Below are 114368 nucleotides of genomic sequence, written 5' to 3'. Positions count from 1 at the left end.
TGACGATTCGCGAGCGTGGCCGAAATAGTGCCATCTGCACTTAGTGTACCCGTAAGGATATAGTCACATACTTCAAAGAAGCCCTGACGTGCGATCTTCTCCATAGCAGAGAACTCGGGGGATCGAAGTTCCGCTACAAAGTCGACATTTGTATCTGGGAATGGCCCGGTAAGCATTACGAGCGATCTGGCAAGTCGTTCTACGTCCGCGTGGCTCAACTCATGAGTGGTTTTGAGAATCTCGATGGTTGTACCGGGGGACTCGCTAGTACTAACGCGAACTATTGATAGATCGATGTCTTCTACTGCGACTGCCGTCTCAAACAAGTCCCAGTCTATGTTCAGCTGGTACTCAACGCCAGGTTCGGTGCGAGGACGTGTTCTCAAGCGGACTTCGCGGCCGAGCCGAAGTGCCGCAAGCCGCCCAAGTCCCTTTTCGCCAACCTTGCGTCGTCCTTTGGGGGTGAACTCGCTTTCGATCTTGCCTGATCGGCCGAGCAAGAGGAAGCCGTCATTTATATCTCTTGGCGTCATCCCTTCGCCAACATCGCTCACCCTAATTGTTCCGCCAGGCGCTTCGACGTCAATTAGTTCTATTACACATCGCTCAGCATCTGCGTCGTATGCGTTGCGGACCAGCTCTATTATGCCGAGATCGGGATGCGGTACTAGCTCTTCTCCCAGCCGACGCAAAATTTCGGGAGCGAAGCGCATCCGGGCTACGCTGGAATCGCTGTCCATGCAATCTCCGGCAATGTCGAGAGTCTGTCGTTCTTGACACTTCAACCAAGTAGCAGGCTCAATCGTCTACTGATAGTTGCATGCCTTGCAGGGGCAGGTCCAGTAGGGAAGTCTTCGTGAGATGACGTGTTCGAATGCGGGCATCTAGCCACTTGGTGACGGAGGGATGTTCGAGGAGGGATTTCAGCGAGTCGCAGGTGAGACCACTCCCGTCCAACGGCCTCACTACGACAAGGTGATTCTCGACTGCTACCTCGCCAAGGGAGCCGTCAATGATCGATACGGACAGCCTCTCACCGCCGGCGCGGGTTGGCGCCGATGTGCGTCGCAACACCACGAAGGGCGCTTGGTGGAGTCTCCCGGCGAAGCGACGAGTTGGAGCATGAGTCACCGTCGCGCCTACGGGGACATCGTGCACTGTGAGATATGGGACTGTAGGCCCCTCGTCTGCATGCCGATGGGGCACCACGTCTCCGATGGAGATGGTGGCCACGTCTCCTAGCCGAACGGTACCCCCTGGCGTGAGTGACTGGTCCTGCCAGGCCTCTCGAGGGTTCGCCTTGCGCCGCTTTCTTGATCGCACAACCATGTGTGCGATGAACACATCGACATCTGTCCAGATGTCGAATAGGCCAATGGGTTCGATCTTTTTAATATCTGCAAGCTTTTCGATCTCGTCCCGCCAGCGGTTATAGCGACTGCCCGACCGAAGGACATCCGGGAGAATAGCCGCCATACGGGTACCATCGTCAGCCTTTTTTAGCACCTCAAGAGTGAAGGGCGCCGCCTGAGATGTGACGCCTTCACCCCACGATTGCGGGACGGGCAGCAGTGTGCGAGCGAATGGTGGATTCAGCAGGATGAGACGAACGTTGCTGTAGTTACAGTCCTCTGCGATTCCATCGCCTTGCCTAATGTTAGGAAACTCTGGCGCCACCCGCCGCTCGCTGGGTGCCGCCTCAGAAGTGAGCAAAGCAAGTGCCAGTCTCTTCCGAGCAACCTCTGCGAGGACACCTATCTGATCCCAGCCATGGAGGCTACGGGCAGCGTAGTCACACCGCTCTCTGAGGGTCCATGCCTTCGGCAGATGTTGAAGGGCCTCTATCAAGAGATCACCAGCGCCACAGGCGGGGTCCATGATGGGTACTCCTCGCCTTATAAGGTGGCGATACGGTGCCACGAGGCGAGCTCGTAGCTGCGAGCCTGTGAAGAACGTGCTGTGTGATCTCCGGATGCGAACATCCACGGTCTTGCGGAGCCGTTGGTACGCGGCACCATCTAGGTGCGCTGCGATAGACTCCCTCGCGAAGCCACTCAATGATGAGCTGTTGCTGAGTATCGCATGCAGCTCGTCGTTGTAGCTGTTGTACGCTGAGAACGCATCGTTCGAGATCACACAGCGAAGATACAGTGAACTCTGTTACTTGTGAGGGCGGCGCAGTCGTTTCCTCAGTTTCTGTCCTCAGGTAGAGCTGGAACGGCTCTGAGCCTGTGGCGCTGGCCGCGACCGGCCGAAGAGCCGCAGCGCGGCCAGCGACCGCGCAGGACGCCGGAGGCGGCGTGCGCCTTGATGACGTACAGATAAGTTGCTTTCGGATCTTGATGGACCTCTTGGTGGGACTGTGTGACGTGGGCTTATACCTGTTCTGCGTGAGGTTTCGCAGCGGCCCAGACTCGTTCGAAGCTGCCCAGGTAGGTTGCTGCCGCTGCCTGTGGTTCGGTGAGCCGTAGGTGTATGACGGGGGCCTGGGCTGCTGGAGTGCCGTAGGCGTGGGCGTTGATGAGGAGGTCGTCGTCTGCGCGGTAGATGGAGTTGTACAAGACGGTGTCGTGAAGGCGGACTTCCACGGTTCCGACACCGACCAGAGGCTTGTACAGGGTGAGGGCGTTCGCGACGCGTGCTGCCATAACGGTCGGGCCTATGGCCTCGTCAGCTCCGCGGGTTGCTACTTCGGAGGCGTTGGCATCGCCGAGCAGGATGCGGACTTGCACGCCTGCTCGCGCTTGTGTCGCGAGAAGGCGGATGATGCCAGTGTCTTCGGCGAGAAACAGGCCGCTGTAGGTGAGGATGCCGATCTCGCGCGTAGCGGACTGGAAAAGGTGCCGCCAGGTGGCTTGGGGGACGGTCCAGCGGTGCGGATAGATGGCCTGGACCTCGTCAGACATGGCGCGGTGTTGCTGGGCTGCTTCGGGCCACAGGTCGGACTCCCCGACGTGGAGGAGGTCGGCGATGGCCCAGCGGTGGCGGGGGTACGGGATGCGGCCCTTCAGCCATCGGTGCACGGTCTTGGGATCGACGGCCAGGTGTGCGGCGACGTCGATGGGCTGGAGGCGGGCGTTGATGAGCGCGTGGCGCAGGTTGTCGTTCAAGAGGCGCACCTTCCGCGAGGTCAGCCGTTCTGCCTGCGAAACTAACACGAGACGTCCCTAGACGTCCCCGAGTTGTGGTGTAGAGGTTCCAGCGAGCGCGCGAACCTCGTCCTACACATCCGGTAACGGCGAAGGGACAGTCCGCTCATGAACAGCATCAAGGAACAGCAGAACGCCTACGCTGAGCGACTGCTGACAGCACTACGGAACGAGCTCACGAAGCAGGAGATCACGGCGGTGCTCGTGATCGGCGAAGACGGCCGGCCAGGTCTCGATGTCACCGACAGCCGGTTCCGTGCCCGCCGCATCTTCGCCCATCTGGCGTTCTGCTAGTTCTACTGGGGTGACCAAGGTGACGAGCGGGTCAGCTCGCTGCGTCTGCCGGTGGCGGTCGAACGGATCGTCCAGGCCGTGCAGGACGGCTGGAACGAGGGCGAGCAAGGCGAACTCGGCGTGGACCTGAACCGCATCGCCGATGCCTACCGCTCCTGACGGAGGGACCGAGCGATGTCCGACGGGCACGCGTGGTTGACCGGCTGGCGCGTCTATACGCAACTGGCCGATCGGCTCCGGGATCGCATCGTGGCCGGCGAGTACGCGGCGGGCAGTGTGCTGCCCTCGGAGGCGAAGCTGTGCCAGGAGTTCGGCATTGCCCGCAACACCGCGCGCCGCGGACTGGCCATCCTGGAGGACGAGGGGCTGATCGTGACGATCCCCTCCAAGGGACGCGTCATCACGGCAGCAGCCGCGACACCCCATGCCGTCTACCGCTATCAATTGATCGCGGGAGACCTACGCGAGCAGATCCGGCATGGCGAGTTGGCCGCGGGGGCGGCGTTGCCGAGCGAATTGAGCCTTCGGCGGCGGTATGGGGCCTCGCGTAACACCGTCCGGCAGGCGCTCGGGCTGCTGGAGCGTGAAGGATTAGTAGTGGCCGAGCACGGTCGGGGCCGGTTCGTGCGGAGCTGAGACGTCCTGGGACGTCCTGGCGTGTTCCCTGGATCGGCTTCGGCCTCGCATGCCTATCGTGAACAGCGTGGGACAAGCTGAATGGGCTCATGACCTCGCCAAAGAACTGCTGGAGACGACACTGCCCCGGCGCTGGGCGCACACCCAAGGGGTAGCCGCTCGCGCCGTGTCACTGGCATCCATCCTTGGCGACGAGGCCGACACCCTGACCGCCGCCGCCTACCTGCACGACATCGGGTACGCGCCCGAACTGGTCGTGACGGGCTTCCACCCGCTCGACGGGGCCCGTTACCTGCGCGACGTCCACCAGGCCGACGACACTCTCTGCCGCTTGGTGGCTCACCACTCCTGCGCCGTCAACGAGGCGCTCGAACGCTCCCTGTTCAACGAACTCACCACGGAGTTCGACGAGGAACGCCCGGAACTGGTCCAAGCCCTGACCTACTGCGACATGACCACCGGCCCCGACGGCAGCCACCTCACCGCCGATGACCGGCTGGCGGAGATCCACTCTCGCTATGGTCCCGAACACCTGGTCAGTCGCTCTATCACCGCTTCGACCCCATGCATCCTGTCAGCGGTGAGGGCGGTCGAGGCGGCGCTAGATCGCTGATGTGAATTTGGTTAGTGGTCATAGGCGGTCAGTGACCGTTTCACCGGTGCGTCAGTGTTCCAGTTGTGCCAGATTGCGGCGTTGAGGGCGAGGACGCGTTGGCTGATGCGTGCCCAGAGGCCGTCTGGATGGCGGGCGTTGTGACGTTCGAGGCCGAGCTGGTTCTTCAGCGTCCAGATGATCGCCTCGATGCGCTGGCGCAGCCAGCCGGGAAACGGCAGGGTGCGTGCAGGCTCGTCTTCGCGGGCCGGCCGGATCAGGAGGTGGCCCAGATCGGCGGCGGCCTTCTCGATGCCGGCTCCGGCGAATCCCTTGTCGCACACGATCGGGCATGGACCGCCGGCTATCTGGTGGACGTGCAGCAGGTGCAGGGCCTGCTTGCGTTCGTCGAGCTCTTTGGGGTGGGCCAGGCTGAAGCCGGTCACCGCGCCGTCAGCGGTAGTGATCAGCATCAGCTTGGCACCCCAGTAGAAGGCGTGGTGGGACTTGTCCATGCCGTATCCGGCGATCTCACCCAGGTGCGATCTGTTGACCGTCACCCGCGAGGCGCCGCAGCGGATCGGGGTGCCGTCCATCAGTCGCAAAGGCTCGTGCCAGGTGGGGACCTGGCGTGCCAGCCACAACGCCGCCGCCGACATAGCCGGCCCCAGCGCACGCAGTTGCCGGTTGTACTGCGACTGGGACGGCAGTCTGGGGAACAGATGCCCGATCCGGCCGGCCGCCATCCGCATCCAGCGGCGTTCGTCGTCACACCGCAGCAGCACTTGCGCCACTGCCACGACCACCGCCTCGGCCGGGGTCAGCACCGGCGGCCGGCCCCGCCCGCGAGGCCGGCCCTGCGAAGGCATCACGTGATCGTCCAGATGCACGTAGAGTGCGGTTAGAAGGGCGTCCAAGTCAGTCTTCACACACCGACCATGGACGTCCTTCGTCATGCCTGCAGCCGATCACCAATTTTCACATCAGCGATCTAGCCGATGTACGGCAAGGCGGTACCGGCTAGATAGTGCTCGATCCTCATCCGCATTGAGCGGTCCATCTGCAAGGACGTGACCTGCTCGCGAGATAGCCAGCGGACCTCGCGGGACTCGTCGCTCGGCGTCGGCTCACCGCTGATGGCCTGGCCCGTCAGGACGATCGAGAATTCCTGGCGGGCTTCGCCGTTGGAGGTATAGAGGATCACGTGCCGGGGGTCGCTGTAGGTGCCGACCAGGCCGGTGATCTCGCAGACAATTCCCGTTTCTTCGAGGGTCTCACGTACGGCGGCTTGCGGGATGGACTCGCCCAGGTCGATGGCGCCGCCGGGGACGGCCCAGTTGTCGTTGTCGGTGCGGCGGATCATCAGCAGCTCGCCGGCCGGGTTGGTGACGATGACGTTCACGGATGGCACCAGACTGTTGGGGGCTGGGGCGCTCGGGTCGTTGTAGTAGTCGATCCGCTTGGTCATGGGCACGACTCTAGGGGCCTGGCTCCGTCCCAGACACGTTCGAAGCTGGTGGCGTACGTGGTGACCATGTCCCCACCTACCACCTTGCGGAGGTGAAAGACGGGGGCGTTGCCAGCCGGGACGCCGTACACGTGGGTGTTGACGAGGAACTGGTCGTCGGCGCGGTAGATCGAGTTGTACAGAACTGTGGAGTGCATCCGAAACTCGACGTTGGCGCACTCTCGTAGCGATCGGTACAGGACGAGGACGTTGCGGATCTTGAAGGCCATGCCGTCGTCGATGCCCTCGTCCTTGCCGCGTTGGGCCACTTCGGCGCAGTCGGGGTCGCCGAGCAGGATGCGGACGCGTACGCCTGCGTCGGCCTTCTCGCCGAACATGCGCAGCATCCCGGCGTCGTCGGCGAGGAAAAGCCCGCTGTAGACAAGCACCCCAATCTCTTCCGACGCTGCGGAGAAGAGTCGTCCCCATACGTCCCTGGGGACGGCCCAGCGGTGCGGGTAGACGGTGACGATCTCGCTCTCCGAGGCTGAGGCGACCTGGTCGCGGGTGAGCGCCTCGGGCCAGAGGTAGGTTTCCTCGGTTTCGAGGTATGAAGCCACCGCAAAGCGGTGCTTTCGGTATGGCGCGCGGGACTTGGTTACCCACCGTTCGACGGTTTTGGGGTCGACCGCTATGGCCTCCGCTAGCTCGGCGATGCTCACGCCGCGCTGCAACAGGGCCGCTCGCAACCTTTCGTTCGCCATGTCACCTGCTCAGGAGGACGTCCGGGGACCTGCACATCGTAGGACGGACGTCTTGAACATGTCCCGTCGTGTAGTGATCTCGTCCTGACTCTCCGTCGCAATCTTGGTGTCACAAGGCAACACCGGAGCGACCGAAGGGAGAGGTGATCACATGACTGAGCAGATCTACCCCGAGCCCACCTGCGAGTGCAGTGCCGGACTGGACGAGGGCCAGACCCGATGCCGCAAATGCCGGGCCCGGGATCGCTGGATCAAGAAGCAGGTGGCCAAGCGCCGGGAGGGCATGCGGCGGGACGAGACCCGCCGTCCTCCGCGCGGCCCGCGTCGCATCGCCATGGCAGGTGTGACGTGGACGTGATCGCCCTCATCATCGCCGGACTGATCGGCGTCACCCTGCTGGTCGGCTACATCGCGGTCCTGGTCGGCATCCGCCGCGAGGACAAGGCACTGAACCTGCGGCGTCGCCCGGACGGAGCCTCGGCGTCGCTGGCTCGGAAGGTTACCGGCTGCTACGTCCGGGACGGCGTGACGTGGACGTAGCCAACTGCTCTTCGACCTTCGCCAGCCGTACCGACAGGTCCCGCACGGTGGCGCGCAGCTCGGCCAGGTCGGCCTGCTCGTCGCCGGCGGGGCGCTCCTCGGCATCGCGGACGAAGACGCCCTTGCCCTGCTGGCCGATCACGAGGCCTTCGTTGCGCAGAATGCCGACGGCCATCTTCACCACGCTCAGCGAGGCGTCGTACTGCTCGGCGAGTTGGGCGGTGGACGGGAGCAGGGTTCCGGGCGCGAGGGAGCCGCCGCGGATCTGCGTACGGAGATCGTCAGCGATCTGGAGGTAGCCGGGGCGCCCGGTGTTCTGAACCATCGCCACCCCATCACATCACGAAACGCCGACCAAGCCAACCGAGAACACATTGACAACCAAGCCAACTAGGTTAACTATGTTGGTGAACGACGGAAGAGGAGGTCACAGCCCATGCGTACTGTCCCGATCCCTGTGGATGTCAGCAAGCTCGCCATCACCTGCGTCAAGGGCCCGCGCCCGCGGGTGCTCAACAAGGACACCGGCGAGATCAAGACCGACAAGAACGGCAACACCGTCTACGAGGTCACCGTCTCCGTCGAAGACGAGTTCGGCCGCATCGAACTCGTCAAGATCGGCATCACCGGCGAACCGCCCATCACCGTCGGCGACCAGGTCAATGCCGTCGGCCTGCTCGGCTACGTCTGGGAAATCGCCGGCCGATGGGGCATCGCCTACCGCGCCAACGCCCTGCTCCCGATCAAGGAGACGGGCGATGCGTGACGCGCTGCAGGTGCTCGCAGTCCTGGCCGCCGTCGCGGCGGGGCTGTGGGCCTGGCGCCGCTACCACTACCCGTCCTTCTGGCTCGCGCTCGGCTTCCCAATCGTCGCCCTGTCAGTACGCACCTCGTGGCGGCGGGTCGCCCTCGGCTGCGGCCTGACCAAGAAACGGCAGCGCTTCTGGTTCACCACCGTGCCCGGCCTCGTCGCCTCCACCGGCATCGTCCGCGTCAAGCGCAAGTGGCAGCGCATCGCCGTGGACACCAAACCGTTCATGTGGCTGCCGCTGCCGACCCGGCACGGCTGGCGCGTCACCCTGCACACCCTGGAAGGCCAGACACCCGGCGACTACACCGTCGCCGCCGAACGCCTCGCCCACTCCTGGGGCGTACACGCCATCCGCGTCTCCTCACCTGGCCCCGGCCGCGTCGTCCTCATGGCCACCATGCGCGACCCGCTGGTCAAGGTCGACGAACTCCCGGCCTCACCCGAGCTGCTCAAGGTGACCGTGGGACGGCTGGAGACCGGCAAACCCTGGCTCATCGACTTCCGCACCGTGCCCCACTGGATCAACGCGGGAGCCACCCAGTCCGGCAAATCCAACCTGGCCAACGCGCTCATCGTAGGCCTCGCACCGCAACCGGTCGCCCTGGTCGGCTTCGACCTCAAGGGCGGCGTGGAGTTCACCCCGTACGCACCTCGGCTGTCGGCGCTGGCCACCTGCCGCGCCGAGTCCGTCGGCCTCCTAGATGACCTGGTCGCCCTGATGATCGACCGGATGGGGCTATGCCGCCAGGCCGGCGCCCGCAACATCTGGCAGCTCCCACCCGGCGTCCGCCCGGTCCCCGTCGTGGTCCTGGTCGACGAGCTGGCCGAGCTGTATCTGATGGCCGACAAGTCGGAGAAGGACGAGATCGCCAAGACGTCCACGGCGCTCCTGCGGGTCGCCCAGCTCGGGCGCGCGTTCGGCATCTACCTGTTCTGCTGCGGCCAGCGCATCGGCTCCGACCTCGGCCCCGGCGTCACCGCCCTCCGTGCCCAGTGCTCCGGCCGCATCTGCCACCGCGTCAACGACCCCGAGACCGCCACCATGACCCTCGGCGACCTCGACCCCGCCGCCCTAGCCTCGGCCCGCGCCATCGCCGCCGAAACACCCGGCGTCGCCATCGTCGCCTCACAAGACGGCCAGTGGTACCGCGCCCGCTCCTTCTACGTCACCGAGCAAGCCGCCGAACACGCCGCCCGCACCCACGCTCACCTCGCCCCGCCCTGGGACGAGATCACCGCCCACCTACCTCAGCCCATCAACGCCTGAACCACGAAGGGAGGAACGATGCGACGCTTCGCCTGCCGACTGCTCGACACTGGCCCGGTCCTCATCCTGGCCGCCATCGCGGGTGCCGGATCGTTCACCCACATCCGCGACACCGCCAGCCAGCACGGCCAGGCCGGCTGGATGTCCTGGGCCATCGCCGTCTGCATCGACCTGACCTGCGTCATGGCCGCCCGCGAACGCCAACGCGACAAGAAGACCGGCCGCACCCAGCGCGGCCCGCTCTCCTGGCCCGTGCTCGTCCTGACCGGCGGCATCATCCTGTCCCTGGCCGCCAACCTCGCCCAAGCCGACCCGACCATCTGGGGCTGGATCACCGCCGCCACCCCGGCCAGCGCCTTCCTCATCGCCGTCTCGATGCTCGAACGCCGCGCCACCCGCCTTGAACCGTCCGCACCCGAACTCGCGCCGGTCCTGACCTCGACCCCGGTCCCTGAACTCATCCCGACCCAAGCCCCGGACGAGCAGGGCGACGCTCTCGCACCCGCGCTCGTCGACTACGCCCAACGGGTCGCCGACGAACACCACGCCCGGCACGGCAAGCCCATCACCGATGACGCCCTCCGCACCCGCCTGGGCGTCTCCAGCCAACTCGCCACCGACCTGCTGCGCACCCTGCGCACCGCCTGAAGGGAGAACCCCAGCTCATGACGTACGACCACCGCACCGCCCTCATCAACGGCCTGCTCGACCTGGCCGCCTTCCTCGAAGCCCATCCCGACGTGCCCGTCTCCTCCAGCGTCACCGTCCACCACTTCCCCGACCAGACCAGCGACGCCGACCAGCGCGCCGAGATCGACCAGATCGCCGCCCTCGTCGGCTCACAGATCGACTACGAGAACTCCCCCTACGGCCACTACGCCACCTCGCGTCTGTTCGGCCCGGTGGAATACCGCGCCGTCGCCATCCTGGCCGCCGCCCGCGCCCGCCACGACGCCGAAACCAGCTACCGCGGCTGCATCCAAACCGACCCCGCCCCCACCACCTGACCAGGAGAGAACCCGACCATGCGCATCCGCATCGACGGCACCCGAGCCGAAATCGTCGACGCCCTGTTCCGCCTGCGCCTGTACTTCACCGTCATCGGCGTCTCACGCGCCTACCCGGACCGCGCCCGCCCTCACCACTGGCGCATCTACCTCACCACTGCCCGCAACAGGCAGAAGTGACCGAAATGGACGAGGTGATCCATTACCGCTGCTGCACCTGCAACGGCTCCGGCCTCGACCCGGACAACGCCCGCTGCCGCGACTGTGACGGCACCGGCATCGACAACCACGGCGCCTAACGCGCAGCGCCCCCGGCCTGGCCGCACATCCGCCAAGACGACTGCCAGGTCGAGGGCCATCCCTTCACCCGAACGAGCGAAAGGAGGACACCATCTTGCCCACAACCCACGCCACCGCGCACGCCAAAGCGGGCATGATTGCCCGACTCAACCATCCCGACTACGACCGGTGGGCCAACCAGATCAAGCAGACCGGCGGCTGCCGTCAGCCCATCCACCTACGCGGCAGAGTCGACCACTACGACCAGGCGACCGGCAGGCTCCTGCACCGCTACACCACCCGCACCGAACCCGACGGCATCCTGCGCGTCCCGTGCAAGACCCGCCGCGCCTCCCGCTGCCCGGCCTGCGCCGAGACCTACCGTGCCGACACCTACCACCTCATCCGCGCCGGCCTCATCGGCGGCAAGGGCGTCCCAGAGACCGTCACCACTCATCCAACTCTGTTCGTCACCCTCACCGCGCCGAGCTTCGGAACGGTTCACGCGCGACGTGAGAAGAACGGCAAGGTCCAGCCCTGCCACGCCCGCCGCAACGCCGCTACCTGCCCGCACGGCCGCGCCATGTCCTGCACCGAACGACACAGCAAAGACGACCCGCGCCTCAGCGAACCGCTCTGCCCCGACTGCTACGACTACACCGGCTCCGTCCTGTTCAACGCGCTCGCCCCACTGCTGTGGAAGCGCTTCGCCGACTCCGTACGCCGCCACCTCGCCAAAATCGGTGGCCTATTCCTCAAAGACCTCCGCCACCACCTCACCCTCTCCTTCGCCAAGGTCGCCGAATACCAGCGCCGCGGCGTCGTCCACTTCCACGCCGTCATCCGCCTCGACGGCCCCGGCGGCCCCGAAGCACCCCCACCACCCTGGGCCACCGCCGAGACTCTGACCCACGCCATCCAGCACGCCACCAAGGCCGTTTCAGCCAAGGCTCCCGCCTACGCCGACCAACCCGAACGAGCCCTGCGGTGGGGCGACCAACTCGACATCCGCCCGATAGCCCTGGACGGCGACCTCACCGACGAAACCGTCGCCGGCTACATCGCCAAGTACGCCACCAAAGCCGCCGAATGCGTCGGCACCCTCGACCGCCGCATCAACCCCCTCGACAACCTTGACGCCTACAACCTGCGCGACCACGCCCGCCGCCTCATCTCCACCTGCCTGCACCTCGGCGCCGAACCCAGCCTGGCCGAACTCCGCCTCGCCGACTGGGCCCACATGCTCGGCTTCCGCGGCCACTTCTCCACCCGCTCCCGCCACTACTCCACCACCCTTGGCGAACTCCGAGCGGATCGCCAACAGCACGTACGAGACAACGAGATCACCACCGGCCGCCTGCCACTCTTCGACGAGGACACCGTCCTCGTCATCAGCGAATGGACCTACGCGGGCAAGGGCTACAGCCTCGGCGACCAACTCCTCGCCGCCGCCATCACCGGAACCCCGCTCGGAGACCCACATGCCCTCTGAGCTGCTCACCGTCTCGCAGGCCATGGCGGCGCTACAGGTCAGTCGCTGGACCATCTACAACCTCATCCGCTCCGGCGAACTCGGCTCCATCGTCGTCGGCGTCCGCTGTCGCCGGATCCCCGCAACCGCGCTGAACGACTACATCACCCGACTCTGCGAGGAGGCCGCCTGATGCCCACCAAGACCGCGCTCGCCTCCCCGGAGGAGCGCAAGCGCCCGCGCAAGAATGGACGCACTCGCGCCAACAACGAGGGCTCAATCTTCCCGTAGCAAGAACGGCTGGGCAGGCTATGTCTGGGTCACCACGCCGGAGGGCAAGAAGACCCGCAAGTGGGCGTACGGCAAGACCCGTGAGGAGACCCACGAGAAGTGGCTCAAGCTTCACGAGTTGGCCCGCAAGGGACCCGTGGTCACCAAGTCGCCGAAGCTCTCGGACTACCTGGCGTACTGGCTCACGAACGTCGTGGAACCCAACCTCGCGCCCAAGACGGTGGCGAACTACGAGATGTTCTCCCGGCTCTACATCACGCCAGCGCTCGGCTCCAAGCGGCTCGACAAGCTGACCGTTCGGGACGTCCAAGCCTGGCTGAACAAGCTGCGCCGATCCTGCCTCTGCTGCGACCAGGGCAAGGACGCCGCCCGGCCCGAGCATCACAGCAACCCGAAGCGGCGTCGGCACTGCTGTGCCGTCGGCACGTGCTGCCGGTCGCTGCCCTCGGAGTGGACGGTTCATGACGCCTACATGACGCTGCGGGCCGCGCTGAGCAACGCAGTGCGGGAGGAGACGTTGGCCCGCAACGTCGCAGCCAACGTCAAGATGTCGGTCCCTCGCAAGCGCAAGGTCAAACCCTGGTCCGTTGAGGAGGCGCGGACCTTCTTGGAGTCGGCTCGTAAGAACGAGGACGCGATGTACCCGGCTTACGTCCTGGTGCTCGTTCTCGGGCTGCGCCTGGGTGAGACGCTCGGGCTGCGCTGGGAAGACGTCGATCTCGACCAGGCCGAGATGACGATCGGCTGGCAACTCCAGCGCGTCGGGGGCAAGCTGCTGCACCGCCAGACGAAGACCGACGCGTCCGATGCCACTCTGCCCTTCCCTGAGATCGTCACAGCGGCTCTCCGTGCCCGTCAACGAGTGCGCGACACCGCCCGGGAAGCGGCTGGAGACGACTGGCAGGACACCGGGCTCGTCTTCACCACCGCCAGTGGCCGGCCGATCGAACCGTCCAACTTCCGCCGCAGCTTCGCGAACGCCTGCGCCAAGGCCGGAGTGCGCAAGGTCCACGTCCACGCGACCCGTAAGACCTGCGCGTCCTTGCTCGTCGCCCTCGACGTCCACCCAAGGGTCGCCATGCAGATCCTTCGCCACTCACAGATTGCGGTGACCATGAACATCTACAGCGAAGTGTCCTCGGAGGAGACCCGCAAGGCCCTCGGGAAACTCGCTGATCATTTGGATTCATAACCCATGTCGTGGCGCCCAAGCTAGGGCGCCACGACATCAACCGAGGATCGTGTGAAGGAGTCCAACTACAAGGAGAGCTGTGCCAACGCCAGCTGCTAGGTTCGCGGTTGCGGTGCCCAGCCATACGCCAGCGATGGAGCTGACGAAAAGGATGACGGCCCAACGGAGCGGCAGTGGTGATGGACCTCCGCGTGGGGGTTCATCACTGGGCTCCTCGGAGCGTCGTACTAGAATCACGATCGAGTGTCCTTCCTTACCTGATGGGTTGGGGCATGAGAGCGGCTCCCTGTTGCTGCAGGGGGCCGTTCGCTTTCGCTGCAGGCCAGAGCTCTCATTCGCTGCATCTGTTGGATCCCTCAGGTCCGTGTGGACCTCGTTACAGGGGAAGCCGCCACTGAGCACGCAGATCAGCGGGAGGCCTCCACCACGGAGATCCCAGAATTGAGTCTATTTCTACCACTTTGATCACTTGCGCATCAAGAGAACCAACTTGCAATCGAGAGGAACTATAAAGAGGCATTTGCAAGTAAAATGTTCACGTTGCGCGCCCTAGGGCCGGCGCTTTGGCGGCCCGGCAGAGGATGACGACAGGGGAACCGCCACGGTCTGCATGTCCCGCCATGCATGGTTTCTCGCCCGCAGCCACGGCTTCCATGGTCGGCATCTCTACGACCAGAGTCGATCAGTGAGGCACGGAGAAGACAGAAGCGCTTGGGCTGTTTGACTGCGGCTGCGCCTGTAGCTGTACTTTGCAGCTGTACAAGATCGAAAAGGCCACTTCCCGATCATAGGAAGTGGCCTTCGACGTGGGGTGGAGCCTAGGAGATTCGAACTCCTGACTTCCTGCTTGCAAAGCAGGCGCTCTGCCAACTGAGCTAAGGCCCCTTCGACGAAGATAGCTTACCGGGCGGAGGAAGCTACCTGCGTCGTACCAAGGTCGTCGCTCAGGATCAAGTTCGGGAAGTCGGCGATCGAGTCGAGGATGTGGGTGGCGCCGCCCTTCAGGAGGCGTTCTCGGCTGTGTACGCCTGTCATGACGCCGGCCACGATCGAAGCCCCCGCTCGTTTGCCGCAGAGCATGTCGCTCTCCGAGTCTCCTATGACGGCCACCTGGCGTACGTCCTGGATTCCGAGCCGGAGTACGGCGTGGAGGACCATGTCGGGCCAGGGGCGGCCGCGGCCGCCGGCGTCTTCTGGGGAGATGGCAAGGTCGATCTTGTCGTGCCAGCCCAGGACGCTGAGGACGCGGCTCAGAGTGGTGCGGCTGAAGCCGGTGATCAGGGCGAGCTTGATGCCGGTGCCGCGGAGCTTGTCGAGGACCTCCAGGACTCCGGGCACGGGGACGAGACCCGCCCGCTCCAGCGCTCCCTCGTAGGAGCGTTCGAACGTCAGGTTCGCCGCCTGGGCCTGGGCCTCGTTGCCGGGGAAGATCCCACGGAAGACATCGATCTTGGGGCATCCCCGGGACCGGTGCACGTGAACCATGGCACGCGCGTACGCTCCGGTCCCGGGCACTATGCCCTGGGTCGCGATCGCCTCGGCGAAGGCGCGCTCGACCATGGCGATGTCACCGACTGTGGTGCCTGCCAGGTCCAGGCACGCCAGCTTGATGGGGACGACGTCACTCATCGCCTCGCCGGTCGGTTAGTTCTCGCTACCGGTCGCCTCGGTCCAGAGATCGAGCTCTGCGCGGTCGGCCTGCACCTTACGCCAGATCAGCAACCCCCCAAGGGCGATCAGCGCCAGAACGAGCAGCTTCTTCACGGTGTGACCCCACTTCTTCGACGGTCTCACCTGCCGGGGTGAGACCCAACGGTTGACAAGCAGCCTAGCAAGGTATGGCTGCGGTCCCTGTGTTGTGCTCTGACCAGATGGGCCCAATGGGTGGCCCATCTGGGACAACAGCTCGATCATGCCAAATATCCAGCCTGGATGCGCACCCTGATCGGTCCCGGTTCGGGTTCCGGTCTCGGTTCCGGTTCCGGCCTCGGTTCGGGTTCGGGGTCCGGTTCGGGGTTCGGGTTCCGGTCTCGGTTCCGGTTCCGGCCTCGGTTCGGGTTCGGGGTCCGGTTCGGGGTTCGGGTTCCGGTCTTGGTTCCGGTTCCGGCCTCGGTTCGGGTTCGGGTTCGGGGTCGGGGTCGGGGTCGTGGTCCGGGTTCCTGTGACGTCGCGCCTCCACCTGGCGTCGTACCTCTCCCTCCTTGATTTCACGTCCTGGAGCCTGCGGTGTCGTGCCGCTGGACGTGATCCGCCTATGGCTCAGGCGCGAGAGGTGCGAGGCGCGATGGGGGGAAGAGGGGACGATTCAGGCGGTTCGGGAGGGCTTGGCAGATCCGGCGCACGTCGCACTTGACATACCTCTGGGGGGTATATTAACTTCTCGATCGTTCGAAGGTACCCCCTGGGGGTATGAGGGACAGGGCCGGGCAAAGTGATGAAGGACACGTCGCCGGGCGGGCCTCGTCCGTATCCCCCAAGAGGGGCTGAAGACAGTGACGACGTACGAGGAGACAGCGATGAGCACCGCCACCTACACCGTGAAGGGCATGACCTGCGGCCACTGCGTGAGCTCGGTCAAGGAGGAGGTCAGCGGGGTCGCCGGCGTCACCGGCGTCGAGGTGGATCTGGCGTCCGGCCTGCTGACCGTGGACAGTGACGGCCCCGTCGACCCGGCGAAGATCACCGCCGCCGTCGAAGAGGCCGGTTATGAAGTGGCGAACCCATGAACACCGCGATGAAGCTCGGCTCGTACGCCCTGGGCCTGGCCGTCGTCTTCGGCGGCGGACTGGGCGTGGGCAAGGTGGTGGCCCCCGAAGCGAGGACCAGCCCTCATGCCACCCGACCCGAGCAGCAACAGCATCAGCAGCACCAGGCGGCGGACACCGCCGCAGATACCCCTGGGGGGCTCCAAGTGTCGCAGGACGGCTACACACTCAACCCGATCACCTCGATCACGACCGGCGTCCCGACCGACTTCAGGTTCACGGTGATCGGCCCCCACGGCAAGCCGGTCACCGACTACAAGGTCGAGCACGACAAGAAGCTGCACTTCATCGTCGTCTCCCGCGACCTGACGAGCTTCCAGCACCTCCACCCCGAGCTGGCCCCCGACGGCACCTGGTCGGTGCAGCTGTCGCTGCCGAAGGCGGGCCCGTACCGGGCGTTCGCCGACTTCGCCCCGGCGGGCGGGGAGAAGCTGACGCTCGGCGCGGACCTTCAGGCCGCGGGTGACTACCGGCCGGAGCCGCTGCCCCACGTCAGCCGTACGGCGATCGTCGGCGACTACACGGTGAACCTGGCCGGCGACCTGGTCGCGGGCCGGTCGAGCAAGCTCACGCTGACGGTCAGCAAGAATGGGGAGCCGGTCACCGACCTGGAGCCCTACCTTGGGGCGTACGGTCATCTGGTGGCGCTGCGCGCGGGGGATCTGGCGTACCTGCACGTGCACCCGGAGGAGAGCGAGCAGGCGGGGCCCGAGATCACCTTCTACGCGGAGGCTCCCAGCCGCGGCGACTTCCGCCTGTTCCTCGACTTCAAGCACGAGGGCAAGGTCCGTACGGCGAGCTTCACCGCCACGGCCACCCTGTCGGACGGGCACGCCCCCTCCGCGACCCACGATCACAGCCACTGAGAAAGAGCCCACTGAAGAAAGGAGAGGTGATGTCTTCTCTGGGCGGAGCCACCCAGGACAGAGCTGTCGAACTCACGATCGGCGGCATGACGTGCGCGTCCTGCGCGAACCGCATCGAGCGCAAGCTGAACAAGCTGGACGGCGTGACCGCCACGGTCAACTACGCGACGGAGAAGGCGAAGGTCACCTTTCCCGAAGGCGTCGAGCCGCAGCAGTTGATCGCCGAGGTGGAGAAGGCCGGTTACACGGCCGAGCTGCCCGTGCCGGAGGCGCCTCCCACGGAGCCTGAGGACGAGCTGCAGCCGCTGCGCAACCGCCTGATCACCTCCGTGGTGCTGGCCGTGCCGGTGATCGCGATGGCGATGATCCCGGCGTTGCAGTTCACCAACTGGCAGTGGCTGTCGCTGACGCTGGCTGCCCCCGTGGTGGTCTATGCCGGCTGGCCGTTCCACAAGGCCGCGTGGACCAACCTGCGGCACGGCGCGGCCACGATGGACACGCTGATCTCGATCGGCACCCTGGCCGCGCTGGGCTGGTCGCTGTGGGCGTTGTTCTTCGGCACCGCGGGCACGCCCGGCATGACGCACCCGTTCGCCTTCACCATCGAGCGCACCGACGGCTCCGGCAACATCTACCTGGAGGCCGCCGCTGGGGTGACGGCGTTCATCCTGGCCGGCCGCTACTTCGAGGCCCGCTCCAAGCGGCGGGCGGGGGCGGCCCTGCGCGCCCTGCTGGAGCTGGGTGCCAAGGACGTGGAGCTGGCCGACGGCCGCCGCATCCCCACGGAGCAGCTCAAGACCGGTGACCGGTTCATCGTCCGGCCCGGCGAGAAGATCGCCACCGACGGCGTAATCGAAGAGGGCACCTCAGCGGTGGACGCCTCGATGCTGACCGGCGAATCGGTGCCGGTCGAGGTGCGGCCGGGCGATGCGGTCACCGGCGCCACCGTCAACGCTGGCGGCCGGTTGATCGTGCGGGCCACCCGGGTCGGCGCGGACACCCAGCTCGCCCAGATGGCCAGGCTGGTGGAGGACGCGCAGACCGGCAAGGCGCAGGTGCAACGCCTGGCCGACCGCATCTCGGGCATCTTCGTGCCGATCGTGATCGCTCTCGCGCTGGGCACGCTCGGGTTCTGGCTGGGCACCGGGGACGGGGCGGGGGCGGCGTTCACGGCGGCGGTGGCGGTGCTGATCATCGCGTGCCCGTGCGCGCTGGGTCTGGCCACGCCGACCGCGTTGCTGGTGGGCACCGGCCGGGGCGCGCAGCTGGGCATCCTGATCAAGGGGCCGGAGGTGCTGGAGTCGACCCGCCGGATCGACACGGTGGTGCTGGACAAGACCGGCACCGTCACCGAGGGCAGGATGAACCTGACCGGCGTGCACGTGGCCGAGGGGGAGAGCGAGGAAGAGGTGCTGCGCCTGGCCGGCGCGCTGGAGCACGCCTCCGAGCACCCGATCGCGCAGGCGATCGCCCGCCAGGCCCGCTCCGAGGCGACCGTGGAGGACTTCACGAACGTCGAGGGGCTGGGCGTGCAGGGCATCGTGGACGGGCACGCGGTCCTGGTCGGCCGCCCCCGCCTGCTGGAGGAGTGGTCCCAGCACCTCCCGGCGAACCTGGCGGACGCGCTGGCCGCCGAACAGGCGAAAGGCCGCACCGCCGTGGCGGTCGGCTGGGACGGCAAGGCGCGCGCGGTGCTGGTGGTGGCCGATGTGGTCAAGCCGACCAGCAGGGAAGCCATCACCCAGCTGAAAGCGCTGGGCCTGACCCCGGTGCTGCTGACCGGCGACAACGAGGCCGTGGCCAGGACCGTCGCCCAAGAGGTGGGCATCGATGAGGTGATCGCCGAGGTGCTGCCCGCCGACAAGGTGGACGTGGTCAAGAAGCTGCAGGCCGACGGCAAGGTGGTGGCGATGGTGGGCGACGGCGTCAACGACGCCGCCGCGCTGGCCCAGGCGGACCTGGGCCTGGCCATGGGCACCGGCACCGACGCCGCCATCGAGGCGAGCGACCTGACCCTGGTCCGCGGCGATCTGCGGGTGGCCGCGGACGCGATCAGGCTGTCCCGCCGCACGCTATCGACCATCAAGGGCAACTTGTTCTGGGCGTTCGCCTACAACGTGGCCGCCCTGCCACTCGCGGCCCTGGGCCTGCTCAACCCGATGATCGCGGGCGCGGCCATGGCGTTCTCCAGCGTGTTCGTGGTCACCAACAGCCTCCGGCTGCGCCGCTTCACGTGAAACAGAGGTAAGACGGGCCCACCTGACGGCCGGTGCCATCGCGGCGCCGGCCGTCACGAACATGGCGCCCACGACCAGCCAGCCCAGCGTCCCGCCGCCGAGGACGAGCGCGGTGAGCACGACCGGCCCGAGCATCCTGGCCACGGCCACGCCGGTGCCGAAGAACGCCTGGTACTGGCCCTGCCGGTCGTCGGGCGCGAGGGTGAAGCCGATCTCCCAGGACCCGGAGGCCAGCAGCATCTCCCCTGCCACCTGCAAGGCCGCCGCCACCAGCAGGAACCACCACCCGTACGGGCTGAGGGCGAACACCGCGCAGGCGAGGAGGAGCAGCAGCCCGGCCTGCCGCACCGCCGCCGAGGCGTCCCGGAGGCCCTTGACGCGCCTGGCCACCCGCACCTGGAAGAGCACCACGCCGCCGGTGTTGACCAGCAGCAGGACGGAGACCACCCACGTGGGCGCGTCGGTGCGCGCGGCCACCCAGAGCGGCACGACCACGCTCAGCAGCGGCATGTAGAACAGCATCACGGCGTTGATGAGCGTGACGAGCGCGTAGGGCCGGTCGCGCAGCACGGCCAGCCGGGGGCCGGCGGGTGCGGGCGCGGGGCGTACGGCAGGCAGCCTCAGCAGCAGGGCGGCGGCGCTGAGGAAGGTCAGCGCGTCGAGCACGAACACCGCGAGGTAGCCCTCCCGCGTGCCGACGGCCAGGGCGAGCCCGCCCAGCGCGGCGCCGGCGGCCAGCCCGCCGTTCAGGGTGGCCTGGAGCACCGCCCGGACGCGGGTGCGCTCGGCGGGCGGGATCAGGGCGGCGAGCAGGGCCTGCCGGGCGGCGGACAGGCCGGTCTGCGCGGTGCCGTACAGGCAGGCCACCAGGGCGAAGGCGGCGAACGAGCGGGCGAACAGGAACCCGCTGACGGCCACGGCGGTGGCGACGGCGAGCAGCACCGCGACGCCGCGCGGGCCGCGCCGGTCGGCCAGGTGGCCGAGCGGGACGCCGGCGACCGAGCCGACGGCCCAGCCCATGGTGAGGCCGAGGCCGATCTCGGTGGCCGACAGGCCGACGATGCCGGCGAAGTAGAACGCGGAGGTGACGAGATAGACGCCGTCTCCGATGGAGCTGACGAGCTGCGCATGGGCCAGGATCCGCCGGGTTCTCATGCCGTACCTCCGCGATAAGCAGATAAGAGCAAATTTCATGACATGCGGGTGGAGACGCCCATCCGGTTCCAGGCGTTGATCGTCGCCACGGCCACCACCAGCGCGGCCAGCTCCTCCTGGGTGAAGCAGGCGGCGGCCGCCTCCCAGATCTCGTCGGTGACGTCGTGGGTGGACAGCCGGGTGGCGGCCTCGGTGAACGCCAGCGCGGCCCGCTCGCGTTCGTCGAAGCAGGGCGCCTCGCGCCAGACGGCGACGGCGTGCAGGCGGGCGTCGCTCTCCCCGGCGGCCTTGGCGTCGGAGCTGTGCGTGTTCACGCAGTACACGCAGCCGTTGATCTGGCTGGCGCGCAGCCGGATCAGCTCCAGCAGCGGCTTGGGCAGGGTGCTGCGCGCGACGAACGCGTCCAGCCCCGCCATGGCCTGGTACGCCGGTCCGGCCAGCGCTCCGAGCTTCATTCGTTCGGTCATGCCCCCATCTTCGTCCCGGACTTGTCCCGAGATAAGCTCCAATTTCCGGCAAGATGATTGGGCCAAGATGGACCTCCACCTCAGCCTCGACGGCCGCCGTGACCTGGCCGCACAGGTCTACCGGCAGCTCCTCGACGCCGTCCTCGACGGCCGCCTCAGGTCGGGCGAGCGCCTGCCGCCGACCAGGGAGCTGGCCCGCAGCCTCGGCATCTCCAGGAACACGGTCGCCCTCGCCTACGACCGCCTGGTCGCCGACGGCTTCCTCGTCGGGCGGGCGGGCGCGGGCACGTTCGTGTCGGGGGAGCAGGTCAGGGGGCGGGCCGCGCCGAAGGGCGTCGTCCGGCCTCGCCAGGTGTGGCGGGACCTGCGGCCGGCCAAGGGGATGACCCCCGCCCGGTACGACTTCCGCGTCGGCATCCCCGACGCCCGCCTGTTCCCCATGGAGACGTGGCGCCGGTTGGTGGTCCGCGAGCTGCGGGTCGGCGTGGCGGGCTACGGCGACCCGGCCGGGCACGAGCCGCTGCGCGAGGCCATCTCAAGGCACATCGGCCTGAGCCGCTCGGTCCGCGCGGGCGCGGGCGACGTGCTGATCACGAACGGCGCCCAGCAGGCCCTCGACCTCATCGGCCGGGTGCTGATCGAGCCGGGCACCGTCGTGGCCGTCGAGGAGCCCGGCTATCCCCCGGCCCGGCTGCTGTTCCGCTCGCTCGGCGCCCGGGTCGCGGGCGTGCCGGTCGACGCCGAGGGCATCGACGTCCGGGCCATCCCCAACGCGGCCCGCGTCGTGTACGTGACGCCGTCGCACCAGTTCCCGCTGGGCACGCCCATGTCGCTGGCCCGCCGCGCCGCCCTGCTGGCCTGGGCCGAGCGGCGCAGCGCCGTGGTCATCGAGGACGACTACGACAGCGAGTTCCGCTTCGGCGAGCGCCCTCTGGAGCCGCTGCAGAGCCTCGACCGGGCCGGCCGGGTCATCTACGTCGGCTCGTTCTCCAAGACGCTGCTGCCCATGCTCAGGATGGGCTTCCTGGTCGCGCCCGCCTCGCTGGCGCCGGCGCTGACCGCCGCCCGGCACCTGTCCGACTGGCACGGCGAGGTGCCGACGCAGGCGGCGCTGGCCCGTTTCATCGACGAGGGCCTGCTGGCCAGGCACATCAGGAAGGCCACCCGCGAGTACGCCGCCCGGCACGCGCTGATCGCCGAGGCCCTGGCCGCCGACGAGCGGGTGCGGCTGGTGCCGTCCACGGCGGGCCTGCACCTGTGCGCGCTCGGCGCGTCGGTACGCCCTACGCCGGGGCTCGCGGTGGAGCCGCTGGAGGCGTATTGCGGGCAGAGCCCGCCGCTGCGCGGCCTGGTGCTGGGGTACGGCGCGATCGGCAGGGACGCGATCCCGGAGGGCCTGCGCCTGCTCCGGTCACGGATGTCGGCGGGTCCAGAACCGGCGGCCGCGCTCCCCTGACAGCTCCGGCTCGTCGGGCGGCGTCGGCTGCTGCACGATCACCACGGTCGTGCGGGCGTGCCGCGCGCAGTACATGCTGGTCGAGGGCAGGAAGATGCGGCTGAGCAGCCCGCGCCGCCCGCGCCCGAGCACGAGCAGGTCACCCTCCCTCGCCAGATCCACGAGGTGATAGCCGGGATCGCCGACCCGGCCCACCACGAACGTCCGCAGGTCGTCGGGCACCCCGCCCGCGACGTCCTCGAACACGCTCGTGATCACCTCGGTGCAGCGCGCCTCCTCGCCCGCCCTGACCGCGTGCTGCACGGGCAGCGCCTCGGGGAAGGGGTGGACGGGCGCGCGGCTGACGTGCACGGCCACGAGAGCCATCCGGTGCAGCCTGGCCGCGCCGATGGCCCAGGCCAGCGCCCAGCGCGCGGCCGGAGACTCGTCCACCCCGACGATCAGCCGCGCACCGCCGGGCAGTTCCTGTTCCACGGTGCCTCCTGTCGAAGTACGACCATAGTGCGCCACCGCGCTGGTTACCGGGAGGTGGCACTTTGCGAACTCTGGAGTCCCCTGGTGAACGGCGGCTTCTGGAGGCGTTCAGACCAGCTTGAGCAGCCCGTCGTACAAGGTGTCCCGCTCCGCGTCGCTCAGGCTCCGGTACGGCTCGGCGGCCCGCCGGTTCGTCTCCGCCTCGATCCGGGCGCGCAGTGGCCCGTCCGGCAGGCCGACGATCTCGGCCGCGGACAGGCCCGCCGCCCGCCAGGCCGCCGCGTGCGCGTCGGCGCGGTGGTAGCGGACGACGGCGAGCCGGTTGAACAGCAGCAGCCCCGGCTCCGCGCCCTCCGGCTCGTACGGCGGCGCCACCAGCTCCAGCGCCCCGCCCGGCAGCCGCCCGGCCGACTCCAGCACCTTGGCCGCCAGCTCGGCCAGGCCCCGCAGGTCGTGGGCCGCCCAGATGCGGCCGGCGGTGGCGGCGTGCACGTCGTAGAGCCGGTGCACGAACTCCAGGCCCTTGCCCGTCAGCCGCAGCGTCCCGTCGCCGTCCTCGGACAGGGTGCGCTGGCGCAGGTGCTCCCGCAGGTCGTGCTCGCGGGACGCGGCGGTGCCGTACCGGTCGATGACGGCCAGGCCCGCGCGGGTCAGGGGGCGGAGTGGGAGCGTGAAGCGCAGGTCGGACAGCAGGCCCGGGGTCACGCCGGACGTGCGGGCGAGGTCGGCGACGGCTCTGGCGGCCGAGGCGTGCACGTTGACGTTGGCTGCGCCGATGACCGGGGCGATGGCCGCTGCAAATTCCGACAGGTCCTGAAATTTCGGCATCGGGATGATTATGGGGTGGTCCGTAGCGGATCCGCAGGGAATCGTCATGGGCCGGCTCCAGGGTGGGGTCAACCGTCCGGCGGGCGGCGGTGTTCTCCCTCCCGCCGTGTCCCCTCATTCCCTGGAGTCCCATGTCCGCCCGCTGGGCCGCCCTGCCCGTGTTACTGGTCGCGGTGTTCGTCACCACGCTCGACTTCTACGTCGCCAACCTCGCCGTCCCCTCCATCCGCGCCGACCTGAACGCGGGCGACGCCGCCGTGCAGCTCGTGATCGCCGGATACGGGCTGGCGTACGCGGCGGGGCTCATCGTCTCCGGGCGGCTCGGCGACCTGCTCGGGCACCGGCGGGTGTTCGCGGCCGGGCTGGCCCTGTTCACGCTGGCCTCGGCCGGGTGCGGGCTGGCCGCCGGCCCGGCGATGCTGGTCGCGGCAAGGATCGGGCAGGGGATCGCCGCCGCGCTGCTCGCGCCGCAGGTCCTCGCCCTCATCGGGCGGCTCTACCAGGGCGACCGCGACCGCGCCAGAGCCTTCGGCTGGTACGGCAGCGCCGTCGGCCTGGCCGGGCTCAGCGGGCAGGTGATCGGCGGGCTCGTCGTGGCCGCGAACCCGATGGGGCTCGGCTGGCGGGCCTGCTTCCTCGTCAACCTGCCGATCTGCCTGACCGCCCTCGCCCTGACCCGCCGCCTGCTCCCCCACGCCGCCGGGACCCGCCGGGACCTCGACCTCGCCGGGGCGGCACTCGTCGCGGCCGGGCTGGTCGCCGTGGTGCTGCCGCTGGCCGAGGGGCGCGAGCGGGGATGGCCGGGCTGGACGTGGGCGTGCCTGGCCGCCGCGCCGCTCCTGCTGGGCGCGTTCGTGCGGCGCCAGCGGCGGCTGGCCGTCGAAGGGCGGGCGCCGCTGCTCGACCTGGCCGTGTTCAGGGAGAGGGGGTTCGCGTGGGGGCTCGTGGCGGTGGGGCTGCTGTTCGGGACGTCGGCGGGGCTGTCGTTCGTGCTCGCCCTCTACCTCCAGGACGGGCTCGGCCTCACGCCGCTCGCCGCCGCGGCCGTCTGCACCGCGCTGAACGCCGGCTTCTTCGCCGCCTCGCTGCGCCCCGGCCGCTTCGGCGCGCCCGTGCTGGTCGTGGGGCTCGTGCTGGTGCACCAGGCACTGGGCTCGGGGCCGCTCCTGGTGGGGCTGGCGCTGCTGGTGACGGAGGCCGGGATGGGGCTGCTGATGTCGCCGCTGCTCTCCTCCGTCCTCGCTTCGGTACGTCCGGAGCGCTCGGCCGCCGCGGCCGGGGTGCTCGGCACCGTACAGGAGGCCGGGGGAGTGCTCGGCGGGACGGTCACCGGAGCGGTCTTCTTCGCCACGCTGGACGGCGGGTGGGAGGCGGCGGCGCGGGCCGGGATCATGGTGCTGATCGTGGCGTCGCTGGGCGTGCTGGCCCACGCGGCGGCCCGCCGGTCCGGGACGGCTCGCGCCGCCGAACGTGAGACTCGCGGCAGTTTCACGTGAAGCATCGGTCAAGGACCTGCCCACGGGTGTGGTGATGAGCCTCGGGGGGTGGCGGCGGGGCGCGTAGCACGATCGGGTGTGCCGACCGGCGGGGTGGCGTGGAATGCTTGGCGCATGGCGCTGCCGTTCCGTCTCGCCCGCACCGCGGTCTTCGCCGTCGTGTGCCTCGGGCTGGGCGTGGCGGCGCACGTGCTCGGCGGTGCTTCCGTGCCGGCGCCGGCCATGGTGGCGGCGCTGGGGCTGGCGTTCGCGGCGGCGTACCCGCTGTCGGGCCGCGAGCGGTCGTTCGCGGTGATCCTGCCGCTGCTCGCCGGCTTACAGGTGGCCCTGCACCTGCTGTTCTCGCTGTCCCACGCCGCCTCGCCGCAGGCGCCGGCCGGTCACCTCCACTCCGGGCTGGTGCCGGGCCTCGGCATGCTCGTCGCGCACGGCCTGGCGGTCGCGATGACCGCGTTGTGGCTGGCGCGCGGCGAGGCCGCGCTGTGGTCGCTGCTGCGCCGGCTGGCCGTGCGGCTGCTGGTCATCTGGCTGCCGCTGCTCCGCACTCCGTTCTCCACGCCCCTGTGCCCGTCCGAGCCGCCCGTGCTGCGCTCGGCGGTGCTGCGGCACGTCGTCAGCAGGAGGGGCCCGCCGCGGGCCGCCGCCGCCTGACCCGCGCGGTCGGGCGAAGACGTCTTCCCTCTTCAGACGACCCCCGCCGCCCGGCAGGGGCTGCTTCGGCATGCCGGGCGGAGAAAGGCATCACCACCATGTACGTTCGTCATGCCCTCGCCCTCGCCTGCGCCGTCGTCGCGCTGACCGCCTGCGCCGGCACCTACTCCCCCGAGCCCTCGCCCGCGGCCACGACCACCGCGAGCGCCGCCGCAGCGCCCTCGTCGGCCGCCACCGGCCTGACCATCACCGATCCCTGGGTGAAGACCACCAAGAAGGGGATGACCGCCGCGTTCGGGACGCTGGTCAACAACACCGGCGCGCCGATCACGATCACGGCGGGCAGCTCGCCGCTGTCGCCCACCATCGAGCTGCACGAGGTGGTCGAGGACGGCGGCAAGATGATCATGCGGCCCAAGCAGGGCGGCTTCGTCGTGCCCGCGCACGGCACCCACCAGCTCCAGCCCGGCGGCGACCACATCATGCTGATGGGCGTCACCGAGGAGGTGCGGCCGGGCGCGCGGATCCCGTTCACGCTCCAGGTGAAGGACGGGGAGCCGCTGGAGTTCACCGCCGTCGGCAAGGACTTCGCCGGTGGCGAGGAGGACTACCAGCCGGGGCACAAGTGATCACCCGCAGAGGGCTCCTCACCGGAGGCGCGGTCACGGCCGTCACCAGCGTCACCGGCGCCACGGCGGCCGGCGCCCTCGCGCGCCGCGACACGCAGCAGCGGGTCACCGAGCGCCGCGACGCCCAGCGGCGGGAGAGCCTGCCGGTCGAGCCCTTTCACGGGGCGCACCAGGCGGGGGTGGCCACGGCGCCGCAGGCCCATGCCGTGTTCCTCGGCTTCGACCTGCTGAAGGGCACCCGCAAGGAGGCGGTCGTCCGGCTGCTCCAGCTCCTCACCGACGACGCCGCCCGCCTCACCCAGGGGCGGCCGGCGCTCGCCGACACCGAGCCCGAGCTGGCCGCGAACCCGGCCCGGCTCACGATCACGTTCGGCTTCGGGCCGGGCCTGTTCGCGGCGGCCGGGGTGAGGTCGCCGGTGGCGGAGTTGCCCGCGTTCTCGACGGACCGGCTGCAGGAGCGGTGGAGCGGCGGCGACCTGCTCGTCCAGGTGTGCGCGGACGACACCGTGACGGTGGCGCACGCCGTCCGGATGATCGTGAAGGACACGCGGTCGTTCGCCAGGGTGCGCTGGACGCAGCGGGGCTTCCGCAGCCCGAACCGCCGCAACCTGATGGGCCAGATCGAGGGCACGGTGAACGCCACCGACCTCGACCGGGCCGTGTGGATCGGCGACGGGCCGCTGCGCGGCGGCACCACCATGGTCCTGCGCAGGATCCGGATGAAGCTGGAGACGTGGGACGCCGCCGACCGGGTGGCCAGGGAGTTCACGATCGGGCGGCGGCTGAGTGACGGGGCGCCGCTCACGGGCACGGCCGAGACCGACGCGGCCGACTACGCCCGCAAGAACCGGCTCGGCTTCCCGGTGATCTCCGAGTTCGCCCACATCAGGCGGGCGCACGTGGCGGATCCGGCATTGCGGCTGCTGCGGCGGCCGTACAACTACGACGAGGGACTGTCGGCCGAGGGCGAGTCGGACTCCGGGCTGCTGTTCGTCTCCTTCCAGGCGGACGTGGCCGCGCAGTTCGTGCCCGTGCAACGCATGCTGGCCGAAGGTGACCTGCTCAACGAGTGGGTCACGGCCATCGGCTCGGCCGTGTTCGCCGTGCCGCCGGGATGCGCGCCCGGTGGGTGGATCGGGGAGGGGCTGCTGGGCTGACTTTCGATCCCGCGCCGGGTCCGGCCGCTCGGCGCGGGGCTCAGCCGTACCGGCCGATCGGCGCGGGGGTCAGGGCGGCGGCCAGGTCGGCGGCCAGCGGCTCGATCTCCGGCAGGTCCAGGGACGAGACGGTCAGGCGCAGCGCGGGCGGCGAGCCGATGCGGTTGCGGGCGCCGGGCGCGCAGGCCCAGCCGCGCGCCAGCAGCCGGGTGATGGCGGTGGACTCGTCGGCGACGGGGATCCACACGTTCAGGCCGGTACGCCCGTACGCGCGCACGCCACGTTCGGCCAGCGCCGTCACCAGGCCGTTCCTGCGGGCCGCGTACGACGCCGCGACCGTGGCGGGATCGGCCGCGTTCGTCCGCCAGAGGTGGGCGACGGCGTGTTGCAGCAGGTGGCTCACCCAGCCGGCGGCCAGCCGCTGCCGCCCGCGCAGCCGCTCGAGCGTGACCGGGTCGCCGGTGACCGGGGCCAGGCGCAGGTCGGGGCCGAGCGACTTGGCCGTGGAGCGGACGTGGATCCACCGCGTCGTCGCGCCGGCCAGCGGGTGCAGGGGCAGCTCCACGAACCCGGCCCCGTGGTCGTCCTCGACCAGCAGCACCTCCGGGTGCGCCGCCAGCAGCTCCCGCAGCTCGCCGGCCCGGGCGGCGGAGACGGCGGCGCCGGTCGGGTTCTGGGCGCGGGCGGTCATCACCACGGCTCGCGCGCCGGCCCGCAGCGCCCGGTCGAGCTGCTCCGGCAGCGGGCCCTCGTCGTCGAGCCGCATCGGCACCGGCCGCAGCCCCAGGACGGCGACCAGGTCGAGCAGGGCCGTCCAGCCCGGGTCCTCGACGGCGATCGCGTCGCCGGGGCGCAGGTGGGCGGTGAGCACGCGCTCGACCGCGTCGAGGGTGCCCGACGTGATCGCCAGCGGCGCGGCCGGCACGCCGTCGGTCCGCAGCCGCCGCCCGGCCAGGGCCAGCAGCTCCTCGTCGTCGCCGGTGCCGTACATGGCGGGCCGTTCCTCGTGCGCCCTCGCCGCCACGGCCAGCGCCTCGTGCAGCGGCGGCAGCAGGCGCGGGTCGGGGTTGCCCTTGCTCAGGTCGCGCACGCCCGGCGGCACCTCGACGCGGATCTCCTCGCGGAAGGTGCTGGCCGGCCGCGACCTGACCCGCGTGCCGCGCCGCCCGGCGGTCTCGATCACGCCGCGCTCGCGCAGCAGCCGGTACGCGGCCGCCGCCGTGCCCGGGCTCACCCCGGCCAGCGCCGCCACCTCCCGCACCGGCGGCAGCGTCGCCCCCGGCGGCAGCCGCCCTTCGGACACGGCGGCCTCGACGCCCGCCGCTATCTCGCTGGCCGTCCCACCCTCGATCGTGTACTTTTCTAGCACAAAAACTATTATGTACTGATACAAAAGGTGATGCGAGTGCTCATCCACCCATGGGACGCCGCCCAGGACGACGAGGAGTGGCGGAGCTGGCTGCGTACCCGCGACTTCGGCCAGATCGCGGTCAACGGCGTGGCCGGCGCGGCACCCGTGGTCGTGCCGACGCACTTCTTCTACGACGGCGACGCCGAGGTGCTGCTCCACCTGGCCAGGCCCAACCCGATCTGGGCGGCCCTGGAGGCCAACCCCGTGGCGGTGGTCAGCGTGCACGACGACTACGCCTACATCCCCACGTCCTGGCGCTCCGACTCCCCCGAGACCGGCGTGCCGACCAGCTACTACGCCGCCGTCCAGCTCGTGTGCCGGGCCGAGATCGTGGACGACAAGGAGGGCAAGGCCGAGATCCTGCGCCGCCAGCTCGCCCACCACCAGCCGGCCGGCGACCACGGCGAGGTGTCCGCCGACGCGGGGCCGTACCGGAAGATGTTGTCCTCGATCCGGGGGCTGCGGCTGCGGGTGGAGGAGGTGCGCGCCAAGTTCAAGTACGACGCCCACCGCCCGGCCGAGCTGCGCGAGCGGGTGTCGCGCGGCCTGGCGGAACGCGGCCTGCCCGGCGACGCCGCCGCCCTGGCCCACCAGCGCCGGCGAGGCGCCACCACCACCTGACGAAGCCACTGGCACGGCCCGGCGGTTGCTGATGCTGGCGATTTCAGCCTAAACTGAAATCGCTAGCAAGGACAGTGGCCATTAGGATGTCCCCCATGACAGTGCAGGACGGCCCCGACCGCGAGCAGGTGCTCGAATGGGTCGAGCGGGTGGCGACGTTCGTCTCCGAGGAGTGGGGCCTGGCCCCGATCACCGGCCGCATCCTGGGCTGGCTCATGGCCTGCGACCCCCCGGCCCAGACCGCCGGCGAGATCGCCGACGCCATCGGCGCCAGCCGCGCGTCCCTGACGACGAACATGCAGCTCCTGACGTCCATCAAGCTCATCCGCAGGTTCCGCAAGCCCGGTGAGCGCAACGTCTACTACCAGATCGAGGACGACGCCTGGTCGAAGGTCATCCGGCAGAAGCTCGCCGCGTTCACCGCGTTCGACGAGCTGGCGGCCGAGGGGCTGAAGCTGGGCTGGCCCGACGAGACACGCACCGCGCGCATCCGCTCGGCCAGGTCCTCCATCGCGGCGCTGGCCGAGGTGCTCGACCAGGCCATGACCAAGCACGACTGATCCCCTGGCGAGCCCCGGCGGGAGCCGTTCCACACCCTGTGGACAACTCCCTCATCCTGTGGATAACTCTGTGGCAATCCTCCTACGGGACGGTGCCGCCCGTGGTACGGACGGCACCGGCCGCAGATCTCGCCTCTGGTGGCCGTTTCACCTGGTCAGACCCGTAACGCCGGAGCCCCATACCACACCTGCGGCGGCGTCCGGGACGTTACGGAGGACCGTTGTCAACAGGTTGCGCTCCACCACCCACAGCCTGTGGATGAACTCACCAGTTCCAGTACGACCGCGCCTCGGACTTCCACTCCTTCGGGAAGTACTGGTGAATCTTGAACGCCATCCCCTGGCCCCGCGCGATGTACTGGTCGCGCTCCAGCCTCCTCGCGATCGGCTTGCCCGGGCTGCCGTTGTTGTCCCACCACGACTCCCACTGCTTGATGCAGGTCTGGTTGCCGAGGTACTGGTTCGAGCAGGGCGCGGGCGGCGACCAGATCTGGGTGTGCCCGAAGTCGACGACCTTGCCCGACGACTTCTCGGTGATCGTCCCCCACGCCTTGAGGCAGTACCCCTCAGGGGGAATGCTCCACTTCACGTAGTGCTGCTGCCCGGACGTGGCGAAAGTCTGGAGATTTCCGCACTTGGCGTCGCCGATCTGCTCCTTGGTGACCCTGACGGTGTAGTACGTCCCGTTGTCCCGCCACCCGTCCAGCATCAGCCAGTCGCCGCTGCGGACGAACTTCTCCGCGTACGCCGGCGGCCACGTCTTCGGGTCGCCCCAGCTGATCTCCGACGTCGTGGACGACAGAGGCTTCCACGTCCACTGCCCGGCGGCCTGACCGTCCGCCCAGTGCTGGCCGGCGCTGCGCTCGGCGAACCGGGAGTACTGCCCGTAGTTCTCGGCCGCCTGCGCCGGCGCCGTCAGCGTCGCGAGCACCGTGACCGTCGCCGCCCCCACGACGGCGCCGGCCCGTACCCTCTTCCTCTGGTTCATCACCGGCAGCACCGTAACGCCGCCGTCCCGGAGCGCCGGTTCAGATCAAAAATCCTCGAACCATCCGGCGTGGTTGACTCGGGTATTCACCTGACCTGAGGGGGCGGCATGGCTGTTGACCGTGTGCGGAGCGTGGTGTTCGGCGAGGCGGTGGACCTGTACGAGTCGGCCCGGCCCGGCTATCCCGAGCGGCTCGCCACGGAGGTGCTGGAGTACGCGCCGGACGGGCCGGTGCTGGAGGTCGGAGCGGGAACGGGCAAGGCCACGGCCGTCTTCGCCGCCCGCGGGATCGATCTGACCTGCGTCGAGCCGGACGAGCGCATGGCGACGGCCCTGGCCGCCAACTGCCCCGGCGTACGCGTACAAGTCGGGATTTTTGAGGACTACACCCCCGACCGCCGCTTCGCCCTCCTGTACTCCGCCCAGGCCTGGCACTGGGTGGACCCGGAACGGCGCTGGGACCTCGCCCACGCGGCGCTGGCCCCGTCCGGCGCGCTGGCCCTGTTCTGGAACCACTACCTCGTCACCGACCCCGCCCTGCGCGCCAGACTCGCCGAGGTCGACCACCGCCACGGCGTGTCCAGCTTCAGCCTGCACCAGGACCACCCGATCAGGAACGAGGAGGTCCAGCACCTGCTGACCGGCGACCCGCGCTTCACCGACCTCGACGAGCGCTCCTACACCTGGACGGAGTGGTACGACGCGGCCCGCTACCTCGACCTGGTCCGCACCATCTCCGCCTACCGCATCCTGCCCCCGGAGCGGCGGGAGCCGCTGCTGGCGGAGCTGGCCTCGGCGCTGGGCGACGGCATCGAGATGACCTTCGTCACCGACCTCACCCTCGCCCGCCGCACGCCCTCCCCCTCGTAGCGGTTCCCACGGTGAGCCGCGCCGCCCCGCCACGCGTTCACGTCCTCGTCAGGACACGGGGGTCGTCCTGGCTCTCGCGCAGGCCGAAGCGGGCGTGGAAGCGGCGCAGCGGGCGGGGTGCCCACCAGTTGGCCTTGCCCGACAGGGTCATCACCGCCGGCACCAGCAGGCAGCGGACGATGGTGGCGTCGATGAGCACGGCCACGAACAAGCCGATGCCGAGCTGCTCGATGTCGCTCAGTTTCGCGGTGCCGAAGCAGGCGAACACGATCAGCATCAGCAGCGCCGCGCACGTGATGACCCGGCCGTTGACCTGCAGCCCGCGGCGGACGGCGGTGTCGTTGTCGGCGCCGTCGTCCACGGCCTCCTTGATCCGGCCGAGCAGGAACACCTCGTAGTCGGTGGAGAAGGCGAAGGCGAAGACGAACACGACGAGGAACACGTACGGGCTGAGGCCGGGCAGTGTCAGCGTGTCCAGCGGCCCGGCCAGCCAGCCGTGCTGGAACAGCAGCGTCATCACGCCGAACGTGGCCGCCAGCGACAGCAGGGTCAGCACGAGCGCGCTCAGCGGCACCAGCAGCGAGCCGGTCATGAGGAACAGCAGCACGAACACGGCCACGACCGTGACCAGCACGGCCTTCGGCAGGTCGGCGGCCGTCTCGCCGACGAGGTCGATCAGCACCGCCGCCTCGCCGGCCACCCACGAGGGCCCGCCCGGCGGCCGGTCGGCGCGGACCCGGCCGACCAGGTCCTGGGCGGCCTGGCTCTGCGAGCTGTCGCGGGTGTCGAGGACGACGGAGGTCAGCCCGGGGCCTTCGACGACGACGGGGCGGACGCGGGAGACGGCGGGGTCGTCGCGCCACTTGGCCGCCCACGCGGTGAGCGTCCTGCCGTCGGCGCGGGAGACGACCATGACGGCCGGGTCCACGGCCTGCCCGTAGCGGGTGCCGAGCTCCTTGGCGACCCGTACGGACTCCAGGTCCGGCGGCAGGCCGGCCAGGTTCGGCTGGGCGACTCGCACGGTGAGCAGCGGCGCCGCGACGGTCAGCAGGATCGCGGTGGCGGCCAGCGCGACCAGCCCCGGCCTGCGCTGGGTGAAGCGGGCGAGCCCGGCGAAGAACCCGCTGTCGGTTCCTCTGTCGGTTCCCCTGTCGGGCCGGCCGGCGCGGTGCCGCCGTGACGGCTTGATGCGGCGGCTGAACACGCCGAGCAACGCGCCGGTGAGCGTCAGCGCGGTCAGCAGCGCCACCAGTGTGGACGTCATGCCGGCCACGCCGAGCGTCTGCAGCCGGGGCACGTCGAAGAACATCAGGCCGCTCAGCGTCGCGATCACCGTCAGGGCGCTGAACAGGATGGTCCGCCCGGCCGTCGCCCACGTGCGGGCCACGGCCTGACCGGGTGCGTGCCCGGCGGCCAGCTCCTGCCGGTACCGGGCGACCAGCAGCAGGCCGTAGTCGATGGACAGGCCCAGCCCCATGAGCGAGACGACGCTGATGACGGTGGTGTCCATCTCGACGAACGCCGTGAACGCCAGCACCCCGGCGAACGCGCCCAGGATCGTGACCACCGCGCCCAGCACGGGCAGCGTGGCCGCGGCGATGCCGCCGAACACGAAGACCAGCACGACCAGCGTCAGCGGCAGCGCGAACATCTCCGCCGTGGTCAGGTCGCCCTGCGAGGTCTCGTCGGTCTGCCGGTCGATCATGTCCTGGCCGCCGATGCTGACCGCGGCCCCGGGCAGCTCCCTGGTCAGCGCGCGCAGGCGCTCGGCCGCCCGGTCCAGCACGGCGTCGCCGGTCTGGTAGTCCATCTTGTCCAGGTCGACGGTGAGCGCCAGGCCGCGTCCGTCGGATGCGGCCTGCGGCTCGTGCACGTGCTTGACGCCCTTGATGGCGCGTACGTCGTCGAGCGCCGCGCGGACGGCGCGGCCGGTCGGCGCGCTGCCCGCGGCCACCCCGTCCACGAGCGCCACCAGCCGGGCTCCATGGTCGCGCCCGTCGGCCAGCGCCTGCAGCGCCACGTCGGACTCGGTGCCCTGCGGGGCCCGGTTCGCCGCCAGGGAAGCGAACAGCGGCCCAGCCGAGCCGAGGCCCGCCGCCGCGATGACCAGCCACACGACCAGCACCCACCAGCGGCGGCGGAAGCAGAAGTTCCCTAACCGTGCAATCATGCGACCAGGTTCGCAACGGGCGGCCCTGCCGGTCACGGATGGCAGTGCCCGTCTTGGGGTGGCACTAGCTACAGGTCAGGTGCAGTGCGCCCAGCTACGGCTCCACGTGCCCACCCAGTTCGGCCAGGTGGAGGCCCCCATGACGCGGGTGAGCGCGGCGCGGCGCTCCTTCGGGTGCTCCTCGACGGCCGCCCGCTCCAGGGCCAGCGCGCGGACGAGGGCGTGGAAGCGGTACTGGTCGGACATGCCGCTCGTGGCGGGCAGGCTGTCCAGCAGGCGGGCGTCCACGAGCTGCTCGGCCAGGTCGCGGGCCTCGGCCACCTTCGTGTCGAGCACCACGGCGGCCGTCCACAGCGAGAAGTTGGGCACGTCGAGCAGCGCCAGCAGGCGGAAGGCGTGCCGGGCCGCCGGTGACAGGCCCTGGTAGCTCTGGATCAGGCTGGTCCGGACGTTGGAGTCGGCGATGCGCAGCTCGTCGAGCCGGCGGTGCTGCACGTCGAGGCGGCGGGCGAGCCTGGCCAGCCGCCAGTACGGCTTGGCCGCCAGCCGGGCGCCGGCGATCCTGATGCTGAGCGGCAGGTGGCCGCACAGGGCCACGATGCGCTCGGCCTCCGCGTGCTCGGCGCGCATGCGTTCCTCGCCCACGATGCGGCCCAGCAGGGTCAGGGCGTGGGCGGGCGCCAGCACGTCGAGGTCGAGGATGGGCAGCCCCTCCAGGGCCGACAGCCGGGCGCGGCCGGTCACGAGCACGCCGCAGTCGCGGCCGGTGGGCAGCAGGGGGCGTACCTGCTGCTCGCTCGCGGCGTTGTCGAGCAGCACCAGCACCCGCTGGCGGATCAGCCGGCTGCGGTAGAGCTTGACCCGATCGTCCAGGCCCGGCGGGACCACGGCGGCGTCCACGCCGAGCGCGCGCAGCATGCCGCCGAGCGCGTCGAGCGGGGTGACCGGCTCCGCGGTGAGGCCGCGCAGATCCACGTAGAGCTGGCCGTCGGGGTAGCTGTCCTGGCACTGGTGGGCGACGTGGACGGCCAGCGCGGTCTTGCCGACCCCGGCCATGCCGCTGATGACGCAGCCGGCCAGGGGCGCGCCCGCGTCGTGCCGCTCCAGCATCGCCGCCAGGTGCTCGCTCTCCGCGAGGCGGCCGGTGAAGTCGGCGGTGTCCGGCGGGAGCTGGGCGGGCCGCACCGGCGCGGCGGCGGACGGCCGTACGGGAGCGTCGCCGCCGGCGGGCGCGTCGAGGCCGGGGTCGGCGGCCAGCACGCGCGTGAACAGCTCGCGCAGGTCGTTGCCCGGCTCGATGGACAGGTCGTCGGCCAGCAGGCGGCGCAGCTCCTCGTACGCCGTCACCGCCTCGGCCTGCCGCCCGCTGCGGTAGAGGGCGAGCATGAGCTGGCCGCGCAGCCGCTCGCGCCACGGATGGTCGGCGACCAGCCCGGTCAGCTCGGCCACCAGCTCCGCGTGCCGGCGCAGGGCGAGGTCGGCGTCGATCCGGTCCTCCAGCGTGGCCAGCTTGGCCTCTTCGAGCTGCGGGCGCTCGGCGTCGGTGAGCAGGTCGGTCGCGCCGGCGAGCGCGGGGCCGCGCCACAGCGCCAGCGCCCGGGTCAGCACCTCGCCCGCCTCCCGCGCGACGCCCCGCTCCAGCAGGTCCCTGCCGCGCCTGGCGAGCTGCTCGAAGACGACCAGGTCGAGCTGGCCGGGGTCGACTTCGAGCAGGTAGCCGGGGCGTTGCCGGACGATCGGCACGCCCAGCTTCTGCCGCAGCCGGGACACGTAGATCTGGATCTGCGCCTCCGACGTCGCGGGCGGATGCTCTCCCCACAGCATCGCCGCGATCCGGGAGTCGGGGACGATCCGCGATCGGGCCAGGAGCAGCGTGGCCAGGAGCGTGCGCATCTTCGAGGCGCTCAGCTCGACGAGGCCGCTGCCGTCGCCGGCCTCGATGGAGCCGAGCAGCAGGAAGCGCAGATGGTGAGCACGGTCGATGTGGGCATGATCGTTGTGGGCATGGTCGTTGTGGGCACGGTCGATTTGGGCACGGTCAACTAACGCCATCGCATGGCCCCCGTAGTGGATTCGTCTCCCCGTGTCGTGCGTTCGCGGGGCCCCCACCCCTACGCACAATGGGTAGTGTGCCATGAAAAGTGGCGCTTACTCTGGACAAATGCCTTAACGCCGTGTTGCGATCACGCGGAGAGTGCGAGGGGCAGCTCGACCTCGATCGTCGTCCCCTGACCGGGCGGGCTGTGCAGAGCGAACGTGCCGTCGGCCGAGGCCACCCGCTGGCCCAGCCCGCGCAGCCCGCTGCCCGAGCCCGCGTCCGCGCCACCACGGCCGTCGTCACGGACGCGCAGGCGCAGCCGGCCCCCGTCCGCCGCCACGCTCACCTCGGCCCTGCCCGCGCCCGAGTGCTTGGCCACGTTCGTCAGCGCCTCCGAGACCACGAAGTACGCGATCGACTCGATGAGCGGCGGCGGCCGGCCCGGCAGGTCCACTGAGAGCTCCACCGGCACCGGCGAGCGGCCCACCACCCCCGACAGGGCCGCGTCGAGCCCCCGGTCGTCCAGCACCGACGGGTGCAGGCCGCGGATGAACCCGCGCAGCTCCGCCAGCGCCTCCGTGGCCTCCTCCTGCGCCTCGGCGAAAGCCCGGCGGGCGGGCTCGGACAGGTCGGGCAGCGTCTCCGCGGCGATCGCCAGGTTGACCGCCAGCGCGGTGAGCCGCTGCTGGGTGCCGTCGTGCAGGTCCCGCTCGATCCTGCGGCGCTCGGCCTCGATCGCCTCCAGCAGCCCGGCCCGGCTCTCGGCCAGCTCCTTCTCGCGGGCGTTGCCCAGCAGCGCCATGGCGGCGCCCACGTCCATCGCGGCGGCGGCGCGGGCGATCCACGGGGCCAGGAAGAGCGCGGCCAGCCCGGCCGCCACCAGGCCCGCCAGCGTCACGGGGGAGCCGAGCCGCCAGCCGAACATGTTCATGCCGGGCAGCGCCCACGCGTACAAGGGGGACAGGGTGAACGTCAGCGCGGCGGCCAGCGCCAGCGCGGTCGCGCCGAAGCCGAGCCCGCCGATCAGCGGGGCGATCAGGTGGTAGCTGAGCTGGCGCCAGGTCGTCTCGCTGCGGGCCTCCCGCATCACCCGCGCCAGCCAGCCGCCCTCGGTGGGTCGCGGCGGGATGGGCAGGTCCACTCCGAGGAGCGTGGCGAAGCGCGAGCGCTGGAGCGCGGTGCAGGCGCGCACGCACCAGGCCAGCGCCGCCTGGGCGAAGACGGCCAGCACGGTCAGCACGATCGACAACGACAGGCTCATGGTGAGCACGCCCAGCACCACGAGCAGGACGCAGCCCAGGAGGGCGACGGGGAGGCCGGCGGCGAGGTGCAGGACCGACATCCAGGTGCGCGCGCTCACGGGCGCGCGCAGGAGCTCCCGCACCACCCGGCTCGGCCCGCGCCCGCCATTCGTGAGCCCGCGCCCGCCGTTCGTGAGCCCCTGCCCGCCATTCGTGAGGCCGCGCCCGCCTTTCATGAGCCCGGGTCCGCCGCCGGTGGGGTGCCCGGGGCGTGCGGGCTGGTCAGGGTGCATAGGTGGAGTCCCCGATGGTGATGTCGGCGGTGTCGGTGCGGGCCTCGATCGTGGCGGGGGAGGACGGGTCTTGTCCGACCGCGACCGTCTCCATCCCCTCGGCCGAGTCCGCCCGCACGTTGTAGGCGTGCCGGGGCAGGGTGAGCGCGATGTCGCCGGACGACGTACGGGCCGCGACCCGCGAAGGCACCCCGCTGAAGCCCAGCCGCACGTCCCCGGAGCCGGCCCGCGCGCTGACCTGGCCCCCGCCGAGCCCCTCGCCTCGCACGTCGCCGGAGTCGGTCTCGACGCTGACGGGGCCGCGCAGGTTCGCCAGCCGGACGGCGCCGGAGACCGTGCGCACCGTGACCGGCAGGTCCGCGGGCAGCCAGACGCGGTACACGGCCGAGCAGCCCGGCAGGTTGAGCGCGGGCGGGCAGTCGATGCTGAGCCTGAGCGTGTCGCCCTCCCACCGCTCGCGCGGAGCGGGCTTGCCCGAGGCCCACGTGAGGTGCCGCTCGACCTCGACGGCGCCGGACTCGTACGCCTGGAGGACGACCTCCGTGCCGGTCACGTCGATCTGCAGCCGCGCCGGCCGCCGATACTCCTGGCGTTGCGTCTCCGACTGCCTGCCCAGCCACGAGAGCACGGTGACCGTGCACGCCAGAACGGTGAACGCGAGCACCACCGCGCCCGCGGCCAGCCACAGCGGACGCGCCCCCGCACGAGCTTGCTGCACGGATCCTCCTGCCCGCGGGCTCCCTGGGGACACAAAGCGTCGAAGGTCGTCGCCGGGGCCGAGGAGTGCCGGGGTGCCCCACGCGCGGTTTCAGCGTACTGCGCGCGGCGCGGGACGGACCAGGACCGAACCGATCACCGCGGACCGGAACCGGCTACAGTGGAACCGCTTGTGTGGTGCCGACGGCGGGTGACCTGGGGAGAGGCCGTGCGCGTGGCGATCGCCGAAGACTCCGTCCTGTTACGGGAGGGCATCACCCGCATCCTGGAGGCCGGCGGCATCGAGGTGGTCGCGGCCGTGGGCGACGCCGAGGAGCTGATCGCGGCGGTCGAGCGGTTCTCGCCCGACGTGGTGGTGGTGGATGTCCGCATGCCGCCGACCAACACGACCGAGGGGCTGCGGGCGGCGCTCAAGCTGCGCAGGGAGCGGCCGGAGATCGCGGTGCTGGTGCTGTCGCAGTTCGTCGAGGAGCGCTACGCGACCGATCTGCTGTCGGGCGACATGTCCGGCGTGGGCTACCTGCTGAAGGATCGCGTCGTCGACGTCAAGGGGTTCCTGCGGGCGGTGCGGCAGGTGGCCGACGGGGGCACGGTGCTCGACCCCGAGGTGGTCTCCCAGGTGCTGGCCCGCCACCGCGACCCGCTGAAGGGCCTGACGCCACGCGAGCTGGAAGTGCTCGGCCAGATGGCTCAGGGACGTTCCAACGCGGGCATCGCGGCGGCGCTGGTGGTCAGCGAGAGCGCGGTGGCCAAGCACGTCAACAACATCTTCGCCAAGCTGGGGCTCGCGCCGACGGACACCGACCACCGCCGGGTGATCGCCGTCATCCGCTTCCTGCAGTCGTCCGGCACCGCGCATCCGTGATCGGAGCACTTTCCTCCGTGGTGCCCCTGTAACAGAATGGTATTCTGCCCCTCATGCCTGCTTCACGGGGCCGCGCCACAGTGTCCTGAGCTGCGGCCCGGCGAGGCGAGGTGCAGACAGCTTCCGGGCGGATGGTGGCACAGCGGGTAGCGACAGCTCGCGGTCCGATCGACACGATGGGTGCATGAGGACGATGCCGAGAAGTGAAGGAGCCACGGGTGCCCGCGAGTGGTGCCCGCTCCTCCTGAGCGCCAAGCCGCCCGGCGGGTGCGGCCTCGAGTGCCCGCCGGGCGCGTACAGAGCGGAGCAGTACTCAGCGGCCGTGCCGGGCCAGCGGGTGTGCGGAGAAGTCGAAGGTCAGCGACCGCTCCCGGCGGGCGACTAGCTCGCTGAAGAGCAGCCGCCCCGCCTCCGGGGGCGGCGGCGGGTGCGGCAGGCCCAGCCGGTCGGCCAGCCGGCCCAGCGCGACCAGCAGCCACGCGGTGGTGAACGGGTCGCGGCGCGCGGCCCACACGCCCGCGCAGGCGCCCGCGGCCAGCACCAGGCTGTACCGCTCGGCGAGCACGAACGTCTCCGCCGACGCCGACACCGTCCGCTCGCGGGGCGGCAGGTCCACGCACCGCTCCCGCAGCCCGGCCAGCTCGCCCAGGAAGACGTCCCGCAGCGGCGCCAGCTCCGGCAGGTCGGCCAGCGCCAGCGCGGCCGTCAGCGAGTCGGCGCCCCGCGCGTCCGCGGCCAGCAGGCTGAAGTCCAGCTCGGGCAGCTCCTCCCCCAGCCTGAACAGCTCGGGCCCCGCCGGGTCCGCCCGCAACCAGCTCCGCCGGGCCAGCCGGGGCAGCTGCGGGATGATCGTGGACAGGCAGGCCGCGGCGCTGGCGTGCGCGAGCGCGGTCACCGCCAGGTCCCGCTGGTACTTCTGGAACAGCCCGTACGGCCCCTCCCTCAGGTACGAGCGCGCCCCCAGCAGCACCGACAGCTCGTACGAGGCCGACTCCATGAGCGTCGAGACGACGTACTTGGAGGCCGCGGCGACCACGCTGGTCCGGTCGGGCAGCAGGTGCAGGGCGCGCCCGGCCACGCCGCTGAAGGCGTCGCACACCAGCAGATCGGCCAGCGCCCCCGTCAGGCAGGCCCTGGACTGGGGGAGGTCGGCGACCGGCCGCCCGTAGAGCACCCGTTCCCCGGCGAAGCCGGCCGCCAGCCTGAGCTGGGTGTCGAGCACGCCGACGACGATCGCGGGCAGCGCCGTACGGGTGACCTGGAAGGCTCTCAGCGCGGTCTCCAGGCCCGCGCCGCGCTCCCCGACCACGCTGTCCTCCGGAACGGGGCAGCGGTCGAAGTCGATGCCCGCGAGCAGGCTCGCCCGCAGGCCCGAGGTGGGGAAGCGCGGCAGGACCCGGTAGGTGTCCGGCGGCGCGTCGGCCAGGTCGAGCAGCAGCGTGGAGTGGCTGCGGCTGCCCGGCTCGTCGCTGGTGCGGGCGAACAACGTCACCGCGCGGGAGCGGGCGATGTTGTTGATGAGCTGCTTCGCGCCGGTGACGAGGAAGCCGCCGCCGGGCGCGGGGTCGGCGCGCAGGGCGACGCGGGTGAAGTCGGCGCCGTGGGCCAGCTCCGTGAACGCCGCCGCCGCGCGCTCGCCCCCGAGCAGCAGACCGGCCAGCCGGTCGCGTTGCGCGGGGCTGCCGTCGGTCCAGACGGGGACGGCGGCGATGAAGCTGGTGATGCCGTAGCCGAGGCCGAGGGTGGGGTCGCGCCGGAAGATCGCCCGCATGACCTGGACGAGCCCTTCGACGCCGGTCAGCCGGCCGCCGAGCGAGCGCGGCACGAACTCCTCGGCGAGCCCGGCGGCGGTCAGCGCCTTCTCCCCGGCGGCCGACAGCTCGCCGCGCTCGTCGGCGTCCAGGACGGCGGCGAAGCCGAGCGGGTTGGACGCGTCCCACGGGTCGCCGAGCACGGCGTCCAGACCCCGCGCCTGCGCCTGCGTCTGCGCCTGCGCTGGCGCCTGCGTCGGTGCCTGCGCCTGCGCCTGCGCCTGCGTCGGCGTCGGCGTCGGCGGAGCGGTGTGCGGGGCCGGTGGCGTCGGGTGCGGGGCCGTCATGGGGCGGGGTCCGCGCCGCGGCACCACTCCAGGACGGCCATGGCGCTGTGCAGCTTGTTCTCGGCCTGGTCGAAGGCGATGCTGCGCGGGCCGTCGAGGACTTCGGCGGTGACCTCCTCGCCGCGGTGGGCGGGCAGGTCGTGCATGAAGACCGCGTCGGGGCTGCCCCGCCACAGGTCGGCGGTCACCTGGAAGGGCGCGAAGATGTTTCGCCAGTTCGCGTCCGGCTTGCTGGTGCCGGTGGTCTGCCAGCGGGTGGTGTAGATGACGTCCACGCCCTCGGGCAGGTCCTTCATGTCGTGCCGTTCGGTGACCACCTTGGGGTCGATCCTGGCCAGCACCTCGCCGGTCAGGCCGTAGCCGGGCGGGGTGCGCAGGTCGAGGTGGGCCGAGCGGTACCTGCTGAGGGCCAGGGCCAGGGCGGCGGCGGTGTTGTTGCCCTCGCCGACGTACAACACGCGCAGGCCGTCGACGTGGCCGAAGTGCCACAGCAGCGTGGTGAGGTCGGTCAGCGCCTGGGTCGGGTGCTCGGGCGCGCTCATCGCGTTGATCACCGACATGCGGTTCCCGGCGGCGAACGCGCGCAGCTCGGCCGGGTCGCCCGCGGTGCGGGCCACGAGGACGTCGAGCATGCGGCCGAACACCTGGGCCGTGTCCTCGACGGTCTCGCCCGTGTTGGTCTGCAGGTCGTCCGGGCCGTAGGCGATGGTCTGCGCGCCCAGCCGCAGCGCGCCCGCCGTGAACGCGGTCCTGGTCCTGGTCGAGGTCTTGCGGAAGTAGATGCCGGCGAGGTGCCCGGCCAGCGGCGTGCCGGCCGCGGCGGTGCCCTCGCGGAAGCGGACGCCGCGGGCGGCCAGGCGGTGGATGTCGCCGTCGGTCAGGTCGTCCACCGAGATGAGGTGCCGCGTTGTGGTCATGTCCCCGTCCCCACGTTTTCCGAAGCGGATATCTCGGCGCGCAGCTTGGCCTCCACGACGGCGGACAGGCGCGCGAGGCTCGGGTTCCCGAAGACCTCACGGGCGCCGACCTCGATGCCGGTCTCCTCGTGGACGCGGGCGATCATCCGCAGCACGAGGATCGAGTTGCCGCCGAGCTGGAAGAAGTCGTCCTGGGCGCCGACCTTGTCGATGGCGAGCACGTCCTGCCACACCTCGGCCAGGCACGCCTCCACCACCGTGCGCGGGGCGACGAACGCGGCGGCGCCCACCTCGTCGCGGCCCGGCTCGGGCAGCGCGGCGCGGTCCAGCTTGCCGTTGGCGGTCAGCGGGATGCGCTCCACCGGGACGATCGCGCTGGGCACCATGTACTCGGGCAGCCGCCCGGCCAGGGCCTGCTTCAGCTCGCCCGGGTCCAGCTCGTCGCCGGCCGGCTCGACGTAGCCGAGCAGGGTGTCCGCGCGCAGCACCACGACGGCGTCGCGGACGCTGGGCTGGTCGAGCAGCGCGCTCTGGATCTCGCCCAGCTCGATGCGGTAGCCGCGGATCTTCACCTGGTCGTCGGCCCGGCCGAGGAACTCCAGGCCCCCGTCCCGGCCGCGCTTGGCCAGGTCGCCGCTGCGGTACAGGCGGGAGCCCGGCGGGCCGTACGGGTCGGGCACGAACCTGGCGGCGGTCAGCGCGGGGCGGCCGAGGTAGCCGCGGGCCACGCCGGGGCCGCCGACGTACAGCTCGCCGGGGACGCCGGGCGGGGCGGCGGCGCCGTACTCGTCGAGGAGGTGGACGCGCAGGTCGGCGAGGGGGTGGCCGATGGGGCTGCCGGCGTCGTCCGGGCCGATCTCGTGGAAGGTGGTGTGCACGGTCGTCTCCGTGATGCCGTACATGTTGATCAGGCGCGGGCGGGTGGTGCCGAGCCGGCGGATCCACGGCCGCAGCTCGCCGAGCTCCAGCTTCTCGCCGCCGAAGATCACCGCGCGGAGGCTGAGCCGGTCGATGCGCGGGTCGCCCTCCGCCGCGTACGCGACGAGCTGCCGGAACGCCGAAGGCGTCTGGTTGAGCACGGTCACCTTCCGCGCCACGAGCAGGTCGAGGAAGCGCCCTGGGTCGCGGACCAGCTCGCGCGGCACGACCACGAGCCGGCCGCCGTGCAGCAGCGCGCCCCACATCTCCCACACCGAGAAGTCGAAGGCGTAGGAGTGGAAGAGCGTCCACACGTCGTGCGGCCCGAAGCCGTAGTGCCGCTCGGTGGCCGTGAACAGGCGCAGGACGTTGGCGTGGGTGACCACGACGCCCTTGGGGCGGCCGGTCGAGCCGGAGGTGTAGATGACGTAGGCCGGGTCCTCGGGGCGTACGGCGGGGTCCGGTCCTGGCTCGTCCCCGGTTTCGAGGGAGTCGAGCAGGACGAGGTCGCCGGGCAGCCCGTCCGCCAGGTCCGAGGTCGTCACCACGGTCCTGGCGCCCGCGTCGGAGACGATGAAGGCGATCCGGCCGGCCGGCTGGCCGGGGTCGAGCGGCAGGAAGCCCGCGCCCGTCTTCAGCACGGCGAGCAGGGCGGGCACCAGGTCGGGCCCGCGTTCGAGGCACACGCCGACCAGCTCGCCGGGCCCGGCGCCGCGCGCGGCCAGGTGGCGGGCGAGGCGGTCGGCGCGGGCGTCGAGCTCGGCGTAGGTGAGGGTGTGCTCGCCCCATTCGACGGCGACCGCGCCGGGCGTCCGCGCGGCCTGGGCCTCGAACACCTGGTGGACGCACCTGGTGACGGGCTCCGGCTCGGCGGCGGGCCGGTCATGTCCGTGCGGCTCGCGCAGTTCGATGAGCGGCCGGTCGCGCTCGTGCGGCTCATTGAGCGGCCGGTCGCGCTCGTGCGGCTCGTTGAGCGGCCGGTCGCGCTCGTGCGGCTCGCGCAGTTCGATCGCCGACAGGTGCAGCCCCGGGTCGGCGGCGACCTGTGACAGCAGCCGCACGAGCCGGGTGGCCAGCGCGCGTGCCGTCTCCTGGTCGAACAGGGCGGTGGCGTACTCGATGGAGGCCGGCACGGAGCCGTCGGGCCGGCGCTGGGCCAGCAGGCTGAGGTCGGTCTTGGCGATCCGCCACGCCTCGCCGAGCGCGCCCACGTCGTCGGGGTGCAGCTCGGTGTCGGTGTGGCCGACCTCGTGCAGGTCGAAGGTGGCCTGGTAGAGCGGGGTGCGGGACAGGTCGCGGCCGGGCTGCAGCTCCTCCACCAGCCGGTCGAACGGCACCCGCTGGTGCGCGAACCCGGCCCGGCAGACCTCGCCGGCCCGCCGGACGAGCTCCTCGAACGTGGGGTTGCCGGTCAGGTCCATGCGCAGCGCGAGGGCGTTGAGGAAGAAGCCGACCACGCCGTCCAGCTCGGGCCGCTCCCGGCCGGTGACGGGGGTGCCGATGGCGAAGTCGCGCTGGCCGGAGTGCCGGGACAGCAGCGCCGCCCAGGCCGCGAGCAGCACGACGAACAACGTCGTCCCCTGCCGCCTGCCCTGCTCGGCCAGGGCGGCGGCGAGCGCGGCGGGCACCTCGAAGGTGACCATGGCGCCGCGGTGGTCGCGGTGCGCCGGGCGCGGCCGGTCGGCGGGCAGGTCGAGGGCGGGCACGCCGGCGAGGTGGGCGCGCCAGTACTCCAGGGAGGGGGCGAGCCGGTCCTCGGTGAGGGTACGGCGCTGCCAGGCCGCGTAGTCGGCGTACTGGAGCGGCACCGGCGGCAGTTCCTCGCCCGCCCACAGGGCGCGCAGCTCGGTGTCGAGCAGCACCGACGACCAGCCGTCGCAGGCGATGTGGTGCAGGGTGACGAGCAGCACCCGCTCGCCGCCGGAGGTCGCCAGCAGCGCCCGCCAGACCGGCCCGTTCTCCAGGTCGAAGCCCCGGGAGAGGTGGGCGGCGAACAGTTCGGGCAGCTCGCCCTCGGCCACGTCCAGCTCGACCTGCACGTGGTCGTCGACGACCTGGCGGGGCTCGCCGTCGCGGACGGTGTAGCGGGTGCGCAGGGGCTCGTGCCGGCGGGCCAGCTCGCGCAGGCCGCTCGCCACGTCGGCGACGGTGACGCCGGCGGGCGGTCGGACGAACAGCGGGGCGACCCATTCGGGGCTGCCGGGCTGGATCCGGTCGAGCAGCCACAGGCGGCGCTGGCCGTAGGAGAGCGGCAGGTCGGGGCCGCGCGGGGCCGGGCGGACGGGCTCGGTGTCGTCGTGGTGGCCGGCGACGAGGGCGGCCTGGCCGGCCACGGTGGAGACGGCGTACAGGTCGGGCAGGGGAACGCCCAGGAGGCCGGCGAGCCGGGTGAGCAGCAGCGAGGAGCCGCCGAGCTGGAAGAAGTCGTCGTCGGCGCCGATGCGCGGCACGTCGAGCAGCTCGGCCCACGCGGCGGCGACCTTGTGCTCCTCGGGGGTGCCGAGCGGCCGGAACTCCGCCCGGCCGCCGTCGGGCGGGGTGGTGAGCCTGGCCCGGTCGACCTTGCCGCTGGGCAGCAGGGGCAGCTCGTCCGCCATGACGAACCTGGTCGGGACGTGCGTGCCGGGCAGGCTGCCGAGGGCGAAGACGCGCAGCGCCGCCGGGGTCGCCGGGCTCGCCGTGGTGACGTGCGCGACCAGGGCGCCGTCGGCGGCGGTGACGACGGCGGCGGTCACGGCGGGGTGCCGCTCCAGCACGGCCTCGATCTCGGCCGGCTCGATGCGCACGCCGTTGACCTTGATCTGGTCGTCGAGGCGGCCCAGGTACCGCAGGGCGCCGTCGTCCCCCCATCGGACCAGGTCGCCGGTGCGGTAGAGGCGCGACCCCGGCGGGCCGTGAGGGTCGGGCACGAACCGGTCGGCGGTCAGCGCAGGCCGCCCGTGGTAGCCGCGGGCCACGCCGGGCCCGCCCACGTGCAGCTCGCCGGGCACGCCGAACGGGGCGAGGTGGCCGGAGGAGTCGAGCACGAGCACGCGCATGCCGGTGATCGGCCGCCCGATCGGGATCGGGCCCTCCTCCTGGTCCGGGTCCACGGGGTGGGCGGTCACGTCGATCGCGCACTCGGTGGGGCCGTAGGTGTTCCAGATCCGCAGCCCGGGAAGGCGGGCGCGGCGGGTCAGGTCGGCGTGCAGCGGCTCCCCCGCCGAGAACAGCAGCCGCAGCGCCGGCAGGCCGGCCCAGCCCGGCTCGCGCACGAGGCGGCGCAGCAGCGAGGGGACGACCTGGAGCACGGTGACGCGGTGCCGCCGGGCCAGCCGGACGATCTCGCCCGGGTCGCGCTCGGCGCCCGGGGGCGCGACGACCACGGTGCCGCCCGTGACGAGCGGCCCGACCATCTCCCATCCGGCCGCGTCGAACGTCACCGACGTCTTGTGCAGCAGCCGGTCGTCCGGGCCGAGGTCGTGGGTGCGGGCCGTCCAGGTGACGCGGTTGGCGATGCCCTCGTGCGTCACGACGACGCCCTTGGGCCGCCCGGTCGAGCCGGAGGTGTAGATGACGTACGCCGCATCGCCGCCGGACACCGGCGTCTGCTCCGCCTCGGGCCCGTCGCCGGCCTCGGCGAGCAGGCCGGGGGTCACCACGACGGACGGCGCCGCGTCCGCGAGGATCCCTTCGCGGCGCTCGCGCGGGTGGTCGGGGTCGAGCGGCAGGTAGGCCGCGCCGCACCGCCAGGCGGCCAGCACCGCCACGATGAAGCCGGCGCCGCGCGGCAGGTCGATGCCCGCGATGTCGCCGCGGCCGATTCCCCGGCTCCGGAGCCGGTGGGCCAGCCGGGCGGCCCGGCGGGTCACCTGGGCGTAGGTGAGCGTGGTGGTTCCGTCGACGACCGCGACCGCGTCCGGTGTGGCTGCCGCGCGCCGCCACACCAGGTCGCCGAGGAATCGGTCCGCGGCGCTCACCGCAGGCTCAGCGGGCGCATGTCGGTCCAGACCCGGTCGATGTGCTGGAGGCACTCTTCCCTGGTGCCCCCGGTGCCCTCGGCCCGCCAGCCGGCGGGCAGGTCGCGGTCGGCCCACCAGACGGAGTACTGCTCCTCGTCGTTGAGCACCACGAGGTATCGGTCACTCATGTCGGCTGTCTCCTCGAAGAAAAGGGGTGGATGGTCAGGCGTGGACGGGTTCGGGCTGCGGCAGGAAGTCCTCGACCGGCACGCCCAGCCCGCGTTCGCGGGCCTCGTCCGCGACGTACCGGGCGAGCGCGATGTCCAGGACGCCGAGCCCGAACGGCGAGAAGATCACGGGACTGTCCTGGCCGCCGGGCAGGGTGGACGTGCCGCGCAGCAGCCCGCCCAGGGTGGCGTGGACGAAGTCGCGCCCGCCGGTGCGCAGCTCGGCCAGGTGCAGGGAGGTGCGCTCGCGTACGGCGTGGTCGACGTCGTCCACCACGTTGCGGGCGGCCAGGATCGTCTCGGGCACGATGTCGCGCAGCGAGATGTGCAGGACCACCGCTCCCGGCCTGACGCCCGCCAGCGTCAGGTGCGGCTCGACGGCGGTCGTCGCGATGGAGACCAGCTCGTGGGCGGCCACGGCCTCGCCGGCGGCGGCGGTGATCGTCAGGCGGGCGTGCGGCAGCAGCGCCGCGGCCCGCTCGGCGAACTCCCCGGCGCGGGCGGGGGAGGAGTCGTGGATCGTCACCTCGGGGATCGCCGGGAGCGAGGCGGCCAGGAACCGCAGCGTCTCGAAGTTGATCAGCCCGCAGCCGATCATGGACACGCCGGTCGGGCGGGCGCCGCCGAGCAGCGTGCCCGCGGCGACCGCGGCGGAGGCCGCCGTGCGGGCGGCGGAGATCCGGGCGCCCTCCAGGAACGCCTCGGGGCGGCCGGTCTCCATCGAGTTCAGCACGATGGTGGCGCTGGCGCGGGCCAGCCCGGCGGCGAGGTTGGCGGGGAAGGACGCGACCCACTTGATGCCGGCGGCAGGCTGGTCGCCGCCGAGGTAGGCGGGCAGGCCGATGATGCGGTTGGCCCGGTCGCCGGGGAAACGCAGGAACGTCGAGTGCGGCACGGCCGTGGCGCCCTCGTCGTGCCGCCGGTAGGTCCGCCGCACCAGATCGAGGACGGCGCCCTCCGCGCCCGTCAGGATCTCGCGCACCTCGTCGTGTCGGATGATCAGCACGTTCAGTCCTCGTCCTTCCACAGATGGGAGACCTCTCCGAAGGTGCGGCGCACCCAGGCGTCGGAGTAGATGGTGTTGAGGTAGCGGTCGCCGCCGTCGGGGAAGACCAGCACGCAGGTGGAGCCGGGCGGGATCTCCGCGCGCAGCGCGGCCAGCGCCGCGACCGTGGCGCCCGACGAGCCGCCGGCCAGGATGGCCTCGCGCTCCGACAGCTTCCTGCAGCCGACGACGCAGTCCAGGTCGTTGACGTGGACGACGCGGTCGGCGGCGTCCGGGCGGAAGAGGGCGGGGCGGACGGCGGCGCCGTGGCCGGGCAGCAGCCTCGGGCCGCGCGTCTGCCCGTCGAAGATCATGCTGCCGACCGCGTCCACGGCGTTGATGGTGATCGGCAGGCCGTGGGCGCGCACGTAGTCGGCGCAGCCCACCAGCGTGCCGCACGACCCGACCGAGCAGAGCAGGTGGTCGATCTGGCCGTCGAGGGCTTCGACGATCTCGCGCATGGTGGCGTGGTGGGCGCGGGAGTTGAGCGGGTTGCCGTACTGGTCGGGGTGGTAGGCGTGCGGGACGGTCTCCATCAGCTCGCGTACCCGCTGGATGCGGCGCGGCAGGTACTCGCCGGTCTCCGGGTCGGGGGAGTCGACCACCTCGACCTCGGCCTGGAACGCCTTCAGGATGGCCAGGTTCTGCTCGGTGGTCTTGGCGTCCACGACGCAGATGAACCGCACCCCGAAATATCGGCAGATCTGCGCCATCCCGACGGCGAGGTTGCCGGAGCTCGACTCGATGACCGTGGAGCGGCCGGGCTCCAGCTCGCCCGCGCGGATGGCCTCGGACAACATGCTGAGCGCGCTGCGGTCCTTGATGCTCCCGCCCGGGTTGAACCGCTCCAGCTTGGCGAACACGCGGGAGTGGAAGCCGGGGAACAGCCGGTCGAGCCGGACGAGAGGGGTCTGCCCGACGGTGGCGAGGATGCCGTCACGGGTTATGGGATAAGGCACAGAAGTGGGCACAGCGCTGGCTCCGTCCAAGGGATATGGGATGACTCAGTCGAGCGCGGCGGCGTCCTCGGCGCTGAGCCGTCCGCCCTCCCGCGTACGCGCGGCCGCCCGCACGGACGGAAGGATCAGCGCGACCAGCGCGAGGCAGCCCATGAGCACGGTCATGACGAGCACGGTCCGGCCGACGCCCGCCGTGTCGAGCGCGAACCCGAAGCCGGCGGCGCCGAGGAAGCTCGCTCCGGCGCCGATCAGCATGGCCACGCTGATCGTCCTGCTCAGGATGTGGTCCGGGGCGACGCCGACCATGTAGACGCCGCCGGCGACGTTGAAGACGCCGCCGATGTAGCCGCAGGCGGCGAACACCACGCCCAGCAGGACCGGGTTGGTGATCAGCGCCAGCGGCGGCACGCACGCGGCCCACGCGGCGAGCCCGGCCACGATCAGCGCCGGCAGGCTGATCCGGCGCCGCCACCAGATGCTGGTCATGGCGCCGAGCAGCCCGCCGACCCCACCGATGGCGACGACGACGCCGATGGTGGTCGGCGAGCCGCCGGAGTCACGGATGACGACCATGAGCGCGAGGCTCATGCCCTCGAAGACGAGGTTGCTGATGGCAACGAGGATCATCACGTTGCGCAGGAACGTCTGCCGCCACAGCCACGCGACGCCCTCCGCCATGTCGGCCCACAGCCCGCTCTCGCTCTTGGCGGCCCGCTCGCCCTGGAACTTCTTCCTGATGGCCAGCAGCATGAGCAGCGAGGCCAGGTGGGCGAGCGCGGTGAACAGGAACGGCACCCAGCGGGTCACGCTCAGCAGGAAGCCGCCGAGCGGCTGGCCGAGCATCATCATCGCGCGGTGGCGGGCCTCGTTCTGGCTGAGCGCGGCCGGCACCTGGTGCTCCTCGACGAGGTTCCGTACGGCCGAGCGCTCGGCCAGGTCGTAGAAGATGGCCAGGCTGCCCTGCACGAACGCGGCCAGCATGAGGTGCGGCAGCCACACCCGGTCGAGGAACACCGCCAGCATGACGCTCGTGGTCGCGACCAGGCAGCCCGCGTCCGAGATGATCATGAGGCGCCTGCGGTCGTACCGGTCGGCGATGGCCCCGGCGGGCAGCTGGACCAGCAGGTACGGCAGCAGCGCCGCCCCCGTGACCAGCCCCGCCGAGGAGGCCGTGCCGCCGGCCCAGAGCACCAGCAGCGGGTAGACGAGGATCGTGACCTGGGCGCCGAGCGTGGTGAACGCCGCCCCGCCCCACAGGAGGGTGAAGTCCCTGTTCCTGAACAGCGGCCGCTTGCTCCGCTGCGCCGTGTCTGCGGTCATGTCGTGCCCTCCGGTGTCATCGGTAGCCCGCCTCGGTGCGCCCTTGCCCCTGGCCGTACCGCTGGCCTTCCTGCTCGCCGACGGCGACGGCGACGTGCTTGTGGATCTCCTTGCCGGTCTCCGAGTTGGTCAGGACGACGAACCCGGTGCCGCGGTGGATGCGGCTGAGCAGCATGGAGCGGTATCCGGCCGCCTCGCCGACGTGGCCGAACTCGATGTCGCCGGCCGTGTCGTCGATGGAGGTGCCGAGGCCGTACAGGGCGTCGCGGTGGGCCACGGTGAGCAGCTCGGCGGCCAGGCGGCGCGGCAGGATCGCGCCGGACAGCCCCAGGTGGGCGCGGCGCACGCCGATGGCGACCTTGGCCAGGTCGGGCGCGGTGGACCACAGGCTGCCCGCGGCCAGCGCGGGGCGGACCAGCCAGCCGCCGGGCAGGGGCCGGCCGTCCTCGTCGTGGCCGTGCGCGACGGGCAGGCCGGACTTCCCGGGGAAGTCCAGGTCGTAGCTCGTCGCGGTCATGCCGAGCGGGTCGAACACCAGCTCGCGCATCAGCTCGGGGTAGGGCGTGCCGGTGACGTCGCTCATGAGCTGTTCGAGCACCCAGTAGTGGCCGTTGCTCTTGCGGAAGTGCTCGCCCGGCGGCAGCTCCATGCGGACGGCGGGCAGCAGGTCGAGCAGGCCCGGCATGCTCTGTCCTGGCGGGTGGTCGTCCTCGTCGGTCCTGGTGAGCCCGGCCTGGTGGCTGAGCAGCAGGCGGGGGGTGACCGCGCCGGGCAGGTCGCGGGGCAGCCGCCACGACGTCAGGTGGTCGTCGACGTCGTCGTCGAGGCCGAGCAGCCCGGCCTCGGCCAGGCGCAGCACGCCGATGGCCGTCAGATGCTTGCCGATGGAGCCGGCCTGGAACAGCGTGTCGGGCGTGACCGGCGCGTCGCCGTCGGCCGACAGCACGCCGTACGTGTGCGTCTCGACGTCCTGGCCGCGGATCACGGCGACCGCCACGCCGGGCACGCGGTGCCGGGCCATCGCGGGCAGCGGTGAGGGGATCGCGGCGGATGCGGCCGGTTCGAGCAGCGTGGCGAGCTTGGCGAGGTGGTCGTCGGCGAGGCGGCGGATCGTGGCCTCGTCGTGCAGCGCCGCCGAGTACGTCCACGAGACCCACAGCCGGTCGCCGTGCACGCCCGCGTTGATCTCCAGCAGGTGCGTGCGCGGCCGGGCGGGGCCCTCGACGCCGGTCAGCCGCTCGGGCCGCAGGTCGAACCGGGCGCGGCGGGCCCGCCCCGCGGCGGGGCCCTGGCCGGTGTAGTTGAACAGCACCTGCGGGCTCTGCTGCGCGGCCAGCGCCTCGGCCAGGTCCTCGTCCGGGGAGAGCCAGCGGGCCACGCCGTGGCCGATCCCCCGGTCCGGCACGGCCCTGAACTGGTCGCGCACGGACCGCAGCACCGCCTGCGGCCTGCGGCCGGGCGGCAGCCACGAGGCGAACGGGTGCACGCTGGTGAACCAGCCGACCGTGCGCGACAGGTCCACGTCGTCGAACAGGTCCTCCTGGCGGCCGTGGCTCTCGACGTCCACGAGGAAGCCGTCGCCGCCGCTCCACTCGCTCAGCGTCAGGCCGAGCGCCGCGAGGACGCTCTCCTCTGCCGTGGCCGCCTCGCCCGAGCGGTGCAGCAGCCGCGACGTCAGGCTCTCCGGGAGGCCGGCGGTGAGCGTCCGCGCGTCGGCGTTCAGGTTGGGGCCCGGCCGGTCCACCGGCAGCGCGGGCAGCGGGGCGGGCCGCAGCCAGTGGTGGGCCTGGGCGGCCGGCTCGGGGGAGCCGGCGTACTCGGCCAGGCGGCGCGCCCAGGCGCGGACGGAGGTGGTCTTGGCCGGCAGGCTCACCGGCCGACCGGCTTCGAGCTGGGCGTAGATCGTGTCGAGGTCCTCGGCCAGGATCGACCAGGACACGATGTCCACGGCCAGGTGGTGGACGCTGAGCAGCAGCCTGGTGCCGTCGGGCGACAGCGCCGCGCTGATCACCCGCCCTTCCGCCAGGTCGTGGCCCAGCTCGGCCTCGGTGCCCAGCAGCCGCTCCGGGGCGTGCTCGGCCAGGTGGGCGCGCTCGCCCTCGACGCGCAGCCGCAGCACGTCGTGGTGGCGGGTCAGCTCGCGTAGCGCCCGCTCCAGCAGGCCCGGGTCGGCGGGCGGATCGACGGTGAGCTCCGCCTGCTGCGCGAACGGCTCGTCGCGGCCCTCCTGGGCCAGGAACCAGCGCTGGATCGGCGTGAGCGGCAGCTCACCCGTGACCGGGCCCTGCTCGGCGTCGGCCGGGCCGCGCCCCTGACCGGCGTCGATGGCGGCGGCCAGGTCGGCGATGGTCTCGTGCTGGTACATCATCATCAGCGAGATCGGCAGCCCCGCCTGCTTGGCGGCCCTGATCGCCTCGATCATGAGGATCGAGTGGCCGCCGAGCTCGAAGAACGTGTCCCGCACGCCCACCTCGGGCAGGTCGAGCACCCGCGCCCAGATGCCGGCCAGGGCACGCTCGGTCGGCGTGCCGGGCGGCACGTGCGCGCCGCCGGTCGCCAGGTCGGCCCGCTCCGGCGCGGGCAGGGCGCGGTGGTCGAGCTTGCCGTTGTGGTTGAGCGGCAGGGCGTCCATCCGCACGTACGCGGCGGGCACCATGTAGTCCGGCAACGAGCGCGCGAGGGCCGCCCTGAGCCGGGCCGGCTCGGCCTCGTCGCCGACCACGTAGGCGACCAGCCGCCGGTCCCCCGGCGTGTCCTCGCGGACGACCACGGCCGCCTGCCGCACCCCCGGCTGCTCCTGGAGCAACGCGGTGATCTCGCCCGGCTCGACGCGGTGGCCGCGGATCTTGACCTGGTCGTCGGCCCGGCCCAGGAACTCCAGGCTGCCGTCCGGCCGGCGCAGGCCCAGGTCGCCGGTGCGGTACCAGCGCGAGCCCGGCGGGCCGTACGGGTCGGGCACGTACCGGGCGGCGGTCAGCTCCGGGCGGCCGAGGTAGCCGCGCGAGACGCCCGCGCCGCCGATGTGGATCTCGCCCGGCACCCCGGCGGGCACCGGCCGGCCCCGCCGGTCCAGCAGCCGGATCCGCACGCCGGGCATCGGGCGGCCGATGGGGCTGCCGCCCGCCGCGAGCGCCGCGGCCGTGAGCCGGTGGAAGGTCGAGTTGGAGGTGGCCTCCGTGTTGCCGTAGACGTTGACCAGCACCGGGCGGTCGAGGCCGAACCGCTCCACCCACGGGGCCAGCTCCGCCGGCTCCAGCTTCTCGCCGCCCAGCAGGACCGCGCGCAGCGCGAGCCGGTCCATCCGCGGGTCGCCGTCGGCGGCCAGCCGCACCAGCCCGTGGAAGGAGGACGGCGTCTGGTCGATCACGGTGACGTGCTCGCCGGCGAGCAGGTCGAGGAAGTCCTCCGGCGAGCGGGTCACCTCCTGCGGGACGACGACCAGCCGCCCGCCGTTGAGCAGCGCGCCGAACATCTCGCCCACCGCCACGTCGTTGGCGAAGGAGGCGTAGAGCGCCAGCACGTCGGTGTCGTCCAGCGACAGGTACGCGGCGTTCTCCCGCAGCAGCCACAACGCGTTGGCGTGGGTGACGCACACGCCCTTGGGGCGGCCGGTGGAGCCGGAGGTGTAGATGACGTACATGAGGTCGCCGGGCCCGGCCACCGGGGGCGGCGCGGTGGCAGGGCAGGCGTCGATCGCGGCGCGCTGCTCGTCCAGCAGCACCAGCGTGCCGCTGAACGCCTCGCGCACGGCCGGGGCCAGCGCGGCGGTCGTGACGACCACGGACACGCCGCTGTCGGCGAGGACGTGCCCGAGCCGCGCGGCGGGCACGGCCGGGTCCAGCGGCACGTAACCGGCGCCGGACTTCAGCACGCCGAGCAGGGCCGGCGTCAGCTCGGGGCCCCGGTCGAGGCAGAGGCCGACCAGCGGCCCCGGGCGCAGGCCGCGCAGGTGGTGGGCGAGCCGGTTGGCGCGGGCGTCCAGCTCACGGTAGGTGAGGTGCTCGTCGCCGCTGATCACGGCGACGGCGTCGGGGCTGGTGCGCACGCGCGCCTCGAACGCCTCCACGACCGTCCCGTCCAGGCTGGGCGCTGACGCTTCCGTGACGTCGGCGTCCAGCTCGGGGTCACCGGCCGGGAGGTACGTGGCCAGCGCGTCGCCGCGCGGGTCGGCGGCCATGGCTTCGAGCACCGCCCGGTACATCGCGGCCAGCCGGTCGGCGTTCGCCCGGCCGATCACGCCGGTGTGGGAGGTGATGCCGAGCTGCCCCGCGATCACGCCCACCGCGAGGGGGAACTCGGTGCCGCCCCCGGCCAGCGCGCCGCCCACGTCCACCAGCTCGGTGTCCACCTGCTCGAAGTCGAGGAAGGTGAAGATCGTCTCGATGAGCCGCCCGCCGTCGCCGGCCTCGCGCTGGATGGCCTGCATCGGGAAGGCGCGGTGCTGCCACACGCCGGTCTCGGTCCTGAACACCTCGGCGACCAGCTCGCGCCAGGTGGCCGCGCCGCGCCGGTACGGGAACGGCAGCGTGTTGAGGAAGAGCCCGTACACGCGGTCCGCGCCGTCCACCTCGGGCCTGGCCTGCAGCACCAGCCCGCTGTGGAAGCTCTCCTGGTCGGTGAGCTGGCTGAGCACCTTGAGATGCGCGGCCAGCAGCACGCTCTTGAGCGAGGCGCCGGCGGCCCTGCCCAGCTCGCGCAGCCCCGGTTCGAGGTCCGCGACGGAGATCGTCAGCTCGTACGGCTCGGCCGGCCCCGGGTCCGCCCACGCGCCCGGCAGCGTCAGCCGCTGGTGCTCGCCCACCACGCCACGCCAGTAGGAGCGGTCCTCGGCGGAGTCGAGCGAGCGCAGCTCGGCGGCGACGAAGTCGGCGTACCGGACGGCGGGCAGCGGTTCAGGGTCGGGCTCGCGGCCGTCCCTGATCGCGCCGTAGTGGTCCAGCAGCTCCATCAGCATGGAGTAGTGGCTCCAGCCTTCGAGGATGGCGTGGTTCTCGCACACCGACAGCCACCACCCGCCGCCGGGCTCCAGGTGCACGGTGAGGCGCAGGAGCGGCGGCGCGTCGAGGGCGAACGGGGTGCGCTGCTCGGCCTCGGTGTGCCGGCGCACCTCCGCGGCGCCGCCGTCCCTGATCTCGACGGGCGGCTCGGCCTGCGCGTGCACGATCTGCAGCGGGACGGAGTAGCCGTCGAGGTCGAAGGAGGTGCGCAGCACCTCGTGCCGCTCGACGACGAGGCGGGCGGCGGCGCGGAAGGCGGCGGCGTCGAAGGGGCGCTCGTCGCGGACGCGGAAGGAGGTGACGTTCTGGTAGAGGTGCTGGTCCTGGCTGGCCAGCAGCTCGACGAGGATGCCGAGCTGGGCCTGGGCCAGGGGATAGGCGTCCACCGCGCCCGCGGGCAGGCGCGCGCGGTCGCTCTCGGAGATCAGCGCGAACGGCTCCACCGGGGCGGGCCCGCCGGTCGCCGGCCCGCGCCCGGCCAGCCTGGCGGTGAGGGCGGCCACGGTGCCGTGCTCGAAGATGTCGCGGGCGTGGACGTCGAAGCCGTTCTTGCGGAGGGCTCCGACGAGGGCGACGGCGCGGATGGAGTGGCCGCCGAGGTCGAAGAAGTTGTCGTGCACGCCGACGCGTTCGACGCCGAGCACGTCCCGCCAGATGCCCGCCACCAGCTCCTCATCGGAGGTGCGCGGGGCCACGTAGTCCGGTCCGGCGCCCAGCGCCTCCCGGTCGGGAGCGGGCAGCGCTCGGCGGTCGAGCTTGCCGTTGTTGTTCAGCGGGATCGCCGGCACGCGGACGAACGCCGAGGGGATCATGTATTCGGGCAGCGTGCGGCCCATCGCCTGCCTGAGCGCCGCCGGGTCCAGCTCCTCGGCCACAACGTAGCCGACCAGCCGCTTGTCCCCAGGGATGTCCTCGCGGACCACCACCACGGCGTCCCGCACGCCCGGCTGCTCCAGCAGCACCGAGACGATCTCCCCCAGCTCGATCCGGAACCCCCGGATCTTCACCTGGTCATCCATCCGGCCCAAGAAGTCCAAGCTCCCGTCCGGACGACGCGCGGCCAGGTCGCCACTGCGGTACAGCCGCCCGCCCGCCGGGCCGGGGACGAAGCGTTCCGCGGTGAGAGCGGGACGGTTGAGATAGCCGCGGGCGACGCCGGGGCCGCCGACGTAGATCTCTCCCGGCACGCCCACGGGGACGGGGTGCCCGTTGGTGTCGAGCAGGTGCACCTGGAGGTCTGCCAGCGGGTGACCGACGGGGTTGCCTGCTCCTGGCCGGAAGTCGTCGGGTCGCAGGCGGTGGAAGGTGGTGTGGACGGTCGTCTCGGTGATGCCGTACATGTTCAGCAGCGCCGGCCGTTCCAGACCGAACCGCTCCACCCACGGCACCAGCTCCGCCAGCTCCAGCTTCTCCCCCGCGAACACCACCGCCCGCAACCTGAGCCGATCCAGCCGCGCATCCCCCTCCCGCGCCAGCCCCACCAGCCCACGGAACGCCGACGGCGTCTGATTGAGCACCGTCACCCCGTGCTCGACCAGCACCTCCACCAGATCATCCGGCGAGCGCGTCACCTCCTGCGACACCACCACCAACGTGCCGCCGTACAGCAGCGAGCCCCACAGCTCCCACACCGACACGTCGAAGGCATAGGAGTGGAACAACGGCCACACATCGGTCGCGGAGAAGCCGTAGTGCCGCTCAGCTACTCGCAACAACCGCGACACGTTGCGATGCTCCAGCACCACCCCCTTCGGCCGACCCGTCGAACCCGACGTGTAGATCACGTAGATCGGATCACCCGGCCGATTGAAGGAGACAGGGTTCTTGTCCGGGAATCCGGACAAGTCGGACTCGTCCAAGGCCACTAGGCGGCCGTCGAAGACCTGACGCAGCTCGGGGACGAGGTCGGAGGTGGTCACCACGACGGAGACCGCGCTGTCGGCCAGCATCGTGCCGCGCCGCTCCACCGGCACCGCCGGGTCCAGCGGCACGTAACCGGCGCCCGACTTGAGCACACCGAGCAGGGCGGGGACGAGGTGCGGGCCGCGTCCGAGGCAGACGCCGACCAGCGGGCCGGCCTCCAGCTCGCGCAGATGGTGCGCCAGCCGGTTCGCCCGCGCGTTCAACTCCCCGTACGACAACCGCTCCGCACCCGACACCACCGCCACAGCGTCCGGACACGCCGCCACCCGCTCCTCGAACAGCTCGTGCACACACCGCGAGACATCCGAGACCTCGGGGGTGAGCCCGGCGAGCAGCCGACGGTCGGCGGCCGGCAGGAACGTGGCGCGGGCGTCGCCGTGCGGGTCGGCGGCCATGGCCGCGAGCACGGCCGCGTACATCTCGGCCAGGCGGGCGGCATCCGGCTCGCTGATCACGTGGGTGTCGACGGTGACGGCGACGTGGCCGACCCGTACGGCGACGTGCAGCGGGAACTCGGTCGGGCTGTCGTCGATGCTGGCCAGGTAGTCGACCAGCTCGGTGTCCACCTGGTCGAAGTCCAGGTAGATGAACATGCTGTCGACCAGCCTCTCGCCGGCTCCGTGCTGGATGGCGGCCATGGGGAACCGGCGGTGCCGCCACATCGCGGTCTCGGTGGCGAACACCTCGCCCACCAGCTCACGCCAGGTACGCGCGCCGCGCCGGTACGGGAACGGCAGCGTGTTCAGGTACAGCCCGTACACGCGGTCGGCGCCCTCGACCTCCGGCCTGCCGTGCAGGACGAGCCCGGTGTGGAAGGACTCCTGGTCGGTGAGCTGCGCGAGCACCTTCATGTGCGCGGCCAGCAGCACGCTCTTCAGCGGCACCCCGGCGGCGCCGGCCAGGGCGCGCAGCCCGGCCTCGTGCTCGGTGAAGGGGACGACGACCTGCCGCGTCGCGCGTGGCGCGCCGGACCGGTCGCCCCACGCGGGCGGCAGGGCCAGCTTGGGGTGGCCGCCGGCGATGTCCTGCCAGAAGGCACGGTCCTCGGCGGATTCGAGTGAGCGTAGCTCGGCGGCGACGAAGTCGGCGTACCGCAGGTCGGGCAGCGGTTCAGGGGTGGGCTCGCGGCCGTCCCTGATCGCGCGGTAGTGGTCCAGCAGCTCCATCAGCATGGAGTGGTGGCTCCAGCCTTCGAGGATGGCGTGGCACTCCGTGACCGACAGCCACCAGGTCCGGTCGTCGCAGACGTGCGCGAACAGCCGGATCAGGCCGGGCCTGCCCAGGTCGAACAGCCGCCCCCGCTCGGCGGCGGTGAAGGCGCGCAACGCACGCTCGACGGCGGCCTCGCCGAGGTGGCGCAGCTCGCGTACCTCGACGACGGGCTCGGCCTCGGCGTGCACGAGCTGGAGCGGGACGGAGTAGCCGTCGAGGTCGAAGGAGGTGCGCAGCACCTCGTGCCGCTCGACGACGAGGCGGGCGGCGGCGTGGAAGGCGGCGGCGTCGAAGGGGCGCTCGTCGCGGATCCGGAAGGAGGTGACGTTGTGGTAGTAGTTCCGCTCGTCGCCGGACATCAGCTCCAGCAGCATGCCCGCCTGGACGTGGGCGAGCGGGTAGGCGTCCACAACGCCGGCCGGCAGTGCCGCGCGGTCGTCGGCGGCGATCAGCTCGAAGGGCCGGACGGTGGCCGTCTCTGGGGCGGCTGTGCCCGGGGCGGGCAGGTGCCCCATCAGCTCGGCGATGGTGCGGTGCTCGAAGATGTCGCGGACGGTGAGGTCGAAGCCGTTCTTGCGGAGGGCTCCGACGAGGGCGACGGCGCGGATGGAGTGGCCGCCGAGGTCGAAGAAGTTGTCGTGCACGCCGACGCGTTCGACGCCCAGGACGTCCCGCCAGATGCCCGCCACCAGCTCCTCATCGGGGGTGCGCGGAGCCACGTAGTCCGGTCCGGCGCCCAGCGCCTCCCGGTCGGGAGCGGGTAGGGCCCGGCGGTCGAGCTTGCCGTTGTTGTTCAGCGGGATCGCCGGCACCCGCACAAATGCCGAGGGGATCATGTATTCGGGCAGGGTGCGGCCCATCGCCTGCCTGAGCGCCGCCGGGTCCAGCTCCTCGGCCACGACGTAGCCGACCAGCCGCTTGTCGCCAGGGATGTCCTCGCGCACCACCACCACGGCGTCCCGCACCCCCGGCTGCTCCAGCAACACCGAGACGATCTCCCCCAGCTCGATCCGGAACCCCCGGATCTTCACCTGGTCATCCATCCGGCCCAAGAAGTCCAGACTCCCGTCCGGACGACGAGCCGCCAGGTCGCCGCTGCGGTACAGCCGCCCGCCCGCCGGGCCGAACGGGTCCGGCACGAACCGCTCCGCCGTCAGCGACGGGCGGTTGAGGTAGCCGCGCGCGACACCCGGGCCGCCGACGTGGATCTCGCCGGGCACCCCGATGGGCACGGGATTGCCGTGCTGGTCCAGGAGATAGACGGTCAGGTCGGCCAGCGGGTGGCCGACGGGATTGCCTGCTCCAGGCTGGAAGTCGCCGGGTCGCAGGCGGTGGAAGGTGGTGTGGACGGTCGTTTCGGTGATGCCGTACATGTTCAGCAGCGCCGGCCGTTCCAGACCGAACCGCTCCACCCACGGCACCAGCTCCGCCAGCTCCAGCTTCTCCCCCGCGAACACCACCGCCCGCAACCTGAGCCGATCCAGCCGCGCATCCCCCTCCCGCGCCAGCCCCACCAGCCCACGGAAGGCCGACGGCGTCTGGTTGAGCACCGTCACCCCGTGCTCGACCAGCACCTCCACCAGATCATCCGGCGAGCGTGTCACCTCCTGCGACACCACCACCAACGTGCCGCCATACAGGAGCGAGCCCCACAACTCCCACACCGACACGTCGAAGGCGTAGGAGTGGAACAACGGCCACACATCGGAGGCCGAAAAGCCGTAGTGCCGCTCGGCCACCCGCAACAACCGCGACACGTTGCGATGCTCCAGCACCACCCCCTTCGGCCGACCCGTCGAACCCGACGTGTAAATCACGTAGATCGGATCACCCGGCCGACTGAAGGAGGCGGGGTTCGTGTCCGGGAAGCCCGACAAGTCGGACTCGTCCAGCGCGACGATCCGGCCGTCGAAGACCTGACGCAGCTCGGAAGCGAGGTCGGAGGTGGTGACGACCACCGACACGGCGCTGTCGGCCAGCATGTGGCCGCGCCGCTCCACCGGCACCGCCGGGTCCAGCGGCACATAGCCGGCGCCCGACTTGAGCACGCCCAGCAGCGCCGGCACCAGCTCGGGGCCGCGCGCCAGGCACACGCCGACCAGGGGGCCCGCCTCCAGCTCGCGCAAGTGGTGGGCCAGCCGGTTCGCCCGTGCGTTCAACTCCCCGTACGACAACCGCTCCGCACCCGCCACCACCGCCACAGCGTCCGGGCACGCCGCCACCCGCTCCTCGAACAGCTCGTGCACGCACCGCGAGACGTCCGAGGTCGTCTCGGCCGGAGGCAGCACGGCGGCCAGCTCGTCGGCGCCGAGCAGGTCGAGGCGGGACAGGCGGGTGCGGGGGTCGGCGGCCACGCCGGTCAGCAGGCGGCGGTAGTGCTCGCCCATGCGGGCCATGCGGCCCTCGTCGAACAGGGCGGGCACGTACTCGATCGTGCAGGCCAGCGAGCCGTCCGGGGTCTCCTTGGCCAGCAGCGTCAGGTCGAAGCGGGAGACCCGCGAGCGGCCGGGCAGCGCCTCGGCCGTCAGGCCCGCCCACGACGGCTGCTCCTGGGCCGTCTCCAAGGTGAAGGCCACCTGGAACAGCGGGGTGCGCGACAGGTCGCGCTCGGGCTGCAGCTCGTCGACGAGCTGGGCGAAGGGCACCTCCTGGTGGTCGAAGGCGTTCATCACCGTGTCGCGCGTGCTCAGCAGCAGGTCGGCGAAGGCGGGGTCGCCGTCCCAGCGCGAGCGCACGACCAGGCTGTTGATGCAGTAGCCGACGAGTCCCTGCAGCTCGGGCCGGGTGCGGCCGGACACCATGGTGCCGACGGGGACGTCGGTCAGGCCCGTGTGCCGCGACAGCAGCGCCTGGAAGGCGGCCATCAGGACGGTGAACAGGGTGGTGCCGTGCTCGCGGGCCAGCTCGCGCAGGCGCCCCGCCAGCGGGGCGGGCACGTCGAAGGTGACGACGTCGCCCGCCCAGCTGCGGGTGGCGGGCCGGTTGCGGTCGGCGGGCAGGTCCAGGGGGCGCAGGCCGGTCAGCTGCTCGCGCCAGTACGCCAGCGACCGCTCGTACGACCGGCCGCGCTCCCAGGCGGCGTAGTCGGCGTACTGGACCTCGATCGGCGCCAGCGGTGACGGCGATCCCGAGGTGAAGGCGTTGTAGAGGGCGGACAGCTCGGTCACGACGACGCCGAGCGACCAGGCGTCACAGGCGATGTGGTGGACGGCGAGCACGAGCACGTGGTCGTCGCCGGCCAGGCGCAGCAGCCGGGCCCGGGCGGGCCACTCGGCGCTCAGGTCGAACGCGGTCAGCGCCTCGTTCTGCACGGCGTCCAGCGCCGCCCGCTCGTCGAGGCCACTGAGGTCGTCCACGGGCAGGAGCGTGCCGCGCGGCTCGTCGATGACCTGGGTGGGGTCGTCGCCGACCAGGACGTAGCGGGTGCGCAGGATCTCGTGCCGGGCGACGAGCTCCTGCCAGGCCCGCTCCAGCGCGCCGTGGTCGAGCGGGCCGCGCAGGCGCAGCGCCAGGGGCACCAGGTATTCGGGGCTGCCGGGCTCCAGCCGGTTGAGGAACCACATCTGCTGCTGGCCGGGGGAGAGCCGCAGTGGCCCGTCGCGGTCGGCGCGGGCGATGCGGCCCTCCCGCCGCCCCTTCTTGGCGGCCAGGCGCGACCGGATGAGCTCGTCCCAGCGCCCGCCGGAGTCCGGCGCCGCGGTGGAGTGCGGCACCGCTGTGGAGTGCGGCACCGCCGTGGAGTCCGACGCCGATGTGGAGCCCGGCGCTGCCGTGGAGTCCGACGCTCCGATGCTCATGTCGCTCTCCTTCTGCCGATTCCGCCAAATAACAAAGAAGGTCGCGGAGAATTACCGCCGACAATGTCCGTGAACGCAGGCCGAAGTGCGGCGACAACCGCACGCCGGCCAATTGCAGCGATCAGGATTCCGTGCCGGACTATAGTTCTCCTATATCGCGGGGATATGTTGAAATCCCGCCGCCGGCCCGGCAGTATTCACTCGCATATCGCCCGCTGAACCCCAGAACCGGGCGTGCCGTCGAGTACGACTCATCCGGAGGATCGGCATGGAGACTTTTCATTTGACCGCCCAGGAACGGGCCCGGGTCGCCGAAGTGGCCGAGGAGGTTCAGGCGGATTGGGCCTCCTGGGATCCGTTGCGGTTCGCCGAGGAGGCGGCGGCCGCCGCGCACGGCCTGCCGCTGCGGCTGCGGCGCTTCCTGAGCGGCGTGCGCGCCTCCGAGGCCGACCTCGCGGTGGTGTCGGGGCTCCCGGTCGATCCGGCGCTGGCGCCCACCCCGGCGGGCTGGGACCTGGCGGCCAAGACCGGCGCGGGCCGGCGGGAGGAGCTGGTGCTGCTGCTGGTCGGCTCCGTGCTCGGGGAGCCGTTCGGGTGGGTCAACCAGCAGGACGGGCGGCTCGTGCACGACGTCGTGCCCGCTCCGGGCATGGAGGAGTCGCTCACCAGCGCCAGCAGCGCCGCCCAGCTCACGCTGCACACCGAGGACGTCTTCCACCCGTTCCGCTGCGACTACGTGTCGCTGTTCTGCCTGCGCAACCCCGACGAGGTGGGCACCACGTTCACCAGGATCGACGCGCTGGACTTCCCCGAGGACCTGCGGGAGGTGCTGTCGGAGTCGCGCTTCCGCTTCTACCCGGACGACTCGCACACCGGCGAGATACTCAACGCCATCGACGGGGAGCAGGTTCTGGGCAATCGGCGCAGCACGGTCGGCCCGGTGGTCTTCGGCCCGGCCGAGCACCCTTATCTGCGCTTCGACCGCGATTTCATGACCGCCGACCGGGACGACGAAAAGACCGCGACGGCCATCCAGGTCACCCATGACCTGCTGTGCGGGGCGGCCGAGCGGATCGTGCTGCAGCCGGGCGACGCGGTGTTCATCGACAATTACCGGATCGTGCACGGCCGCGAGCCGTTCCACGCCCGTTACGATGGAAATGATCGCTGGCTCAAGAGGCTCAACCTGATTCGCGACGTGCGCCGGATATACGCGGGCAACGGCGCCCGGCGCAGGATCATCACCTGAACGGATCCACCTGTTCATCCGACCGCCGATCATGTGGAGGTTCACGGGTGCTGAGCGTCGCGTTGAGCACACTCCGTACGCGCTGGGTCGCCTTTTCCGGCGCCTTCGTCGCGCTCGCACTCGGTGTGGGGATCATCGCCGCCATCGCGTTGGTGATGAGCTCGGCGATCGAGGGCTACGACCGGGATCGCACCGCCATGACGGGCACCGTGGTGCTGCTCGGGGTGTCCGCCGGCGTGGCGGGCTTCGTCACCATCTTCGTGGTGGCCTCGACGTTCGCCTTCGCCGTCATCCAGCGCACGCGCGAGCTGGCGCTGCTGCGCCTGGTGGGGCCACGCCGCGGCAGGTGCGGGGGATGATCCTGGCCGAGGCGCTGCTGCTCGGCGGCGCGGGCTGCGTCGCCGGCTGCCTGATCAGCCTGGCGGGCGCGCCGGCGCTGGCCGCCACGCTGGTGTCGGGCGGCATCGCGCCGTCCTGGTTCCGGGCCGGGATCTCGCCGGGGCCGCTGCTGCTCGCCTGCCTGGCGGGCCTGGCGGTCGCGGTGCTGGGCGTGACGGCGGCGTCGCGGCGGGCGGCGACCGTGCGCCCGACGGAGGCGCTGCGCGAGTCGACCGGCGAGACGCCCGGCTCGCGCCGCGTGTGGTCGGCGCGCACGTGGTGGGGGCTCGGCTTCCTGGTGGTGGCGCTCATGGGGATGGGCGTGATCGCGGTGGCGCTGCCGGAGATCTCCACGGTGCCGGTGGTCTACCTGTGGGTGCTGCTGATGCCGATCGCGGCGGCGGCGCTGCTCGCGCCGGTGCTCACCCCGGCCCTGCTCAGGCTGCTGACCTGGCCGTGGGCGCGGGGCGGCGCGATCGGCGTGCTCGTCCGCGAGAACACCCTGACCATGGTCCGGCGCACGGCCGCGACGGCCGTGCCGGTGCTGCTGACGGTCGGGCTGTCGCTCACCCTGCTCGGCGCGCTGGAGACGATCGGCCAGGCCCGGGTGGCGGAGGCGGCCGGCCAGGTGCGCGCGGGGCACGTGCTCGTCCCCGCCGGCGGCTCCGGCATCGACGCCGCCGCCCTCGAACGGGCCCGGTCGGTGCCCGGCGTGGAGGTCGCCGCGCTGTCGCCGGTGACCGTGCGGCGCACCGACGACTTCGGCGTCACAGAAGACCTCTTCGGTTACGCCACCGCCCCCGGGCCGCTGGCCGCGACCACCGACCTGCCGCTGGCCGCCGGGTCGCTGCGGGCGCTCGGCCGTGACTCCATCGTGGTGAACGAGGCGTGGGAGGTGGACGTCGGCCGGCGGGTCGAGGTGACGCCCGAGGGCGGGCGCCCGGTCCAGCTGACGGTCGCCGCGGTGGTCGAGGGCGGCGTCGGCGGCGCCGACTTCTACCTCGACGCCTCGCGCGCCTCCGGCGTCCCGGCGGAGCTCGCGTACGTGCGGGCCCCCGCCGAGGCCGCCGCCGCGCTGCGCGAGGCGTTGAAAGGCACCGGCGTCACCCTTCTGACCAGGGACGAGTGGGCGGCCACGGTCCGCGACAGCGACCAGGGCACCAGCGTGATCGGCATGATGGTGACGCTCGGCATCGCCGTCGTCTACAGCTGCATCTCGATCGTCAACACCATGGTGATGGCCGCCGCGGGCCGCCGGCGCGACCTGGTCATGCTGCGCCTGGCCGGGGCGACCCGGCGGCAGGCGGTGCTGTCGCTGCTGGCCGAGTCGATCGTGGTGGTCGCGGTCGGGATGGTGCTGGCCGCGGTCGCGGCGGCGGTCGGCTTCGCCGGGCTGCTGGCCGCGCTCACGCAGCTGCTGCCCGCCGCCTCGCTCACGATCCCATGGGCTCCCGTCGTCGCGCTCACCGCCGCCGGCGCATTGCTCGCGATCGTCGCGACCACGCTGACCGCCGGCGCGACGCTGCGCGCCCCCGCCCTGGCCCGCGCCGTAGCGGCCGAGTGACCCCCGGAGAGCCGAGTGACCCGGAGAAACGGATGACCGCCATGGAACTCGCCGTCGAGCTGCGCTCGGTCCGCAAGACGTACGGCTCGGGGGAGGGCACGGTGACCGCGCTGGCGGGGCTGAGCGCCGCCTTCCCCGCGGGCAGCTTCACGGCCGTGATGGGGCCGTCGGGGTCGGGCAAGTCGACGCTGCTGCAGTGTGCGGCCGGGCTCGACCGGCCCGACTCGGGGCAGGTGCTGCTCGGCGGCACCGATCTGGGCACGCTCGACGAGCACCGGCTGACGTTGCTGCGCCGGGACAGGATCGGGTTCGTCTTCCAGTCGTTCAACCTGGTCAGCGCGCTCACGGCGGCTCAGAACGTCCGGCTGCCGCTGCTGCTGGCGGGGCGCAGGCCCTCGGAGGAGGAGGTCGGGCGGGCGCTGTCGGCCGTCGGGCTGGCCGAGCGGGCCACGCACCGGCCCGGCGAGCTGTCCGGCGGCCAGCGGCAGCGGGTGGCCATCGCCCGCGCGCTGATCACCAGGCCCGACGTGCTGTTCGCCGACGAGCCCACCGGGGCGCTCGACACCCGCAGCGGCAAGGACGTGCTGGAGCTGCTGCGCGACGTCGTGGACCGGCACGGATCCACCGTGGTCATGGTGACGCACGACCCCGTCGCCGCCTCCTACGCCGACGCGGTGGTGTTCCTCACCGACGGGCAGGTGATGGACCGGCTGACCGGCCCGACCGCCGACCAGGTGGCCGCCCGCATGACGAAGCTGGAGCGCGGATGAGCCGCCGCGACGACCCCTGGCTCCGCCGCTTCCACCAGCCGGACGAGGGCGCGCCGGCCCTGGTGTGCTTCCCGCACGCCGGCGGCGCCGCCAACTCCTTCCTGCCGCTGTCGCGAGCCCTCTCCCCGCACCTGGACGTGCTGGCCGTGCAGTATCCCGGCCGGCAGGACCGCTTCGCCGAGCCGTGCGTGGACGACGTGCGGGCGCTGGCCGACGAGGTGTTCGTGCGGCTGCGCGGGCGGGGCGGGCCGCCGCCGGCGTTGTTCGGGCACAGCATGGGGGCGGCCGTCGCGTACGAGGTGGCGCGGCGGCTGGAGGACGACGGGGGCGCGGTGGCGCACCTGTTCGTGTCGGCCGCGCGCGGCCCGGCCTGGGACCGGCCGGAGCGGGTGCACCTCAAGGACGACGCCGGGCTGCTGGCCGAGATGCGGCGGCTCGGCGGCACCGAGGACGCGCTGCTGGCCGACGCCGAGCTGATGAGCCTCGTCCTGGGGATGGTCCGCAGCGACTACAAGGCGATCGAGACCTACCGGCACACGCCCGGTACGGCCGGCTGCCCGGTGACCGCCCTGGTGGGCACGCACGACCCGAGCACCAGCACGCCCGCCGCCCGCTCTTGGGAGCGGCACACGCGGGGGGCGTTCCGGCTGGTGGAGTTCGCGGGCGGGCACTTCTACCTGAAGGAGCACTGGGCCGGCGTGGCGGCGGCCATCAGGTCAGCGCTGAGCCCCGCTCCTGGGTTCCGTTGACGGGCGGGTCGAAGAAGAACTCGTCGGCGACGTCGGAGTAGGCGATGTCGAGGGCGTTGGCGATGAACAGCTCGCGCATGAGCTGCCGGTTGACCTCGCCGTCGGGCATCGCCTGGAGCTGGCCGGGGTTGACCAGCACCACGCCGGCGCGGTGCACCCCGAACCGCTGGGCGAGCAGCTCGCGGATGGCCCCCGCCAGCGGCGGGAGCTGCGCGGCCGGGCACATCGCGGCCGGCTGGGCGACGACGATGATCTCGTTGCGGCTGGCCGGGGCGGCGAACGCGCTGCACGCGAGCACGGCGTCGTGGCCGAGTATGGCGCGCTCGACCCGGCCGAGGTCGAGGTAGCGGCCGCTGTAGACGGTGACGTCGCGCATGAGGCCGGTGACGTACAGCTCGCCGTCGACGATGCCGCCGAGGTCGCCGCTGCGCACGAAGCCCTGCTCGCCGGCCCCGGTGACCTGGCCGAACCGCTCGGCGGTCAGGCGTTCCTTGCGCCAGTAGCCGGAGGCGACGCTCGGGCCGCGGACCCAGATCTCGCCGATCCGGCCCTCGGGCAGCACGCCGGAGGTCACCGGGTCGACCACGCGCAGGTCGGGCTGGGGCGCCGCGCCGAGCGCGAGCAGGTCGAGCGCGTGCGGGCCGGTGGCGGGCGCGAGCAGGTTGCGGTCGAGCGAGCGCACGTCGAAGCGGCGGGCGCCGACCGCGCAGCCGGGCGCGCCGATGGTGGTCACCAGCGTGGCCTCGGCCAGGCAGTACGCGGTGCGCAGCGCCTCGGGCCGCAGCCCCGCCCCGGCGAAGCGTTCGGCGAAGCGGCGCATGGTGCCGGCCTCGGCCGGTGAGGTGTCGCTCATCTCGACGAGCAGCGCGTGCCGCCAGCGGGACAGGTCGAGCCCGTCGAGCCGGTCGTCGATGATCTCGTTGAGGCACAGCTCGTAGCCGAAGTTGGGGGCGGCGCTGAACTCGACGCCGTGCTTGCTGATCAGCCCCAGCCAGGTGGCCGGGTCGGCGCAGAACACCTCGGGCGGCATCAGCACGGCGGTGCCGCCGCTGACCAGCGGCGCGAGCAGCGCGGTGACGAGGCCCATCGGGTGGTGCAGGGGCAGCCACCCGCCCGCCCGCGCGCCGGGCCCGAGCCCGCACTCCGCGGCCAGCACCGCGCAGTTGTGCAGGACGTTCGCGTGGGAGACCGCGACGCCGATCGGGCCGCCGGCCGGGCCCGCGGTGTAGTGCAGCAGCGCCTGGTCGCCGCCGCGGCGCAGCGGCTCGACCCAGGTGGAGGGGTCTTCGGGCTGGATGACGTCGGTGGCCACGCACTCGTGGGTGCCGAGGTCGTCGTGGGTCAGCCAGGCGTAGACGGCCTCGGCGTGCGCGCCGTCGGTGAGCACCAGGCGGGCCTCCGCGTCGAGCGCGATGCCGGTGAGCGTGCTCAAATGGTGGTCGGTACGGTACGGCAGCGGCACGGGGACGGGCACGACGTCGGCGTAGAAGCAGGCGAGCAGGCTCTTGACGAACTCGACGCCGGTCGGGAAGCACAACAGCACCCGGTCTCCGGGCCGGCACACGCTCTGCAGCCAGGCGGCCAGCGACGTGGCCGCCACGTGCAGGTCACCGTAGCCGATGCGATGTCCGGGGCCGTCGCCTTCCTCGACGAGAACGGCTGTCTGCAAGGGCATTTCCCGCACGCGCTCGACGATGGCCTCGAATATCGACTCTTTCCGCACGCCAGCTCCTTCGGCTGTCTTCCGGGCGTGCCCCGGCGGGGGTCCACCGTGAATTTACCTGGAATGACCGTGGCCTGCTCCGCATAATTACCGGTAAGCCGTGCCGAGATGGCGGCTATTCTCGGCACCTCATCGGCGCTCCAGGCACGGCACTGCACTGCGGGCACACCGCGCACCTTGAGACCCAACAAGGCCCGGATTCCTCCGAACCGCATTCTGAAAATCCATTCGGGCCAGTCACCGAACTGCTGCCGAGTATAACCGGTGAACACAATTGAAGAAAACCATGAGGTGTGCTCACTTTATCCCGGAGAGAAAAACTCGGCGGCATTTATCAACGGCCGGTCCAACAAGCGAATATCACGCCGACCCGAGCGCGAGCAGCCGCCGCACTTCGTCGTCGTCCACCAGCGGGAATCGCCCGACGGGCAGATCCGGCACGCCTGTTTCGACGGCCCGGCGAAAGTGCCCGGCGAAACGCCTGACCGTGTCCGGCTCGAAAAGGTCGGTGTCGTGCTTGACCACCGCGGTGAAGAGGTCGCCGGCCTTGCGGACGTCCACCATGAGGTCGAACTGGCCCTCCATCTGGGGCACGTCGTAGGCCGCCAGCCGCAGCCCCCGGTGCGTGGTCTCCGGCCCCTCCACCGAGCCGTCGGCGGCCAGCGGCAGCGGCGGGTCCATGGCCTCCATCGGCAGCAGGTTGATCGCCACGTGGAACAGCGGCGCCCGGCCGGGAGTCAGCTCGCCGATGAGCGCCGACGGCAGCGCGGCGTGCGCGACGCCGCCCACCATGGCCCGCTGCGCCGCCACGGCGGCCGCGCCGAACGTCGTGGCGGGCGTCAGGCTCGCCCGGATCGGCAGCGTGTTGGCGAAGTAGCCGGCCACGTTCCGCATCCCGCCGGTGAAGCGGGTGCTGGCCGGACAGCCGATGAGGAAGTCGCCACCCCCGGCGTAGCGGTACAGCACCGCCTGCAGGGCGGCCACCAGCGGGGCGAACGGCGAGACGCCCAGCTCGCGGGCGCTCCCCACCAGCCGGGCCCCGGTCTCCCTGGAGAAGGACACGGCGGTGGCCGCGCCCCGCAGCGACGGCGTCCCCGGGCGCGGCCGGTCGGCGGGCAGCCGCGCCGGCACCGCCCCCTCGCACACCTCGCGCCAGTACCGCTCCAGGCGCTGCCTCCTCGGCGAGGCCAGCAGCTCCGCCTCGCCCCGCACGTAGTCGTCGAACGTGCGCCCGAGCGGGGGCCAGCCCGGCGCGTCCCCCTCGTCGTAGGCCCACAACAGGTCACGCAGCACGAGCCACTGCGACATCGCGTCGCTGACGATGTGGTGGGACACCAGCATCAGCACCGCGTCGCGGGCGTCCCTGCGCACCAGCGTGACCCGGAACGCGCCCCCGGCCTCCAGGTCGAACGGCTCCCGGCCGGCCTCCCGTACCAGGTCACACAGCACGTCGTCGCCCACCGCGCCCACGTCACGCACCGACAGCGGCACCGGCAGGTCCGCCGCCAGCCGGTGCGGCACCCCGCCCACCTCCGTGAACACCGAGCGCAGCAGCTCGTGCCGGGCGACGACCGCGGCGGTCGCGCGCCGCAGCCGCCCCACGTCCAGCGGCCCGCGCACCCGGACCGCCACCATCATCGTGTACGCGGTGCTGCCCGGGGCCAGGCGCTGCAGGAACCACATCGCCTGCTGCCCGACCGACAGCGGCCTCGCCTCCCCCCGCGCGGGCGAACCGGCCATCAGGTCACCACACCCCGCAGGTAACCGGCCAGCGCGTTGACCGTCGGGTGATCCCAGGCGACGGTCGGCTCGACCAGCACCCCGAACTCGTCCTCGATGTCGCCGCTGAGGCTCATCGCGAACACCGAGTCGAGCCCGATCTCCACGAGCTTGACGTCGGGGTCGATCTCGGCCGGCTCGCATTCCACGTAGAAGGCGACGCGCTCGCGCAGCCACGTGCTGATCGTGTCAGACGGCATGGGTGACAGCTCCTCGTGAGTTCGATCGGTACGGCAGCGCCGACAGCGGCCGCCGGTCGTGGACCCGCTCGCGCAGCACGGGCAGCAGGCCGTCCACGGCCTCGTCATGGCGGCCGAGCACCCGGGCCAGGCAGGCGCGCGACCGGCGCAACCCCTGGTCGTCCTCGTCGCCGCCGTCGCCCGCCCGCAACCGCAGGCAGGCCGCGCCCGCGTAGAGCGCCGCGTAACGCCTGGCCAGCTCGAACAGCTCCGGCGGCACGTCCCGGCCGGCGGGGCGGGTGCGGGCCAGCTCCTCGTGCAACCCGTCGGCCCGCCGCCGCAGCTCGGCCACATGACCATCGGCCTGATCGGCCACCGGCGTGCGGGTGGGCAGGTCCTGCACGAGGCTGCAGCCGCCGCGGGAGAGCAGGCTCAGCCGGGCCGGGACGAGCGGAGGCAGCTCGCGGCCCAGGTCCGCCGCCGCGTCCAGCCCTTCCCGGTCCACGAGCCCGCGCCGGTAGCCGCGCGCCAGCCCCGCGAACTGGTTGACCAGCGCGTTGAGGTTGACCAGCGTGTTGCCGTCGAAGATGCCGACGATGCGGTGATCGCGCTGCACCTTCTGGAACGGCCCGTCCACCAGCAGCGCCCGCGCCCCCAGCACCTTCGCCAGCCGGTTGATGACCTGGTCGGCCAGGGTCGGCACGTAGTACTTGACGATCGCGGAGATCACGCTCTGCTCCGCGGTGAGCGAGTGGACGGCCCGCGTGGACAGCACCGTCACGGCCTCGGCCACCATCAGGTCGGCGTACGCCTCGGCCAGCACGCGGGCGGTCTGCGGCAGCTCGATCAGCGGGCGGCCGAACATCCGGTGCCGCTCGGCGAAGCCGGTCGCCAGGCGCAGCGCGTGCTCGGCCATGCCCAGGGACATGCCGCCGCAGAGCGTACGGGTGATCTGCAGGGCCTTGAGCAGGACCTCCAGCCCGCCGCCTGGCTCCCCCACCATCGCCCCGGCGGGCACCTCGGCGCCGGTGAAGGCGATGCCGCTGATGTCGGCCCCGCGCACGCCGTGCGTCGGCACCTTGGGCAGGCACCGGTACGTGCCCTCGGGCAGGGCGTGCTTGTCCACCAGGAACAGGCTGTGCCCGCGCGCCTCGCCCGGGGCGCCGGTGCGGGCCAGCACGCACACCAGGTCGCCCCGGGTGGCGTTGTTGATCAGCCACTTCTCGCCGTCGATCCGGTGGTGGAAGGCGTCGGGCGTGGCGGTGACGGAGCCGGCGAGCAGGTCGCTGCCGTGGTCGCGCTCGGTTAGAGCGAGTGAGACGACCTCGCCGCCCAGCACCCGCCGGGCCAGCGCCGCCGCCTGCTCCGGCGTGCCGGCCACCCAGACGGCGACCGAGCCGAGGTAGGTCTTGCAGTGGGCCAGGGCCACGGTGAAGTCGCGGCGGGACAGCACCCGGATGACCTGGAGCAGGTCCTCGTACGAGCGCAGGCCGCCGCCGTGCTCGGCGGGCACGTAGAAGCGCTGCAGGCCCAGCTCGTCGAGGCGGGCGCAGGCGTCGGCGGGGAACTCCTCGCGCCGGTCCAGCTCCAGGAGCCCGGCGACGGAGAACACGTTCCCCTCCGCGCCGGGATCCCCCAGCGCATCCTCCAGCCACTCGGCGGGCGGGCGCGGCGGCGTCATGAGCCACCCTCCCGAAGCTCCCCGGCGGCGCCCGGCGTTCGGTAGTGCGAGATGACGCCGGGGGAGAGGTCCTCGTGGGTCGCGCCGAGCAGCCCCGCGACGAACAGCTTCTTCATCGCGGGCCGCCGGATCTTGCCGCTCGTCGTTCGGCGGATGCCGCCCGGCCGCACGAAGCAGACGTTCGCCACGCTCACACCCAGCCGCCGGCCGAGGGCCGACCTGATCTCCCCGGCCAGGACGGACAGCGCCTGGCCGGGCACGGCCCGGCTCCTGACCTCCTGGACGACCACCAGCTCCTCACGGGGCGCCGCCACCGAGAACACGCAGGACGGCAGCCCCTCCGTGGCCGGGCTCAGCCCGGTCAGGGCCCTTTCGACGTCGTGCGGGTAGAGGTTGCGCCCGTGGACGATCATCATGTCCTTGATCCGGCCGGTAACGTACAGCTCGCCGTCCAGGCGGGCGCCGAGGTCGCCGGTGCGGAGGAACCCGGGCTCTCCTGCGGCGGTGGTCGCGCCGAAGCAGCGCCGGGTCTCCGCCTCCCGCCGCCAGTAGCCGCGCGCCACGCCGTCGCCGCGTACCCAGATCTCGCCGACCCGCCCCTCGGGCAGCTCGGCGCCGGTGGCGGGGTCCACGATGCGCACGTCCAGGGCGCGCGGCCGGCCGCAGCTCACCAGCGGGCGGCCCGCCGGGTCGGGCTCCAGCACGTCATGCTCCAGCGCCGCCGCGCCGACCTTGGTGACGACGGGCGCGTGGCCGGGCGCGGTGCCGGAGATGAACAGCGTGGCCTCGGCCATGCCGTACCCGGCGGTCAGCGACTCGGGCTTGAGCCCGGCCGCGGCGAACCGGTCGGCGAACCTGGCCAGCGTGCCCGCGTCCACCGGCTCGGCGCCGTTGCAGGCGTGCCGCCAGCCCGACAGGTCGAGCCCCCTGATCTGCTCGTCGGTGACGCGGCGGGCGCACAGGTCGTACGCGAAGTCGGGGGCCGCGCTCACCTCGGCGCCGTGCTCGGCGATCGCCTCCAGCCACGTCCACGGGCGGCGCAGGAACGTCGTCGGCGACATGAGCACCGCGGTCCCGCCGAGGTGGAGCGGCAGCAGGATCATCGCCACCAGGCCCATGTCGTGGTAGACGGGCAGCCAGCTGCAGAAGCGGGCGCCCTCGTCCAGGTCGAGCAGGCGGCGGCCGACGAGGATGTTGTCGACCAGGTTGCCGTGCCCAACCATCACGCCCTTCGCCTCGCTGGTGGAGCCGGAGGTGTACTGGAGGAAGGCCAGCGACTCCGGCGTGACCGGGGCCGGCTCGCCCGGCTCGGCGCGGCAGGCCACCGTCACCTCGACGCCGAGCCCGGCCTCGCGCACCCAGCCGGTGACCGCGTCGAGGTGGGCCTCGTCGGTCAGGATCAGCGACGGGGCCGCGTCCCCGCAGACGGCCGTGATGCGGTCGTGGTGCTGCCGGTAGGCGTCCGGCACAGGTGCGGGGACGGCGACCGCGCCCGCGTACAGACAGCCGAGGAACGCCGTGACGAACTCGGCCCCGGACGGGTACGACAGCAGCACCCGCTCCCCCGGACGCACCCGTTCCGCCAGCCACGCGCCCGCCGACCGGGCGGCGGACCACAGCTCCCGGTACGTGTGGCTCTCCTCCTCGCCGCGACCGTCGCGGAACACCAGCGCCACCCGTCCGGGCACCCGCGCCGCGTGATCACCCAGCCGGGCCATGAAACTCTCGAACTCGCTCAATCCCCGTTCACCTCTCCAGCACGGTCCGGCGGCGCCCTATATTCCGCCCATACCGGTCAGCCGCAGCCGCCGGCGTGCTCCTCGGCCGGGCGGCGGTCGCCGGCCGGGCGCGCCCCGGCGACCTCGGCGAACGCCGCGAGCCTGTCCAGCCCCCAGAACTTGTCGTAGCGGCGGGTGAAGAACGGCACCCCGAACACGCCGTCCTCGTAGGCCGACAGCAGGGCGCGGACGCCCCGCTCGCGCACGGCGGCGTCGTCGGCCGCCGCCACCGCCTCGTCGCCGGGCAGGCCGACGTCCTCGGCGAGGCGGGCGAGCACGGCCGGGTCGCAGATGTCCTGCCCCTGCTCCCACCGCAGCTCGCAGGCGCGCAGCACGAACTCCCTGCCGCACCCCCGCTCCGCGGCCACCAGGTAGGCCAGGTGCGGCACCTCCCAGCGCGGCTCGCGGTCCAGCGGCCAGCGCACGGCCAGGCCGCGGGCGCGGGCCAGCCGGCGCACGTCCTGGAGGAGGTACAGGTGCTTGGCCTTCGGCATGCTGGCGTAGCCGAACTCGCCGCCGGCCGCGTTCAGCTCCTTGAGCAGCGCCTCCTCCGGGTCCCAGTACGGGATCCACTCCAGCCGCTCGGCCAGCTCGGGATAGTCGCCCATCAGGTCGTGCAGGGTCAGCCACGAGTACGGGCTGCGCAGGCTGAAGTAGAACCTCACCGTGTCTCCCTTCGCGCTCACAGGGCGATGCCGCCGTCCACACGGATGACCTGGCCGGTGATGTACGCGGCCCGGCCGGAGGCGAGGAAGGACACCAGGTCGGCCACCTCGCCCGGCGTGCCGAAGCGGCCCAGGCTGATCCGCTCCCCCATCCGCTCGGCGACCTTGCCGCCCAGCCCGGCGGTCATGTCGGTCTCGATGAAGCCGGGGGCGACCACGTTGGCCGTGATGCCGTACCGGCCGACCTCCTTGGCCAGCGCCTTCGTGAAGCCGATGATCCCGGCCTTGGACGCCGCGTAGTTCGTCTGGCCCGCGTTCCCGGCGACGCCGGCCACGGACGACAGCGTGACGACGGTGCCGCGCTTGCGCTTCATCATCGGGTAGATGGCGGCCCGCACGACGTTGTGCGTGCCGTCGAGGTTGACCGAGATCACCCGGTCCCAGTCGGCGTCCGGCAGCAGCGCCAGCGGCCGGTCGCGGGTGATCCCGGCCGAGGTGACCAGGGCCCGCACGGGGCCGAACTCGTCCTCGACCTCGGCCGTGAACGCCCGCACCTGGGCGCGGTCGGCCACGTCCACCTGCCGGGACAGGACGCGCGCGCCCGCCTCCGACGCCTCCTTGGCCGCCGCGCGGGCCGCCTCGGCGTTGGACTGGTAGCAGAAGGCCACGTCGTGGCCGTCGAGGGCGAGCCGGGTCACCACGGCCCTGCCGATGCCCGCGAGCCGCCGGTGACCAGCGCGACCGGGCGCTCGCTCATGACGGGCTCCCCACCGGCTCGGGGCGGAGGACGTCGATCGGGCGCATCGTCTCCACCATGGCGCCGATCTCATGGACGACGTCCGTGCCGACGAGGGACTCCCCCTCCATGATCGAGCTGTCGCCGACCTGGCGGACCAGGCGTACGCGGTGCTCGATCACGTCGCCGGGCAGCACGGGGCGTGGGAAGCGCACGTTCTTCATCGCGCCGCCCAGCACCACCTTGTCCGACAGCACGTCGGGGTTCGGCTGCTCCCACAGCGCCAGCAGCGCGGCGGCCTGCGCCCACGACTCCAGCACCAGCGACGGCGGGTAGTGGTAGGCCCGCTCGCCCGCGTCGTCCCCGACGTGCTCGTAGCAGGGCTCGTTGCAGGTGACCGCCTTGATCGCGGTCAGACCGCGGCCCGGCGACACCGACACGACCCGGTCGACCAGCAGGATCGGGTAGCGGTGCGGGATGATCCGCTTGATCTGCTCCACCCCGCCCACGACACCCCGCTCGATCCGCCCGGCCCCGCTGGCGACGCCGCGTCCGCCCTGCTCGGCCCCGCTCATGGATTTCCGCCTTTCCCGATCTCCCGGTACCGCAGCCGCAGCCGGGCGGTCTCGCCCCGGTCGGTGGTGACCACCGCGGTGCAGTCGCCGCCCCGCAGCGTGGCTTCCACGGTGATCAGGTCACCGGGCAGGACCGGGCGGAGGAAGCGGGCGCTGACGATCTCGGCCAGCTCCAGGTCCGCGGCGGACGCGCGTACCGTCTGGTCGGCCAGCTCCACCACCCGCACACCGGGGAACACCGGGAAGCCCGGATAGTGCCCGGCCAGCACGGGCTCGTCCGGATCGAGCAGCACCGTCGCCGTCAGAGCGGTCACCGGCCGGCCTTCCGCAGCAGCTCCTCCAGCAGGGCGTGCGTGCTGTCCAGCGTGGTCACCCCGGACAGCTCGCTCTCACCGATCTTCACCTGGTACCGCTGCTCCAGGTTGACCGCGATCTCCAGCGCCATCAGCGAGTCGACCTCCAGGTCCTCGACGAACAACGCGCCGTCGGTCACCTCGGCCACGTCCACGTCGAGGGTCGCCGCGATCACCGTGCGCAGCTCCTCCTTGTCGACCTTGGCCATGATCTGTTCGGTCATGCGTCTTTCCTCTCTTCACGGTTGCGGGGAGCACAGGGACTCGGCGATGCCGAGCCGGTAGTCGCCGGAGGCGAAGCCGGGGTCGCGCAGGAGCGTGCGGTGGAAGGCCGCGTTCGTCACCACGCCGTCGCACCGGAACTCGCGCAGCGCCCGGTCCATCCGGCGCAGCGCCACCTCCCGGGTCGGGCCGGTGGCGATGATCTTGGCGAGCAGCGAGTCGTAGAACGGCGGCACCTCGTACCCGTCGTACAGGTGCGAGTCGACCCGGATGCCCGGCCCGGCGGGCAGGCGCAGGCCGCGCACACGGCCCGTGGAGCCCGCCCAGTCACGCCCGGCGTCCTCGGCGTTGATGCGCACCTCGACGGCGTGCCCCGACGGCTCGACGTCGCCCGGGCCGAACGGCAGCGCCTCGCCGCGAGCGATCCTGATCATCCATTCGACCAGGTCGAGCCCGGTGCGCTCCTCGGTGATCGGGTGCTCCACCTGGAGGCGGGTGTTCATCTCGATGAAGTACGGCTCGCCGTCGTCGGTCACGATGAACTCGAAGGTGCCCGCGCTGACGTACCCGATGGACTCCGCGCCCGCCACGGCCACCCGGCGCAGCCGGCGCCGCAGGTCGTCGCCGAGCGACGGGGCCGGCGACTCCTCCACCAGCTTCTGGTGCCTGCGCTGCACCGTGCAGTCGCGCTCGCCGAGGTCGATCACGTTGCCGAAGGAGTCGGCCAGGACCTGCACCTCGATGTGCCGGCCGCGCGGCACGTACCTCTCCAGGTAGACGCGGTCGTCCTGGAAGAGCGTGCGGGCGGTGGCCCTGGTGTCCTCGTACGCCGGCACCAGGTCCTCGGGGCGGTGCACGACCCGCATCCCGCGCCCGCCGCCGCCCGCCACGGCCTTGACGATCAGCGGGTAACCGATGTCGCCGGCCGCCTGGCGGGCCTCGTACGCGCCGTCCACGGGCCCGTCGGAGGCGGGCAGGACGGGCACGCCGCCCGCCCGCATCGCGGCCCTGGCGTCGACCTTGTTGCCCATGAGCGCGATGTGCTTGGGCGACGGGCCGACGAACGTGATGCCGACCTCGCCGCAGGCCGCCGCGAACAGCGGGTCCTCCGACAGGAAGCCGCAGCCGGGATGCACGGCGTCGGCGCCGGTCTTGGCGCACGCGTACAGCAGGGCCGGGATGTTGGTGTAGCTGCGCCGGGCCGGGGCGGGCCCGATGTGCACCGCCCGGTCGGCCAGCTCGACGGCCAGGCTGCCGCGGTCGGCCGTCGAGTGCGCGACGACGCTCTCGATGCCGAGGTCGCGGCAGGTGCGCACGATGCGTACGGCGATCTCGCCGCGGTTGCCGACCAGCATGCGCCGCACCGCGCTCACCCGCTTCCCGCGGGCGCGAGCTCGAGCAGCGGCTGCTCGAACTCCACCACCTCGCCGTCGGCCACGCAGATCCGCGCCACCACGCCGTCCCGGTCGGCGACCACCGGGTTCATGCTCTTCATGGCCTCGACGATCGCGACCTGCTGGCCCGCGTGGACGTGCTGGCCCACCTCGACGAACGGCGGCTGGTCGGGGGCCGGGCGCTGGTAGAACACGCCCATGAGAGGTGCGACGACCGCTCCCGTCCCCACCGCCTCCGCGCCGCCCGCCATTTCTGCGCTGGTCACCTGCGTGATCGCAGGGGTGCCGTCGTCGCGTTCCACGTCGATGCGCACGTCGTCCACAGCCAGCCGGAGCCGCCGCACGTCGGTGCCGCGTATCAGGTCCAGCAGCCGGGCCGCCGCCTCGACCGTGTCGTGCAGTTCAGCCATGGCGATCTTCCTTCTCCGTCGTCCACGTCCCGTACGACCGCAACCGCCGGTAGCGCCGCTCGACCAGCTCCTCCACCGGCACGGCGAGCAGCCCGCCCAGGTGCTCCACCAGCGCCCGCGCCAGCGCCCCCGGCCGTTCGGGCACCACCGCGTCGACCAGCCCCAGCTCGCGCAGGTCGGTCGCGCGCAGGCGCAGCGCCCTGGCCAGGTCCGGCGCCCGGGAGGCGTCGCCGAACAGGATCGAGGCGGCCCCCTCCGGGCTGATCACGGAGAAGACGCCGTGCTCCTCGATGAGCAGCCGGTCGGCCACGGCCAGCGCCAGCGCGCCGCCGCTGCCGCCCTCCCCGGTGATCACGCTGAGCACGGGGGTACGCAGCCCGGCGGCCAGCGCCAGCGACTCGGCGATCGCGCCGCTCTGGTTGCCCTCCTCGGCGGCGATCCCCGGGTACGCGCCCGGCGTGTCCACCAGCGTCACCACCGGCAGGCGGTGCCGCTCGGCGAGCCCGTACAGGCGCATGGCCTTGCGGTAGCCGGCGGGGTGGGGCATGCCGAAGTTGCGGGCGACGTTCTCGGCGGTGCCGGCGCCCTTGCGGTGGGCGACCACCATCACCGCGACGCCGCCCAGCCGGGCCGGGCCGCCGATCACCGCCGGGTCGTCGCCGCTCTGCCGGTCGCCGTGCAGCTCGGTGAAGCCGGTGAACAGCTCCTCGATGCGCCTGGTGGCGTTGGGCCGCTCGGGCGCGCGGGCCAGCCGCACGCTCTCCCACGCGTCCGGCACCGCCTCCTCCTCGGACGAACGGCCGGAGCCGGCGGAGGACGAGCGTCCGGGATCGGCGGCGGCGCGGCCGGGGCCAGGAGAGGGGCGGGGCGGGAGCGTCGGGCGGTCGGCGGTCAGCGTGAGCAGCGAGACCAGGCGCGACAGCGTCCCGCGCAGCTCCTGGCGGCGGACCACGATGTCCACATGCCCGTGCTCGTGCAGGAACCGGGCGGTCTGGAAGCCCGGCGGCAGCTCCTGCCTGATCGTCTGCTCGATCACCCGGGGCCCGGCGAACCCCGCCCGCGCCCCCTCCTCCGCCACGATCACGTCCCCCAGCGACGCGAACGACGCGGCCACCCCGCCGTACACCGGATCGGCCAGCACACTCAGGTACGGCACCCCGGCGTCCCGCAGGCGGCGCACGGCGGCGGCGGTCTTGGCCATCTGCAGCAGCGACAGCACGCCTTCCTGCATGCGGGCCCCACCGGAGGCGGAGACGGCGACCAGCGGCGCCCTCGTGCGCAGGGCCAGCTCGGCGGCCAGGGCGACCTTCTCGCCCACGACCGAGCCCATGCTGCCGCCGAGAAAGGCGAAGTCCAGCACGGCCAGCACCACGGGACGGCCGCCGAGCGTGGCGGTGCCGGTCACTACGGCGTCCTGCAGCCCGGTGCTCCGCCTGGCCCTGGCCAGCCGGTCGGGGTAGGGCAGCCGGTCGGTGAAGGACAGCGGGTCCAGCGGGGCGAGGTCGCCGTGGCGCTCGGTGAAGCTGCCGGGGTCGGCGAGCATCGCGATGCGCTCGGCCGCCCGCAGCGGGAAGTGGTGGCCGCAGTCCGGGCACGTGTGGGCGTGCCTGGCCAGGCCGTCGCGGTGCACGAGCCCGGAGCAGCCGGGGCAGCGGCGCCACGTGTCGGCCGGCAGCGCGTTGATGCGGTCGAGGATCGAGGTCATGCCGCGCGTTCCGCTCTGGCGCCGGCTTCCAGCCGCAGCACGGTGCAGCCGGTCACCCCGTCCCGGTCCATGGTCGTGACCAGCGCGATGTCACCAGGCCGGCCTTCCGGAGCTCCCGCGCCCCGGCCTTCCAGTCCGTTCGCGGCCAGGACGGCGGCGAGCTGGAAGGCGGCGGAGGCCGCCGCCATGTCGCCGAGCACGTCCCGGCAGCGCAGCCGGGCCGCGCCCGTGCCGACCGACTCGGAGATGCCCAGTTCCTCCTGCTCCCCCAGCTCGCCCCTGGTGCCGGACGCGGCCACCAGCCGCACGTCCCCGGGATCGAGCCAGAGCCGCTCCAGCAACCCGGTGACGCAGCCCTCCAGGCACGGCCCGGCCTCCTCCAGCTCGGTGAAGGCGGCGAAGCGGGAGCCGAGCACGGTGGCCAGCGGGGTGCGCCCCGCGCGGGCGGCACTCCGTCCCGTCTCCATCAGGAAGATCGCGCAGCCCTCGCCCAGCGGCTCGTCGCGGTGCCCCGCCTGCCAGGCCAGCCGGCCGCGGTGCTCGGAGAACTCCTCGACCGCGCCGCACAGGATCGTCTCGCAACGCCCCCGCCGCAGCAGGCGGGTGGCGTAGTTGAGGGCGAGCAGGCCGGTGGCGGCGCCGCCCGCGACGGTGGCGTTCGGGCCCTTGAGTCCGTGCCAGATGGCGCTCTGCCCGGCGGCCCGGTTCATGACGGTGTTGGGGAAGCGGGCCGGGTCCACGTGGTACGGCTTGTCGCCGGTCATCGACTCCCTGGTGAAGTCGATGATGCTCTGCACGCTGCCGGACCCGGTGCCGAGCACGAGCCCGACGCTCTCCGGGCGGTCGGTCAGGCCCGCGCCGTACTGCTCCAGCAGCATCCCGACCCCGGCGACCGCGATGCCGGTCGCGCGGTCCATGGCGCGGGTGCCCTTGGGGCCGAGCACGGCGGGGATGTCGAAGCCGGGAATGACGCACGCCTCGTCGAACGGCCCGCTGACGGGGGTGGACACCGGACGCCGCCCCGCGCCGATCCCGGCGGCGAACGGGTCCACCCCCAGCCCGAAGGGCGAGGCGACGGACCATCCCGACATGACCAGCTCATCCATGATCTCTCCTCAGGTGTCGTCGCGTGCCCACGAGGCGCCCGCGGCCAGCAGCTCGCCGCCGTCCACCCCGATCGTGTTGCCGGTGATCCACGAGGAGCTGGTGCGCGAGAGCAGCACCACGGCCTCGGCGACGTCCTCGGGGGTGGTCAGCCGGTGGTGGGGGTTGTTGCGCGCGCTCTGCGTGGCGAACTCGCCGTGCTCCGGGATGCGCCGCAGCGCCGGGGTGAGCGTGACACCGGCCCGCAGCGCGTTCACCGCCACGCCGTGGGGGGCCAGCTCGCAGGCGAGCTGGCGCACGTGCGACTCCAGCGCGCACTTGGCCGCCGACACCGCGCCGTAGCTGGGCAGGTGCTGGACGGCGCCGGCGCTCGTCATCGCGAACACCTTGGCGCCCGGCGGCAGCAGCCCGGCGGCGGCCAGGTCCTGCGCCCAGTAGACGAGGCTGTGCGCCATCACGTCCATCGTCATTTCGAGCTGCCGCTGGCTGAGCCGGGCATCGCTCCCGTCGCCGGGCAGGTAACGCACGAGGGTGCCGAACGCCAGCGAGTGCAGCAGGATCTTCAGGCCCGCGCCGTCGGTCAGCTCGGCGATCGTGTCCACCATCTCCTGCCGTACGGGCTTGCGCGCGGCGTTGACGTTGTGGAAGCTGGCCCGCACCCCGTACGCCTCCACCTCCTCCTCCAGCCGGGCCACCGAGTCCCGCATGGCGGCGGTGTCGAAGTGCACGCCGACGACGTTCATGCCCTGCTCGGCCATGGCCAGCGCGCAGGCCCGGCCGATCCCGCTGGAGGCGCCCAGGACCAGGCCCCAGGTCTTGTCGAGTGGCATCAACATGGCTGACTCCCGGTTGGCTGAGGCGGGCGGTAGGAGCTTCCGGCCCCTGACGGCGAGCGGCCCCCAGGTGCGCGGCTTTCGTTGTGCGCGGGTGCGGGGCTTTCGTTGTGCGCGGGCGCGCGGCTTTCGCGGTGCGCGGGTGCGGGGCGGGCGCCGGCGAGGGCGAAGTTGCCCTCGGCCGTCGCCGTGATCACGAGGCGGGGCCGTTCCGCCGGGACGAACGAGCGGGCCAGCAGCAACGACGGCGCCAGGCACCCGCCCCCGGCCACGACGGCGGGCCGGACCGTCAGGCCCACGGCGCCGGCGGCGGCCTCCAGGGCGCGGCTCACCGGCGAGCCGTCCAGCACCTGGTACACCTCGGCGTCGGCGGCCCCGAGCTCGGCCGCCGCCCGCTCGACCTGCTCGGCCAGCCGGCGCCGCCCCTCGGAGGTGGCCGCCAGGCCCGGGGGCGCGAACCCCGCGCGGGCGAAGCACGTGCCGAGCACGACCGCGCCACGCTCCTCGGCACGGGCCCGCGGCTCCAGCACGATCGCCACCGCGCCCTGCTCCATGGGGAGGCCGGGGGCGTGGTGCGGCAGGCCGTGCTCCATCGCGGCGGCCACCAGCACGTCGGCCCGGCCGAGCGCCAGCGCCCGCGCCCCCGTCTCCACGGCCTCGAACCCGGCCACCCGCGGCGAGGTCAGCGTCAGGCTGAACGCCTTGAGCAGGTGCTCGCTGGCCAGGCGCCCGCTGAGCACGTTGACGGCGAAGTAGGGGGCGCCGGCCGGGCTGAGGTCGTCGGAGTGGCCCCCGGTGACCTTGGCGTCGACGTCGTCGAAGTAGGCGCGCAGGGCCCCGTTCGTCCCGACGGCCGCCGCCCGCCGGTGCGGCGCCGCGTGCTCCAGGCCGCCCGCCGCCGCGACGGCCCGGCGCGCGGCGGCGAGAAGGTACTGGGAGGCGGGCGGAAGGTACTTGTACCCCCGCGGCCCCAGCTCCGCGGCCACGTCGAACCACGACTCCCGCCCGCCCGGCGCGCTCCCGGACGTGCGGCTGGGCACGCCGGCGGAGAGCCCGTCAAGCGGGCAGCCGGACGTGCCGCTGGGCACGCCGGCGGAGGGCCCGTCGAGCGCGCCGCCGGACCGGCCGCTGGGCGCGCCGGTGGACGAGATGTCGCGCGGGCCACCGGACCGGCCGGTGGGCGCGGCGGTGCCGGGGGCGACGATGCCCACGCCGGTCACGACGACGTCCCCGGTCATGCGGCCTGCTCCAGGACGAAGGAGGCGTTGTTGCCGCCGAAGGCGTAGGCGTTGACCATCACGCGGGGCGTCCTGAGCCGTACCGGGCCGGACACCGGCAGGTAGACCTCACACTCGGGGTCCTGCTCGCCGATGGCGACGTTCTGCGGCACGGTGCCGGAGCGCAGGATCAGCGCCGCCGCCACCGCGCCGAGCGCCGCCGCCGCGCCGCCGGTGTGCCCGACCAGCGCTTTGGCGCTGTAGAGCGGCACCTCGCCGGTGCGTGCCCCGAGCACCTGGCGCAGGGCCCGGCTCTCGACCAGGTCGTTCAGGCGGGTCCCGGTGCCGTGCGGGATGACGCAGCCGGGCTCGCCGGAGCCGCCCAGTGCCTCGCGCATGGCGCGCACGATCTGCTCCCCGGTGGGCTCGGGGGCGGTGAGGTGGTGGGCGTCGCAGCTCCAGCCCGCGCCGGCGATCCGGCCGTACCCGATGGCGCCGCGCTCGCGGGCGTGCTCGCCCGACTCCAGCACGAGGATCCCGGCGCCCTCGGCGAGGATGGTGCCGCGCCGCTCCCGGTCGAACGGCCGGCACCGTACGGGGTCGATGGCGCCCAGCCGGTCGAAGGAGGCCCACCCGACCCTGGAGTACGCGTCCACGCCGCCGCTGATGACCATGTCGGCCTCGCCGCTCCTGATGAGGTCGGCGGCCAGGCACAGCGCGAACCCGCCGGCGGCGCAGGCGTTGCTGATGCTCGTGTTGACGCCGAAGGCGCCCAGCCATTCGCCCACCGCCGAGGCGAGCCGGAACGTGGGCCGCCACCCGGCGCCGTCGTCCTCCGCGCACCTGCCACTCTCGTGCAGCATGGCCTCGCCCATGCACGAGCCGATCACCACGCCGACCCGTCCCGGCCAGGGGCGCCGCTCCAGGCCGGCGTCCCTGAGCGCCTCGCTCACGGCGGTGGTGACCAGCCGGGCGGCCCGTCCCCGGCCGGGCGCGACGCCGGGGACGCGCAGGATCAGCGGGTGGCGCAGGTTCGCGCCGGGGTCGGGGATGCGCTCGGGCACCGGGGCGACGGCGCCGGTCATGGCCTGCTGGAGCGCCGCGGCGCCGTACCCCTGGCAGGTGACCGCGCCGACGCCGGTGACCAGGACGTCGGTCATCGCGCCGCACCGGGAAGCGCCGCACCGGAGAGCGCCGCACCGGAGAGCGCGGCACCGGAGAGCGCGCCCGCGAGGCGGTCGTCGAATGACACCAGCCCCCACTCGGAGCGGCCGGCCAGCTCGGCGTAGCCGTGGGTGATGCGCCCGGTCGCGGTGGGGACGAGCCGCCCGTCGCGCAGCACGTAGCAGTCCATGCGGGAGGTGTAGGTGAGCCGCTTGTAGACCTCCTCGACCGTCAGGACGGTGTAGAGGTCCTCCTCCATCAGGGCCTCGTCGAGCAGCGTGACGCGGGAGTGCGGGACGGCGGGGATCCACCGCTGCTCGTCCAGCAGCCGCTTCACGGACACGCCCCGGTCGGCCAGGAACAGGTCCACGACCTCCTCCATGATCCGCAGGTAGCCCGACATCTGCAGCCGCTCGGTGAAGTGGCAGTAGAAGTACGGGATGCGCCACTTCCAGCCGAAGGCGTTGCGTCCCTCGGTCAGGAACGCGATCGGGTCCGCGCTCTCGGGCACCTCCACCGCCTTGTCGCCGTCGCCGAGCCGGTCCACGGCGTAGGGGCGCAGCCGTGGCGGGATGTCGGCGCTCTCGCCGCCGCGCGGGTCGTGCCGCAGCGCCACCGTGACCTTGGCGGAGACGGCCTTCGCCGACTCGGCGTCCGGGCGGATCGCGACGGCGAAACGCAGCGCGCCCGGCTCGGCCGCGCTCACCTCGGCCGTCGCCAGGTCGTCCACGCGCAGCGCGCGCAGGATGCGGGTGTCGATGTCCACCAGGTCCACGCAGAGTCCGTGGTCGTGGTAGAGGTCGGTGACCGGCATCCCCGTGCGGCGCAGGTGCTCCAGCACCGCCTCCTCGACGAGGTAGTTCAGGTGTTTGAAGCCGATCCAGGTGCCGATGTTCGCACCCTCGTACCGGGGCCGGATCTCCAGGCGGGTGACGGTCACGTGATCTCCAGGGGTAGTGTCGCGGCGAACTCACCGACCAGCTCGGCGAATCGGTGCGCCTGCTCGATCATCGGCAGGTGGCCTGCGGGCAGGGCCTCGAAGCGGGCCCGCGGCAGCGCCATGGCCAGCGTCCGGCCGTCGCGCGGCGGGGCGGCGAGGTCGTCGGTGCCGCTGACGACCAGGCAGGGCGCGGTGACGGCGGCGGTGTCGAGCAGCGGCGAGCGCAGGTAGGAGTCGAAGAAGCGCATCCAGCCGTACGGGCCGAGCCGCTCGCGCAGCCGCAACGCCATGTCGCGGCGCAGCCCGGCGGCCAGGCGGTCGCCGGAGCTGACGCGCAGGCCGTCGTCGAGGATGCCGTGGAAGCCGTCGAGGTAGCTCTCGATGGTCGCCCAGTCGAACTCGGCGGGGGCGGAGCGGTAGAACGGCGAGACCAGCACGGCCGCGATCGAGGGTCCGCCGGTGGCGGCGGCCTCCAGCAGCACGTTGGCGGCGAAGGAGTGGGCGACGACCAGCTCGACGTCCCCGGCTGCGGCCACGGCGGCCCTGATCCACGGGGTGGCGTCGGCCTGCCTGCTCCACTCGCCGGTGCCGGTGGCCGACCAGGGCAGGTCCGCCTCCAGGAGCTCCAGGTGCGGGGCCGCCAGGTCGGCGAACCGGTGCCAGGTGGACGGGCCCCCGCCCAGACCGTGGAGCAGCAGCACCCGCACGGGCCGCTCTCCGGCGCCGGCCCGCCGGCACCGCACCGGCACCCACGCGTGGGCGGCGTTCGCAAGTGGCGCGTGGGCGGTGTTCGTGAGCGGCGCGTGCGCGGCGTTCATCGGGCGGCTCCAGCCGTGGCCGGGCGGGCGGGGGTCGCCGGGGACGTACCGGCGGAGGTCAGGAGGGCGGCGGCAGCGGCGTCCGGTCCGGTCGTACTGGCCAGGACGTCCCCGCGACCGCCCGCGCCCAGCCACGCGGCCCCCGCCACGCACTGGGCCACGCCGAGCGCGCCGGAGCAGGGCCCGAGCAGCGCGGTCAGGTCGTGCACGCGCGCGCCGTCCACCTGGCTCACCTCGCGCCGTTCGGGCGCGCACCACAACCCCACGGCCGGGGACGGGCCCAGGACGGCGGCGACGGCCTGCCCGTGGGTGCCGCGGCGGGCGTACCCGTCCAGCCTGGCCAGGGGCCGGGCCCCACGGGCGGCGGCGGATCCGGCGGACTCCAGCACCAGCGCCACCGCCCCGTCGAACACCGGTCCGGCCAGCCGCTCCACCATCTCGTTGGCCGGCTCGACGCCCACCACGAGCATGCGTTCCACCCGGCCGGCGTCGATCATCGTCCGGGCCCAGTGGAGGGCGTCGAGCCCGGAGGTGCCGCCGTTGCACAGGGTGAGGTTGACGCCGCGCAGCCCGTACGAGATGGCCAGCCAGGAGGCGGTCACGTTGCTGGCGGTGGCGGGCAGCATCATGGGGCTGGTCGCGCCGTAGCCGCTCTCGGCGATGACGGACACGGTCGCGCAGACCGTGTCCACGTTCCCGTAATTGGTGCTGGCCACGACGCCGACGCTCTCTCCTGGCACGGCCAGCCCCGGGTCGAGCAGCAGCCCGGCCTCGGCGAGCGCGTCGCCGCCCGCGCACAGCGCCAGCTTGGTCGCCCGGTCCTTGTAGCGCAGGCCGCGCCCCTTCAGCCGGGTGACCGGGTCGTCGCCGCCCGGAGGCAGGAGGTCGAGCAGCAGGTCCGCGGGCCGGTGGACGCCGCGGACGGCGGCGCCGGTCCCTGTGATCACCGTCATGGGGCCGCCCTCTCGACCACGGCCACGGCGTTGAGCCCGCCGAAGCCGAACGCGTTCACCTGCGCCACCCGCAGGTCGGCGGGCACGGCCCGGTCGCGGACGAGGCGCAGGCCGGCCATCTCGTCCATGACGTCGGTGACGCCCAGCACGGGCGGCACCACGCCCGCCCGCAGCGACTCCAGCGCCACGAGCAGGCTGTGCAGGCCGGAGGCCCCCGCCGTGTGACCGGTCATCGACTTGATCGCCGTCATCCACGGGGACGGCCGCACCTCGTCGAAGACCTCGCCGACGCTGCGGGCCTCGGCTTCGTCGTTCAGCGGCGTCCCGGTGCCGTGCAGCATGAGCAGGTCGATGTCGGCCGGGCCGACGCCGGCCCGCTCGTGCGCCTGCCTGATCGCGATCGAGATGCTCTTGGCGTCGGGCGCGGAAGGATGGTGGGCGTCGCAGTTCACCGCGACCGAGCGGATCCGGCCGTGCACGCGCGCCCCGCCCTCTCCGCCCTCTCCGCCGCGACGCAGCACTACGGCCGCCGCGCCCTCGCCCTGGAGCATGCCCCTGCGGTTCCTGTCGAAGGGCCGCAACGCGTCGGGCGCCTCGGGGTAGCAGCGGTCGAGCAGCCCGTACGTGCTCTCGGAGATGTTGTCCACCCCGGCCACGATCACCGCGTCGGCGGCGTGCGCGGCGAGCAGGTCGGTGCCGAGCGCGAGCGCGTACAGGGAGGCCGAGCAGGCGTTGGCCACGGTGTAGGTCTGGGCGGCGTCGAAGCGGCGGCGCAGCGCGGTGCCGAAGTGCAGCTCGCCGGTGTCAAACGGGACGCCGTCGCGCCAGCTCAGCTCGACGGAGCGCAGCTCCCGCAGCGTGGTGCCGACCAGCACCGGCACGTCGCTCAGGTCCTCGCCGAGCCCGGCGTCGCGGGCGGCCATCGCGACGACGTCCTCCAGCCAGCGGGTCGAGCGCAGCGGCACGTCACGGCCGGGCTCGGGCCGGTCGTCGATCTCGAACGCGAGCCTGGCCCGGTACTTGGTCAGGTCGAAGCCGCGCGGCTCGGCGGCCTCTCCCCGCCCCGCGCACAGCGCCTCGAAGATCTCCCGTACGCTCGCGCCCGCACTGGCGACGGCGCCGGCCCCGCACACGTCGATCATCACGACTCCCGGCACTTGCCGAGGACGATGACCGCGTTGTTGCCGCCGAAGGCGAGCGCGTTGTTCTGCACCACGTTCAGCTCCGCCGGGCGGGCCTGGTTGGGCACGACGTCGAGCGCGCAGTCCGGGTCGGTGTCGACGTGGTTGATCGTCGGCGGGATGAAGCCCTCGGCGATGCCCAGCGCGCAGGCGGCGCAGGCCAGGGCGCTGGCGGCGCCCATGGAGTGCCCGAGCATGGACTTGATGGAGACGGTGGCTGGCGGCCGGCCGCCGAACACCTGGTGGATGGCGCGGGCCTCGGTGATGTCGTTCGCCTTGGTGCCGGTGCCGTGCGCGGAGATGAAGTCGATCTCCTCCGGCTTGACCCCGGCGTCCTTGTGCGCCAGGCGCATGCACGCGGCGATGCTGTCGCGGTCGGGGGCGACCGGGTGGTGGGCGTCGCAGTTCAGCGCGAACCCGAGGATCTCGGCGTAGACGCGCGCCCCTCGGGCGAGCGCCGCCTCCAGGCTCTCCAGGAGCAGGATGCCGGCGCCCTCTCCGGTGAGGATGCCCCGGCGGGAGCGGTCGAACGGCTGGCACATCTCCGGGGCGATCGTGCCGAGCCGGTAGAAGCCGGCGAACGTCTTGCGGTCGAGGGCGTCCGCGCCCCCGCAGAGGGCGACGTCGACGTCACCGCTCTGCACGGCGTCGAAGCCGTAGCCGATCGCGTAGTTGCCGGCCGCGCACGCGGTGGGCAGGGTGACGGCCTCGACGTCGGTCAGGCCCAGCTCGCGGGCGATGCTCGACGACAGCCGCCCGGCGCCGACCCGGGCGCTCAGCGCCGGGTCGAGGCTGCCGTCGATGCCCTGGCGGGTGAGCGTGTCGAAGTCGCGGCCCTCGCCGTTCGTGGTGCCGACCGACACCAGCGCGCGCCGGGCGCGCAGCTCCTCCGGCGGCAGGCCGGCGTCGCGCACCGCCATGCCCGCCGCCGCCACCGAGAGCTGGCTGGCCCGGCCGAGCCCCGCCGGGTCGAGACGGCCGATCAGCGCGGCCGGATCGAAATCGGTGATCTCGCACGCGTTGGCGTATTCGAATCCGGTCGTGTCGAAAGCGGTGATGGATTTGACGCCGCTACGCCCTTCCCGCAGCCCCGACCGGAAATCGTCGACGCCTATTCCGATACTCGAAATGGCGCCGATCCCGGTGATGACCACCCGCCGCCTGGAGCCGTTCCGGCCCGTTCCCTGACCGCTCATCAAAGTCCTCCCGTCCCCGGTCGCCGTCCGCGGCTTTACCGTGCGAACGACTCCTCGACGACGGTGTGGACGCCCGCGAGGTTGGTCATCCTGGGCAGTTCCTCCTGATCGATGGTGATCTTGAAGGTGCGCTCCAGGGCGGCGAGGATCTCGATGGCCCGCAGGGAGTCCGCGCCGTGGTCCTCGTTGAACAGGCTGGTCTCGGAGACCTCCTCGGGGTCGAGCTCGAGGATCTCGCAGATGATGTCCTTGATCTGGGTGCGCTGGGCCGGGTCGAGACCGGCCGACACGTTCAGATCGGTCATTCTTCCTCCATTAATGGCGCGGATCGGGTGGCGCGACTGCACCGAAGCGATTAGACGGAGGAAATAATTCTGCGGACCGCTATACTTTTCCTATACAAGGCGGAAAAGGGCGTTTTCCGGGATTCTTGACGGCCGCCAGGTCGAACTCAAGGGGTGGGTACGCCGCGAGCACCACGCGGGCGACCGGCGGGGCCGGCCCACCTCGCCGGACGTGGCGACGCTGATGAGGTCTGAATCCGGCCAGCGGCGGCGGGGGAGCGCCCCTAAGATCGGCACCATGTCAAAGGCCGAAATCCTCGCATCCCTCCACAAAAAGGGTGACCCGCTGCTCCTGCCCAACGCCTGGGACGTCGCCTCCGCCATCGTCGTCGCCGACGCCGGAGCCAAGGCCGTCGCCACCACCAGCGCGGGCGTCGCCTGGTCGCTCGGCGTCCCCGACGGGGCCGACCTCGGCACGGAACGCGTCGCCGCGGTCGTCGAGCGGATCGCGGCGGCCGTGGACGTACCGGTCACCGCCGACATCGAGTCCGGCTACGGCGACATCGACGCCACCGTCACCGCCGTCCTCCAGGCCGGCGCCGTCGGCGTGAACATCGAGGACGCGGCCGGCGGCGCCCTGCTCGACCCGTCCGAGCAGGCCGAACGCCTGGCCGCCGCGCGCGCCGCCGCCGACCGCCTCGGCATCCCCGCGTGGATCAACGCCCGCACCGACGTCTTCCTCCTCGGCACCGACAACGGCGTCCAGGAGGCGCTGAAGCGCTCCGAGGCGTACGCCGCGGCCGGGGCCAGCAGCCTGTTCGTCCCCGGCCTGATCGACCTGGCGGCGATCGCCGAGCTCGCGGCCGGGCCGCTGCCCATCGCCGTCATGGCGTGGGCGGGCGCGCCGTCCGTTGCCGAGTTCGCCGCCGCCGGCGCGGTCCGCGTCAGCCTCGGCTCCGCCATCGCCCAGGCCGCCTACGCCGTCGCGGCCCGCTCCACGGCCGAGCTGCTGTCCTCCGGGACGTACGACACGACCGCCGACGCCCTGCCGTACGGCGACCTGCAGCGGCTCACGCAGCCGGGGGCGTGACCGGGGCCTCCTCCCATGGCCGGGCCCGGAGAAAATGTGTGGTCCGGGCCGCCGGCCGCTTGGTACGGTCCCGGCCATGGTGATCGGGGAGGCTCGGGAACGCACGGCGACCGTCGCGGACGAGCGGGCGCGACGTACCGCGTCCTTCGCCGACGAGCGGGCGCGACGTACCGCGTCCTTCGCCGACGAGCCGGTCGCGGCCGGGCGACGCGACGGGTGAGGAGCCGCGTCCGTGTCCACCGCGTCCATGTCCACCGCGTCCGTGTCCACAGGCTCCGCGGCCCGCATGAGCGGGCGTGCCTGGGTCCTGCTGCTCGTCCTGTGCGGCTCGATCTTCCTTGAGGGCAGCGACGTCGCCATGCTCGCCGTCGCCATCCCCACCATCCGCGCCGACCTCGGCCTGACCACCGGCACGGCGGCGTGGGTGATGAGCGGTTACGTGCTCGGCTACGCCGGCTTCACGCTGCTCGGCGGCCGCACCGCCGACCTGCTGGGCCGGCGCCGGACGTTCCTCGTCTCGCTGGGCGTCTTCCTGGTCTTCTCCATGCTGGGCGGCTTCGCGACCGGCGGCTGGATGCTGGTCGTGGCCCGGTTCGTCACCGGCGTGGCGGCGGCCTTCATGACGCCCGCCGCCCTGTCGATCATCACGACGTCGTACCCGGAGGGGCCGCAGCGCGACAAGGCGCTGCTGGTCTTCGCCGGCGTCGGCGCCGGCGGCTTCTCGCTGGGCCTCATCATCGGCGGGCTGCTGACGGAGCTGGGCTGGCGCTGGGTGTTCTTCGCCCCCGTCCTGGTGACCTGCGCCCTCCTCCTGGCCGCGATCAAACTGGTCCCCGCGGAGACCCGCCCCGCCCCTGCCCGGCACGGCTACGACCTGGCGGGCGCGGCCAGCGCCGCCGCCGCGATGCTGCTGCTCGCCTACGGCATCATCCGCCTCGAACACGGCGGCGACGATCTCGGCCAGACGCTCGGCGCGCTCGCCGCCGGGCTGGTGCTGCTGGCGGCGTTCATCGTCATCGAACGGCGCGCCAGGTCACCGCTCGTCCCGCCGCGGATCTTCCGCAAGGCCGCGATGGTACGCGCCGACGTCGCCGCGATGTTGTTCCTGGGCGCGTTCTTCGGCTTCCAGTTCATCGTCACGCTCTACCTCCAGGAGCTGCGCGGCTGGTCCTCGCTGCAGACCGCGATCGCGCTGATCGCCATGGGCTGCGACGCGGTGCTCGCCCCCGTGCTCACTCCCCGCCTGGTGCGGCGGTACGGCAACGCCCGGGTCATCTTCGGCGGCTTCCTGCTGGCCGTCGTGGCGTACGGGCTCTTCCTGCCCGTCGGCGCTACCTGGCCATACCTGGCGATGTTCCCCACCCTGATCACCTCCGGCGTCGCCTTCGCCCTCGCCTACGGCCCGCTCACCATCGCGGCCACGGGCAGCGTGCCCGAGGGGGAGCAGGGCCTGGCGAGCGGGCTGCTCTACACGTTCACCCAGTTCGGCGGCGCGGTCGGCATCTCCGCGGCGACCGCGGTGTACGGCCTGGCCGCGGCCGGGGCGGACGGCTCACCGGCCGCGACGCTGGCCGCGTACCGCACCGCGCTCGTCGTCCCCGTGGCCATGGTCGTCGTGGGAGCCGTGATCTCCGCCTTCGGCCTGCGCACCGCCGCCCCCGCCGACCGGCGCGAGCACGCGGAGCCGGCCACCCGCACCGCCGGCTGACCTCCCCGCCGCCTCGGCGGGCGGGCCGGAGGTATGTCTTGTGGCAGATGTGGCGGGAGACCGGCGTGCCTAGCGTGTGAGGTCGTCCGTGGCGCTCTTGTTGGAGGATGCGATGACCCGCCCACGATCAGTCCTGCTTGCCCTGCCCCTGGTGGCGATGCTGGGAGCGCACGTTCCCGCGGCCTCCGCCGCGGCGCCGTCCCTGACCTGGTCGGCGTGCGGGGAGAAGATCTCGGCCGAGTTGCAGTGCGCCAAGCTGACCGTCCCCGTCGACTGGTCGAAGCCCGGCGGCAAGACGATCACCCTCACCGTGGGCCGGGCGCCGGCGACGGGTGCGGCAGTGGGCACCGTGCTGTTCAACCCGGGAGGCCCCGGTGGCGCAGGAGTGCAGGAGTTGTCGCGGGCGCTGCCGCGCTTCGCCGGCCTGCGTACCCGCATGAACGTCGTCACCTGGAACCCGCGCGGCGGGGTGAGCGGCGAGCACGTTCCGCTGGAGAGCTGCGCGGCCGGTCCCGCGTTCGCCACCCCCGACAGCAGGCGCGAGTACGACCAGGTGCTGAAGGCGAACGCCGCCGGCATCGCTGCCTGCCGGGACGCCGTGCCCGACCTGTTCGCCCACCTCGACTCCGCCTCCCAGGCCCGCGACATGGACGCCGTTCGCGCCGCCCTGGGCGAGGAGAAGATCTCCTTCCTCGGCAACTCCTACGGCGGCGTGCTCGGGGCCTCCTACGCGCGGCTGTTCCCGCACCGGCTGCGCGCGATGGCGCTGGACAGCGTGCCCGACCACGTGGACCCCTTCGCGAAGTCGGAGCGGCTGCAGTACGAGGGGCTGGAGGCGGGGTTCCGGCGGTTCGTCCGCTGGTGCGCCGGCTCCTCCGATTGCGCGCTGCGCGACGCCGAGGTGGAGAAGACCTGGCAGGCCGTCGTGCGGCGGGCCGAGCGCCGCCCCCTGGCCGCCGGCACGCGCCGCTACGACGGGGACGACCTCAAGTCCCTCGCCTACGCCATGGTCGGCGACAAGGCGCGCTGGCCCAAGCTGGGGGAGGCCATCGCGAGCGCCGCGAAGGGCGACGCGTCCGGGTTCGACCCGCAGGGCCGCGGCATGCCGCCGCGCGTGACCGCCATGCTCGCGGTGAACTGCGCCGACGGGTTCCGCTACGACGGCTACCGCGCCTACCGCGCGGCGGTGCGGCGCTCGGCCGCGATCTCGCCGAACTTCTCCGGCGTACGCGAGAACGCCTGGCTCGCCTGCTCGCCGTGGGCGCCCAAGGCCCCCAACCCGCCCGCGCCGCTGCCGGTCGGCAAGCTGCCGCCGCTGCTCGGCGTCGGCCCGGTCTACGAGTACCCCTCCGTCCGCGCCATCACCGACCAGGTCCCCGGCTCGGTCACGATCAAGTACGACGACGTCGGCCACGGCCGCTACCTCAACGCCGGAGACCCCTGCGTGATCGCCCACGTGGACCGGTACCTGATCGACGGCAGGCTGCCCGCGCCCGGCACCACGTGCCCCTCCTGGCCCGCGTGATACTGGGCACGTGAGACGACCAGCGGCTTTCCTGGCCGGCGTCCGGCGGCGCGTGCCGCTCATGGGCCGCGACGCCCTGCTCGCCTGCGCCGTGGCGATCATCGCGCTGACCGTCTCGGCGCTGAACGACCGGTGGCACGGCCAGCCCGTTGAGCTCACGCCGGCATGGGCGGCGCCGATCCTGGCCGCCTGCGCGCCGCTGGTGCTGCGCCGGCGGCTGCCGCTGACGGCGGTGGTCGCGTCCGCGCTGGTGATGCTCGCGCTCGGCCTCGCGCTGGAGCGCGACGCCGGCATCTGGGTGCTGGGCCTGATCGTCGCCTCCGCCGCCTACCACCGCCACCGGCTGCGCTCGCTCCTCCTGGCCGGCTCGGTCGGGTGGGCGGTCGCGGCCGGGCTCGGGGGCCGGCCCGTCGTGGACCTCGCCACCGTGTCGGTCTACGCCGCCGCCGGCGCGGCGCCGGTCACCATCGGGTACGCGCTGCGCCTGCGGGCCGACCGCGCCGTGCAGGCCGCGCGGCTGCGCCGGGCCAGGGAGGAGCAGGCACGCTCGCAGGAGGCCGCCCGGATCGCCCGGGAGGTCCATGACGTCGTCGGGCACCACCTCAGCGCGATCCGACTCCAGGCGGTCGGCGCCCGGCGCACGCTGACCGGGCACGGCTGCGCAGCCGGCCGCACACCGGCCGCTCACGACGGCGAAACCGACCGCGAGGCCGACCGCACGCCGGCCGGTCACGGCTGCGAGGCGGACCGCGCGCTGGCCGGGATCGCCGAGCTGTCGGCCGAGGCGCTGGCCGAGATCCGGGCACTGCTCGCGACCCTCGTGCGATCGGACGGCGCACCCGGTGAAGGCTTCGCCGACCTGCCCGCCCTGGTGGAACGCAGCGGCGGCCCGGCCCTGGCCGTCACCCTGGAGGCCGATCCCGACCTCGACAGCACCGTCCACCCGGAGACGGCGGCCTGCGCCTACCGGATCGTGCAGGAGGCGCTGACCAATGTGGCACGCCACTCCACGGCCACCACGGCCTCGGTCGCCGTCCGCAGGAGGAGCGGCCGGGTCGTCGTCACGGTCGACGACCCGGGCCCATCCCGACCGGCGGACGACAACGTCCCGGGCGGTGGACACGGCCTGACGGGCATGCGCGACCGGGCCGCGGCACTCGGCGGCGACTGCCACGCCGGCCCGCACGGCAGGAACGGCTGGCGTGTGCGCGCCACCCTGCCCGTACTCCCACCTCAGGCCCCCGCACGTGCAGCCGTCCGGCAGGTGACCCCGTGATCCGGCTGCTCATCGCCGACGACCAGCACCTCGCCCGCGAGGGCCTGCGGCAGCTCCTCAGCCCCGAGCCGGACATCACGTTCCTGGGCGCCGCCCGCGACGGCGCCGAGCTGGTGGGCATGGCGCGCGAGCACCGCCCGGACGTGATCCTCACCGATCTGCGCATGCCGGGCACGGACGGGATCACCGCGATCCGCCGGCTGACGACCCAGGCGCCGGACACCCCGATCATCGCGCTGACCACGTTCGACACCGACGAATACCTCTTCGGCGCGCTCGAGGCGGGCGCCGTGGGCTTCCTGCTCAAGGACGGGGACCCGGACCTCTACCTGGCGGCGATCCGCGCGGCCCACCGAGGCCAAGGGCTGATCGACCCGCAGGTCACCCGCCGGCTCGTGCGCCGCTTCGCCGCCCCGCCGGTGCGCGAGCCCGGCATGGAGCTGACGGCCCGGGAGACCGAGGTCCTCCGGCTGCTGGCGCTGGGCCGCTCCAACGCCGAGATCGCCGGGGAGCTGCGCATCGCCCCCGGCACGGTCAAGATCCACGTGTCGCGCGTCCTGTCCAAGATCGGCGTACGCACCCGCGTCCAGGCCGCGATCCACGCCTACCGTTCCGGCTTGGTGTCGCCGGACGAGTGATCGCTTGTCTCGATCATGGCGCGCGCGGCCCGGATCAGCGCGGCGTTGCTCGGGGCGGGAGCCCCGTCGGGCAGCCGGAGCACGTCCTCCAGCCCGATCCGGGTGTCCAGCCCGCGAGTGACCGCCGTGCGCAGGACCGTCCAGGCCGCGCCCTCCTCGCCGTGGAGGAGGATCGGCAGGCCCGCGCCGCCGAGCTCGTCCAGCAGCGAGACGGCGACGGCCGGTGCGGTGTGCGGGTCGGTGTCGGTGACCTCCGCCAGGACCCGCAGCACGCGGTCCCGTCGCGGCCAGGCGAGGAAGCGCCGGGCGGCCGGCGTCCCTGAGTAGATGCCGGCCTCTATGCCGATACCGCGCTCCAGCAGGGCGTCCGCGACGGTCGTGGCGCCGTCCTCGTGCCAGTTCACGGAGGCGTGGTCGGGCAGCACGGTCCAGGAGCGGACGAGCGCGGCCCGCCGCCGGGCGTCCGGCGACGTCCACGCGCCGGTGGTGACCCCGACGGGGATGCCGGGCACGGCCGCCCGCACGGCGGCGACCGCCGCGTCGACCCGGGCGGGGTCGAGGGTGTCGGCCCCGTCGTCGTTCTTGGGGTGCAGGTGGATGTCCTGCGCGCCGGCCTCGACGGCTTCGCGGGCGGCCGCCGCCAGCTCCCGCGGGGTGATGGGGAGGTGGGCCGACTCGGTCCGGGTTCTGGCGCCGTTCAGACAGACCTGCAGCATGTGGTGCATCGTCTCAGACCCGCACCTGAGGGGGCGACGGACGGGACCCGCTTTGACACCTCGCACAGCTAACCGCTATCTATTGGCTAACCGTTAGCTACGGTACTAGAGGCGAAGGGTGCTCGACGTGTCATCTGACGCAGCCGGAACGGGAGAGCCCCGCACGTGGGTGTCTGCCCGGGCAGACCTGGTAACGGCGCTGCTCGGGGTGTGGTTCGGGGTCGGCCTGATGATCGACGCCTGGGCGCACGCGAACCTGGCCGAGCTGGAGACGTTCTTCACGCCCTGGCACGCGGTGTTCTACTCGGGGTTCGCCGTGGTCTCCGGCTGGATCATCTGGCAGGTGTGGCGCAACGTTCGCGCCGGACGGCAGGGCCTCGCGGCCGTCCCCATGGGTTACCTCGCCGGGCTGGTGGCGATTCCGGCGTTCGCCGCATTCGGGCTCGCCGACCTGCTGTGGCACACCGTCCTCGGCATCGAGACCACCCTCGACATCTTCTTCAGCCCGTCGCACCTCGGTCTCATCGTGACGATGACGCTCATCATCACGACCCCGCTGCGCTCGGCGTGGACCGCCCCCGACGTCGGCGCCCGCCCGCGGCTCGGCCGGCTGCTGCCCGCCCTGATCGGGCTCGCGTTCGCGACCGCCCTGGTGTCGCTGTTCCTGTCGTACGGCGACGCCTTGCAGTACCGGCCCCAAGGCATCGTCCAGGCGTTGTCCATGGCACAGGACCAGGGCGCCGCGCCGCGCGGCTCCGGCCCCCGCCCCGTCGCGCTCGGCGCCGACCGCGTGGCCGTCGCGATGGTCGTCACCAACGTCGTCGTGCTCAGCCCGGTGCTGTTCCTGCTGCGCCGCTGGCTTCTGCCGCCCGGCTCGGTCACGATCATGTACGCCGTCGTCGCGCTCATGCCGGGCATCCGGACGAACGTCGGGAACCCGCCGATCCTCCTGGCGTTCCTGGCCGCCGGGCTCGTGAGCGACCTGCTGATCCGATGGCTGCGCCCGTCGGCCGGGCGGCGGGCCGCCTACTGGGCGTTCGCCGGGACGTCGGCCTTCGCCACCTGGTCGTTGTACATCGCGGCCGCCTCGGTCGCCGGGGGCGGTCTGCCCGCCGTACCGGAGCTGTGGACCGGTGCGCCGATCGTCGCCGGGCTGATCGGGCTGGCGCTCGGGGTGCTGTTCCTGCCGAACGCGGCCCCCGCCGCGCCGGGTTCTGTGCCTGTCAGTGCCCGGCCAGCCAGGTGACGCACCTGCCGATCAGCTCGCGATCCTTGGCGCCGCCGATGTGCCCGCGCCCGGGATGAAGGGTGACCCGCACCCGCTCGCTACCCGGCTTGGCGGCACCGATGCCGTCACTTTGCGTTATGGTTCATTGCACAAAGCAAACACGGCGTGGGGTCGCGCATGAGGTGGAAGCGGTTCTGGTTGATGCTGGCGCCCTCACTTGCCGCGCTGGCCGTCCTCGCGGCCGGGATGGCGCAGGGCGCGGTGCCGGCTTCGTTCGCGGTGTCCGGGCGGCAGATCAAGGTGTCGGCCGCCAAGCTGTCGGGGCGGGGTGTCGGGATCGTCCCCGGTGTCGTGCGGTCGATGGACGGGCGTCAGCACGTGGTGCTGCACCTGTCCTTGCGCTCGGCGCAGGTGTACGGGCTGTGCCAGTCGGCCGAGGTGGACACTCCGCTGGGGCCGTTCACCGTGCGGCTCGGCACGCGCGATCGGGAGAAGCCGTCACAGGTCAGTCATCTGAGCATCTCGGCCACCTCCCTGGGCGCCGACGTGGGCCTCGGCTCGGTCGTCCTCAATCGTGACGCCGGAGTCCTGGGCGCCGAGAGCGTGCTGAAAGGCAAGAGGGGCGACTACGGCGTGGGGGTGCTGACGTTCTCCGCGCGGAACGTCACCGCGGACGCCTGGATGGTGATGGGCGGGTCGTTCATGGTGGACGGCCTGAGCGTGGCGATCGGCAGGGACGTCCGGCCGTGCTTCTGAGCGCTCGCCGGACCTGCGGCGCGGTGGCGGCATGGGCGGGGCGGCGGCCGTTCTGGGGCGGAGTCCTGCTGATCGCCTCCGGGGCCGAGATCGCGCTGACGCCGGTGATCGGCACCGGGGTGATCATCCACACCGGCGTGGGCGGTTACGCGGGCTTCCTGCTGGGGTCCTTCCTCGGCGCCATGGGCGCGGGGTTGTGGTTCGTGCCCGAGCAGCGCTTCGTCCTCGCGGTGCTGGCCGTCATGGCGGCACTGTCGGCGTTCGTGCTGTCGAACCTGGGCGGCTTCCTGCTGGGCTCGCTCCTGGCCATCGGGGGTGCGGCGCTGGGCTTCGCGTGGATGCCACGAGAGCCCCGGCAGGAAGACTGATCGCATCAGGCCGCCTTACCTCCACAGGACGCTTCCTTACCACCCGTGATAGCCCAAAGTAACTTCAGGATCACCGAAAGCCATGATTGCGTGAAGGAAGGAGCGACGGAGAGGGCGACGGCATGCGTGATGGTGAGGCAGAAACGAGTCACCACTGGCCCCGGCAGTCGGTGGCCATCGTGGGCGCGGGCTGCCGGCTCCCCGGCGGCATCACGAGCCTGGAGGCGCTGTGGAGCGCCCTGGTACGCGGTGACGACCTCGTCGGCACGGTGCCGCCGGACCGGTTCGAGGCCGACCGGTACGTCGACGAGAGCATCCCGAGACTGAACCGCAGCTACACCCGCGCGGGCGGCTTCCTCGACGACGTCGCCAGCTTCGACGCCGCCTACTTCGGCATCTCGCCGAAGGAGGCCGTCGCGATGGACCCCCAGCAGCGGCTGGTGCTGGAGATGGCGGCCGAGGCCTTCGACGACGCCGGCATCGACCCGGCGCGCCTGGCCGGCAGCGACACCGGCGTGTTCGTCGGCGTGTCCGACCCCTCCTACGGGGCGTTGCAGGCGATGGAGCCCGGCTCGGTCGGCCCGTACGCGATGTCCGGCTCGACGCTGTCGATCGTGTCCAACCGGCTGTCGCACGTCTTCGACCTGCGCGGGCCGAGCATGTCCATCGACACCGCGTGCTCGTCGGCGCTGCAGGCGGTCGAGCGGGCCTTCCGGGCGCTGGCCGACGGGTCCTGCCGGATGGCGCTGGCCGGTGGGATCAACGTGCTGCTCAGCCCCATGGGGTTCGTCGGGTTCAGCCAGGCGTCGATGTTGTCGCCGACGGGCCGGTGCCGGGCCTTCTCCGCCGACGCCGACGGGTTCGTCCGCGCGGAGGGCGGCGGCGTGGTCGTGCTCAAGCGGCTGGCCGACGCGCTCGCCGACGGCGACCGGGTGCACGGCGTGATCGTGGGTGCCGCCGCCAACAACGACGGCCACACGGTGGGGCTCGCGCTGCCCAACGCCGAGGCGCAGGAGGCGCTGCTGCGGCAGGTGTACGACTCGTGCGGCGTCAGCCCGGACGAGGTGGCGTACGTGGAGGCGCACGGCACCGGCACACAGGTGGGCGACCCGGCCGAGTGCCGGGCGCTGGGGCGGGCGCTGGGCATGCGCCGGGCCGGGAGGTTGCCGATCGGGTCGGTCAAGACCAACGTCGGCCACCTGGAGCCGGCCTCCGGCATGCCGGGCCTGTTCAAGGCCCTGCTGGTGCTGCGGCACCGGACGATCCCGCCCTCGCTGCACGCCGCGTCCCTCAATCCGGACATCGACTTCGACGGGCTCGGGCTGAGCGTCGCGACCCGGTCCCAGGCGCTGCCCGAGCGAGGCGGGCGGACCGTGGTGGGGGTGAACTCCTTCGGGTTCGGCGGCGCGAACGTGCACGTGGCCCTCGCCGCCGCGCCCGAAGACAGCCCCGCCCGGCAGGACGAGCAGGCCGGGTCCGTGCTGCCGTTCGTGGTCTCGGCGCGCGGCCCGGCGGCGCTGACCGAGGCCGTGACCCGTGCCGCCGAGCACCTGAAGTCCGTGGACGAGCCCGACTTCTACGATATGGCCTACACGGCCACCCGCAGGCGCGCTCTGCACCCGCACCGCGCCGTCGTGCTGGCCTCGTCCGCCGCCGAGGCCGCCGCCGAGGTGTCGGAGGCGGTGCCCGGGGAGGCGATGGCCCACGGCCGGGTGGCGCTGGTGTTCTGCGGCAACGGCTCGCAGTGGGCCGGGATGGGCGCCGACCTGCTGGCCGACGCCACCTTCCGCGCGGTCGTCGAGGAGCTGGACGCCGAGCTGACGCCCAGGCTGGGCTGGTCGGTGTCGAAGGAGCTGGCCGCGCCGCCGGAGCAGTGGCGGCTGTCGGAGACCGACGTCGCGCAGCCCCTGCTGTTCGCCGTCCAGGCCGGCCTGGTGGAGATGCTCGCCGCGGCGGGCGTGCGGCCGGGCGCGGTGCTGGGCCACAGCGTGGGCGAGGTGGCCGCCGCCTACGCCTGCGACGCGCTGTCGCTGCGCCAGGCGGCCCAGGTGATCGCCGAACGGGGCCGCGCCCAGGCCCCCACCCGCGGGCGGGGCCGCATGGCCGCGGTCGGGCTGCCGGAGACGGAGGCCAGGCAGGCCCTGGCCGGCCACCCGCTGCTGGAGATCGCGGCGGTGAACTCCGACCGGGACGTCACGGTGAGCGGGCCGCAGGAGTCGCTGCGCCTGCTGGGCGAGAGCCTGGCCGCACGCGAGGTGTTCTTCCGCGAGCTGGACGTCGACTACCCCTTCCACAGCGCCGCCATGGACGATGTGCGCGAGGGGTTGTGCGCGGCGCTGGCGGACCTGCGGCCCTCGCGGGCGCGGATCCCGATGCTGTCCACGGTGACGGGCGACGCGCTGACCGGCGAGGAGCTGGACGCCGACTACTGGTGGCGGAACGTACGCCGCCCGGTGCGGTTCGCGGACGCGGCGCAGCGGGCGCTCGCCGACGGATTCGACGTGCTGGTGGAGGTCGGTCCCCATCCGGTGCTGCAGTCCTACCTGCGCCGCGCGTCCGGCACGAGCCGCGTGCGCGCGGCCGTCGTCCCCACGCTGCGACGCCCCGAGCAGAGCCCGGCAGCGGGAGAGCGGGCGGTACGGCGCGCGGTCGCCCAGATCATCGCCGCCGGAGCCGAGATCGACTGGGATCGCTACTTCCCCCGCCGCGGCCAGGTGCGCACGCTGCCGGCGTACCCGTGGCAGCGGCAGCGGCACTGGATCGGCACCCCGCTCTCCTGGGCGCGCACGATCGGCGATCCGGCGATCCAGCACCCGCTGCTCGGCCAGCGGCTGCCGATGCTCGCCCCCACCTGGTACGGCGAGCTGAACCAGGTGCTGGCACCGTGGGTCACCGAGCACCGCACGGGCGGGGTGGCGGTGATGCCCGCGACCGGCTACGTGGAGATGGCCCTGGCCGCCGGCCGGCTGGCGATCCCGGAGGCCGGCGAGGCGGTCGAGGTCGACCAGATGGCCATCACCCGGGCTCTGGCGGTGCCGGGGCCGAGCGCGGAGCAGCTGTGCGTACAGACGTCGCTGTGGCCCGAGACGGGCCTGCTGACGGTGGCGAGCACCACGCTGACCGGGCAGCATCCGCGCGAGCACGCGCGGGCGCGGGTGCGCCCGCTGCTGCGCGCGGCCCCGCCACCGCTGGACGTGGCGGAGCTGCGCGCCCGCATCGCCACACCTGTGGACGTGGCCGACTACTACGCGCGGGCCGCCGAGGGGCGCATGGCGTGGGGGCCGGAGTTCCAGGTCCTGACCGGTTTGTGGACGGCCGAGACCGAGGTCCTGGCGACCTACGCCTGCCCGCAGCAGCGCGACGAGCGCTACGTCGCCCATCCGGTGCTGCTGGACAGCGGGTTGCAGGCAGGGGTGGTGCGGCTGGTGGAGGCGCTGCGGTCGGGCACCGGCTACATGCCGGCGGCGGTCGGGGCGGTCCGGCTGTGGTCCCGGCCGGAGCCTGAGGGCCTGCTGCACGTGCGCGAGACCTCGGGCAGTTTCGAGGAGGTCTGCTGGGACATCACGGTGGCCGACGGCAGCGGCCGGGTCGCGGCCGAGCTGACCGGCGTCAGGCTGCGCCGGATCCCGGGCGTCCACGTCACTCCGGTCAGCCGGTACCACGTCGAGCTGCGGGCGGCGCCCCGGCCCGGCGAGCCGGTGGAAGCATGGCCGGCGCCCGAACCCGGAGAGCTCCTGGCCGGGGCCGCCGAGCGGCTCGCCACCCTGCGGGCGGCCTGGCGGGACGTCGATCATGGCACGTACACGGCACGGCTGGAGGAGGCGTTCGCCCGCGCGCTGACCTCAGCGCTGATCGAGCCGACCTCCGCCGAGCGCGGCGAGGAGGCCGAGGAGGCCGATGCCACGGGACAGGACGCGCGCCTCCTCACCACCGACGACCTGTTCGCCGCCTGCGCGCAACCACACCACCGGCGCATGCTGCGGGCGGCGCTGCCGCTCCTGGAGCGGCACGGCCTGCTCGAACGCCTCGGCGAGCACGAGGTACGGCTGATCCCGCCCGTCGGGGACCCGGCCGAGGCGCTGCGCGACCTGTGCGCGGGCACCCCGTTCACGGCGCAGACGGCGCTGGCGGCACGGGCCGCCCTGCACCTGCCCCGGCTGTTGCGCGGCGAGGCGGCCGACGTCCTCATCTCCGGCGGCGCCGCCGAGCTGCTGGACCAGGTGCACGACATCGGGCCGGTCAGCCTGTTCGCCAACCGGACCGCGCGGGCGTTGGTGGAGCAGATCGTCCAGCGGTGGCCCGCCGACCGGCCGCTGCGCGTTCTGGAGGTGGGCGCGGGAACGGGCGGCACCACCGCGTCGCTGCTGCCGATCCTGCCGGCCGGCCGCACCTGCTACACGGTCACCGACGCCGCCGAGCCGGCGCTGGCCCAGCTCCGGCAGCGCTTCTCCGACGTGGACTTCGTCGAGTACGGCCTGCTCGACCTGAACGGCGACCTGACCGAGCAGGCCGCGGGCGGCTACGACCTGGTGGTGGCCGCCGATTGCGTGCACCTGGCCCGGGACGTGACCGCCGCACTGCGCGGGCTGGCCACCCTGCTCGGCCCCGGCGGCAAGCTACTGATCGCCGAGCCGCACCGGGTGGAGTCCCTGCTGCCCTTCGCCGGCCTGCTGCCGCAGCTCTGGGACTTCGCCGACTCCGACGTCCGGCCGGACTCGCCGCTGCTGTCGAGCCGGCGATGGCCGCAGGTGCTGGCCGCGGCCGGCTACACCGACATCGTGCGGGCGGGCCTGGCGGACGATCCCGGCGCCGACGCCTTCTCCGTACTGCTCGCCACGGCACCCGGCACCGTCCCGGTGAGTCCCCAGCAGGCCACACCGGCCGCCGAAGGCACCTGGATCATCCTCGCCGAGGATGATCGGGACGCGCTGCCCGCCGCGCTGGCCACGTCCCTGGAAAGCCGGGGTGCGCACGTGAGCGTGTCGCCCTTCAGCGACGACCCGGCCGACTGGTCCGCGCGGATCCACGCGTCGCCCGGCGGCGTCACGCTCACGGTCGTCCTCGGCGGGGCGGGGGACGAGCCCACGGCCGAGGCGGTCGTCGAGCAGGTCACCCGGCGGGCCGCCCTGCTGCGCGCGATCTCCCTGGCCTGCGAGGAGCTGCCGCCCGATGCGCGGATCACCTTGTGGCTGGTCAGCCGGCCCAGCGGCGCGCTCCCGGAGCCGGATCTCGCGGGCGACTCCATTTATCCACAGGACGCGGCCACCTGGGGAACGGCGCGTTCGCTGGCCAACGAGCAGCCCCGGATCGAGCTGCGGCGGCTGTGCCTGCACCGCACCGGCGCGGACGACGCCGACGCGGCGCGGCTGGCGTCCGAGCTGCTGGCCCCCGGCGCGGAGGACGAGCTGCTGCTGACCCGGCGGGGCCGGTTCGTCCCGCGCCTGGTGGGGACGCCCGCCCCGACCGTCCCGGTGTCCGCGGGCTCATCGGACGCCTTCCGGCTGGCGGTGTCCGACCCCGGCCTGTCGTACAAGCTGGGCTGGGAACGGACGGAGCCGCCCACGCCGGGCCCGGGACAGGCGCTGGTCGAGGTGCGGGCCATCGGGCTGAACTACCGCGACGTGATGTTCGTGGTGAACCTGCTGCCGGCCGAGGCGGTCGAGGCCGTCTTCGGCGGCCACGAGCTGGGCCTGGAGTGCGCGGGGACCGTCGTCGCCGTCGGGCCGGACGTCACCCGGGTGAGGCCCGGCGACCGGGTGGCGGCGCCGGGGCCGGTCGGGTTCGGCAGCCACGCCCTCGTCGACGCGGGCGTGGCCGGCCACGTGCCGGACGGGATGACGTTCGCCCAGGCCGCCACCCTGCCCATGGCCTGCTCCACCGTCTACCACTCGCTGCACAACTGCGCCCGGCTCAAGCCCGGGGAGACCGTGCTGGTCCACGGCGGTGCGGGCGGTGTCGGGCTGGCCGCGCTGGAGTACGCCCGGCTGATCGGCGCCCACGTGATCGCCACGGCCGGCACCCCCGCCAAGCGTGACCTGCTGCGCGCGCTCGGCGCCGAGCACGTCCTGGACTCGCGCAGCATGCGCTTCGCCGAGCGGGTCAGGGAGCTGACCGGGGGCCGCGGCGTGGACGTCGTCCTGAACTCGCTGGCCGGCGAGGCCATCAGCCGCGGCCTGGAGTGTCTGGGGCACGGCGGCCGGTTCGTCGAGCTGGGCAAGCGCGACATCTACGAGAGCGGGCACCTGCCGTTGCGGCCCTTCGGCGACAACATCGCGTTCTTCGGCGTGGACGTCGGCACCCTGCTGTGGAAGAACCCGTCCGTGGTCGCCGAAGGCAGGGTGGCGGGCTCCCTCCTCGACCGCCTGCGCCCGCTGCCGCACACGGTGTATCCCGCCGAGCGCGTCGCCGACGCCTTCGCGCTGATGCGGCACTCCCGGCACATCGGGAAGGTCGTCGTCTCCCTCGATCCGCGCGACGAGCCGATCCTCATGCGCACGCGGCCGGTCCGGCCGGGCCGCGGGTCCGGCGGCACGTACCTGATCACCGGCGGGCTGACCGGGTTCGGCGCGGCCACCGCCCGCCACCTCGCCCGCTCGGGAGTGCGGCACCTGGCGCTGGTCAGCCGCCGGGGCCCGGACACCCCCGAGGCGCCCGCGCTGCTGGAGGAGCTGGAGGCGCTCGGGGCACGGGCCCGCGCGTACGCCGCGGACGTCACCGACCGCGACGCCATGCGCGAGATCCTGCGCGAGCTGGACGCCGCCGGCCACCCGGTACGCGGGGTCGTGCACGCCGCCATGCACCTCGACGACGCCGCGCTGGCCGACCTGTCCGACGACCGGATCCGGGCCGTGCTGCGCCCCAAGATCGCCGGCGCCCTGGTCCTCGACGAGCTCACCGCCGGCCTGCCCCTGGAGGCGTTCGTCCTGTACTCGTCGCTGACCACGATCGGCAACATCGGCCAGGCGCCCTACGTGTCGGCCAACCTGTTCCTGGAGGCGCTGGCCCGCCGGCGCAGAGCGCAGGGCCGGCCGGCGCTGGCGGTCTGCCTGGGCGCGCTGGCCGACACCGGCGTCCTGGCCCACGGCACCCAGGCCGAAGCCCTGGCCAAGCTCGGCATCCACGCCCTGACCACCGGCAAGGCGCTGGCCGCCGTGGACGACATGCTCGCCGAGCACGCCGACGTCGCGGCCGTGGGCCGCTGCGACTGGGCCCGCATGCGGCAGCTGCTGCCCGGGCTGCGCAGGCCGTGGTTGTCGTCGGTGCTGCCGCCCGGCGCCGACCTCGACCTCGACACCGGCGACCTGCTGGCCAGGCTGGCGACGATGAGCGGCGAGGAGATGCACGCCTACGTCGCCCAGCACCTCACCGAGCTGCTGTCCACCGTGCTGCTCACCCCCGCCGCCGACATCGACCCCGACCGGCGGCTCGACGAGTACGGCATGGACTCCCTCATGGCCACCGACCTGCTCGTGTCCATCAGGCACCAGTTCGGCGTGGACATCCCGCCCATGGAGCTGGCCCGCGGCGCCGGGACGATCAACGACATCACCCGAACGGCGCTGCTGCACCTCGGCCTCCAATCCGCCAAGGACCCGCGATGACCTCCGTCCGCTCCCGGCTGGCCGGCGTGGCCGCCCACCTGCCGCAGGCCACCATGACCACGGCCGAGCTGGAGGACCGGCTCGCCGAGCGCAACCCCACCCTGGAGCTGCCCCGGGGCGTCATCCACAGCGGCAGCGGGGTGCGCCGCCGGCACATCGCCGCCCCGCACGAGAAACCGTCGGACCTGGCCGTCCACGCCGCCCGGCAGCTGCTCGCCGAGCAGGACCTGCGGGCGGACGACCTCGACCTGCTCCTCTTCGCCAGCGTGACGATGGACCTCATCGAGCCCGCGACCGCGCCCATCGTGGCGGCGAAGCTCGGCGCCGGCTGCCTGGCGTTCGACGTGCGCAACGCCTGCAACAGCGTGCTGAACGCCATCCAGGTCGCCGACGCGCTCATCGCCGCCGGGCGGCACCGGCGCGTCCTGATCTGCTCCGGCGAGATGGCCACCGCGTTCATGCCCTGGACGCTGCGCGACACGAACGAGTTCTTCACCTTCGCCGCCGCCTACACCGTCGGCGACGCCGGGGCCGCCCTGCTGCTGGAGGCCGCGACGGAGCCGGGCGTGCTCGGCCACCGGTTCACCGCCCACTCGGCCGGCTGGGAAGCGGCCACCGTGCGGGCCCTGAACCTGACCACCGACCCGGCGGCCGACTGGCCGGTCATCGAGCCGCTCACCGTCAACGCCGTCCAGCTCGCCCGCAGCCTCGAACGCACCGACCTCACCGTGCTGCCCAAGGCGATCGCCGAGCTCGGCCTGGCCTGGGACGACTTCGCGGCCGTCTGCGTGCACCAGGCGTCGCTGCCGGCCTTGTGGAAGTTCTGCGAGCACGTGGGGATCCCGCAGGACAAGGTCGTCGTCACCATCGCCCAGCACGGCAACCTCATCGCGGCCACGCTGCCCGTCCAGCTCGCCCAGGCGGTCGCGGCCGGGCGGGTGCGGCGCGGCGACCTGGTCGCCCTGGTCGGGCTGGCCAGCGGGTTCAGCATCGGGATCGTCGTGGTCAAGTGGTGACGCCGGACCTCACCGTGAATGAGCTCCTCGGCCGGCACTTCCACGACCGGCCGGACGCGGTCGCCTGCCACGCCGGCGGCCGGGCCGTCTCCTGCGCGCGGTTGGCGCGGACGGTGGAGGAGACCGCCGCCGCGCTGGCCCTGGCCGGGGTGCGGCACGGCATGCGTACCGCGCTGCTGGTGCACCCCGGCGTGGAGCTCGTAGCGCTGGCGCTGGCCCTGCTCCGGCTGGGCGCCGTGCCGGTGCTGGTCGACCCGGGGATGCCCGTCGCCGCCGTCCGGCGCTGCCTGGAGCGGGCCGCCCCCGAGGCGTTCATCGGCGTCCCGCTCGCCCAGGCGGCGCGGCTGGCGCTCGGCTGGGCCCGGCGCAGCAGCCGCGTCATCGTCACGGTGGGGCCGCGCCGGCTCTGGCCGGGGCCCACCCTCGCGGGCCTGCGGGCCGCGGCACGCCGCCGCCCGCCAGGCCATCCGGCGGGACGGCCCGCGACCGGCGACACCGCCCTCACCGCGCGCACCTCCGGGCCCACCGGGTCGCCGTCGCGCACGCCGCCCGCCGCCGACCTCGCCTGCACCTCCGGGCCCACTGGCCCGCCGCCGCACACGCCCGCAACCGACGACCTCACCCTGATCACTTCCACCTCGGAGCCCACCGGACCACCGGCAGCCGCCGACCTCGCCCTGATCGCCTCCACCTCGGAGCCCACCGGACCACCGGCAGCCGGCGACCTCGCCCTGATCGCCTGCACCTCCGGGTCCACCGGACCGCCCAAGGGGGTGCCGCTGCGGCACCGCCACCTGACCGCGCAGCTGGATCTGCTCGACGGGCTTCGCCTCGTCCGGCCGGGGACGGCCACGCTGTCGACGTTCCTGCCGTTCGCGCTGGCCGCCACGGCCATGGGAGCGAGTGCCGTGCTCCCCGACGTGGACCCGCGGCGGCCGATCCGCGCCGACTGCGCCGCCCTGGCCGGCGACATCCTGCGCCACCGGGTGGCGACCGTGTTCGCGGCTCCGGCGCTGCTGGACCGGCTGGCCCGGCACTGCGTCGCCCGGGGCGTGGTGCTCGACCCGGTGGAGACCGTCGCGGTGGCGGGCGCCCCGCTGCCGCTGCCCACCCTGGAGCGGGTGCGCCGCTGCCTGCCGCGGGCGGCCCGGGTGCTGTCGGTCTACGGCGCCACCGAGTGCCTGCCGGTGGCCGCGATCGAGGGCACCGACCTGCGCGCCGCCGCCGCCGAACATCCAGGGGCCGGCACGTGCCTGGGCCGTCCGGTGGCGGGCGTGGAGGTGCGCGTCATCGGCGTCACCGACCATGCGATCAGCCGCTGGGACGACGAACTCCTCGTGCCGACCGGCACCGTGGGCGAGATCGTGGTCACCTCCCCGGCGCTCGGCGACCCCTACCTCGACGATCCCCGCGCCACGTCCCTGGCCAGGATCGCCGACGGGAGCCGCGTCCGGCACCGCATGGGCGATCTGGGCCACCTCGACAGCGACGGCAGGCTCTGGTTCGCCGGCCGCAAGTCCGAGCGGGTCCGCACCCCCGGCGGTGACCTGTGCACCGAGCACGTCGAGCCGCTGTTCGCGGCCCTGCCTGGCGTGCGCCGTACCGCCCTTGTCGGCGTGTTCGAGAAAGGCGGCCCGCCCGGCGCGCAACGCCCGGTCCTGGTGGTGGAACGCGAGCCGGGCGCCCGGCGTTCCGACGTCCGGGCCGCCGTCCTCGAACACGCCGCCCGCCACCCCCACACCTCCGGCATCCGGGAGGTGCTGTTCCATCCGGCCTTTCCCATGGACGCCCGGCACAACAGCAAGATCTGCCGCCACGTCCTCGCCGCCTGGGCCGCGTCCCCGCTGCGGGCAGGACGCCGATGAACGTCCTGGTCACCGGCGCGAGCGGGTTCCTCGGCCGGGCTGTGTGCCGGCGGCTGGCCGCCCGCGGCGACACCGTCCACACCCTGCACCGCCGCCGCCACCCCGAGCTGGACGCGCTCGGCCTCACCCAGCACCTGGCCGACCTGCGCGACCCGGCGGCCGTGCACGCCGCGGTCTCCGCCTGCGAGGCGGTGGTGCACTGCGCCGCCCTGGCCGGCGTGCTCGGCCGCGACCGCGACTACCTCCGGATCAACGTGGACGGCACGCGCAACGTGCTCGACGCGTGCGCCCGCCACGGCGCCCGCCTGATCCACCTCTCCTCACCCAGCGTCGTCCACGACGGACGCGACCTGGAGGGTGTGGACGAGACCGTCCCGTACCCGCACCGCTTCACCGCGGCCTATCCCCGTTCCAAGGCCCTGGCCGAGCAGCTGGTCCTGGCCGCCGCCGACGGCGGCCTGCCGGCACTCGCGCTGCGCCCGCACCTCATCTGGGGCCCCGGCGACCCGCACTTCCTGCCCCGCCTCGCCGCCGCCCGTCGCCTGCTGTGGCTGCTCGGCCCCGCCGACAAGACCATCGACACCGTCTACGTCGACAACGCGGCCGACGCCTGCCTGCTCGCCCTGGACCGGCTGCGGCCCGGCTCGCCGCTGAGCGGACGCGCCTACTTCATCGCCCAGGACGAGCCCTGCACGTTCGGGGCCTGGGTGAACGCCCTGCTGGCCGCCGCCGGGCACCCGCCGGTGCGGCACCGGTTGCCGCTCGGGCCGGTGAAGGCGGCCGCCACGCTCCTGGAGCACGGCCGCATGCTCGCCCAAGCCCTCCATCTGCCCTTCGAGCCGCCGCCGCTCCGGTTCCTGGTGGAGCAGGCGTCCACCGCGCACTGGTTCGATCTGTCCGCCGCCCGCCGCGACCTCGGCTACCGGCCGCGGGTGAGCACCGCCGAAGGACTGGCCCGCCTGGCCACCCACCTCGCGGAGGCGGGCCGCCTCGGGAAGACCGGTCACCTCGGGAAGACCGGCCGCCTCGGGAAGACCGGCCGCCTCGGGAAGACCGGCCGCCTCGGGAAGACCGGCCGCCTCGGGAAGACCGGCCGACGATGAGCCGCTTCGAGGGATACCCGTTCCGCTCCCGCTGGTTCGTCCACCCCGCCCGGGCCGGGCTGCGCCAGCACTACGTGGACGAAGGCCAGGGCCCGCCCCTGCTGTTCGTCCACGGCAACCCCTCCTGGAGCTACCTGTGGCGGCGCCCCATCGACGCGCTGCGCGAGCGCCACCGGTGCGTCGCACCCGACCACATCGGCATGGGCCTGTCGGACAAACCCACCGCCGCCGACTACCCCCACACGCTCGCCTCCCGCGTCGACGACCTCGACGCCCTCACGACCCACCTCATCACCGAACGGGACGCCCCCGAACGCGGCTGGACCCTGGTCATGCACGACTGGGGCGGCCCCATCGGCATGGCCTGGGCCCGCCGCCACCCCCACCGCGTCACCCGGCTGGTCATCCTCAACACGGCCGCCTTCCCCAACCCGCACGGCGCCCGCGCCCGCCTGCCCCTGCGGCTCCCGCTCTGGCTGCTGCGCGACACCGCCCTCGGCGCCCGGCTGATCCTGCGGCACAATCTCTTCGCCCGCGGCGCCACCTGGCGGCCCCTCGGCGTGCGCCGCCGCATGCCCGCCTCCGTCCGCGCCGCCTTCCTCGCCCCCTACGCCCGCCCCGAGCACCGGATCGCGATCCAGCAGTTCATCCGCGACATCCCCCTGCGGCCCGGCGACCCCGCCTGGCGGATCCTGTACGACACCGGGCGGGAGCTGCACCGGTTCGCGAACCGGCCGGCCCTCATCGGCTGGGGCCTGCGCGACCCCGTCTTCGACCCGGCCATGCTCACGTACTGGTGCCACGCCCTTCCGCACGCCCGCACCCACGTGTATCCGCACGCCGGCCACTACGTGCTGGAAGACGCGCACGAGCGGCTCATCCCGGAGATCAGCGACTTCCTGGAGCAGGACCGGTAGCCACCCGGACTCCGTCGAGCCCGACGCACCCGGCCTGCGGAGGCAGCGAAACGGCCCCGGCTGGGTGCACCGGGGCCGTCACAGGCGCTGATCAGCATCGGGTTGTGGTGCGGGGGTCGGGCCCTGAACGGTCAGGTGCCCGCCGACGCGGTCAGGCGGTGCCCGGAGACTGCTCGCGCGGTGGAGTCAGTTCCGGTTGCCCGCGCGTGTTACGGACGTGTGCGCTGGCCGCGCCTCAGGCGGGAATGTACCGGTCGAGGGAATCTTGCTCCGCGCTGGCGGTGTCTCCGACGGCCTTGAAGATCGCGGGGACGTCGATGCCGGCGGGGCCGTCGGCGTGTGCGGGGGCGGCCATGCTCAGCGCGGCGGCGGAGATGAGCCCGGCCAGGCTGAGGGTGATGATGCGGCGCATCGCGGCTCTCCTTTCCTGGGTTGCGGGCGGGCCGGCCGGTCAGAGCCAGGGGAACAGGTTGCTGGCCAGGTTGGCGACGTTGGTGTTGCCGTTGTTGGGGCGGACGCTGTTCTGGCCCAGGTTCTGGTCCGTCGTGCAGGCGGTGGGCTCGATGTGGGCGCCGGGGGAGGCGATCGGCGCGAAGATGTGCCCGCACTTGACGGTGGTGGTGAGCTTGCCGGCGTTGTCGTCGGCCGAGGCGACGCCGGCCAGCGCGCCGAGCGCGAAGGCCGCGCCGGCTGCGGTGAGTGCGAGCTTGGACCAGATGGTCATTGGGGGAACCTCCCATGTAGGCGGATGCCCGGACGCTTCGTGGTCCGTGATCATCCGGATGGACGCCAGAACCATAACGCAAAGTAATCGCCTAGTAACAGTATGGAGTTGGCAAAGGTTCGACCGAGCCCACCAAGGGGAACCGCCGTGGCGGGTGCGCAAAAAGGGCGCCGCAGACAACCTGGATAAACAACAAAGAGGCCGCCCCGGAATCTCGGGAAACGGCCTCTGCACTGGGTGGGGCTACCAGGACTTGAACCTGGGACCTCTTCCTTATCAGGGAAGCGCTCTAACCGACTGAGCTATAGCCCCGCTCGCACCCCGAACGTTATCGCATCCGCCTCCGGGAGGCGAACCGGTTGTTCGGGACGAGGAAAAGCTTACCGCCTCCGGCAGGCTGCTCGCGCCGTCCGGCCCCGCCGGGCGGCGCGAGCTCCGGCCGTTACTCGGCCTCGCTGAAGGTAACCTCGACGCCCCCCACGAGGTCGGAGGCGATGTTGTAGATGACCGCCCCCAACGTGGAAAGAGCCGTGATCAGTACGACGTTCACCGCCCCGATCAGAGCCGTGTAGCCGAGGATGCGCACGGGCTCGAACCAGGAGGCGATGTCGATCGGGATCGAGCTCTGCCCCTGCTCGCCCTGGCCGAGCTGGTTGACCAGGTCCACGATCGAGTCGAAGACGCCCAGGGCCGACAGTACGCCGTACAGGACGGCCACGGCCACGAACAGCACCACGAAGCAGACGAGGGAGACCACGAAGCTGAACTTCATGGCCGACCACGGCTCGACACGGCGCAGGACCAGGTGGGCCTTGCGGGGCAGGCGGCCACCGGAGGCGCCGGACCCCTTCTTCTTGCCGCTCAGCTCCACGACGGGCGGGGCCTCGCTGGCCAGCGAGGGGCGCAGACGTACCGTCTCGTTGCCCTCCTGCTGGGCCCCCTGGGGAGGCACCGGCGGGCCCTGGGGCCCGGGAGGGCCGGGCGGGCCCGGCTGCGGGGAAGGCTTGTTGTCCTCCTTGGCCGGCATGCCCCGGCCCTGCGCGGGCGAGGTGTCCTGGCCCTCTTCGACCGCGTCGAACATCTCAGTCTCTGCGGGCTTCTTCGGCTGTTGTCCGTTGCCCGAAGCCGCCTTGGTCCTGGCGGGACCACCCTGGGCGTTCATGAACTACTCTCCTCCCCCGTCTTCAT

98 protein-coding genes, 2 tRNA genes and 1 pseudogene (2 of these 101 running past the window's edge) are annotated in these 114368 nt (G+C 72.6%); 44 read left to right on the top strand and 57 right to left on the bottom strand.

The window, feature by feature from the left end; all coding sequences use genetic code 11:
* The 3 genes from KIS93_RS32440 to KIS93_RS32430 all read right to left on the bottom strand — a co-directional run.
* Positions 1 to 740, bottom strand: the start of a protein-coding gene (locus tag KIS93_RS32440; protein WP_155128825.1) for an ATP-binding protein. The gene continues 1417 nt to the left of window position 1, outside the view; the window shows 740 of its 2157 coding nt (coding positions 1-740); it begins with the start codon at positions 738 to 740; its stop codon lies off the left edge, out of view.
* 58 nt (positions 741 to 798) lie between these two features.
* On the bottom strand, positions 799 to 2136 hold the full coding sequence (locus tag KIS93_RS32435; RefSeq protein ID WP_155128827.1) for a DNA methyltransferase family protein: 1338 nt from the start codon (positions 2134 to 2136) through the stop codon (positions 799 to 801).
* Between the two features lie 239 nt (positions 2137 to 2375).
* Positions 2376 to 3119, bottom strand: coding sequence for a phospholipase D-like domain-containing protein (locus tag KIS93_RS32430; protein WP_329607774.1), 744 nt, complete (start codon positions 3117 to 3119; stop codon positions 2376 to 2378).
* A 138-nt stretch (positions 3120 to 3257) separates the two neighbouring features.
* Here KIS93_RS32430 and KIS93_RS32425 point away from each other — a divergent pair, with 138 nt between their 5' ends.
* The 3 genes from KIS93_RS32425 to KIS93_RS32415 all read left to right on the top strand — a co-directional run bounded on the left by KIS93_RS32425 (position 3258) and on the right by KIS93_RS32415 (position 4692).
* A complete protein-coding gene (locus KIS93_RS32425) occupies positions 3258 to 3443 on the top strand; it encodes a hypothetical protein (RefSeq protein ID WP_080044081.1) in 186 nt (61 codons plus the stop codon).
* A gap of 174 nt (positions 3444 to 3617) precedes the next feature.
* Positions 3618 to 4079 (top strand): GntR family transcriptional regulator, encoded by a 462-nt coding sequence (locus tag KIS93_RS32420; RefSeq protein ID WP_080044082.1) that lies wholly within the window; start codon positions 3618 to 3620, stop codon positions 4077 to 4079.
* 67 nt (positions 4080 to 4146) lie between these two features.
* A complete protein-coding gene (locus KIS93_RS32415) occupies positions 4147 to 4692 on the top strand; it encodes an HD domain-containing protein (protein ID WP_329607657.1) in 546 nt (181 codons plus the stop codon).
* Between the two features lie 11 nt (positions 4693 to 4703).
* Here the strand turns inward: KIS93_RS32415 and KIS93_RS32410 are convergent, their stop codons facing one another.
* The 3 genes from KIS93_RS32410 to KIS93_RS32400 form a co-directional block, all read right to left on the bottom strand.
* A complete protein-coding gene (locus tag KIS93_RS32410; protein WP_080038125.1) occupies positions 4704 to 5600 on the bottom strand; it encodes a transposase in 897 nt (298 codons plus the stop codon).
* A 62-nt stretch (positions 5601 to 5662) separates the two neighbouring features.
* Positions 5663 to 6139 carry an NUDIX hydrolase gene (locus KIS93_RS32405; RefSeq protein ID WP_080044083.1) on the bottom strand — a complete coding sequence of 159 codons (477 nt, stop codon included), beginning with the start codon at positions 6137 to 6139 and terminating at the stop codon, positions 5663 to 5665.
* On the bottom strand, positions 6136 to 6882 hold the full coding sequence (locus tag KIS93_RS32400; RefSeq protein WP_080044084.1) for a helix-turn-helix domain-containing protein: 747 nt from the start codon (positions 6880 to 6882) through the stop codon (positions 6136 to 6138). The genes KIS93_RS32405 and KIS93_RS32400 overlap by 4 nt, the downstream gene beginning before the upstream one ends.
* A gap of 151 nt (positions 6883 to 7033) precedes the next feature.
* Between KIS93_RS32400 and KIS93_RS32395 the strand changes: the two genes are divergently transcribed.
* The gene (locus tag KIS93_RS32395; RefSeq protein WP_080044085.1) at positions 7034 to 7240 is read left to right on the top strand and encodes a hypothetical protein; all 207 of its coding nucleotides are present in this window, start codon (positions 7034 to 7036) and stop codon (positions 7238 to 7240) included.
* Positions 7231 to 7422 (top strand): hypothetical protein, encoded by a 192-nt coding sequence (locus KIS93_RS32390; RefSeq protein ID WP_080044086.1) that lies wholly within the window; start codon positions 7231 to 7233, stop codon positions 7420 to 7422. The genes KIS93_RS32395 and KIS93_RS32390 overlap by 10 nt, the downstream gene beginning before the upstream one ends.
* Here the strand turns inward: KIS93_RS32390 and KIS93_RS32385 are convergent.
* Entirely contained in the window at positions 7382 to 7747 is a 366-nt protein-coding gene (locus KIS93_RS32385; RefSeq protein ID WP_080044087.1) for a GntR family transcriptional regulator, read from the bottom strand. The two genes, KIS93_RS32390 and KIS93_RS32385, sit on opposite strands and share 41 nt — an antisense overlap.
* Before the next feature lie 111 nt (positions 7748 to 7858).
* On the opposite strand from KIS93_RS32385, the gene KIS93_RS32380 reads away from it, so the two are divergent.
* The 8 genes from KIS93_RS32380 to KIS93_RS32345 all read left to right on the top strand — a co-directional run bounded on the left by KIS93_RS32380 (position 7859) and on the right by KIS93_RS32345 (position 13740).
* On the top strand, positions 7859 to 8188 hold the full coding sequence (locus tag KIS93_RS32380) for an SCO3933 family regulatory protein (RefSeq protein WP_186404537.1): 330 nt from the start codon (positions 7859 to 7861) through the stop codon (positions 8186 to 8188).
* Positions 8181 to 9500 (top strand): FtsK/SpoIIIE domain-containing protein, encoded by a 1320-nt coding sequence (locus tag KIS93_RS32375; RefSeq protein ID WP_080044089.1) that lies wholly within the window; start codon positions 8181 to 8183, stop codon positions 9498 to 9500. The genes KIS93_RS32380 and KIS93_RS32375 overlap by 8 nt, the downstream gene beginning before the upstream one ends.
* 18 nt (positions 9501 to 9518) lie before the next feature.
* Positions 9519 to 10148 (top strand): DUF2637 domain-containing protein, encoded by a 630-nt coding sequence (locus KIS93_RS32370; RefSeq protein WP_080044090.1) that lies wholly within the window; start codon positions 9519 to 9521, stop codon positions 10146 to 10148.
* 17 nt (positions 10149 to 10165) lie between these two features.
* Complete coding sequence (locus KIS93_RS32365) at positions 10166 to 10507, top strand: hypothetical protein (RefSeq protein WP_080044091.1); 342 nt, start codon at positions 10166 to 10168, stop codon at positions 10505 to 10507.
* 18 nt (positions 10508 to 10525) lie between these two features.
* Entirely contained in the window at positions 10526 to 10687 is a 162-nt protein-coding gene (locus KIS93_RS32360; protein ID WP_155128829.1) for a hypothetical protein, read from the top strand.
* A gap of 214 nt (positions 10688 to 10901) precedes the next feature.
* The gene (locus tag KIS93_RS32355; protein ID WP_329607658.1) at positions 10902 to 12278 is read left to right on the top strand and encodes a replication initiator; all 1377 of its coding nucleotides are present in this window, start codon (positions 10902 to 10904) and stop codon (positions 12276 to 12278) included.
* A complete protein-coding gene (locus KIS93_RS32350) occupies positions 12268 to 12450 on the top strand; it encodes a helix-turn-helix domain-containing protein (protein ID WP_080044092.1) in 183 nt (60 codons plus the stop codon). The genes KIS93_RS32355 and KIS93_RS32350 overlap by 11 nt, the downstream gene beginning before the upstream one ends.
* A 54-nt stretch (positions 12451 to 12504) precedes the next feature.
* Positions 12505 to 13740, top strand: a complete 1236-nt coding sequence (locus KIS93_RS32345; protein ID WP_222107680.1) for a site-specific integrase — start codon at positions 12505 to 12507, stop codon at positions 13738 to 13740.
* A gap of 812 nt (positions 13741 to 14552) precedes the next feature.
* Here the strand turns inward: KIS93_RS32345 and KIS93_RS32340 are convergent.
* The 3 genes from KIS93_RS32340 to KIS93_RS63670 all read right to left on the bottom strand — a co-directional run bounded on the left by KIS93_RS32340 (position 14553) and on the right by KIS93_RS63670 (position 15504).
* Positions 14553 to 14625: transfer RNA gene (locus tag KIS93_RS32340), tRNA-Ala, on the bottom strand.
* A gap of 15 nt (positions 14626 to 14640) precedes the next feature.
* Positions 14641 to 15369 carry an HAD-IA family hydrolase gene (locus KIS93_RS32335; RefSeq protein WP_080044093.1) on the bottom strand — a complete coding sequence of 243 codons (729 nt, stop codon included), beginning with the start codon at positions 15367 to 15369 and terminating at the stop codon, positions 14641 to 14643.
* 15 nt (positions 15370 to 15384) lie between these two features.
* The gene (locus KIS93_RS63670; protein WP_020542320.1) at positions 15385 to 15504 is read right to left on the bottom strand and encodes a DLW-39 family protein; all 120 of its coding nucleotides are present in this window, start codon (positions 15502 to 15504) and stop codon (positions 15385 to 15387) included.
* A gap of 752 nt (positions 15505 to 16256) precedes the next feature.
* On the opposite strand from KIS93_RS63670, the gene KIS93_RS32330 reads away from it, so the two are divergent.
* From KIS93_RS32330 to KIS93_RS32320, 3 genes are read left to right on the top strand one after another with little or no spacing between them, the layout of a single operon-like run.
* Positions 16257 to 16466 carry a heavy-metal-associated domain-containing protein gene (locus tag KIS93_RS32330; protein ID WP_080044094.1) on the top strand — a complete coding sequence of 70 codons (210 nt, stop codon included), beginning with the start codon at positions 16257 to 16259 and terminating at the stop codon, positions 16464 to 16466.
* Complete coding sequence (locus KIS93_RS32325) at positions 16463 to 17371, top strand: hypothetical protein (protein WP_080044095.1); 909 nt, start codon at positions 16463 to 16465, stop codon at positions 17369 to 17371. Before KIS93_RS32330 ends, KIS93_RS32325 begins: the two co-directional genes overlap by 4 nt.
* A 29-nt stretch (positions 17372 to 17400) precedes the next feature.
* Positions 17401 to 19608 (top strand): heavy metal translocating P-type ATPase, encoded by a 2208-nt coding sequence (locus KIS93_RS32320; protein WP_080044096.1) that lies wholly within the window; start codon positions 17401 to 17403, stop codon positions 19606 to 19608.
* A 135-nt stretch (positions 19609 to 19743) separates the two neighbouring features.
* Here KIS93_RS32320 and KIS93_RS32315 read toward each other — a convergent pair.
* Together KIS93_RS32315 and KIS93_RS32310 are read right to left on the bottom strand one after the other, a co-directional pair.
* Positions 19744 to 20763, bottom strand: a pseudogene (locus tag KIS93_RS32315) (MFS transporter); the annotation flags it as partial.
* A 35-nt stretch (positions 20764 to 20798) separates the two neighbouring features.
* Positions 20799 to 21230 carry a carboxymuconolactone decarboxylase family protein gene (locus KIS93_RS32310; RefSeq protein ID WP_080044097.1) on the bottom strand — a complete coding sequence of 144 codons (432 nt, stop codon included), beginning with the start codon at positions 21228 to 21230 and terminating at the stop codon, positions 20799 to 20801.
* Between the two features lie 67 nt (positions 21231 to 21297).
* Here KIS93_RS32310 and pdxR point away from each other — a divergent pair, with 67 nt between their 5' ends.
* Complete coding sequence (gene pdxR / locus KIS93_RS32305; protein WP_080044098.1) at positions 21298 to 22686, top strand: MocR-like pyridoxine biosynthesis transcription factor PdxR; 1389 nt, start codon at positions 21298 to 21300, stop codon at positions 22684 to 22686.
* Here the strand turns inward: pdxR and KIS93_RS32300 are convergent.
* Together KIS93_RS32300 and KIS93_RS32295 are read right to left on the bottom strand one after the other, a co-directional pair.
* Entirely contained in the window at positions 22642 to 23160 is a 519-nt protein-coding gene (locus KIS93_RS32300) for a universal stress protein (protein ID WP_155128831.1), read from the bottom strand. The two genes, pdxR and KIS93_RS32300, sit on opposite strands and share 45 nt — an antisense overlap.
* 108 nt (positions 23161 to 23268) lie before the next feature.
* A complete protein-coding gene (locus KIS93_RS32295; protein ID WP_080044100.1) occupies positions 23269 to 23988 on the bottom strand; it encodes a hypothetical protein in 720 nt (239 codons plus the stop codon).
* A 131-nt stretch (positions 23989 to 24119) separates the two neighbouring features.
* Here KIS93_RS32295 and KIS93_RS32290 point away from each other — a divergent pair, with 131 nt between their 5' ends.
* The 4 genes from KIS93_RS32290 to KIS93_RS32280 all read left to right on the top strand — a co-directional run bounded on the left by KIS93_RS32290 (position 24120) and on the right by KIS93_RS32280 (position 27921).
* The gene (locus tag KIS93_RS32290) at positions 24120 to 25484 is read left to right on the top strand and encodes an MFS transporter (RefSeq protein WP_080044101.1); all 1365 of its coding nucleotides are present in this window, start codon (positions 24120 to 24122) and stop codon (positions 25482 to 25484) included.
* 114 nt (positions 25485 to 25598) lie between these two features.
* Positions 25599 to 26135 (top strand): hypothetical protein, encoded by a 537-nt coding sequence (locus tag KIS93_RS32285; protein WP_080044102.1) that lies wholly within the window; start codon positions 25599 to 25601, stop codon positions 26133 to 26135.
* Positions 26136 to 26233: 98 nt separating this feature from the next.
* Positions 26234 to 26764 (top strand): copper chaperone PCu(A)C, encoded by a 531-nt coding sequence (locus KIS93_RS63665; protein ID WP_222107679.1) that lies wholly within the window; start codon positions 26234 to 26236, stop codon positions 26762 to 26764.
* On the top strand, positions 26761 to 27921 hold the full coding sequence (locus tag KIS93_RS32280; RefSeq protein WP_222107678.1) for a Dyp-type peroxidase: 1161 nt from the start codon (positions 26761 to 26763) through the stop codon (positions 27919 to 27921). The genes KIS93_RS63665 and KIS93_RS32280 overlap by 4 nt, the downstream gene beginning before the upstream one ends.
* 40 nt (positions 27922 to 27961) lie before the next feature.
* Here KIS93_RS32280 and KIS93_RS32275 read toward each other — a convergent pair whose 3' ends face one another.
* Positions 27962 to 29290: an aminotransferase class I/II-fold pyridoxal phosphate-dependent enzyme gene (locus tag KIS93_RS32275; protein ID WP_080044104.1), complete on the bottom strand. Its 1329-nt coding sequence runs from the start codon at positions 29288 to 29290 to the stop codon at positions 27962 to 27964.
* A 36-nt stretch (positions 29291 to 29326) separates the two neighbouring features.
* On the opposite strand from KIS93_RS32275, the gene KIS93_RS32270 reads away from it, so the two are divergent.
* Together KIS93_RS32270 and KIS93_RS32265 are read left to right on the top strand one after the other, a co-directional pair.
* The gene (locus tag KIS93_RS32270; protein ID WP_080044105.1) at positions 29327 to 29953 is read left to right on the top strand and encodes an FMN-binding negative transcriptional regulator; all 627 of its coding nucleotides are present in this window, start codon (positions 29327 to 29329) and stop codon (positions 29951 to 29953) included.
* Positions 29954 to 30048: 95 nt separating this feature from the next.
* On the top strand, positions 30049 to 30513 hold the full coding sequence (locus KIS93_RS32265) for a GbsR/MarR family transcriptional regulator (protein ID WP_080044106.1): 465 nt from the start codon (positions 30049 to 30051) through the stop codon (positions 30511 to 30513).
* Positions 30514 to 30778: 265 nt separating this feature from the next.
* On the opposite strand, the gene KIS93_RS32260 is transcribed toward KIS93_RS32265, so the two are convergent.
* On the bottom strand, positions 30779 to 31501 hold the full coding sequence (locus KIS93_RS32260) for a hypothetical protein (RefSeq protein ID WP_222107677.1): 723 nt from the start codon (positions 31499 to 31501) through the stop codon (positions 30779 to 30781).
* Between the two features lie 108 nt (positions 31502 to 31609).
* Between KIS93_RS32260 and KIS93_RS32255 the strand changes: the two genes are divergently transcribed.
* Positions 31610 to 32371, top strand: a complete 762-nt coding sequence (locus KIS93_RS32255) for a class I SAM-dependent methyltransferase (RefSeq protein ID WP_080044107.1) — start codon at positions 31610 to 31612, stop codon at positions 32369 to 32371.
* Between the two features lie 37 nt (positions 32372 to 32408).
* On the opposite strand, the gene KIS93_RS32250 is transcribed toward KIS93_RS32255, so the two are convergent.
* The 4 genes from KIS93_RS32250 to KIS93_RS32235 all read right to left on the bottom strand — a co-directional run bounded on the left by KIS93_RS32250 (position 32409) and on the right by KIS93_RS32235 (position 38831).
* Positions 32409 to 34541, bottom strand: a complete 2133-nt coding sequence (locus KIS93_RS32250) for an MMPL family transporter (RefSeq protein ID WP_080044108.1) — start codon at positions 34539 to 34541, stop codon at positions 32409 to 32411.
* Positions 34542 to 34616: 75 nt separating this feature from the next.
* The gene (locus KIS93_RS32245) at positions 34617 to 36593 is read right to left on the bottom strand and encodes an AfsR/SARP family transcriptional regulator (protein ID WP_186404536.1); all 1977 of its coding nucleotides are present in this window, start codon (positions 36591 to 36593) and stop codon (positions 34617 to 34619) included.
* A 131-nt stretch (positions 36594 to 36724) separates the two neighbouring features.
* Positions 36725 to 38056: a sensor histidine kinase gene (locus KIS93_RS32240; protein WP_080044110.1), complete on the bottom strand. Its 1332-nt coding sequence runs from the start codon at positions 38054 to 38056 to the stop codon at positions 36725 to 36727.
* A gap of 46 nt (positions 38057 to 38102) precedes the next feature.
* A complete protein-coding gene (locus KIS93_RS32235) occupies positions 38103 to 38831 on the bottom strand; it encodes a DUF4097 family beta strand repeat-containing protein (RefSeq protein ID WP_186404535.1) in 729 nt (242 codons plus the stop codon).
* 207 nt (positions 38832 to 39038) lie between these two features.
* Here KIS93_RS32235 and KIS93_RS32230 point away from each other — a divergent pair, with 207 nt between their 5' ends.
* Entirely contained in the window at positions 39039 to 39695 is a 657-nt protein-coding gene (locus tag KIS93_RS32230; RefSeq protein ID WP_080047378.1) for a response regulator transcription factor, read from the top strand.
* Positions 39696 to 40008: 313 nt separating this feature from the next.
* On the opposite strand, the gene KIS93_RS32225 is transcribed toward KIS93_RS32230, so the two are convergent.
* The 8 genes from KIS93_RS32225 to KIS93_RS32190 are packed head-to-tail and all read right to left on the bottom strand — an operon-like array spanning position 40009 to position 63049.
* A complete protein-coding gene (locus KIS93_RS32225) occupies positions 40009 to 41793 on the bottom strand; it encodes an acyl-CoA dehydrogenase family protein (protein ID WP_080047379.1) in 1785 nt (594 codons plus the stop codon).
* Positions 41790 to 42710: an ornithine carbamoyltransferase gene (locus tag KIS93_RS32220; RefSeq protein WP_080044112.1), complete on the bottom strand. Its 921-nt coding sequence runs from the start codon at positions 42708 to 42710 to the stop codon at positions 41790 to 41792. The genes KIS93_RS32225 and KIS93_RS32220 overlap by 4 nt, the downstream gene beginning before the upstream one ends.
* Positions 42707 to 47587, bottom strand: coding sequence for a non-ribosomal peptide synthetase (locus tag KIS93_RS32215; protein ID WP_155128833.1), 4881 nt, complete (start codon positions 47585 to 47587; stop codon positions 42707 to 42709). Before KIS93_RS32215 ends, KIS93_RS32220 begins: the two co-directional genes overlap by 4 nt.
* Complete coding sequence (locus tag KIS93_RS32210; RefSeq protein ID WP_155128835.1) at positions 47584 to 47757, bottom strand: MbtH family protein; 174 nt, start codon at positions 47755 to 47757, stop codon at positions 47584 to 47586. Before KIS93_RS32210 ends, KIS93_RS32215 begins: the two co-directional genes overlap by 4 nt.
* Before the next feature lie 34 nt (positions 47758 to 47791).
* A complete protein-coding gene (sbnB, locus tag KIS93_RS32205; protein WP_080044114.1) occupies positions 47792 to 48802 on the bottom strand; it encodes a 2,3-diaminopropionate biosynthesis protein SbnB in 1011 nt (336 codons plus the stop codon).
* Between the two features lie 2 nt (positions 48803 to 48804).
* Entirely contained in the window at positions 48805 to 49800 is a 996-nt protein-coding gene (gene sbnA / locus KIS93_RS32200) for a 2,3-diaminopropionate biosynthesis protein SbnA (protein ID WP_186404534.1), read from the bottom strand.
* A 45-nt stretch (positions 49801 to 49845) separates the two neighbouring features.
* On the bottom strand, positions 49846 to 51120 hold the full coding sequence (locus tag KIS93_RS32195; RefSeq protein WP_080044116.1) for an MFS transporter: 1275 nt from the start codon (positions 51118 to 51120) through the stop codon (positions 49846 to 49848).
* A gap of 16 nt (positions 51121 to 51136) precedes the next feature.
* Positions 51137 to 63049 carry a non-ribosomal peptide synthetase gene (locus KIS93_RS32190; RefSeq protein WP_080044117.1) on the bottom strand — a complete coding sequence of 3971 codons (11913 nt, stop codon included), beginning with the start codon at positions 63047 to 63049 and terminating at the stop codon, positions 51137 to 51139.
* A gap of 268 nt (positions 63050 to 63317) precedes the next feature.
* Here KIS93_RS32190 and KIS93_RS32185 point away from each other — a divergent pair, with 268 nt between their 5' ends.
* The 5 genes from KIS93_RS32185 to KIS93_RS32165 are packed head-to-tail and all read left to right on the top strand — an operon-like array spanning position 63318 to position 67759.
* A complete protein-coding gene (locus KIS93_RS32185; RefSeq protein ID WP_222107676.1) occupies positions 63318 to 64298 on the top strand; it encodes a TauD/TfdA family dioxygenase in 981 nt (326 codons plus the stop codon).
* A 47-nt stretch (positions 64299 to 64345) separates the two neighbouring features.
* On the top strand, positions 64346 to 64657 hold the full coding sequence (locus tag KIS93_RS32180) for a hypothetical protein (RefSeq protein WP_222107675.1): 312 nt from the start codon (positions 64346 to 64348) through the stop codon (positions 64655 to 64657).
* Entirely contained in the window at positions 64654 to 66240 is a 1587-nt protein-coding gene (locus tag KIS93_RS32175; protein WP_186404532.1) for an FtsX-like permease family protein, read from the top strand. Before KIS93_RS32180 ends, KIS93_RS32175 begins: the two co-directional genes overlap by 4 nt.
* Positions 66241 to 66281: 41 nt before the next feature.
* Positions 66282 to 67010, top strand: a complete 729-nt coding sequence (locus KIS93_RS32170; protein WP_222107788.1) for an ABC transporter ATP-binding protein — start codon at positions 66282 to 66284, stop codon at positions 67008 to 67010.
* The gene (locus KIS93_RS32165; RefSeq protein ID WP_080044121.1) at positions 67007 to 67759 is read left to right on the top strand and encodes a thioesterase II family protein; all 753 of its coding nucleotides are present in this window, start codon (positions 67007 to 67009) and stop codon (positions 67757 to 67759) included. The genes KIS93_RS32170 and KIS93_RS32165 overlap by 4 nt, the downstream gene beginning before the upstream one ends.
* Here KIS93_RS32165 and KIS93_RS32160 read toward each other — a convergent pair.
* The 23 genes from KIS93_RS32160 to KIS93_RS32050 form a co-directional block, all read right to left on the bottom strand.
* Positions 67722 to 69482, bottom strand: a complete 1761-nt coding sequence (locus KIS93_RS32160; RefSeq protein WP_080044122.1) for an AMP-binding protein — start codon at positions 69480 to 69482, stop codon at positions 67722 to 67724. The two genes, KIS93_RS32165 and KIS93_RS32160, sit on opposite strands and share 38 nt — an antisense overlap.
* A gap of 360 nt (positions 69483 to 69842) precedes the next feature.
* Complete coding sequence (locus tag KIS93_RS32155; protein WP_080044123.1) at positions 69843 to 71222, bottom strand: condensation domain-containing protein; 1380 nt, start codon at positions 71220 to 71222, stop codon at positions 69843 to 69845.
* The gene (locus KIS93_RS32150; RefSeq protein WP_080044124.1) at positions 71222 to 71461 is read right to left on the bottom strand and encodes an acyl carrier protein; all 240 of its coding nucleotides are present in this window, start codon (positions 71459 to 71461) and stop codon (positions 71222 to 71224) included. Before KIS93_RS32150 ends, KIS93_RS32155 begins: the two co-directional genes overlap by 1 nt.
* The gene (locus tag KIS93_RS32145; RefSeq protein WP_080044125.1) at positions 71451 to 73121 is read right to left on the bottom strand and encodes an acyl-CoA dehydrogenase family protein; all 1671 of its coding nucleotides are present in this window, start codon (positions 73119 to 73121) and stop codon (positions 71451 to 71453) included. Before KIS93_RS32145 ends, KIS93_RS32150 begins: the two co-directional genes overlap by 11 nt.
* Complete coding sequence (locus tag KIS93_RS32140) at positions 73118 to 74860, bottom strand: fatty acyl-AMP ligase (RefSeq protein WP_080044126.1); 1743 nt, start codon at positions 74858 to 74860, stop codon at positions 73118 to 73120. Before KIS93_RS32140 ends, KIS93_RS32145 begins: the two co-directional genes overlap by 4 nt.
* Before the next feature lie 56 nt (positions 74861 to 74916).
* The gene (locus KIS93_RS32135) at positions 74917 to 75564 is read right to left on the bottom strand and encodes a 2-hydroxychromene-2-carboxylate isomerase (RefSeq protein WP_222107674.1); all 648 of its coding nucleotides are present in this window, start codon (positions 75562 to 75564) and stop codon (positions 74917 to 74919) included.
* Positions 75565 to 75581: 17 nt separating this feature from the next.
* A complete protein-coding gene (gene fabG, locus KIS93_RS32130) occupies positions 75582 to 76265 on the bottom strand; it encodes a 3-oxoacyl-ACP reductase FabG (protein WP_246005387.1) in 684 nt (227 codons plus the stop codon).
* 52 nt (positions 76266 to 76317) lie between these two features.
* Positions 76318 to 76875, bottom strand: coding sequence for a 3-hydroxyacyl-ACP dehydratase FabZ family protein (locus KIS93_RS32125; protein WP_222107673.1), 558 nt, complete (start codon positions 76873 to 76875; stop codon positions 76318 to 76320).
* Complete coding sequence (locus KIS93_RS32120; RefSeq protein ID WP_080044129.1) at positions 76872 to 77189, bottom strand: 3-hydroxyacyl-ACP dehydratase FabZ family protein; 318 nt, start codon at positions 77187 to 77189, stop codon at positions 76872 to 76874. Before KIS93_RS32120 ends, KIS93_RS32125 begins: the two co-directional genes overlap by 4 nt.
* Positions 77186 to 77452, bottom strand: coding sequence for an acyl carrier protein (locus KIS93_RS32115; protein WP_080044130.1), 267 nt, complete (start codon positions 77450 to 77452; stop codon positions 77186 to 77188). The genes KIS93_RS32120 and KIS93_RS32115 overlap by 4 nt, the downstream gene beginning before the upstream one ends.
* Before the next feature lie 15 nt (positions 77453 to 77467).
* Positions 77468 to 78805 (bottom strand): acetyl-CoA carboxylase biotin carboxylase subunit, encoded by a 1338-nt coding sequence (locus KIS93_RS32110; RefSeq protein WP_080047381.1) that lies wholly within the window; start codon positions 78803 to 78805, stop codon positions 77468 to 77470.
* Positions 78806 to 78819: 14 nt separating this feature from the next.
* A complete protein-coding gene (locus KIS93_RS32105) occupies positions 78820 to 79254 on the bottom strand; it encodes an acetyl-CoA carboxylase biotin carboxyl carrier protein (RefSeq protein ID WP_080044131.1) in 435 nt (144 codons plus the stop codon).
* Entirely contained in the window at positions 79247 to 80959 is a 1713-nt protein-coding gene (accD, locus tag KIS93_RS32100; protein WP_080044132.1) for an acetyl-CoA carboxylase, carboxyltransferase subunit beta, read from the bottom strand. Before accD ends, KIS93_RS32105 begins: the two co-directional genes overlap by 8 nt.
* Positions 80956 to 82065 carry a beta-ketoacyl synthase N-terminal-like domain-containing protein gene (locus KIS93_RS32095; protein ID WP_080044133.1) on the bottom strand — a complete coding sequence of 370 codons (1110 nt, stop codon included), beginning with the start codon at positions 82063 to 82065 and terminating at the stop codon, positions 80956 to 80958. The genes accD and KIS93_RS32095 overlap by 4 nt, the downstream gene beginning before the upstream one ends.
* Before the next feature lie 9 nt (positions 82066 to 82074).
* Positions 82075 to 82899: an enoyl-ACP reductase FabI gene (locus KIS93_RS32090; RefSeq protein WP_080044134.1), complete on the bottom strand. Its 825-nt coding sequence runs from the start codon at positions 82897 to 82899 to the stop codon at positions 82075 to 82077.
* Positions 82893 to 84134, bottom strand: coding sequence for a beta-ketoacyl synthase N-terminal-like domain-containing protein (locus KIS93_RS32085; protein ID WP_080044135.1), 1242 nt, complete (start codon positions 84132 to 84134; stop codon positions 82893 to 82895). Before KIS93_RS32085 ends, KIS93_RS32090 begins: the two co-directional genes overlap by 7 nt.
* On the bottom strand, positions 84131 to 85273 hold the full coding sequence (locus tag KIS93_RS32080; RefSeq protein WP_080044136.1) for a beta-ketoacyl-[acyl-carrier-protein] synthase family protein: 1143 nt from the start codon (positions 85271 to 85273) through the stop codon (positions 84131 to 84133). Before KIS93_RS32080 ends, KIS93_RS32085 begins: the two co-directional genes overlap by 4 nt.
* Positions 85270 to 86217, bottom strand: coding sequence for a thioesterase family protein (locus tag KIS93_RS32075; protein WP_080044137.1), 948 nt, complete (start codon positions 86215 to 86217; stop codon positions 85270 to 85272). Before KIS93_RS32075 ends, KIS93_RS32080 begins: the two co-directional genes overlap by 4 nt.
* Entirely contained in the window at positions 86214 to 87035 is an 822-nt protein-coding gene (locus tag KIS93_RS32070) for an alpha/beta fold hydrolase (protein WP_080044138.1), read from the bottom strand. The genes KIS93_RS32075 and KIS93_RS32070 overlap by 4 nt, the downstream gene beginning before the upstream one ends.
* A complete protein-coding gene (locus tag KIS93_RS32065) occupies positions 87032 to 87988 on the bottom strand; it encodes a beta-ketoacyl synthase N-terminal-like domain-containing protein (RefSeq protein ID WP_080044139.1) in 957 nt (318 codons plus the stop codon). The genes KIS93_RS32070 and KIS93_RS32065 overlap by 4 nt, the downstream gene beginning before the upstream one ends.
* Entirely contained in the window at positions 87985 to 89130 is a 1146-nt protein-coding gene (locus KIS93_RS32060; protein ID WP_080044140.1) for a beta-ketoacyl synthase N-terminal-like domain-containing protein, read from the bottom strand. Before KIS93_RS32060 ends, KIS93_RS32065 begins: the two co-directional genes overlap by 4 nt.
* The gene (locus tag KIS93_RS32055) at positions 89130 to 90365 is read right to left on the bottom strand and encodes a beta-ketoacyl-[acyl-carrier-protein] synthase family protein (RefSeq protein ID WP_080044141.1); all 1236 of its coding nucleotides are present in this window, start codon (positions 90363 to 90365) and stop codon (positions 89130 to 89132) included. The genes KIS93_RS32060 and KIS93_RS32055 overlap by 1 nt, the downstream gene beginning before the upstream one ends.
* 35 nt (positions 90366 to 90400) lie before the next feature.
* Complete coding sequence (locus KIS93_RS32050) at positions 90401 to 90670, bottom strand: acyl carrier protein (protein ID WP_080044142.1); 270 nt, start codon at positions 90668 to 90670, stop codon at positions 90401 to 90403.
* Positions 90671 to 90947: 277 nt separating this feature from the next.
* Here KIS93_RS32050 and KIS93_RS32045 point away from each other — a divergent pair, with 277 nt between their 5' ends.
* The 6 genes from KIS93_RS32045 (at position 90948) to KIS93_RS32020 (ending at position 96886) form a co-directional block, all read left to right on the top strand.
* Entirely contained in the window at positions 90948 to 91739 is a 792-nt protein-coding gene (locus KIS93_RS32045) for an isocitrate lyase/PEP mutase family protein (RefSeq protein ID WP_080044143.1), read from the top strand.
* 76 nt (positions 91740 to 91815) lie between these two features.
* The gene (locus tag KIS93_RS32040) at positions 91816 to 91959 is read left to right on the top strand and encodes a hypothetical protein (RefSeq protein WP_155128839.1); all 144 of its coding nucleotides are present in this window, start codon (positions 91816 to 91818) and stop codon (positions 91957 to 91959) included.
* A gap of 12 nt (positions 91960 to 91971) precedes the next feature.
* Entirely contained in the window at positions 91972 to 93447 is a 1476-nt protein-coding gene (locus KIS93_RS32035) for an MFS transporter (protein ID WP_230465699.1), read from the top strand.
* 112 nt (positions 93448 to 93559) lie between these two features.
* Entirely contained in the window at positions 93560 to 94972 is a 1413-nt protein-coding gene (locus KIS93_RS32030) for an alpha/beta fold hydrolase (protein ID WP_080044144.1), read from the top strand.
* Between the two features lie 10 nt (positions 94973 to 94982).
* Positions 94983 to 96248, top strand: a complete 1266-nt coding sequence (locus KIS93_RS32025) for a sensor histidine kinase (RefSeq protein ID WP_155128841.1) — start codon at positions 94983 to 94985, stop codon at positions 96246 to 96248.
* Positions 96245 to 96886, top strand: a complete 642-nt coding sequence (locus KIS93_RS32020; RefSeq protein WP_080044146.1) for a response regulator — start codon at positions 96245 to 96247, stop codon at positions 96884 to 96886. Before KIS93_RS32025 ends, KIS93_RS32020 begins: the two co-directional genes overlap by 4 nt.
* Here the strand turns inward: KIS93_RS32020 and KIS93_RS32015 are convergent.
* Positions 96853 to 97602, bottom strand: a complete 750-nt coding sequence (locus tag KIS93_RS32015; protein WP_080047383.1) for a 3-keto-5-aminohexanoate cleavage protein — start codon at positions 97600 to 97602, stop codon at positions 96853 to 96855. The two genes, KIS93_RS32020 and KIS93_RS32015, sit on opposite strands and share 34 nt — an antisense overlap.
* 127 nt (positions 97603 to 97729) lie before the next feature.
* On the opposite strand from KIS93_RS32015, the gene KIS93_RS32010 reads away from it, so the two are divergent.
* From KIS93_RS32010 to KIS93_RS31975, 8 genes are all read left to right on the top strand, one after another.
* On the top strand, positions 97730 to 98848 hold the full coding sequence (locus KIS93_RS32010) for a hypothetical protein (RefSeq protein WP_080047384.1): 1119 nt from the start codon (positions 97730 to 97732) through the stop codon (positions 98846 to 98848).
* A 159-nt stretch (positions 98849 to 99007) separates the two neighbouring features.
* Positions 99008 to 99586: a DUF6230 family protein gene (locus tag KIS93_RS32005; RefSeq protein WP_155128843.1), complete on the top strand. Its 579-nt coding sequence runs from the start codon at positions 99008 to 99010 to the stop codon at positions 99584 to 99586.
* Positions 99577 to 99954: a DUF6114 domain-containing protein gene (locus tag KIS93_RS32000; protein ID WP_155128845.1), complete on the top strand. Its 378-nt coding sequence runs from the start codon at positions 99577 to 99579 to the stop codon at positions 99952 to 99954. Before KIS93_RS32005 ends, KIS93_RS32000 begins: the two co-directional genes overlap by 10 nt.
* A 122-nt stretch (positions 99955 to 100076) precedes the next feature.
* Positions 100077 to 107555: a type I polyketide synthase gene (locus tag KIS93_RS31995; RefSeq protein ID WP_080044149.1), complete on the top strand. Its 7479-nt coding sequence runs from the start codon at positions 100077 to 100079 to the stop codon at positions 107553 to 107555.
* Complete coding sequence (locus tag KIS93_RS31990) at positions 107552 to 108571, top strand: 3-oxoacyl-ACP synthase III family protein (RefSeq protein WP_080044150.1); 1020 nt, start codon at positions 107552 to 107554, stop codon at positions 108569 to 108571. The genes KIS93_RS31995 and KIS93_RS31990 overlap by 4 nt, the downstream gene beginning before the upstream one ends.
* A gap of 14 nt (positions 108572 to 108585) precedes the next feature.
* Entirely contained in the window at positions 108586 to 110436 is a 1851-nt protein-coding gene (locus KIS93_RS31985) for an AMP-binding protein (RefSeq protein ID WP_186404531.1), read from the top strand.
* A complete protein-coding gene (locus KIS93_RS31980; protein ID WP_080044152.1) occupies positions 110433 to 111539 on the top strand; it encodes an NAD-dependent epimerase/dehydratase family protein in 1107 nt (368 codons plus the stop codon). Before KIS93_RS31985 ends, KIS93_RS31980 begins: the two co-directional genes overlap by 4 nt.
* Positions 111536 to 112456, top strand: a complete 921-nt coding sequence (locus KIS93_RS31975) for an alpha/beta fold hydrolase (protein WP_080044153.1) — start codon at positions 111536 to 111538, stop codon at positions 112454 to 112456. Before KIS93_RS31980 ends, KIS93_RS31975 begins: the two co-directional genes overlap by 4 nt.
* Before the next feature lie 235 nt (positions 112457 to 112691).
* Here KIS93_RS31975 and KIS93_RS31970 read toward each other — a convergent pair whose 3' ends face one another.
* The 5 genes from KIS93_RS31970 to gyrA all read right to left on the bottom strand — a co-directional run.
* Positions 112692 to 112868, bottom strand: coding sequence for a hypothetical protein (locus tag KIS93_RS31970; RefSeq protein WP_155128847.1), 177 nt, complete (start codon positions 112866 to 112868; stop codon positions 112692 to 112694).
* 39 nt (positions 112869 to 112907) lie between these two features.
* Positions 112908 to 113180: a hypothetical protein gene (locus KIS93_RS31965; protein ID WP_080044154.1), complete on the bottom strand. Its 273-nt coding sequence runs from the start codon at positions 113178 to 113180 to the stop codon at positions 112908 to 112910.
* 238 nt (positions 113181 to 113418) lie between these two features.
* A tRNA-Ile gene (locus tag KIS93_RS31960) sits at positions 113419 to 113492 on the bottom strand.
* A gap of 130 nt (positions 113493 to 113622) precedes the next feature.
* Complete coding sequence (locus KIS93_RS31955) at positions 113623 to 114342, bottom strand: DUF3566 domain-containing protein (protein WP_080044155.1); 720 nt, start codon at positions 114340 to 114342, stop codon at positions 113623 to 113625.
* Positions 114343 to 114345: 3 nt separating this feature from the next.
* A protein-coding gene (gene gyrA, locus KIS93_RS31950; RefSeq protein ID WP_080044156.1) for a DNA gyrase subunit A crosses the window boundary here: on the bottom strand, positions 114346 to 114368 show its end. Its footprint extends 2476 nt past the window's final position; 23 of the gene's 2499 nt are visible here — the last part of the coding sequence; the start codon falls outside the window, past its right edge — the gene reads right to left on this strand; its stop codon occupies positions 114346 to 114348.

It is taken from the genome of [Actinomadura] parvosata subsp. kistnae (genome assembly GCF_900323885.1).
Classification (GTDB): domain Bacteria; phylum Actinomycetota; class Actinomycetes; order Streptosporangiales; family Streptosporangiaceae; genus Nonomuraea; species Nonomuraea composti.
Note: the sequence above shows the minus strand (reverse complement) of the source record. Positions and strands in the feature narration are given on the sequence as shown.

Bases quoted from the DNA above. Each gene is read 5' to 3' on its own strand.
- KIS93_RS32425 (WP_080044081.1), top strand. From the start codon at position 3,258: ATGAACAGCATCAAGGAACAGCAGAACGCCTACGCTGAGCGACTGCTG.
- KIS93_RS32420 (WP_080044082.1), top strand. From the start codon at position 3,618: ATGTCCGACGGGCACGCGTGGTTGACCGGCTGGCGCGTCTATACGCAA.
- KIS93_RS32405 (WP_080044083.1), bottom strand. From the start codon at position 6,139: ATGACCAAGCGGATCGACTACTACAACGACCCGAGCGCCCCAGCCCCC.
- KIS93_RS32400 (WP_080044084.1), bottom strand. From the start codon at position 6,882: ATGGCGAACGAAAGGTTGCGAGCGGCCCTGTTGCAGCGCGGCGTGAGC.
- KIS93_RS32395 (WP_080044085.1), top strand. From the start codon at position 7,034: ATGACTGAGCAGATCTACCCCGAGCCCACCTGCGAGTGCAGTGCCGGA.
- KIS93_RS32385 (WP_080044087.1), bottom strand. From the start codon at position 7,747: ATGGTTCAGAACACCGGGCGCCCCGGCTACCTCCAGATCGCTGACGAT.
- KIS93_RS32380 (WP_186404537.1), top strand. From the start codon at position 7,859: ATGCGTACTGTCCCGATCCCTGTGGATGTCAGCAAGCTCGCCATCACC.
- KIS93_RS32375 (WP_080044089.1), top strand. From the start codon at position 8,181: ATGCGTGACGCGCTGCAGGTGCTCGCAGTCCTGGCCGCCGTCGCGGCG.
- KIS93_RS32370 (WP_080044090.1), top strand. From the start codon at position 9,519: ATGCGACGCTTCGCCTGCCGACTGCTCGACACTGGCCCGGTCCTCATC.
- KIS93_RS32365 (WP_080044091.1), top strand. From the start codon at position 10,166: ATGACGTACGACCACCGCACCGCCCTCATCAACGGCCTGCTCGACCTG.
- KIS93_RS32360 (WP_155128829.1), top strand. From the start codon at position 10,526: ATGCGCATCCGCATCGACGGCACCCGAGCCGAAATCGTCGACGCCCTG.
- KIS93_RS32350 (WP_080044092.1), top strand. From the start codon at position 12,268: ATGCCCTCTGAGCTGCTCACCGTCTCGCAGGCCATGGCGGCGCTACAG.
- KIS93_RS32345 (WP_222107680.1), top strand. From the start codon at position 12,505: ATGGACGCACTCGCGCCAACAACGAGGGCTCAATCTTCCCGTAGCAAG.
- KIS93_RS32335 (WP_080044093.1), bottom strand. From the start codon at position 15,369: ATGAGTGACGTCGTCCCCATCAAGCTGGCGTGCCTGGACCTGGCAGGC.
- KIS93_RS32330 (WP_080044094.1), top strand. From the start codon at position 16,257: ATGAGCACCGCCACCTACACCGTGAAGGGCATGACCTGCGGCCACTGC.
- KIS93_RS32325 (WP_080044095.1), top strand. From the start codon at position 16,463: ATGAACACCGCGATGAAGCTCGGCTCGTACGCCCTGGGCCTGGCCGTC.
- KIS93_RS32320 (WP_080044096.1), top strand. From the start codon at position 17,401: ATGTCTTCTCTGGGCGGAGCCACCCAGGACAGAGCTGTCGAACTCACG.
- KIS93_RS32310 (WP_080044097.1), bottom strand. From the start codon at position 21,230: ATGACCGAACGAATGAAGCTCGGAGCGCTGGCCGGACCGGCGTACCAG.
- pdxR (WP_080044098.1), top strand. From the start codon at position 21,298: ATGGACCTCCACCTCAGCCTCGACGGCCGCCGTGACCTGGCCGCACAG.
- KIS93_RS32295 (WP_080044100.1), bottom strand. From the start codon at position 23,988: ATGCCGAAATTTCAGGACCTGTCGGAATTTGCAGCGGCCATCGCCCCG.
- KIS93_RS32290 (WP_080044101.1), top strand. From the start codon at position 24,120: ATGTCCGCCCGCTGGGCCGCCCTGCCCGTGTTACTGGTCGCGGTGTTC.
- KIS93_RS32285 (WP_080044102.1), top strand. From the start codon at position 25,599: ATGGCGCTGCCGTTCCGTCTCGCCCGCACCGCGGTCTTCGCCGTCGTG.
- KIS93_RS63665 (WP_222107679.1), top strand. From the start codon at position 26,234: ATGTACGTTCGTCATGCCCTCGCCCTCGCCTGCGCCGTCGTCGCGCTG.
- KIS93_RS32265 (WP_080044106.1), top strand. From the start codon at position 30,049: ATGACAGTGCAGGACGGCCCCGACCGCGAGCAGGTGCTCGAATGGGTC.
- KIS93_RS32260 (WP_222107677.1), bottom strand. From the start codon at position 31,501: ATGAACCAGAGGAAGAGGGTACGGGCCGGCGCCGTCGTGGGGGCGGCG.
- KIS93_RS32255 (WP_080044107.1), top strand. From the start codon at position 31,610: ATGGCTGTTGACCGTGTGCGGAGCGTGGTGTTCGGCGAGGCGGTGGAC.
- KIS93_RS32250 (WP_080044108.1), bottom strand. From the start codon at position 34,541: ATGATTGCACGGTTAGGGAACTTCTGCTTCCGCCGCCGCTGGTGGGTG.
- KIS93_RS32245 (WP_186404536.1), bottom strand. From the start codon at position 36,593: ATGGCGTTAGTTGACCGTGCCCAAATCGACCGTGCCCACAACGACCAT.
- KIS93_RS32240 (WP_080044110.1), bottom strand. From the start codon at position 38,056: ATGAAAGGCGGGCGCGGCCTCACGAATGGCGGGCAGGGGCTCACGAAC.
- KIS93_RS32225 (WP_080047379.1), bottom strand. From the start codon at position 41,793: ATGACGGCCCCGCACCCGACGCCACCGGCCCCGCACACCGCTCCGCCG.
- KIS93_RS32220 (WP_080044112.1), bottom strand. From the start codon at position 42,710: ATGACCACAACGCGGCACCTCATCTCGGTGGACGACCTGACCGACGGC.
- KIS93_RS32210 (WP_155128835.1), bottom strand. From the start codon at position 47,757: ATGAGTGACCGATACCTCGTGGTGCTCAACGACGAGGAGCAGTACTCC.
- KIS93_RS32195 (WP_080044116.1), bottom strand. From the start codon at position 51,120: ATGACCGCAGACACGGCGCAGCGGAGCAAGCGGCCGCTGTTCAGGAAC.
- KIS93_RS32190 (WP_080044117.1), bottom strand. From the start codon at position 63,049: ATGAGCATCGGAGCGTCGGACTCCACGGCAGCGCCGGGCTCCACATCG.
- KIS93_RS32185 (WP_222107676.1), top strand. From the start codon at position 63,318: ATGGAGACTTTTCATTTGACCGCCCAGGAACGGGCCCGGGTCGCCGAA.
- KIS93_RS32175 (WP_186404532.1), top strand. From the start codon at position 64,654: ATGATCCTGGCCGAGGCGCTGCTGCTCGGCGGCGCGGGCTGCGTCGCC.
- KIS93_RS32170 (WP_222107788.1), top strand. From the start codon at position 66,282: ATGGAACTCGCCGTCGAGCTGCGCTCGGTCCGCAAGACGTACGGCTCG.
- KIS93_RS32165 (WP_080044121.1), top strand. From the start codon at position 67,007: ATGAGCCGCCGCGACGACCCCTGGCTCCGCCGCTTCCACCAGCCGGAC.
- KIS93_RS32155 (WP_080044123.1), bottom strand. From the start codon at position 71,222: ATGGCCGGTTCGCCCGCGCGGGGGGAGGCGAGGCCGCTGTCGGTCGGG.
- KIS93_RS32150 (WP_080044124.1), bottom strand. From the start codon at position 71,461: ATGCCGTCTGACACGATCAGCACGTGGCTGCGCGAGCGCGTCGCCTTC.
- KIS93_RS32145 (WP_080044125.1), bottom strand. From the start codon at position 73,121: ATGACGCCGCCGCGCCCGCCCGCCGAGTGGCTGGAGGATGCGCTGGGG.
- KIS93_RS32125 (WP_222107673.1), bottom strand. From the start codon at position 76,875: ATGAGCGGGGCCGAGCAGGGCGGACGCGGCGTCGCCAGCGGGGCCGGG.
- KIS93_RS32115 (WP_080044130.1), bottom strand. From the start codon at position 77,452: ATGACCGAACAGATCATGGCCAAGGTCGACAAGGAGGAGCTGCGCACG.
- KIS93_RS32110 (WP_080047381.1), bottom strand. From the start codon at position 78,805: ATGCTGGTCGGCAACCGCGGCGAGATCGCCGTACGCATCGTGCGCACC.
- KIS93_RS32105 (WP_080044131.1), bottom strand. From the start codon at position 79,254: ATGGCTGAACTGCACGACACGGTCGAGGCGGCGGCCCGGCTGCTGGAC.
- accD (WP_080044132.1), bottom strand. From the start codon at position 80,959: ATGACCTCGATCCTCGACCGCATCAACGCGCTGCCGGCCGACACGTGG.
- KIS93_RS32095 (WP_080044133.1), bottom strand. From the start codon at position 82,065: ATGGATGAGCTGGTCATGTCGGGATGGTCCGTCGCCTCGCCCTTCGGG.
- KIS93_RS32090 (WP_080044134.1), bottom strand. From the start codon at position 82,899: ATGTTGATGCCACTCGACAAGACCTGGGGCCTGGTCCTGGGCGCCTCC.
- KIS93_RS32085 (WP_080044135.1), bottom strand. From the start codon at position 84,134: ATGACCGGGGACGTCGTCGTGACCGGCGTGGGCATCGTCGCCCCCGGC.
- KIS93_RS32080 (WP_080044136.1), bottom strand. From the start codon at position 85,273: ATGACCGACGTCCTGGTCACCGGCGTCGGCGCGGTCACCTGCCAGGGG.
- KIS93_RS32070 (WP_080044138.1), bottom strand. From the start codon at position 87,035: ATGAACGCCGCGCACGCGCCGCTCACGAACACCGCCCACGCGCCACTT.
- KIS93_RS32065 (WP_080044139.1), bottom strand. From the start codon at position 87,988: ATGACGGTGATCACAGGGACCGGCGCCGCCGTCCGCGGCGTCCACCGG.
- KIS93_RS32060 (WP_080044140.1), bottom strand. From the start codon at position 89,130: ATGATCGACGTGTGCGGGGCCGGCGCCGTCGCCAGTGCGGGCGCGAGC.
- KIS93_RS32055 (WP_080044141.1), bottom strand. From the start codon at position 90,365: ATGAGCGGTCAGGGAACGGGCCGGAACGGCTCCAGGCGGCGGGTGGTC.
- KIS93_RS32050 (WP_080044142.1), bottom strand. From the start codon at position 90,670: ATGACCGATCTGAACGTGTCGGCCGGTCTCGACCCGGCCCAGCGCACC.
- KIS93_RS32045 (WP_080044143.1), top strand. From the start codon at position 90,948: ATGTCAAAGGCCGAAATCCTCGCATCCCTCCACAAAAAGGGTGACCCG.
- KIS93_RS32040 (WP_155128839.1), top strand. From the start codon at position 91,816: ATGGTGATCGGGGAGGCTCGGGAACGCACGGCGACCGTCGCGGACGAG.
- KIS93_RS32030 (WP_080044144.1), top strand. From the start codon at position 93,560: ATGACCCGCCCACGATCAGTCCTGCTTGCCCTGCCCCTGGTGGCGATG.
- KIS93_RS32015 (WP_080047383.1), bottom strand. From the start codon at position 97,602: ATGCTGCAGGTCTGTCTGAACGGCGCCAGAACCCGGACCGAGTCGGCC.
- KIS93_RS32005 (WP_155128843.1), top strand. From the start codon at position 99,008: ATGAGGTGGAAGCGGTTCTGGTTGATGCTGGCGCCCTCACTTGCCGCG.
- KIS93_RS31995 (WP_080044149.1), top strand. From the start codon at position 100,077: ATGCGTGATGGTGAGGCAGAAACGAGTCACCACTGGCCCCGGCAGTCG.
- KIS93_RS31990 (WP_080044150.1), top strand. From the start codon at position 107,552: ATGACCTCCGTCCGCTCCCGGCTGGCCGGCGTGGCCGCCCACCTGCCG.
- KIS93_RS31980 (WP_080044152.1), top strand. From the start codon at position 110,433: ATGAACGTCCTGGTCACCGGCGCGAGCGGGTTCCTCGGCCGGGCTGTG.
- KIS93_RS31975 (WP_080044153.1), top strand. From the start codon at position 111,536: ATGAGCCGCTTCGAGGGATACCCGTTCCGCTCCCGCTGGTTCGTCCAC.
- KIS93_RS31970 (WP_155128847.1), bottom strand. From the start codon at position 112,868: ATGCGCCGCATCATCACCCTCAGCCTGGCCGGGCTCATCTCCGCCGCC.
- KIS93_RS31965 (WP_080044154.1), bottom strand. From the start codon at position 113,180: ATGACCATCTGGTCCAAGCTCGCACTCACCGCAGCCGGCGCGGCCTTC.
- KIS93_RS31955 (WP_080044155.1), bottom strand. From the start codon at position 114,342: ATGAACGCCCAGGGTGGTCCCGCCAGGACCAAGGCGGCTTCGGGCAAC.